The organism is Actinacidiphila guanduensis (assembly GCF_900103985.1).
Lineage (GTDB): Bacteria > Actinomycetota > Actinomycetes > Streptomycetales > Streptomycetaceae > Actinacidiphila > Actinacidiphila guanduensis.
The window spans coordinates 230,687-320,821 of the sequence record NZ_FNIE01000011.1 but is presented as its reverse complement, the minus strand read 5'-3'; the positions used below and the strand labels follow the sequence as shown (position 1 = coordinate 320,821).

Genomic DNA, 90,135 nt, shown 5'->3' with positions numbered 1-90,135 from the left:
CCCGGAGCCCGGAGCCCGGAGCCCGGAGCCCGGAGCCCGGAGCCCGGAGCCCGGAGCCCGGTCTGCCCGCTCCTGCTCACGAAACCGCCGGCCGCGCCCCGTTCGGCGAAGGACAGGACGGCACCCCGGCGCCGGTGCGGCCGGTTCGGTGCGACCATGGCCGCTGCCGGTGAGCGGAAGTGGGTGCGGGCATGGGCGGCGAGGACGGGCCGTACAAGGGCGGCGGGAGTGCCGGGCGGGTCCTGGTGGTCGACGACGACGCGGCGATCCTGCGCTCGCTGGGCCGCGCACTGCGGCTGCGCGGCTTCGCGGTGGCCGAGGCCGTGGACGGCGCCGGCGCCCTCGACCTGCTCGGCCGCGTGCCGCCCGACGTGCTCGTGCTCGACGTCGCCATGCCCGGCACCAGCGGCATCGAGGTCTGCCGGACCCTTCGGGCGGGCGGCAGCGACCTGCCCGTCCTCGTCCTGTCCGCGCGGGACGAGGTCGCCGATCGCGTCGCGGGGCTCCAGGCCGGTGCCGACGATTACCTCGTCAAGCCGTTCGCCCTCGAGGAGCTGGTGCTGCGGCTGCACGCGCTGCTGCGCCGCCGGCCGCCGCGCCCCGACGACACCGTCCGCGCCTGCGGCCTCGTCCTCGACCCCGCCGCCCGAACCGCCACCCGCGACGGCGCCCCGCTCGACCTCACCCGGCGCGAGTTCGACCTGCTGGAGGTCCTGGCCCGCAACAACGGCCTGGTCCTCACCCGCGACCAGCTGCTCGACCGGGTCTGGGGCTACGACTTCGCCGTGCGCACCGACGCCGTCGACACCTTCGTCAGCTACCTGCGCCGCAAGCTCGAAGCCGACGGCCGGCCCCGCATCCTCCACACGGTCCGCGGCATAGGCTTCGTCCTCCGCCCCGCCACCCCGGACGATCCCGCGTAGCGCGGCGGCCCGCGGTGCGACGGCGCCACGGCACCGCCGTACGGCAGGAGGAGCGCGGACATGAGGCTGTCGACGAGGATCGCGCTGGCGGTGGGCGTGGTGGTGCCGCTGCTGGTGCTCGGTTCCGGGTGGGTGCTGGTGCGGCTGGTCACCCGCGACGCCCACGCGCAGGCCGACGCGCACCTGCGGCAGCGGGCCGCGGCCGTGCGCACCGACGCCCGCGCGCTGCTGCGGGCCATGGCCGGCGACCGGCCCGCCTCCGTCGAGGAGGCCCGGCAGCGGCGGCTGCTCAGCGCCGGCCTGGACATCGGCATCCGCGTGACCGGGCCGGGCGGCACCTACTCCGGCGGTCCCCAGCCCGCCTCCTCCGTCCCGCTGCCCGCGCCGGCCGCCGCCGCGCAACCCGTCACCGTGCGGGCCGGCAGCGGCAGTTGGCGGGTGCTGGCCGAGCCCATCGCGGTGGTGCGCCCGCCGGCCGCGGGCACCTTGTGGCTGTTCGCGCCCGAGGAGCCCGGCAGCGGCCAGATCGCCCGCACCCGCCGCAGGGTGCTGGCCGTCGCCGCCGTCACCGCGCCCGTCGCCGGGCTCGCGGCCTGGGCCGCCGCCACCCGCCTGGCCCGCCCGCTCCTGCTCCTGCAGCGGGCGACCGCCGGCATCGACCCCAGGACCAGCACCGCCCGGCTGGACCATGTGCCGACCGGTGTCCCCGAGGTCGACGACCTGGCCGGCACCCTGCGGACCGTCCTGGCCCGCTACGACGAGCAGGCCGCCCGCACCGCCGAAGCCCTCGCCGCCGCCCGCACGTTCGCCGCCAGCGCCTCCCACGAACTGCGCACCCCGCTGATGAGCATGCGGATCAACCTCGACGTCCTGGACGGCACCCCCGCGCCCGGCCCCGCCGAGCAGGCCGAGATCGTCGCCGACCTGCGCGGCGAGCACGAACGCCTGCTCGGGCTGCTCGTCATGCTGCGGGCCCTGGCCGACGGCGACCTCGCGGGGCCCGAGTCCTTCGCCACCGTCGACCTCGCCGAACTCCTCGACGCGGCCGCCGCCGACCTGCGCCGCACCCACCCCACCGCCCGCCTCACCCTCGACCTGGGCCCCGGCGGCACCGTCCACGGCTGGCCGCAGGGCCTGCGCTCGGCCGTGGACAACCTCCTGGCCAACGCGGCCGTCCACGGCACCGGTCCGGACGGCACCGCCGACATCCGGGTGGCCCTGCGCGCCGGCGCCTCGGCCGTCGAGATACGCGTCGCCGACCGCGGGCCGGGCATCCCGCCCGGTGCGCCTGTCTTCGCGCGCTTCAACCGCCGTACGGACAGCCCCGGTTCGGGGCTCGGCCTGGCGCTGGTCGCCCAGCAGGCGGCACTCCACCGCGGCGAGGTCCGGCACGCCCCGGCGCCGGGCGGCGGGACCGAGTTCGTGCTGCGGCTGCCGCGCGTCCCGGCCGTGTGAACGGGCCACAAGGTTTCCACAAAGACGGTTCCTAGCCTGCTCGTCGGGCCCGGACGGCGGGCCCGACGCACGGAAGGAGCACCAGCATGCACAGGATGCGCAGCGCGGTCGCGGCGACCGCGACCCTGGCCGCGGTCCTCGGAGCGGCGGGCACGGCGGCCGCCGACACCGCGACCGCCACCCCGGCGCCGGCGACGGCCACCGCGAGCCCCAAGGGCGACCCGGCCCTGCGGCTCTGCAAGCGCGTGCCCGGCATCGACCGCCGCATCGACCGCGCCCTGAACCGGCTGCACGGCCCCGCGAGCGAGCGCGGCTCGATCGCCCGTCTGCAGAAGCGGGTCGACGCGGCCAAGAAGCGGGGTGACTCGGCGGTGGCCACGTACCTCGGCGACAAGCTCGCCTTCCGCACCTCGCTGGTGACGACCCTCCAGCAGCGCAGCACCGACCTCGACGCGGTGCGCGACTGGTGCGGCACGCAAGGGGCGGCGGCCAAGACGGCGGCCGCGTCGTGACCCGCCGGTCCGGCGCCGCCCTGCCGGCCGCCGCCCTCGTCCTGTCCGCGGCCCTGCTGCTGGCCGGCTGCGGCAGCCACGCCCGCGCGGCCGGCTCCTCGGGAACGGGCGGCGCGCCGAACCCGTCGGCGCCCTCCGCTTCCGAACTCGCCCACATGCAGCAGCTCGTGGACGGCGCGGAGTCCGCCGTGGCGACCGCGGACTCCGACGCGGCCGGCGACAAGTAGGGCCGTGCCGTTCCAGGACCGGGCGCGCTGGATGGTCGCCGGCGTCGCCCGGCTGCTGCACGACTCCGCCCCGGCAGGGGCCGCCGTCACCGGCGAACGACTGGACGAACGGGTCGCCGCCGCCAGTCGCCGGCTACCCCCGGCCTCGCCGGTGCCGGCCGCGTTCGAGCAGTGCCCGCAGCAGCGCGTACTCCTGATCCCGCGGCTCCGCCCCGTCAAGCCCTCTGGCATGAGCGGGGCGGAGTCGTCCGCGGGCCCGCGCCGCGGCCCGCCCGGCGCCGGCCGTCTACAGTGAGGCGTTCGCGCCGGAGGGGGTGCGACGAGGGGTGGGGAGGAACGTGATGAGGCCGTCAACGGCTGCCCGTTGCGCGGGAGTTTTGACAGCAGTGCTCGTCGCCGCGGGGTGTGGCACACACCACCCGCGGACCGAGTCCCGCGTCACACCGGGTACCAGGGCGGCGACTGCGGACACGGCGGCGTCGAGGACGGTCGCCGCGGTGGTGGCCCGGATGGACACCAAGAGTTCCAGCCGGCTGGTGGAGACCCAGCGCCGGGACGGTCGGACGGTCACGATGGCGGGCTGGCAGGTCTGGGGGAGGACGGGACGGGGCTTCGACGTCATGGTCCCCCCGGCGGACCTGGGTTTTCAGAGCCTGAACCACTCGGACCGCATGGAGATGCGCTCGACGGGCGGAAACCTGTACGCGTCGATCGACCCCGTGACGCGTGGAGCTCTCAAGGGAAGGCACTGGCTGCGGTACTCGGAGGCGGCCGCCGATGGGAGCGATCTCACCGACGCCATGGACAAGGCGGGTGAGCGAAGCCCGATCGACGCGCTGGGGGTGCCCGCGGCGGCGGGCCGGGTCGCGCTGATCGGGCGGGAGACGGTCGACGGCAAGCCGACGGTCCACTATCGCGCGACCGTCGCGGCTGACCCGCGCGTCGTAGCGCTGAAGCAGGTGCCCGCCACCGCGCAGGCGGACCTGTGGGTGGGCCGCGACGGTTATCCGGTGCGGTACGTCTGGGACGACGGCCAGCAGCGGAACACCCTCGACTTCCAGAGCTTCGGCGGCACCCGCGTCATTCGCATCCCGCACGCATCGGACGTCGTCGAGATGCGCGACAAGGCGACGACGAGCACACCGACGACCTAGGGTCTGTTGTGAAGGTGCCGGTCACAGCCGCTCGTTGAGGGCTGCGGCCAGCACTGCTGCTTGATGGCGGACGGCGAGAACGAACAAGATCCACTTTCGCAACGGACCCTAGCCGCGTGGGGGCAGCGCGTGTGCGAGGGCGTCGATGGTCACGTCCACCACGGTCCTGAGCTGGGCCGGGCTCGCCCCGGCTCTGCTCAGGACGGCGAGCGACTGGTTGACGGCCGCCGCGTGGACGGCGAAGGCCTCGGCGTCCTCGTCGGGCAAGCGGCCCGCCTTGAGCGCGGCACGCAGGCGCAGCCGCTGGAAGCCGAACGCCTGCATGGCGTGTGCCGCGACGGCCGGGCTGAGGACGGGAATCGCCATGACGGACTGGGCGATCAGGCACCCGTCGGGCAGTTCGGGGTCGGCGATGCGCTGGAGGGTGACGTCGAAGAACGCGCGCACCGCCGCGAGGGGGTCGGCGCCCGCGCGTGACAGGGCCGCGTCGTATTTGGCGCCGTAGCGGGCGGCGTAGCGGTCCAGGCAGCGCAGGAACAGCGTGTCCTTGTCGCCGAGCGAGGAGTAGATCGAGCTGCGGTTCAGGCCGGTTGCCCGGGAAAGGTCGTCCAGCGAGGTGTCGGCGTAACCCGCGCGCCAGAACTGGACCATCGCGGCGTCGAGCGCGGTCTCCATGTCGAACTGCTTCCTGCCTGCCACGGGGGCGCTCCTTGCCGGGGGGTGTGGGTGCGCTGGGGTGTCGGGGTGTCCGGGGCGTCGGTGTCGGCGCATCGGGGTGTGGGGGTGCCGGGCTTCTGGTGCTGTGTGTGCTGATCGGTGCCGCTCGTCATCCTATCTTGAACTGATCGGTCCAAGATGTGCTAGCCTCCGGACCTGATCGTGACCGGGGCCCCGCGTGGCCGAGGCTGCGCATGGCCGGACGGTGCGAGGGGCCCATCACGGCCTCGGGGGAGCCCGTTCCGCGGCCCCTGCGGCAGGGGCACCGGACGCGATCCCGGCAGCCCGATGGAGGACCCCCATGAGCGTCACCGCACACAACCCCGTCCCCGACCTGCCCCTGCGCGACCTGGCCGGGTTCGCCCACCGCTGGGTCGACGCGGAGGGCGTCCGCCTGCACGCCGTCGAAGGAGGCCGGGCGGACGGACCCGCGGTCGTCCTGCTCGCGGGGTTCCCGCAGACCTGGTGGGCCTGGCGGGAGGTCATGCCCCGCCTCGCAGGCAACTTCCGTGTCATCGCGGTCGACCTGCCGGGCCAGGGCCACTCCGAGCGTCCGGAGGGCAGCTACGACACCCACACGGTGGCCGACCACGTCCACGCCGCCGTGCAGGCGCTCGGCGTGCCGGCGTACTGGCTGGCCGCCCACGACATCGGCGCCTGGGTCGCCTTCTCCCTCGCCCTCGGCCACGGGAGCGACCTGCGCGGGGTCGCCCTGCTCGACGCCGGGATCCCCGGCATCACCCTCCCGGAGTCGATCCCCACCGACCCGGCCCGGGCCTGGAAGACCTGGCACTTCGCGTTCCACCTCGTGCCCGATCTGCCCGAGACCCTCCTCGCCGGCCGCGAACGCGCGTACGCGGGCTGGTTCCTGAAGACGAAGGCGCTGGCGCCCGACGCTTTCGACGACGCCGACATCGACCACTACGCGGCGGCCCTCGCCGCGGACGGCGGCCTGCGCGCATCCCTCGCCTACTACCGGGACGCGGCCGAGTCGGCCCGCAGGAACCACCAGGCCCTCGACGGGCGCCGCCTGGCCGTGCCCGTCCTCGGAATCTCCAGCAGCCACGGCTCCATCCCGGACATGGCGGCCTCCCTGAGCCCATGGTCCGAGCACACCACGGGCATCACGGTCCCCGACGCCGGCCACTTCATCCCCGACGAGCAGCCCGAAGCCGTCGCCACCGCGCTGACCGCCTTCGCCACGGCCGACTGAAACCACCCAAGCCGCCCGGCCACCCGCCCGGGGCCCGGGGCCTTGCGCGGCCGCGGGGTTGAGTACGCGTGCTCATGCGAGCGTGTGGCGGGTGGGGGATGCTGCTGGTGCGTCGGAGTGCCCGGCAGGCAGGGGGGCGGGGGCCCATGGGCGTCGTGGGAGCAGTGGCCGCGCTGGTGTGCGCCGGGGCGGTGTGGCGGAGGTCCCGTCGGTCGGGGCAGGGGGTCGGAGCGGGGCTGGGGTGTCTCCTGGCCGGCGGGATGGCCCTTGTACTGGTGGTTGCCGTTTGGGCGGCTGTCGTCGTGCTCGGGCACTCGGATCTCGGCCTGGTCGCTCCGTAGCGCCAGCCCGGCGGGTGCCGGAATCGTCGCGCGCTTCGCTCTTCTCCGCTGCGCGCACCGGCCTGCTTTCCCGCACATCGGGCATAGGCGTCTCCTATAGGGACCGCTCTTTTTTCGTCTTTGCTTTCCGCTCTTTCCCCGTCCTACCGTGAAACGGCTCGATGCGGTGCCCTTTGCGGTAATCGGGGGCGTCAATTGTGTCGGGTGGACGGACACGTGAAGGAAAGGGTCGAAATGGCCGCGAGCGGAAACGAATTCGGCAAGGGCGAGTTCGAAGGGAAGCGCGCCCTTGTGACGGGCGGGACGCGGGGGATCGGGGCGGCTGTTGTGCGCCGGCTTCTGGAGGCGGGGGCCCAGGTGCTGACCACGGCGAGGTCGCAGACGGGCACCGTGCCGGAGGGAGCCGCGTTCGTCGCGGCCGACGTGCGTACGCAGGAAGGGGCGCGGGCGATTGCCGACGCCGCGCGGGAAGCGCTCGGCGGGGTGGACGTGCTGGTCCACAACGCGGGTGGGGCGCGGCCGCACAAGGGCGCGCTGGCCATCCCCGAGGACGAGTGGCAGGACGCGCTCGAACTCAACTTCCTTGCCGCCGTACGCCTGGACGCGCTGCTGGCGCCCGGCATGCGGGAGCGGCGTTCGGGGGCGATCGTGCACGTCTCCTCGGCCGCCGTGCCCGCGGCCATTCCCCAGTTCCTGCACTATGAGGCGGCGAAAGCGGCGCTGGAGAACTACAGCCGGGGACTGGCCGCGGAGCTGGCCCCCGCGGGCGTCCGCGTCAACACGGTGAGCCCAGGCCGGGTCGAAACCCCCGGCGGCGAGGCGACCCGCGAGCAGTGGGCGCGGCTGGACCCGTCGCCCGGCCCCGGCACCACCACCCCGCTGGGCCGCGACGGCCGGCCCGACGACATCGCCGACGCGGTGCTCTTTCTCGCCTCCGAACGGGCGAGCTGGCTGACGGGGAGCAACCTCTTTGTGGACGGCGGCGAATTCCCCCGGGGCTGACCGGGGAATTCCCGGGCGCCGGAATTCCTCGCGGCGATCAGTACGCGGGCGCGCGTTCGGACCATTCCGCCTGCGCGAGGAGTTCCAGCAGGGCCGTTTCCGCCGGGCCCGGGGCCGGCCGGACCACGGCGATGACCGGCTGGGAGACGGCCGGCGCCACCGGCCGTACGAGGTGCTCGTACCCCTCGGGCACGGCGGAACGCGGGACGAGGGTCACCCCCAGGCCGTGGGCCGCCCAGCGGACGGCCGTCGCGGTCTGGGAGACGCGGGCGACCGTGGCGGGGGCCAGCGCGTTGTCCCGCAGCACGGCGGCCAGGACGGCGTCGAGCGCGCTGTCGCGGTCGAACCGCACCCACAACTCCCGTTCCAGGCCGCGCAGATCGACACGGTCGGCGGCGAGCATCGGGTGCCCGGCGCCCAGCACCACGACGAACTCCTCGCCGCCGAGGCGGTGGGCGTTGCCGGGTGTCCGCTCGCACGCGGCCATGAGCGCGAGGTCCAACACGCCCCGGCGGCACAGCCGTTCGAGTTCGGCGGAGCTGGGTTCCTCGAAGACGGTGACCTCCAGCCGGGGGAAGCGGCGCCTCAATGTACCCAGGGCGCCCGGCAACTGCCGTGTACCGAAGCCCATTTGGGCGGCGACCACCAACTCGCCCGCCAACTCGCCGGCTCCGGCCCGCGCCGTCGCCCGCGCCCGCCGGGACGCGTTCACCGCGACCTCGGCCTCCCGCAGGAACGCGCGGCCCACCACGGTGGGCACCAGACCGGTCGGCGTGCGGGCGAACAACTCCACGCCGAGTTCCCGCTCCAGGGCGCGGATCTGCTGCGACACCGAGGGCTGGGCGACGTGCAGCGCCTCCGCCGCCGCGGTCACCGAGCCCCGCTCGGCAACGGCAAGGGCGTACTCGAACTGCCGAAGGCTCATGGGTTCCTCCACTCCTTCTCCCGGGCGGTCGGCGGGTGCGGTGCCCGGCCCCCGCCCCGGCCGAGTCTGCCACCCGGCGTGACGTTGATCGGCTGCCCGTCGCAGGAGCGGAGGTGCCGGAGCCCGGCCATGAGGTCTACGTCGATGAGCGACTGTCCGCGGTGCGGCTCTGCGAGGTGCGGCCGTCCGCGACGAGGCTGCCGGTGATCAGCCCGAGGGTGAAGTCGAACCGGTCGTGTCCCGTGCCCGAGGTCAACTCGGCGGCATGGCGCCGCGTCTGCGGGAACGTGGCGGCCGGCAGCGCGGTGAACCGGCCGATCAACTCCTCGCGCCCGAGGACCCACTCCTGGTCCGGGTGCTTGCGCCGCTGCCGGACCAGCGACTGCTCCAGGGCGTAGGCGCTGACGTAGAGGGACAGGGCGTCGAGCGCCCAGGCGGCCCGCTGCGGCGCGATCCCACCCGCGAGCAGGATCGCCAGCAGCCCCTCCCTGACCCGCAGCGTGGCGAGGTTGGTGGGGACCGCGGCCAGCGCGGCACGGGAGACCCCGGGGTACTTCAGGTACTGGTCGCGGATCTGCCCGTACACGTCGCGGATCTGCTCGCGCCACGCGGCCGGGTCCGGTTCGGGCAGCACGACCTCGGAGCAGATCCGGCCGACCAGCAGATCGTCGAGGTCCTCCTTGTTGACGATGTGCGCGTACAGCGACGACGGCCCGGTGCCGAGCACCGCGGCGACCCGCCGGATGGTCAGCGCGTCGTACCCCTCGGTGGCCACGACCTGCAGGGCGGCGTCGGTGATCCGGTCGACCGTGATCGGCTCCTTGCGCGGTGGCGGCGCCGCGGGCCCACCGGCGGGCTGGGCGTGGCGGGCTGCTCGGCGTTGTCGGGGATCGGACGGCATGCCGCTCACTATAGCTTGACACGAACTAAGTTCGCCTCCTAGAACTTAGATCGTGAAGGACGAACTAAGTTCGTTCACGCTGCGGTCCGCGCATGCCCCGCCCGACTGCCCGGGTGGGGCCGCGGATCTCTGTCCAGGAGGTGTGTGATGCGGGTTTCCGTGGTCGGAGCCGGTCTCGGAGGTCTGGCGCTCGCGCAGGGTCTGCGCGGCGCCGGGATCGAGGCCGACGTGTACGAGCGCGACCCGGGCATCACCGCCCGGTTCCAGGGCTACCGGCTCGTGCTGGACCCGATCGGCTTCCAGGCGGTGCGCGCCTGCCTGCCGGCGCGCTGGCATGCGCTGCTGGACGAGATCGTCATGCACGCCTCGGCCGAGCAAATGGTCCTCGACCCGCAGTTGAACGAGGTCGGCAGGCTCGGCGCGGGCCGGACCGGCGTCGTGGTCGACCGGCAGGTGCTGCGGCACCTGCTGCTGACCGGCCTGAACGTCCACACCGATGCCGCGCTGACCGGCTACGACGTGCTGGACGACGGCCGGGCCCGGGCCCGCTTCGCCCGCCGCGGCCCGGCCACCGCCGATCTGCTCGTCGGCGCGGACGGTGTCGCCTCCGCGGTCCGCGGGGTGCTCTCGCCGCTGACCGTCCCGACCGACACCGGTGTCCGGTTCGTCATCGGCCGCACCCCGCTGACCGAGGAGTTCGCCGCCCTGTCCAGGGCCTACGGCTCGAAGATCGCGGGCGACGGGGTCAGCCTGATGCTCGGCGCGATGCGCTTTCCCACCCCGCCGAAGCAGGCCGCCGAACAGCTGGCACCCGAGGTCGCGCTGCCCGACATCGGCGACTACGTGCGCTGGGCCATGATCCTCCCGCCGGACGGCTCGGCGGGGGACCCGACCGCGCAGGACGCCGTGCTCTCCAGGATGGAGGGCTGGCACCCGCAGCTGCGGGCCCTGATCGAGCAGGCCGACCCGGACAACAGCGCCCTGCTGTCCATCCGGGTGGTCGAGCCGAGTGAGCGGTGGGCCCCCGGCCCCGTCACGCTGCTCGGGGACGCCGCCCATGCCACCTCCCCGACCGGCGGGAACGGCGCGAACACCGCCCTGCGCGACGCCGACCTGCTGCGCCGCGGCCTGATCGAGGCCGCGGGCGGCCGTCGGGACCTCGTCGACGCGGTCGGCGGCTACGAGCGGCAGATGTTCGCGTACGGCGCCGAGGCGGTGCGCCGCAGCCTCGCCGCGCTCCCCGCCTTCGTCCCGGACCCGCAGCGCCCCGGGCCGGCGTAGGTCCGCGGAACCCTGTTCACGTCCTCACTTGCTATCCGGAGCACTGCACCGTATATTCGGGTCAGTGCTCCGTTTAATCCGGTGCACCCGTCCGGGCTGTGGACGTCGGTCGTCAATGACGTGCCGTGTCCGGCCTGCGGTCACGGCCCGAGGGACCCGGGGCCTTCTCTTTTCAGCACAGTGAGGACACATCCATGAGCAGCGTCAGCTTCATCGGTGTGGGCGGCATGGCCCGCGCCATCGCCACGCGCGCGGTCGCGGGCGGCAACACCGTCGAGGTCATCGGCCGTGACGAGGCCAAGGCGAAGAGCCTGGCCGCCGCGCTCGGCGGCGGGGCCACCGCGGGAACGTTCGGCGCGGCCCCGGCGGGCGACATCGTCGTGCTCGCGGTGCCGTACGCGAGCGCCGTGGAGGTCGTCACGGAATACGGGGACGCCCTGGCCGGCAAGGTCGTCATCGACATCTCCAACACCTTCACCAGCGACGCCACCGGGCTGGTCACTCCTGATGGCACCTTCGGCGCCCAGGAGATCGCCAAGGCGCTCCCGGCCGGCGCGCGTGTCGTGAAGGCGTTCAACACCGTCTTCGGGCACGTCCTGGCCAAGGGGCGTCCACTGGACGTGTTCTTCGCCGGGGACGACGCGCAGGCCAAGGCCGAGGTGTCGGCGTTCATCGAGAGCCTCGGGCTGCGGCCGCTCGACGCCGGCGGCCTGGCGGCGGCCCGCTGGCTCGAAGGGGCCGGGCCGCTGCTGATGGGCCTGGCCCGGAACGGCGCGGGGAGCTTCGACATCGCGCTCGGGCTCACCGTCCTCGACTGACTCCTCGACTGAGTCCTCGACCGAGCACCGGCGGGCTTCGCCGCCCGCCGTGTCGAGCAGCCCGGCCTCCCTGCCCGCTCCTTCCGCCCGATCACCCAAGGAACGACAAACATGCGCGTTTTCGTCACTGGTGGGACCGGCCACACCGGTTCGTACATCATCCCGGAACTCGTCGCCGCCGGGCACGAGGTCACCGGCCTGGCCCGCTCCGAGTCCGCCGCGGCGGCGCTGTCCGCGCTCGGCGCCAAGGTGCGGCGCGGCGACCTGCGGGACCTCGACGGCCTCAAGGAGGCGGCCGCCGACTCCGACGGCGTCGTCCACGTCGCGCACCGGCAGGACCTGCTGCCGGCCGGCGGGATGGACGCCGTGGCGGCCGCCGAGACACCGATCATGCTCGCCTACGGCGAGGCGCTCGCCGGCACCGGGAAGCCGCTGGTCGCGGCCGGCAGCATCGGCTCACCCGGGCAGCTGGGCCGGCCGGCCACCGAGGAGGACCCGGCCCTGCCCGTCGGCGAGGAGCACAAAGGCACCCTCCGGGTCCGCAACACCGTGGAAGCCGCCGTCATCGGCCTCGCCGAGCGGGGGGTGCGCTCGTCGGTCGTGCGGATCGCGAACATCGCCCACAGCACGACCGACCGCGCCGGCTTCCTTCCCACACTGATCGCGCTCGCCAAGGAGAAAGGGTTCGCCGGCTATCCCGGGGACGGCGCGAACCTGTGGAACGCCGTGCACGCCCGCGACGCCGCCGCCCTGTTCCGCCTGGCGCTGGAGAAGGGCCCGGCCGGCAGGTACTGGCACGCGGTCGCGGACGGGGCGATCCCGCTCCGCGACATCGCCGAGGCGATCGCTGGCCGCCTCGGGCTGCCCGCGGTGAGCATCCCCCTGGACGAGCTGATGGTGCCGGGATACTACGGGTTCCTCGCGAACATCGTCACGCAGAGCTATCCGGCGTCCAACCTCATCACCCGCCGGAGCCTCGGCTGGGAGCCCGGCCGGCCCGGCCTGCTCGCCGACCTCGACAACGGCCACTACTTCCCCGCCGGCTGACGGAAGGACGCAGCACACATGACGACCGTGGGATTCGTCGGAAGCGGGCAGATCGGCACCGCCCTCGCGCGGCTCGCCGTCGGGGCCGGGCACCACGTGGTCCTCAGCAACTCCCGCGGGCCGCACACGCTCGCGGACACCGTCGCGGAACTCGGGCCGCGGGCCTCCGCGGCGCCGAGCGGCCAGGCCGCGGCAGCCGGCGGCATCGCCTTGGTCGCGGTGCCGGTGAGCGCCTTCCCCGACCTGCCCGCCGCGGCGCTGGCCGGCCGGACCGTCATCGACACGTGCAACTACGGCCCCGAGCGCGACGGGCACATCCGCGAACTCGACGAGGGGCGGCTCACGTCGAGCGAACTGCTGCAGCGGTACCTGCCGGACGCCGTGGTGGTGAAGGCGTTCAACACCATCTACTACCAGCACCTGCTGGCTCTTGCCCGCCCGGCCGGAGCAGCTGACCGCTCCTGCCTGCCGATCGCGGGCGACTCCGGGCCGGCAAAGGCCGCTGTATCCGGCTTCATCGGATCCGTCGGATACGGCGTGGTGGACGCGGGGTCGCTGGCCGGCAGCTGGCGGCAGGCGACGGGCACGCCGGTGTGGGGGACGCCGTACGGGCCGTACTCCGAGGAGGACGGCCGGCCGGCGGGCGAGGACGCCATCCGTGCGGCGCTGGCTGCGGCGACACGCTGATCCGCGCCCGCACCGCGGTCCCTAAGCTAGGTGGATCGGCGCGCGGCATCCGCACAGCGCTGCCCAACCTGCCAAGCCGGGAGACCCATGCGAGCCGACGCGCAGAAGAACTACGACCGCCTGCTCACCGTCGCGCGCGACGTCGTGAGCGAGCAGGGTGCCGACGCCTCCCTGCGCGATGTCGCCCGCAGGGCGGACGTCGGGCTCGGCACCCTCTACCGGCACTTCCCCACGCGGGAGGCGCTGATCGAGGCGCTGCTCCGCGCGGACGTCGACGAGCTGACGGCCAAGGCGGCGGACCTCGAGGTGTCGAGCACGCCCGAGGACGCCCTCCTGACGTGGCTGCGCGGCTGTGTCGCGCTCAACCACGAGTACCGGGGCGTTTCGGCGCTGTTCACGGCCGCGCTGGAGGACACCGGGTCGGCACTGCACGACTCCTGCGTGGCGCTGCACGACATCGGCGCACGCCTCCTCGACCGCGCCCACGCCACGGGCGTGGCCCGCCCCACCGTCGACGGCACCGACCTGTTCGCCCTGGTCGCGGCCCTCGCCTGGCTCTACGACCAGCCGTCCCTGGCCCCACGCGCCGACCACCTCTTCGACGTGATCGCCACGGCCATCCTCCCCACCCACCAGCACACCGGCTTCCCCGAGTAGCCCCACGCGGCGGCTGCGCTGTCACGCGTTCGGCCGACGCCGCACAGGCTCGCCCGCACAGGGGGAGGGGACGCTGGGGAACAGTCATCCTGAACTCCCGCCCCCGCTCCAGGACGCGACCATGCAGACATTCCTGCCCGAGGCCGACTTCCGGCGCTCCGCCCTGCTCCTGGACCGGCGCCGCTTGGGCAAGCAGCGGGTCGAGGCCCTTCAGGTCCTTCGCGGCCTGACCGTTCCCGGATACGGCTGGCGCAGGCACCCGGCCGTGCGCATGTGGAGCGGATACGAGGAGGCCCTGGTCCGCTACGGGCTCGAGATCTGTCGGGCCTGGCGCGAGCAGGGGCACCAGGACAGCTGTGCCGCGTCATTGATCGCCGGATTCGCCGCAGGACGTCCGGATGCTCACGTGCGCGAGCAGCCCGCCCTCGCCGCCGCGGGGGAGCTCCCGCCGTGGCTCGGGGACGGGGCCTTCCATCGCAGCCACCAGTCCGCCCTCGTCCGCAAGGACCCGGGCACGTACGCGGCCCTGTTCCCCGGCGTCCCGGACGATCTGCCCTATGTGTGGCCGTCCTCCGACAGGGGAGGCGCGGGGGCCTGAGTGACGGCCGGGTGCTCAGCAGATGTGGACGACGTGACCGGTGGCGGTAGGGGCCGTCCGTTCGTCGTGGCCGGTGAGCCCGAGGTGCCGCCCGCGCCTCATGCCGGGGCGACGCGGTGGATGGCCAGTGCGTCGAAGCGGCGCGTTCCGGCGTCGGAGGGCGCGCACACCAGACGCCCGGTTGTGGCGCGAGGACCGGGCAGCGGGCGCTCGCCGCGCAGCGCGGCCTCGACGAACAGGCGCAGCCGGTCGGCACATCTGCGGTAGAACCGCAGCTGGACGCGGCGGCCGAACAGGCGCCACCCCAGGAAGGTGATCCGATCCAGTGTCGGGGCGCCCTGCGAATGGCATGTGACCACGAACAGCACCTCGCCGGTGTCCTGCCGCTTGACGACGGTGTAGGCGACCTGGCCACGTTCCAGGTGGCCCTCCAGGGTCTCGTAGGCCCATCCCCACACGCGGTCGGTTCCGTCGCGGGTCTCGTCCACCACTTCGGTGACGCGTACGCCGCAGTAGAAGTGCATGCCGTGGAACCGGGCCTCCAGCAGCATGTCGCGGCCGAGCAGCGGTGCGGCCGGGTCGTAGAGGGCCCGCACGAGTTCCGGCGGTGAGAACTCGTAATCGCGGACCAGGCGGCAGGCCTGCTCCCAGGGCCCTCCCGGCACCGGCGGGCCGGGGCGCTCCGCAGGCAGCGGGGCGCGGTGGACATCGATGTTCCACGAGGGTCGGGACACTTCGTCGACCGAGTAGTTCACGCGCGCGTCGGCGAGGTCCCGCCAGACCCGCGTGGCGTCGACCCGTCCGAAGACCCAGTCACCCAACGAGGTCACTCGCGCTCTCGAGCGAGTCGCCGATCAGCCACATGGTCGGCGGCCACAGACCCACGAAGAGCGCGCGCCGCTCGGCATTTCCCCGCTGCTCCTGGTCGACGGTCTTCGCGCGCACCCACAGCGTCACGCACAGGCCGATGGTGGCGAGGGAGGCGAGGTGCAGATGAGCACTTCGCAGCCCCGCACGATGCAGGAGCCGTACCACCATGGGGAGCCTCCAGGGCTTTTTGTCTGTATCAGGTTCATTGCATCTGTTTGTCAGGGTATACACAGGTCGATGGTGTTTCTTATGACCTCTCCGGTGGAGACCCGTGAGTGACGCGCCGCAGTGCCCTCGGACGCTCGCCGTGCTGGGCCGGTGGCTCCTCGGCACGGGGCTGGTCACGTGGCGCTATCTGTGGGAGACGACGCCTCTGCACCGTGGCGGCGAGTGCCAGGGGGACGAGGCGGACCTTCCGCCGCAGTTGCCGCCCGAAGCGGTCGACAGCCGGGTGCAACTGGCGCAGGACGGCTTCGGCCCCCTGTTCCACCGCGTTTTTCGCGTGCGCATTGCCGACGCCGACATCGGCCCGGGCGACCTCGTCGAATGGGTCTGTCGCGATTTCAAGCATTTCGTGCCTTCCGAGGTCGTGGACGTCCACACGGGGGAACTCGGGGACCACGGTCTCGATGTCTCCGACGAACTGCTGGTGGAGATGCCCGGACCCTGGAACGGACCCGTCAGGGTCGTTCGCCGGGACGTCGATCGTCTGCACCTGGTGACCCTGAGCGGCCACATGGAGGCCGGCCAAGTGCACTTCCGTGCACGCACGGACGACGGCCTCCTGGTCTTCGAGATCGAGCTCTGGGCGTGTGCGAGCAACCGGCTGGTGCACCTTCTGTACTCGCATCTACGCTTGGCGAAGGAGATCCAGCTCAACATGTGGGTCAGGTTCTGCCTGTCCGCCGCGGCGATGTCGGGGGGCCGACCGGTCGCCGGCGTCGACATCTCCACCCGCCGGCTGGACCGGCCTGAAAGAGCGCCACGCCCGCACGCGGCGGGGGTTCAGGCCTGGAGGTAGGCGAGGACGGCCAGGACGCGGCGGTTGTCCTCTTCCGAGGGGTGGAGGCCGAGTTTGGTGAAGATGCTGTTGCTGTGCTTGCTGACGGCCTTCTCCGACACGAAGAGGCGGGAGGCGATGGCCGCGTTCGAGCGGCCCTCGGCCATCAGGGCCAGGACTTCGCGCTCGCGCGGGGTCAGGGCCCGCAGCGGCTCGTCCTCCTCGTGGCGGGCGAGCATGACCGCGACGACCTCGGGGTCCATCATCGTCGCCCCCGCCGCGACCCCGCGGACCGTGTCGATGAAGCGGCCGACGTCCGAGACCCGGTCCTTGAGGAGATAGCCGACCGCGCCCGCCCGGTCCGACATCAACTCCCGGGCGTAGAGCTGCTCCACGTACTGGGAGAGCATCAGCACCGGCAGACCCGGGTGCCGGGCGCGGGCGTCGATCGCCGCGCGCAGCCCCTCGTCGGTGAGGGTCGGGGGGAGCCGCACGTCGATGACGGAGACGTCCGGGCGGTGGGTCTCCAGCGCCCGCAGCAGGGAGGGGCCGTTGTCCACCGCTTCGACGACCTCGAAGCCGTACGCCTGCAGGATCCGGATCAGTCCTTCGCGCAGCAGGGCCAGGTCCTCGGCTACGACCACGCGCACGGCAGGGACATCCTCACGTTCGTAGGTCCGCCCATCGGGCTGTCGATGCCGATGGTCCCATCGAAGGCGGCCAGCCGCCGCGCGATGCCCCGCAGGCCGGTGCCGGCCTCGAAGGAGGCGCCGCCGCGGCCGTCGTCGGCGACCAGGATGCTCAGCGTGCCCTGCGCGGTGTACTCCAGACGGATGTCGACGCGGTGGGCGCCCGCGTGCTTGATCGCGTTGGCCAGGGCCTCGGCGACCGCGAAGTAGGCCGCGGACTCCACCGCGGCCGGCAGGCGGCCCGGGATGTCGACACCGACCGTCGTCGGCACCGGGCAGGCCAGCGCCAGCGCCTGGATCGCGCCGTCCAGACCCCGGTCGGCCAGCACCGGCGGATGGATGCCCCGGACCAGGTCGCGCAGCTCGGCCAGCGCGGTCGAGGTCGACTCGCGGGCCTCGGCCAGCAGCCGGGCCACGGCCTGCGGGTCGTCGGCCAGCAGCTGCTCCGCGAGGCCCAGGCTCATCCCGAGGGACGCCAGCCGGGCCTGCGCGCCGTCGTGCAGGTCCCGTTCGATCCGGCGCAGCTCACCGGCCTGGCTGTCGACGGTCTCCGCCCGCGAAGCCGCCAGCTGCGCGACCCGTGCCCGCAGCCGGGCCTGCTCGGTCGGGGCCAGCAGCAGGCGCACCAGCCGTGCGTTCAGCCGGGCGAACGGCACCGCGCCGACGTACCAGAGGACGAGGAGGAGCAGGCCGAGCGGGACCATGGCGAAGGACTCGGCGACGCCGTGCAGGTGGAACCGCGGGCCCAGCGGGGTGCGGAACACCTGCGGCGGCGTCAGCGCGAACACCAGCGGGTACAGCAGGTAGAACAGCCCGGCCGCGAAGAGCAGGAACGGTCCGCCGGCGGTGCACCAGCCGACCGCCGAGTCGACCGCCAGCCAGGCCCAGTCCCGCCAGGTCGCCGGGTCCTTCAGGATCACCCACAGCCGCCTGAACCAGTTCCCCGGCGGGAGCGGCAGGTACGGGCGGGCGACCGGCGCCGGCAGCCACCGGCCCGCCCAGCCGCGGTGCCGGTCGGCGAACCAGCGCACCACCACGGTGGCCACCAGCGCCAGGGGCAGCCCGGCCCCGAGCAGGACCAGGCCCAGCGCGGTGCTCCACAGCACCAGCAGGGCGAAGGCCGCCAGCGAGGCGAGGAGCAGCAGCAGCGACCAGCCGAGCAGTTCCATCCGCTGCGCCAGCCCCGCTCGCAGGCCGCCGCGGCGCGAGGTCGTGTGGATCACGGGCATGCCCTCATCCTGGCGGGCCCGCCCCACTGCGCGCAGTGGGGCCAGGCCCACCCCGACCGGGGGTCCAGCACCCGTGCCCGGCACCGGCGCCCCCGGCAGGGTGGATCACGGGAACGCCGGGGCGGACGCCGCCCGGGCCCGCGTCCCGCGATTCCCACCCGACAGGCCGACAAGCCGACAAGCCGGCCGCCGGCCGACGACGTAACGGAGACCACCATGACCGCAAACACCCCGCGCCCGCCCCGAGGCCGGCGCACCGCGATCGCCGTCGGGATCGCCGCGGCCCTCACCGGGGTCCTCGCCGGGTGCGGGCACTCCGGCGGTTCCCCGGCGTCGAAGCCCACGACCCGCATCCCGGCCAAGGCCGCCGCCAGCACGGCCGCGGCCACCGACTCCACCCTGCACATGATCACCAACGAGGGGCACCGGCTCGCCTTCCACGTCACCCCCGGCCACCAGCCGGCGATCGTCCTGGACGCCGGCGGCGGCCTCGACTCCTCCTACTGGAAGAAGATCGTCCCGGAGCTGTCGGCGAGGACCGGCTCGGAGATCATCACCTACGACCGGGCCGGCATGGGCGCCAGCGACCCCGTGCCCGGCCCCTGGAAGGCGCAGGACGCAGTCTCGGACCTGGAAGCCGGGCTCACCGCCCTCGGCGCCACCCGCCACGTCGTCCTCGTCTCGCACTCCGAGGCCGGGGAGATCGCCACGTACATCACCGGGCAGCACCCCGGCCAGTTCGCCGGGGCGGTCCTCGTGGACGCCGCGCTGCCGCAGTTCAGCACCGACACCGAGATCGCCCGCGTGGCGGCCGCGACCCGGCCCGAGGTCGAGCAGATCCAGGCGAAGGACCCGAAGGCCCGCACCCAGGCCGAGCGCCAGCTGCTCGCCGTCGCCGCCGGCTACGTGCCCGACCAGCGCGCCTACCACCAGGCCGTCTGGCCGGCCGCCGTCCCCGCCGACGTCATCGTCTCCGAGCAGACGCCGTTCCCCACCTCGCCGCCCGACGCCGAGGCATGGCGGGCGGCCCAGAGCGCGTTCGCGAGCGAAGCACCCAACAGGCACCTGGTCACCGCCGCCGGCAGCTCGCACGACATCCCGCTCGACCGGCCCGACATCGTGGAGGCGCAGATCGAGGCGATGGCCGCCACCGTCCACTGACCCGCCGGGCCCGGGTCCCGGTCGGCAGGACGGCCGGGACCCGCCCTCTCGGCCCGGCGGTACGGGCGACCCCCTCAGCGGCGGTAGTCGGCCGCCTCGGTGCCCAGGACGTGGAGCAGGGCCAGGGACTCGGCGGACGGCGATCCGGCCGGGGCGCTGTAGAGGACGAGGTGCTGGTCGCGGTCGGTGAGCGCGAGGGAGTCGCAGTCCACCGTGATCTCGCCGACGGCCGGGTGGCGGAAGGTCTTCGTCAGCACGGGCATGTGGTGCACGTCGTGGCGCTCCCACAGGCGGGCGAACTCCGCGCTGCCGTCCCGGAGTTCGGCCACCAGACCGGAGACCGCCGGGTCGGCCGGGTAGCGGGCCAGTGTGGCGCGCAGCTCCATGACGACGTGCTGCCGGAACTCGTCCCCGTCGGAGACCCCGTACAGCGGCGTGCCGTCCGGGCCGGAGTCGAGGAACGCGCGGCGGGCGAGGTTGCGCTCGCGCGGGGCGAGCCCGCCGAAGTCCTCCATGAGCGCGGCCGCCAGGTCGTTCCACGCCAGCACCTCGAAGGCGGCGGACGTCACGAAGGCGGCCGTCTGCGGCAGCCGCTCCAGGAGCGCGAGGATGCTCGGGCGCACATCGCGCCGGTGCCGCCCGGTGCGGCTCGGCGCGGTGCCGGCCAGGACGTGGAGGTGGTCGGACTCGGCGTCCGTGAGCCGCAGCGCGGCCGCGATCGCGGCCAGCACCTCGGCCGAGGGGCGCGGCGCGCGGCCCTGCTCCAGCCGGACGTAGTACTCGGTGGAGATGTGCGCGAGGACGGCGACCTCCTCGCGGCGCAGCCCCGGCGTGCGGCGCCGCGGGCCGGTGGGGAGGCCGGCGTCCTGCGGCCGCAGCCGCTCGCGGCGGCTGCGGAGGAAGGCTCCCAGCTCCTGCTTGTCCATACCCCCAGTGTGCGCGCCGTGCGGCACCTGATCCTGGTACCGCCTGTGCCTGCCTGCGGTGCGCGGACCGCCCGACGCTGGAGCCATGACGAACGACAGCAACGCACCACGCACCGCACCGCTCGGCCTGCTCACCGGCAAGGTCGTGCTCATCACCGGCGCCAGCCGCGGCATCGGCGCGGCCGCCGCCCGGCTCTTCGCCGCCGAGGGCGCCGCGGTGGTGCTCGCCGCACGCAGCACCGAGGCGCTGGCGAAGGTCGTCGCCGAGGTCCGCGCCGAGGGCGGCACCGCCGACGCCGTGCCGATGGACCTCGCCGACAGCGCGAGCATCCGCGCGGCCGTCGACCGGGTGGAGGAACTGCACGGGCGACTGGACGGCGCCTTCAACAACGGCGCCGCGATCCAGCAGCCCGGCCCGCTCGACACCACCGGCGAGGACGCCATCGACCAGCAGTTCGCGGTCAACTTCCGCGGCCACTGGACCGCGATGACCGCCGAGGCCGCGCTCATGCGCCGGGGCGGCGGCGGGGCCATCGTCAACACCTCCAGCATCGGCAGCCGCCGCGCCAACCCCGAACTGCCCGCGTACGGCGCCATGAAGCGCGCGCTCAACAGCATCACCGAGTCCGCCGCGGTGAGTTGGGGCCCGCAGGGCATCCGTGTGAACGGCATCACCCCGGGCGGCACCGCCACCGAGATGATCGACGCGTGGGAGGCGGCGTCCCCGGGCGTGGTGGACCGCATCAAAGAGAGGGTCCCGCTGGGCCGCATGGCCGAGCCGCGCGAGGTCGCCGAGGCGGCGGCGTGGCTGCTCAGCGACCGCGCCTCGATGGTGACGGGAGCGATCGTCCCGGTGGACGGAGGCGCGGGCGCCTGAGGTGGGGCCCGGTGCCGGGAGCCGTCAGCCGCGGATCGCCGATCGCCGGCCGCCCGTCGCGGGCTTCGGCGGGGCGGCCACCGGTCGGGCGCGGCGGGGAACGCCGCACGGGCGTACGCCGGCCGGTACGGTGCCCCGGCGAGACGGCCGGCGCTCGGCGGTGCAGCCGGGCGGCGGCACGGCAGTCGGGGGCGGCACCAGGCGCCTGCCTGAGGGCAGTCGGCACCGAGCTCAGCCCGACACCTTGGCGCCGTCGAGCAGTTGGGCCGTAGCCTCCCACAACCGCCGCTCCCGCTGCGGGGCCTGGGCGACCGGGCGGACCTGGCGGACCTTGTCGACCACCACGAACGCCCCGTCGCGCAGGCCCGCCCACTTCTCGTCCAGTGCGAGCGAGGCCAGCGCGGGGCCCGAGCGCCTCGGGGTGGAGACGCCGGGCACGCGGCCCAGGCCGCGGCCCATCGCCTGGAAGACGGCGGGCGCGTCGCGGCTCAGCGCCGTGCCGGGCATCCAACCCGGCTCGAACACCGTGACGTTGACACCGGGCGCGGTGTGCCGCTGCAGTTCGTGCGCGTAGTACAGGACCGCCAGCTTCGCGTTGGCGTAGGCGATCCCGGACTCCTGGAAGCCCGGGCTTCGGGTGCCGGTGGCGGGCCGGGCGAGTTCGACGGGGTCGCGCCAGCGCGCCTCGGGCACGCCCAGCAGCCGCCGCCAGATGTTGGCGCTGTAGACGTTCGAACCGAGCAGCACGATCCGGCCCGGCGTGGCCATCGAGCCGAGGAGGTCGCCGATGAGCTGCGCGTGCGCGAGGTGGTTGACGGCGAAGGTCAGCTCGTAGCCGTCGGCGGACGCCTCGCGGGTGTCGGCCGACATGCGGCCGGCGTTGGCGACCAGCGCCCGCAGCGGCCGTACCGCCCCGGCGGCCAGCAGCTCCCGCGCGGTGGCGGCGGCGGCCCGCACGTCGGCCAGCCGGGACAGGTCGCAGGCGACGGTGTGGACGACCGCGCCGAGCGCGCGGGCCCGGCCGGCGGTGTCGGCCAGGGCGTCGCCGCCGCGGCCGACCAGCAGCAGGTCGGGCCGCTCGCCCGCCGGCCGGCCCGCCATCGCGAGGGCGGCGGACCGGCCGAGGCCGCGGGTCGGTCCGGTGATCAGAACGGTTCCGGTGTCGGTGCTCATGCCCCCAGCCTCGGCCCGCCGCGGGCGGCCGGCCAGCCGTCTCCTTGTCCCGGGAGCCGCCGGTCCTGGGAACGGCGGGGCCAGGACAGCGGCGCGCGGGCGCTGCAGACTGGGTCCATGGAGACCTGGGAGTTCGGCCGGATGGTGCGCCGCAGGCGCGACCGCGTCGCACCCGGGACGGTGGGTGTACCGGTCGGGCCGCGCCGGCGGGCGAGCGGGCTGCGCCGCGAGGAGCTGGCCGCCCTCGCCGGGATCTCGGCCGACTATCTGACCCGGCTCGAACAGGGCCGGGCGACCGCGCCCTCCGCCCAGGTGGTGGAGGCCCTGGCGCAGGCGCTGCGGCTGTCCGACACCGACCGCGACCTCCTCCACCGGCTGGCCGGCCACACCCCGCCCGGCACCGGCGTGGTCCCCTCGCGCGTCCCGCCGAGCGTGCAGCGCCTGCTCGACCGCCTTGCGAACACCCCCGTCGTCGTCTACGACGCCACCTGGACGCTCGTCCTCGCCAACGCCCCCTACGACGCCCTCATGGGCGCGACCACCTCCTGGCGCGGGATCGAGCGCAACGCGGTGTGGCGCCACCTCGCCGGGCCCCCGTCGCGGGTCGTGCACACCGAGCGGGAGCAGGCCGAACTCGACGCGCGGCTCGTCGCCGACCTGCGCCTGACCGCCTCCCGCTACCCCGCCGACCGCGCGCTGCGCCGACTGATCGGCGAACTCGACCACGCCAGCCCGAAGTTCACCGAGCTGTGGGACGCCGACGCGCTGCCGCCGCTGCCGGACACCTCCCGGCGGAAGGTGATCGAGCACCCCGCGGTCGGCCGGATCGCGCTCGACTGCGACACGCTCGTCGTCGCCATGGACGACCTGCGGATCATGGTCTACACCGCCGAGCCCGGCACCGAGGACGCCGAGCGGCTGGCGCTGGCGACCGTCCTGGGCACCCAGTCGATGGCCGAGCAGCCGGCGCCGCCGCGGACCGGTTCCCCCCGCCACCGATGACTTCCGCGCCCGCCGGCGGTCTGCACGGGCCGGAAGGAAGAGCGAGGAGGCCGCAGGATGAGCAGGTACGTCTTGATCCCGGGGGCCGGTGGCGCGGCCTGGTACTGGCACCGGGTGGTGCCCGAGCTGCGGGCCAGGGGGCACGAGGCGGTCGCCGTCGACCTGCCCGGCGCCGACGCCTCGGCCGGGCTGCCCGAGTACGCCGACAAGGTGGCCGCGGCGGTCGGCGACCGCGAGGAGGCCGTGGTGGTGGCCCAGTCGATGGGCGGCTTCACCGCCCCCATGGTCTGCGCGCGGGCGCCGGTGGCCCGGCTGGTACTGGTCAACGCGATGATCCCGCTGCCGGGCGAGACGGCGGGGGAGTGGTGGGAGGCCACCGGCTCGCAGGAGGCGCGGATCGCGGCGGCCGAGGCCGGCGGCTACGGCACCGAGTTCGACCTGGACACCTACTTCCTGCACGACGTGCCCGCCGAGGTCGCCGCCGAGGGGGCCGCGCACGAAGGGCCCGAGGCCGAGATCGCGTTCGGCCAGCCGTGCGCGATCGAGCGGTGGCCGGACGTCGAGACGCGGGTGGTGGCCGCGGCGGGGGACCGGTTCTTCCCGGCGGCGTTCCAGCGGCGGGTGGCCCGCGAGCGCCTGGGGATCGACACGGACGAGGTCCCCGGCGGCCACCTGGCCGCCCTGTCGCACCCGGCCGAGCTGGCGGAACGCCTGGTCGGGTACGAGGGCTGAGCGCCGATGGGGCGCCCGGAGCTGCCCGGGCACCCGGGCGTGGCGGGCGCCCAAGTCGGGTGGGGCGTAGGGGACTTGGGCGCCCGGATGGGGCGGGAGCGGGCGGGCGAGAGCCTGCCGGACGGGAGTGGGCGCTAGGGGAGGGTCCAGCGCTGGGCGTTCGTGCCGTTGCAGTCCCAGATCTGGACCTGCGTGCCGGCGGTGGTGGAGCTGTTGGGGTCGTCCAGGCACTTGCCCGAATTCGGGTTCAGCAGGGAGCCGTTGGACTGGGGAACCCAGACCTGGGCGCCGGTGCCGTTGCAGGTGTAGAGGTCCACCGCGGTGGCGTCGGCGGTGCCGGCCGCGTACACGTCCAGGCATTTGCCCAGTACCTGGAGGGTGTTGCCCGCGCCGACCGTCCACTGCTGGGCGGCGGTGCCGTTGCAGCCCCAGATCTGGATCGGGTTGTAGTCGGTGGTGTCGGAGGAGCGGTCGTCCAGGCAGAGCGAGGCGGAGACGCCGGAGGTGATCGGGCCGCTGGCGCCGTTGGAGCCGCCGCCGGCGGTGCCGTTGAAGGCGCCCAGGCCGTTGGGCGTGCCGAGGCCGGTGGGGCCGTCGTAGCCGCCGCCCGCCGTGCACAGGTAGGCCGGGGAGCAGGAGCCGTCGGAGCCGGAGACCACGTCGTTCAGGCCGCCGGTGTGCGCGTAGAGCACCGAGGCGGCCGAGGCGGCCGGTGCCCCGGCCAGCGCGTACACCGAGGCGATGATCGGCGACGAGACGCTGGTGCCGCCGACGACGAACCAGCCGCCCTGGCCGTAGGTGTCGTAGACCGCGACGCCGGTGCCCGGGTCGGCGACCGCCGAGACGTCCGCGACGGTGCGGTGGCTGCCGCAGCCGGTGTCCTTCTGCCAGGACGGCTTCGCCTCCCAGGACGAGCAGCCCGCGCCCGCCCCCGACCAGGCCGTCTCCGACCAGCCGCGGCCGGAGGAGTCGCGCCGCAGGCTGGTGCCGCCGGCGGCGACGACGTACTGCGAGGTGGCGGGGAAGCTGACGCCGTAGCCGCTGTCGCCGGAGCTGGCGACGTCGACCACGCCCGCGTGGTTGAAGTCCGCGTCGCCGCCCGCGTTGCCCGAACCGTCCCCGGTGCCCCAGCTGTTGGAGATGAAGTGGGCGCCGAGCGAGACCGCGGTGTTCTGGGCCGCGTCCAGGTCGCCCGCCTCGACCACCAGGATGTGGCAGTTGGGGCAGATCGCCGAGACCATGTCGATGTCGAGCGACGCCTCGGTACCCCAACCGCTGTCGCCGGGCGGGTAGTTGCCCTGCTGGCCGCTCTGGTTGACCTTGCGGAAGCAGCCGTTGGCGGTGGTACAGGCCGGCAGGCCGTACTGGGCGCGGTACGTGGCCAGGTCCGACTCCAGGTTGGGGTCGTCGGCCAGCTCGGCGACCGCCACGGTCGCCCCGCCGCCGTTCGAGGCCGCCGCCGAGGCGATGTTGTACGCGCTGCGCAGGTCGGAGGGGCCGTAGCCGGACGGAGTGGCGTCCGGGGAGAGCGCGTTGGCGCGGACGGCGGGGACGTCGGTGCGCACCAGGGCGTAGCAGACGGGCGCGCCGGGGTGGAGCGGCTTGTCGCAGGCGTGCGTGGTGGCGACGTGGCTGCCCGCCGAAACGGTCGCGGTGCTGCTCGGCGAGCTGCCCGTCCGACTGCTCGCGTGGCCGGCTGCGGGGCTGCTCGCGCTGTCCGGCGCCAGGGGCGCCGCCTGTGCCGCCATCGGGGCGCCGACGGCGATCCCGGTCGCGGCGGTGAGCGCGAGCGCCCACCGGAGGAGTGTTCTCATCGTGTCCACCTTGTGTGGGGGGTGCCGGGGGCAAAACCGTCCCCGGCGGAGAGGGTGTGCGGTGCCGAGCGGTCGAACAGGCGCCGATCCTCGGGGCGTGGGACGGCCGGGGGCCCGCGCCGCCGGACGCGGGGGCCGCCCGCTGCGAGCCGGTGGGGCACTCGCCCGTGTCGCCATGTGCATGACAGAAAACGGCTCGGGAAACCTGCCGACGGTGGCCTCCCGGGTGCTCGCTGCACATTGAGCACTCTTGTGGGTTCCCTTGTCAATGCCCCCAGAAGTAGCGGGAGTTCCCACAAAACCCCACACCCGTGCATTGGTGCAGACCAGGGCGCCGTGCGGCCGTTGCCTGCGCGGAAAAAGACCGACATCGTTGTCTGGGCACGCAAGGGGCCCCCGCCCGGCGGGGTGCCGGGCGGGGGCCCTGTGGTGCGGGTGGTACGGGTCGTGCGGGGTTCAGACGGACGTCGTCGGGAGCGTCAGCCGTCGTTCTCCGACGACGGGATGTACGCGCCGGGGACGTCGTCGGGGGCGTAGATCTTGTGCTCGCCCGGGTATGGCGTCTTCCAGTCGTGCGTCTGGTACCAGGTGAAGTGGTTCATCTGGGTCGGGTCGGCGTAGTCCGGCACCGCGTTGGGGCCGGTCAGGCGCTGGTGCGACTTCCAGGTGTTCCACTGTGCGGCGACCTGCTTCTCCGCCGCCGGCACCGTCGTCGACGGCACGGCCGCGGCCTTCGGGTCCTGCGGGGCCGGGGTGTCCACGCCGCAGGAGGGCGGCGTGCTCAGACCGGCGGTCAGCGAGGTGCGGTTGGGCACCGCGGTGTACGGCGTGTAGTTCGGCTTGCTGGTGAACGCCGTGGTCATCGGGGTGGCCGCGCTGTCCTTCTGGTTCATCGGGTGGATGCCCAGGATCTGCTCGATCGTGCGGATCATCGTGATCTGCGAGTAGTAGTGGTCGTCCACCACCCCGTGCTGCGCATAGGGGCTGATGATCTGGATCGGGGCGCGGTGGCCGTCCACGTGGTCCAGGCCGGCCTGCGAGTCGTCCTCGACGACGAAGATCGCCGAGTCCTTCCAGTACTTGCTGTGCGAGATCTCGTCGACCATCTTGCCGACCGCGAGGTCGTTGTCGGCCACCTGCGCGGCCGGGCTCGCCGGGCCGCCGGTGTGGTCGCTGGAGAGCCAGAACATGTTCAGGTTCGCCGGGCCGTTCTTCTCGAAGTCCTGCTTCCAGATCTCGTACCGGTACTGGTCCGGGACGCTGGTGTCGAACTTCGGGAAGGTCGGCAGCGAGACGTTGTTCAGCGACGGGATCGGCGAGGAGGAGTCCAGGGTGTAGGCGCTCTTCGAGCCGGTCGCGTCCATCGTCTTGGCGTCGCAGTACAGGTTCTGCCAGCTGGCGGCGGCCGGCTTGGTCAGGAACTGCTGGAACTCGCCGAAGTCCCGCACCGACTTGCCGGCCGCCTGGGCGCCGGTCCACAGGAAGCCGGACTTCTGGTGGCCGAGGGCGTCGTCCTCGGTGTCGTAGCTGCGCAGGTACTCACCGGCGGAGGACTCGGTGTACTCCGGGTCGTCGGCCTGCATCAGCCAGTTGTGGCCCTCGGCGGAGTTCGTGCCGATGTCGTAGGTGTTGTCGTACAGGCCGAACTGGGTGGCCAGCGCGTGCTGGTTCGGCGTCACGTTCTCGCCGAACTCCGCCAGCGACGGGTCGCCGTCGCCCTGCGGCATGTCGCCGAAGAGCTGGTCGTAGGTGCGGTTCTCCTTGACTATCAGGAAGACGTGCTTGATCGTCGACGGGTCGCCGATGCGGGCCGGGACCGGGACGGCCTTGGCCTTCTTGCCCTGGGCCAGCTTGACGTCGTTGTTCGTCCAGCCGTTCTGCTGGAAGACCTTGTCGGTCTGCGACCTGATCACCTTGTCGCTGGGCAGCGTGAAGTGCACCAGGCTGGAGGTGGTGTCGTGGGTGCCGTGGCCGGCGCTCGCGGTGGGGCGGAGCGCGTCGATGCCGCGGGTGTTGGACACGACGATCTGCTTGCCGACGGTCGCGATCTCCGCCGGGAAGTAGTCGGTGGGCAGCAGGCCGATGTAGGAGACGGGCTCCTGCGCGCTGCTGAACCGGTAGACGGCGATCGCGTTGGCGCGCCCCAGGGTCACCAGCAGGTGGCCGTCGGAGGTGAGCGTCACCGCGTCGGGCTCGTAGCCGACCGACGCCTCGGGCCAGGGCTGCGTGGAGATGGTCTGGACGACCTTGTCGCGCTTGGGGTCGATGACCGAGACGGTGTTGGTCGCGGTGTTCGTGACGAACACCGCGCCCTTGCCGGCGTAGATCGCCGTCGGGTGCAGGCCGACCCCGATGCTCGCCGGAGCCGCGGTGGGCTTCGCCAGGTCGATGACGCTGACCGTGCCGGTGGTGGTGGCACCGGTCACCGCGCTCGCCGGGACCTGCGTGTTGTAGGAGTTGAGCGTGGTGTCACCGGGCTGCGCCGGGCGGCCGCCCTCGTTGGTGACGTAGAGCTTGCTGCCGACCTGCACCAGACCGCGCGGGGCGTTGCCGACGTTCCAGCTCTGCTCGATCGCGCCGGTCGCCGCGTCGATGGCCACCACCCGGTTCTGGCCGTTGACCGCCGCGTACACGGTGGAGCCGTCGGCCGAGAAGACGGCCGCGGCCACCAGCGCGTGCTTCGCGCCGTCCGCCGGGATGCTGATGGTGACCGGGTTGGAGAGCGAACCGTCGGCGTTCACCGTGAACTTGGTGTAGCCGTCGGTGCGCCCCAGCCACAGCTGCTTGCCGTCGGGCGAGTACGTGGGGCCCTCCTGGCCCACGTCGGCGCCGCTGATGCGCAGGTTGTCGGCCGCGTTGCTGCCGACGAGCTGCTGCACCTTGTACGTCTTGAGGTCCACGATGACCAGGTCCGCGTCCCCGTCGGTGACCGAGGCGGCCAGGTGGCTGCCGTCCGGGCTCACCGAGGACGACATGATCTTGCCGTCGTTGATGACCGACCGGGCACCGTAGGGGTCGAGGTACTGGTCGCTGGAGATGACCTGGCCCTGCGCCGTCTGCTGACCCACCTGCTGGGTGCCGAACTGGTGCGTCTGGGCGAAGGCCGTGCCGGTGGCCGCGAGGCCGACGGCGGTGATACCCGCCGTGACCAGCGTCACCCGGCGGCCGAACTGCCTACCGAGGAAGACGAAGCTCGCCTTCTCGACACGCCGGCGGCGGCGTGTTACCTGCATGGGTTATCCCTTCTGGGAGGTTGACAGCAGCTCGACGTTGCCGTCGAACTGCCACAGCGGGTTCGGCGCGTCCCCCTGCGGGGTGCGCACCAGGAAGTAGCCGTTCACTTCCTTCGGTCCGTCGCCGTCGGCGACGTACCGCCCGTCCGAGGTGACGTCGAGTTGGTAGATGGCCGTGCCTGCGGCCTCGACGCCGGGGAGGTGCCACGTCACGACGCAGCGCCAGTCGTTGCCCGCACCCTGGGTGGCCGAATCGTCGTCACCCTTCGTGCAGGCGGCCGAGACCCGCAGCTGCGCCTCCGTGACGGCGGGGCGGTTCAGCTGGCGGGTCTGCATGCGGTACAGGTGGGCGAACGCCGTGGCGACCGACCGCTGGAGCTTGGGCTTGGTGATGCCCGAGCCCATCGACGGGGTGGCCGCGGCGACGATCGCGAAGGTGGCGGCGACCAGCACCGCCAGCGGGATCAGCCCGGTGGTGACGGCGCGGCGCGCGGTGCTGTCGTGCTGGGCGTTGGTGAAGTCCCGCCGCACGAAGAGCAGGTAGGCCAGCGCGGTGGCCACCACCGCCCACACCAGGCTCACTGCGACGCCGATCAGCAGCGGGCGCAGCTGGCCGGGATCGGTGAACAGGCCGTTCCAGGAGATGAAGGCGTAGCCGGGCAGCGCCATCCGCAGCGCCACCGGCAGCGGCAGCATCTGGGCCAGTTGCATCGCGAGGGCCACCAGCGCGGGCAGCAGCAGGCCCATCGGCGAGCGGCCGAGCGAGACCGAGCCGAGCAGGCCGATCGCGGCCAGTGCCAGGGTGGGGGCGAGCGCGGCGGTCCAGGCGAGCAGCACGTCCCCGGCCGCGTCCGAGGGCGCGAGCAGGTGGCCGTCCAGGCCCACCAGCGCGTGGTCGCCCACCGACAGCAGGCCGCCGACGATGCCGGAGGCGGCCAGGCCCACCACGAGCAGCAGGATCACCGTGAGGCTGGCCAGCGCCTTCGCGGCGAAGATCCGCCGCGGCGAGCGGACCGCCACCAGCAGGTGCCGCCAGGTGCCGAGCCGGTCCTCGGCGGCGAACACGTCGCCGGCGACCACCGAGGTCAGCAGCGGCAGCGCCCAGCTGCCGGAGAAGCCGAGGACGACCAGCGGCCCGGCCCAGCCGGTGGCGTGCATCCAGCGGCCGAAGAGGGTGTCGGAGGGCAGCGTGCTCTGCCGGCTCACCGCGGCCACGAAGAGCCCGGGCACGATCCAGCAGGCGAGCACCAGCAGCCGGATGCGCCACTGGGAGACGAGCTTGACCACCTCGAAGCGGTAGCCGCGGGCCACCGAGACGGGACGGGTGGCAGCAGCCGGCGTGACAACGTTGCCTTCGCCGGCTGCCGGGGTGGCGGTCGCGGTCATCGGCCGGCCTCCTGCTGTTCGGTGAGGGCGAGGAACGCCGCTTCCAGCGGCGAGACCACGGGGGCGAGTTCGCGCACCGCGATCCCGGCGCGCACCAGCGCCGCCACGAGGTCGTCCATGGCGGGCACCAGGGCGCGTACCACGAAGGCGTCGGCGCCGTGCCGGGAGCGGGCGGCGCTCTCCACGAGGGCGACCCCGTCCGCTCCCGCGGCCACCTCGCGGGCGGCCGCCGGGTCGGAGGTGAGCACCCGGTACTCCAGCTCGCGGTTCTCCGCGGCGAGCTTGGTGAGCGGGCCGGAGAAGACGACCCGGCCGGTGGCCAGGATGGTGACCTCCGAGCAGAGCGCCTCCACGTCGTCCATCCGGTGGCTGGAGAGCACCACGGCGGTGCCCTCGGCCGCGAGCCGGTCGAGCACGCGGTGCACGTGCCGCTTGCCTGCCGGGTCCAGGCCGTTGGAGGGCTCGTCCAGGACGAGCAGCCGCGGCCGGGTGAGCAGGGCGGCGGCGAGTCCGAGGCGCTGCCGCATGCCGAGCGAGAACCCGCGGGCCCGGTCGTCGGCGACGTCGGTGAGGCCGACCTGGGCCAGCACGTCGTCGATTCCCGCGGTCCGCGCGTCCGAGCCGCGCAGGGCGGCCAGCGCCGCCAGGTTCTGGCGGGCGGTCAGGGACGGGTAGAGGCCGGGGCCGTCCACGAAGCCGGCCACGCCGTCGGGGGCGGCCGGCGCTCGCCCGAGCGGGGTGCCCAGGATGTCCAGGGTGCCGGTGTCGGCGACGGCCAGGCCGAGCAGGAGGCCGAGCAGGGTGGTCTTGCCGGCGCCGTTCGGCCCGACCAGGCCGTGGATCTGCCCCTGCGGCACATCGAGGTCGACGCCGTCGAGCGCGACGACGTCGCCGAAACATTTGCTGATCCCACGAGCGCGGACTGCGAGAGTGTCCATAGTCCCTTCTTTCGAAACCCCCAGGGAACTTAGGGACGCCAGACAGCCCGGGCAGGGACACTCAATTGAACGCTTGGGGAACGGGAGACGACTGATGCCTACTGCAACGATGCCCCTGCGGCGGGCACGGCAGGGCTGACCTGCGGGTGTTCACCCGCTTTTGACCGGGACTTGACGGAGTGCCGGTGGCTGCCCGGCAAAGCGGGTCAACTCGTGCCGTGTGCGGGTATGTCCACCGCGGGGCCGGGTCGCGAATGTGTGCGGGATCTGTGTCCGGCGCCCCATACGGCGTGCCGCGGGCGGGAGTTGGACGAGCCCGGGCGACCGCGGGCCGGGCGGTTGTGGCCGGCCCGCCGTGGTCGGCCGGGCGGGTCAGGAGTCGAGCGTGGGGAGGGCCTGCCGGGGACGGCGGCGGCGCAGCGTCGCCACGACGATCAGGCCGCCGATGCTGAAGGCGGCCGAGGAGATGGCGAGGATCAGCGCGAGCGGCTGCTGGTGCCCGGCCTGCGAGCCTATGGCGTGCAGCAGTTGGCCCACTCCGACCGAGCAGGCCGCCCACCCCGCCCGCGCGCTGGCGTGCCTGCGGCGGCGGCGCTGTATGAACATCCCGCCGAGCACGACGAACACCAGACCGCTGGCGACCAGGAAGAGCGTACCGACCATCCCCCACCTCCGGGCCAAGCGTACGCGGGTCCAACTCCCCTGGCGCCAGGGGCCGCAGCGATGAGGCCCGGTCTTTTCCCGTCCTTTCCCGTGCGGTCGGTGACAGGGGGCCTTCCCGCAGCCCAGGGCGGTGCCGGGACGGATGACCGTGTTCCGCTGTGCTTCGTGTCAAAGCCGGACGGAGTGGCAAGGCTCCGGTAGGAAGAAGGCGGACCGGGCCGTCGCGCGCGGGCCGGGACGCGTCGGGCGAGTCCGGGAGGGTGATGGTCATGCGGGTCTTCGTGGCGGGCGGAGCCGGGGCGGTGGGCCGTCACCTGGTGCCCCAACTGGTGGCCCGCGGGCACCAGGTGACGGCCACCTCGACCAGCGCGGCCAGGTCGGGCCTGCTGGCGGAGCTCGGCGCCGAGCCCGCGGTGATGGACGGCCTGGACGCCGGCTCGGTGCGAGAAGCCGTCGCCCGCGCCCGACCGGACGTGATCGTGCACCAGATGACGGCGATCTCGCCCGCGCACACCGGTCGGCCGGACTTCCGCCACTTCGACCGCTGGTTCGCCCCGACCACCCGGCTGCGCACCGAGGGCACCGACCATCTGCTCGCCGCCGCACGCGAGTCGGGCGTGCCGCATGTGGTCGCCCAGGGCTACGCGAGCTGGAACGGCATCCGCCAGGGCGGCTGGGTGAAGACCGAGGAGGACCCGCTGGACCCGCTGGAGGGCACCGCGGCGCAGGCGGCCATGGCCGCGCTCCGGCACCTGGAGGCGGCCGTACTGGAGGCCGGTGGCGCGGTGGTGCGCTACGGCGGGCTGTACGGGCCCGGGGTCATCGAGGACCAGGCGGAGCTGGTGCGGGCCCGCAAGTTCCCGCTCGTCGGCGGCGGCACCGGCTACACCTCCTGGCTGCACCTGGAGGACGCGGCCGGCGCCACCGTGCTCGCGGTCGAGCAGAAGGCGCGGGGCGTCTTCAACATCGCGGACGACGAACCCGCCCCCGCCGCAGCCTGGTTGCCCCACCTGGCCGAGGCCGCGGGCGCCAAGAAGCCGCTGAAGGTGCCCGCGTGGGCGGCACGGCTGCTGGCCGGCGAGGTGGCGGTGATCATGATGACGCAGGGGCGCGGCTTCTCCAACGCCAAGGCCAAGCGGGAACTGGGCTGGCAGCCGCGCCACCCGTCGTGGCGGGAGGGATTCCGCGAGGAGCTGGGCTGAGCGGCGGGCGGGGTGCCGCCAACACCCCTTCTCAGTAGTCCGGTTGGGGCTGGTGGGCGAGCCGGTGGCCCTCCAGGCCGATGTCCAGGCGCAGGTCCTCCGCGTCCAGGGCCTCCTGCACCCGGCGCAGCACGGAGTCGTCGATACGCCGGCGGTCGCGCAGGTCCACCAGGGCCGTGCGCTTGGCGGCGATGATCTGCTTGCGCAGGTCGTACTCGGTGCGGTGGCCCGGCGAGGGCCCTTCGGTCATCCCCGCGTGGCTCTCCAGCTCGCGGCTGATCCGGTCGACCACCGCGGCCGGGGTGTGCAGGCGTGCGGCATGGTCCGGCAGGGACTCCAGCGCGGCCTGGGCGATGTGGCGGTAGGCCAGCTGCTCCTCGGTGTCGGCCTCGCGGTCCGGCGGCAGGCGGGCCCAGCGGATCACCGCGGGCAGCGTCTGGCCCTGGATCAGCAGGGTGGCGACGATGACCACGGCCGTGACGAAGACGACGACGTCCCGGGCGGCCAGGTGCCGGCCGCTCTCGGTGAGCGTCGGCATCGACAGGGCCGCGGCCAGCGAGACCCCGCCGCGGACCCCGCCCCAGGCGGTGGGGATGCGGTAGCGGGGCGGGATGCGCCGCAGGCGCTGCACCTGGCGGCGGTCCACCGCGCGCACGGCGTAGGGGCTGCAGAAGACGTAGACCAGCCGGGTGGCCATCACCACGCCGCTGACCGCGACCGCGAGCAGCAGCGCCCGCCAGGGGCTCATGGCCGTCAGGTTGCCCACGACGTGCGGGAGTTGGGTGCCGACCAGGACGAAGAGCGAGCCGTTGAGCAGGAAGGCGGCCACGCTCCAGAAGTCCAGGGTCTGCACCCGGCTGCGGGCGGGGATGAGCAGCGGGCTGGCCCGGCTGATGACGAGCCCGCACACCACCACGGCCAGCACTCCGGAGACACCGGCGGACGAGGCCGGGAGATAGGCCGCGAACGGCGTGAGCACGCTCAGCCCGCTCTCCAGCGAGGTGCTGTGCAGGTGCCGCCGGATCGCGACCACCAGCAGTCCCACGCCCGCGCCGATCGCCAGGCCGCCGGCGTAGCTCAGCGCGAAACGGCCCAGCGCCTCGCCCCAGGAGAAGGAGTTCCGGCCGGTCGCCACGTCCACCGCCACGGCGTAGGCGGCCAGCGCCGTACCGTCGTTGACCAGGCTCTCGGCCTGCATCGTGGTGAGGAACCGGCGGGGCAGCCCGCGGGCGACGGCCGCGACGGCGGTCGCGTCGGTGGGCGAGAGCACCGCGCCGAGCACGTAGGCGACCGCCCAGGTCAGCCCGAAGGCGTGCCCGGTGGCGGCGACCGTGACGGTGGTGGCGAGCACCAGCCCTACCGACAGCAGCACGATCGTGCGGAAGTTGGCCCGGATCTGGTGCTGCGAGATGGTCAGCGCCTCCGCGTACAGCAGGGGCGGCAGGAAGCCGAGCAGCACCACGCTGCCGGACAGGTGCACCCCGCCGACGTCCGGCACCTCGGCGAGCACCAGCTCGCCGAGCAGCAGGAGCAGCGGCTCGCTCACCCCGAGCCGCTGGGCGAGCCAGGTCAGGCCGAGCACGGCCGTCAGCACCACGACGATGATCTCCAGCCCGCGCACGGGATCACTATCCCACCGTGTGCGGTGTTTTCCCGTTATGTGCCGCCTCTTGCGCCGTCCCTTGCGCGGGCTGTCGGTGCGGGCGCCGGACACCGTGTTCTACGGTGGGTGGCGGGACGGATGCGGATCGTATGACGCGACGGGGACGTCGGAGCGTCGGGCAGGGGGCGGCGTGGAAGGCGAACTGGCACAGCTGGCGGCCTCGGGGGCCGGAGTGCTGGTCAACCTGATGGTGTCGGACGCCTGGGCCCAGGTACGGGGCCGGCTGGCGGGCTTCTTCGGGCGCGGCGGCCACGCGGAGGACGCGGGGCGCGAGTTGGCGCTGGCACGGACCGCCCTCGAACGGGCCCGGGCCGCCGGCGACGAGGAGGCCGCCGCCGGCATCGAGGCCGACTGGCGCGAGCGGCTGCGCCGGGCCCTGCGCGACGATCCCGCCGCCGCGGCCGAACTGCGGGCGCTGCTGGAGGAGTTGGCCCCGGAAGGCACCGACGGGGGCGGCTTCCGCAACACGATCAGCGGAGGCGTGCAGTACGGGCCGGTGGTGCAGGGCCGCGACCTGTCGAACCTGACGTTCGGGACCTGGACGCAGGGACCGGCGGCGGGGGAGTAGAGCGGCCGCCGGCGTACGGCCTGGCTTTGGGCGGGGCGGTTGGGGGTGTCCGTGTACGGCCCGGGCCTTGGGCGGGACGGTTGCGCTGTTCCGCGTACAGCCCGGGCTTTGGGCGGGGCCGGCTGCGGGCTCCCCCGCACGGCCCGGGTGTTGGGCCTGGCCGGCCGTGTTCCCCTACGGCCGGGGTTTGTTCAGTACCGTTCGGTGCTCTGCAGCAGGGGCGGGTAGACGGTGCTCGGCTCGCCGTCCACCGTCGCGCCCGCGTACTTGAGCATCGGGCCGACCGCGCGGTTCAGGGCGTGGGGGAAGTTGAGCGTGGGGGCGGACACCTCGTCGAGCAGGGCGGTCTGCTCGGGCGTGAGCCGGACCTCCAGCCCGGCGAGGTTGGCCGCCAGGTGGTCGAGGGTGCGCGGGCCGATCAGGGTCGAGGTGACACCCGGGCGGCTTTGCACCCACGCCAGCGCGACCGCCGCCGAACTCGCCTCCACCTCCCGCGCGACCCGGGCCAGCGCCTCGATCACCGTGAACTGGTCCTCGGTCGGCGCCCCCAGCACCGCCGACCGCCGCGAGCCCGCCGGCGCGGCCTCGCCCCGCCGCCAGCCCCCGGCCAGGAAGCCGCTCTTGAGCGGGCTCCAGGGCAGCAGGCCCATCCCGGCGTCCTGCGCGAGCGGGATCAGCTCGCCCTCGATGGTGCGCTCCAGCAGCGAGTACTCCATCTGCAGCGCCGTCACCGGGGTCCAGCCGCGCAGCAGCGCCGTGGTGTGCGCCTTGGCGGTGAACCACGCGGGGGTGTCCGAGAACCCGACGTAGCGGACCTTGCCCGCGGTCACCAGGTCGTCCAGGGTCCGCAGCGTCTCCTCGACGGGCGTGGACCAGTCGTAGTTGTGCAGCCAGTACAGGTCGATGTAGTCGGTGCGCAGCCGGCGCAGTGAGTCCTCCACCTGGCTCAGCAGCGCCTTGCGGCCGGCGCCGCCGCCGTTCGGGTCGCCCAAGTGGAGGTTGCCGAAGAACTTCGTGGCGAGCACGATCCGGTCGCGCCGCCCCGGGCGGGCCGCGAAGTAGTCGCCGAGGATCGCCTCGGAGTGCCCATTGGTGTAGAAGTTCGCGGTGTCCACGAAGTTGCCGCCGCGGTCGAGGTAGGCGTCGAGGATCTTCTCCGCCTCCGCGACGCCGCAGCCCATCCCGCCGTCCTCCCCGAAGTTCATCGCCCCCAGGCAGAAGGGGCTGACCTTGAGCCCGGAACGTCCGAGCCCGACGTAGGAATCGAGTGCCATGGGTCCACTCCCGTACTGATGGATGTCCCGAGGGACCCCGCGTCCGCCGGGCCCTCGCGATCGGATCGACCCTTGAAGCGAACCATCCGGGACGGGTGGGGCGTGAGACGAATACTCTTGGGCGATTGCACGATCCTGCCGAATTCCGCCGGGGTTCCGGGTGCGCCCCCGGGCGGGCCGAGCCCGGGCGTACGGCACCCGGCGGTGCGGCGTACGGCGCCGCGACCGACCCGGCGGGGGCCGTCGGCCGGTCGCACCGAGAAGGGCGCGGGCGGTGCCGGCTCCGTCGGGAAAGGCCATGCGCCGGCGGCGCCGGGTGGCCCGGCCGGGCGGTGCCGGACGGTGGGTTGTGGTGCGTGCGCAGGGTGCTGTCGGCCGTGCCGGGTGGAGGTGGGCGCTGTCGGCGGGGGGCCGGAGGAGGCGCCCGGTCCCCTCGGCCGTGAGCGGGTATGCCGCGCGGGCGGGGCTCGTCAGCTCCTCGCACGGCCGCTAGAGTGCCGTGCATGGAGAGCTTCGGGCCGCACTGACGGACGCCTTGCCGCCGACCCGCGCCGACGCGGGCCCTGGCGGTCGCTGATCCGTCCTGCTCGTGCCGTCGTACCGGAGAAGCCCCCATGCCTTGCCCTGTCCGGGGCAGCGCCTCCTACCGCGCTGTCCTCGCACTGCCCCGTGCCCGCCTGCTCTTTTGTGCCGCCCTGCTCGCGCGGCTGTGTTACGCCCTGCTCGGACTGCCCCTGCTGCTCGCGTTGCGCGGCGCCACCGGCTCGTACGGGGTGGCCGGGACCGCCGCCGGGCTGTTCGGGCTCGGTGGGGCGCTGCTCGGGCCCGCGCGTGCGCGGCTCGTCGAGCGGCGGCCCGCCGCCCTGCCCGGACTCGCCCTCTCCTACGCCGCCCTGCTCCTCGCTCTCGCCATCGCCTGCGCCCTGCCCGCCGCCCCCGCGCTCACCTGCGGCCTCGCCGTGACGGCCGGGCTGCTGCCCCCGCCCGTGGGGCCGCTGATGCGTACGGTGTGGGCGCGGCTCGCCGAAGGAGGGCGGCAGCGGCAAGCCGCGTTGAGCCTGGACACCGCCGCAGAGTCCACCGTCTTCGCCGCGGGCCCGGCGCTGGGCGGGCTCCTCGTCGCGATGTGCGGCGCCCCGGCCGCGCTCGCCTGCTGTGCGATCGTCGTCCTGATCGGCTTCGGCCTGCTCACCGCCGCCCTGCGCGACCGGTCCCCCGGGCCCGGGACCGGTCCGGCCGCCCCAGGGGCCCGCGGCCCGCTGTGCGGCACCGGGTTCGCGCCCCTGCTCGTCCCCGTGCTCGGCGCCGCGGCCGCGCTCGCCCTCGCCGAGATCGCCGCTGTTGCCGCCTGGGGGGCGCCGGCCGCGGGCGTGCTCACCACGCTCGCCTCCGTCGGCGGCGTCCTCGGTGGGCTCCTCTACGGGCGCAGCCGCCCGCCCGGCAGCCCCGAACGGCGCCCGCTCGCCCTCGGGTTCGGCTGCGCGCTCTGCTACGCCCTGCCCGCCGCCGCGTACGGCCTGCCGGGAGCGGGCGCCGGGCTCCTCGCCGCGGGCGCCTGCGAGAGTGTCCTGCTGATCACGATGTACGAGCTGGTGGCCCAACTCTTCGCCGAGGGGCCGTCCATGGCGGCCGGGGCGTGGGTGAACACCGCGTACAACCTCGGCGCCGCGCTCGGCACGCCGCTCGGCGGCCTACTGCTGGACCGCTCGGGTCCGCGGTCGGCGCTCGCGGCCGCGGCGGCGGTGGCCGGGGCGTGCACGGCGGTCGGGGCGGGGGTGGCGCGGGCGCTGCGGGCCGGAGCCGTCCCCGCGCGGGGAGCGGCCGCGAAGAGGTGAGGCCGCGGCTGCCTCCGCGCCTCTCCGGAGGCGGCGCGCTTGCCCGTGCGAGCTCTTTTGCGGCTCTTGCGTGCACCGCAACTGCCCTTTGTGGAAGCCGCACTTGAGCCCGGCGGCGGGGAGCCCAAGACTGGGGCGCACACCTCCGGGTACGGTGCCCCCGCCCCCGGACGTGCCCCCGCCGGCCGCCTTCGGGAGACGCCCATGCCCACCCTTGCCCACCGCCTCCTCGACCGCGTGCTGACCCACGGGACCGTGACCGGGGTACGGAACGTCACCCCGCGCGTGATCGGCGTCCGGATCGCCGCGCAGGGGCTGCGGTGGACGCCCGGGCAGCAGGTGCGGGTGCTGGTCGGGGGCGGGGGGCTCGGGACGCGCCGGACGTACTCCGTACGGGACTACGACGGGGCTGCCTTCGAGCTGTTCGTGCTCCAGCACGGGGACGGGCCGGGGGCCGCGTGGGCGCGAGGTGTGCGCGAGGGCGAGGAGGTGCTGTTCTCCGGGCCCGAGGGGCGGTTCGTGCCGCAGGTGGGCGCGGCGTACCACTTGTTCGCGGGGGAGGAGACCGCGGCAGCCGCCTTCGGGCCGATGATCGCGGCTCTCGCCGGGGCCGGGCACCACGCGGTGATCGAGGTGGACACGGCGGAGGACCGGATACCGGTCGAGGGGGACGTCACGTGGACGTACCGGCACGGGACGCCTGCGGCGGACTCGCCCGGTCTGCTGGAGGCCCTGCGCGGGCTCGACCTTCCCGAGGAGCCCGGCGTCGCCTACCTCGCCGGCGAGGCCAGGACGGTCCAGTCGCTGCGGCGGCATCTCGTCACCGAGCGGGGGTGGCCGCGGCGGGCAGTGCTCACGAAGCCCTTTTGGGCGCCGGGGAAGCGGGGGCTTGAGTAAGGGGGTGCCCACTGCCGCTCTCGCGGTTCCTCGCGCTTGTGCGGCTGCCGCGGTGTGCCGCTTGTGGGTGCCCGTCCTGGCAGCACGGCGGCTGCGGTGTGCCGCTTGCGGGGCTCCGTGTGCCCCACGCGGTCCGGTTCCCGGCCGCCGGGCCGGTAGGTGGTTGCTCGCGCAGTTCCTCCCCCGAGCTTCGCCTGGGGGTACCCCCAGCGCCCTCAGGAACGGCTCCCCGCCGTTGGGGCTCTGCGTGTTCCCGGCCGCGGGTGCGTCCTGGGCTGGTCGCGCAGTTCCCCGCGCCCCTGAAAGGTCCGCACCGTCTACCGCGCTTGGGTGGTTCCCGGGCCTTCGGTCGGGTGGGTGGTTGCTCGCGCAGTCCCCCCAGGGCTTCGCCTGGGGGTACCCCAGCGCCCCTGAAAGGGCCGTGTCGGCTGGCCGGGTGGGGCGGGTTCCGGGGCTCGGGTGGTGGTGTCGGGCGGGCGTCGGGAAGGCGGAGGGGGTGGGTGGGGTTGGGTGGGTGGGGGGCTTGGGCTCCCGGAAGAGAACGTGGAGGAAGAGGGAACGTGGATCTGGGACTGGATGGGCGGCGGGCCGTGGTGACGGGCGGGAGCCGCGGGATCGGGCTGGCGGTGGCGAAGGCGCTGGCCGCGGAGGGTGCGCGGGTGGCGCTGGTCGCTCGTGGCGAGGAAGCGCTGGCCGCGGCTGTCGGGCAGGTGCCCGGCGCGGTCGCGGTGAGCGCCGACACCGGGGACGACGCCTCGGTCGCCGCGATGGCCCGCGAGGTCAAGGAGCGGCTCGGCGGCGTGGACATCCTCGTCAACGCGGCGGCCACGCCGAGTTCGGGGCGGTTCGACGAGAGCGAGCTCGAAGCGGAGATCAACGTCAAGGTGCGCGGTTACCTGCGTACCGCGCGCGCGTTCGCGCCGGGGATGACCGCCGCCGGCTGGGGCCGCATCATCAACATCAGCGGTCTGGCGGCCCGTCAGAGCGGCACACTGGTCGGCTCGGTGCGCAACGTCGCCGTTGCCGCGCTGACGAAGAACCTCGCCGACGAGCTGGGTCCGCAGGGCGTCAACGTGGTCGTCGTCCACCCGGGCCTGACCCGTACGGAGAAGACCCCGCAGACCCTCGCCGCCATGGCGGCCGCCCGCGGGGTGGAGCCCGCCGACGTGGAGCGCGAAGCCGCCGCGGGTATCTCGATCGGCCGCGTCGTCACCGCCGAGGAGGTCGCCGCGGTGGTGACCTTCCTCGCCAGCCCCCTCAGCGTCGCGATCAACGGCGACGCCATCGCCGCAGGCGGCGGCGCGAAGGGTGCGATCCACTACTGAGCGGGATCCACCACTGAGTAGAAGGGGCACGGCCCCGCCGCCATGGGTGCCCTTCCAGCACATGGGCGGCGGAGCCGCTTCCTGGACGCCGACCCCGCCGCCATGGATGCCGAACCCCGTCGCTATAGGCGCGAGCCCGCGTCCGTAGCGGTCAGGGTCGCCCCCCTGGCTGCGGACCGCCCTCCCTGGACGCGAGCCCGCGCCCCCATGGGTGCGGGGGCGCGGGCAATGTGGTCAGCCCCGCCCCGGCGGGGGGAGCGGAGGTCGCGGTCTAACCGGCGGGCTTCACCGGGACCATCTGCTGCTCCACCTCGGGGTGCTGCTTCATCCAGGCGCGGACGCCCTCCGTGGTCCTTCCCTGACCCGCGGACTGGATCGACGCCTCCAGGGAGCCCAGTTGGGCGTCGGTGAGGTGGAAGTGGCGCATCCACGTGCTGACCTGGGAGAGCTTGGCGCCGCCGGCCTTGTTGGCGAGGTCGTGGATGGAGTCGCCGGGGCCCCACAGGCCCTTGGGGTCGGCCAGCTTGGTGAGGTGGTAGGTGCTGTAGGCCCAGTGCGGGGACCACAGGACCACGGCGACCGGCTTGCGTGCCGCGGGCAAACAAAGCGCTCGCCCGGACGTGGGGCAGCTCACACCCTCCGGCTGTTTCGTCCTCCTGGACGGCGTCCATGCACGGGCCGGGTGCGGACCGGGTGCGGACCGGGTGCGGACCGGGTGCGGGGGTGCTCCACGGATCTGCGGTGATCCGTGCGCGAACCGTTGCGCTCCGCGATGTGAAGTGCAACACTCCCGGACGCTAACCCACGCTTTCGAACATATACCAACAGGCCGTCAATGGGGCCAATCGGGCCCATGGGGACAGGGTGGTGGCAATGGCCGTTCCACGTGTGCACAGGTTCCGCCGCAGCGACAGGGAGCCGGGTCCGGCCGGCCGCTCCAGACCCGGCCGCAGGCTCGTCCGCGGCCTGCAGGCCCTCGGTGTCGCCCTGGCCCTGGTGGCCGGCGCGGGCGCCACCGCGGCCGCCGCCCCCGAGCAGGCCCCGCAGACCGCACAGCAGACCGCCCCGCAGAGCGCGCCGCACGCCGGCGCCCACACCGTCAGCTACGACGGCTACTCCTGGATGATCGACGGCAAGCGCACCTACCTGTGGGCCGGCGAGTTCCACTACTTCCGCGAGCCCAGCCAGGCCCTGTGGCTGGACACCCTGCAGAAGATGAAGGCCGCCGGCTTCAACGCCGTCTCGCTCTACTTCGACTGGGGCTACCACTCCCCGGCGCCGGGCGTCTACGACTTCACCGGCGTGCGCGACGTCGACAAACTCCTCGACATGGCGGACCAGTTGGGCATCTACGTGATCGCCCGCCCGGGCCCGTACATCAACGCCGAGGTGGACGGCGGCGGCTTCCCCGACTGGCTGTCGACCAAGGCCGGCAACACCCGCACCTCCGACCCGGCCTACCTGAAGTACAGCGACCAGTGGCAGACGCAGATCGACCGCATCCTCGCCCGCCACCAACTCACCAACGGCACCGGCTCGGTGATCGAGTACCAGGTGGAGAACGAGTACTACAACGGCAGCGCCTCGGGCCGCACCTACATGCAGCACCTGGAGGACAAGGCCCGCGCCGACGGCATCACCGTGCCGCTGGTCGGCAACAACAACGGCACCTTCAACTCCGGGGACGCCGCCCTCGACGTGGACGGCGCCGACTCCTACCCGCAGGGCTTCAACTGCTCCAACCCGGCCTCCTGGTCCGGCGTCCCGGACATCTCCTACGACCACCCGGCCGGGAAGCCGCTGGAGACCGCCGAGTTCCAGGGCGGCGCCTTCGACCCGTGGGGCGGCCCCGGCTACGACAAGTGCGCCCAGCTGATCAACGACCAGTTCGCCGACGTGTTCTACAAGCAGAACATCGCCGTGGGCGCCACCTCGCAGAGCTTCTACATGACCTACGGCGGCACCAACTGGGGCTGGCTCGGCGAGCCGGAGAACTACACCTCCTACGACTACGGCGCCGCCATCCGCGAGACCCGCCAGCTCGACCCGAAGTACGACCAGGACAAGCTGATCGGCTACTTCACCCAGGCGGTCGCCCCGCTCACCAAGACCGACGCGCTGCCGGCCACCCCGACCGACAACGCCAAGATCGTGGACACCGCCCGCCGCAACCCCGACACCGGCACCCAGTTCCATGTGCTGCGGCACGCCGACTCCACCGCCACCAGCACCGACAGCGCCCACGTGACCATCGACCTGGGCGCCCACCCCGGCTACACCTACGACGACCGCGACAGCGCGATCACGTACACCGGGAACTGGTCGCACGTCGGCAGCGAGCAGAGCTACACCGGCGGCGACTACCAGCACACGGAGTCCTTCTCCAACACCGCGGGCGACAGCGCGAGCGTCGACTTCACCGGCACCGGCGTGAAGTGGATCAGCAACCTGGACGGCAACCACGGCCACGCCGACGTCTACCTCGACGGCACCAAGGCCGGCACCGTGGACCTGTACGGGGCCACCAAGCAGAACCAGTACGTCGCCTACCAGGCCAAGGGGCTCGCCAACGGGCCGCACACCCTGAAGATCGTCACCACCGGCCAGAAGGACGCGGCCGCCACCGACACCTTCGTCACCATCGACGCGATCGACGTCACCGACGGCAGCGCATCCACCGCCCCCGTCTACACCGTCCCCCAGCAGCCCGGCACCGCGCTGACCCTGAACGGCCGCGAGTCGGCGATCATCACCGCCGACTACGACCTGGGCGGCAACCAGCTGCAGTACAGCACCTCGCAGATCATGACGAACGCCACCATCGCCGGCCGCGACATCGCGGTGCTCTACGGCGACCACGGCAGCGACGGCGAGACGGTGCTGCACTACGCGAGCAAGCCCACCGTGACCGCCACCGGCGGCGACGTCACCACCACCTGGGACCCCGCCACCGGCGACCTGCGGCTCGACTACCAGCACACCGGGCTGACCCGGGTGCAGATCGACGGCGGCAGCCACCCGCTCCTGCTGCTGCTCGCCGACACCGACACCGCCAAGACGTTCTGGCGGCAGGACACCTCGGCCGGCCCGGTCCTGGTCCGCGGCACCCACCTGCTGCGCGGCGCCGTCCAGAACGGCCGCACCCTCGCCCTGACCGGCGACAACGGCACCGACCGCGGCATCGAGGTGTTCAGCGCCGCCACGTCGGTGACCTGGAACGGCAAGGCCGTGGCCACCCACGCCACCGCCACCGGCAGCCGCACCGGCACCATCCCCACCGCGGCCCCGATCACCCTGCCGCAACTCACCGGCTGGAAGCACACTGAGGAATCGCCCGAGGCCCAGCCCGGCTTCGACGACTCCGGCTGGCAGACCGCCGACAAGATGACGTCGAACAGCATCACCACCCCCGTCACCCTGCCGGTGCTCTTCGCCGACGACTACGGCTTCCACACCGGCAGCACCTGGTACCGGGGCCGCTTCACCGGCACCGGCAAGGAGACCGGCATCACCCTGACCGCCCAGAGCGGCGGCGGCGCCCCCGCCTCCTCGGTCTGGCTCAACGGCACCTTCCTCGGCAGCTCCACCTCCGACGGCCAGAAGACGTACACCTTCCCGGCCGGCCTGGTGAAGAACGGCGCGGACAACGTCGTCTCCGTCCTGACCGTCGACATGGGCCACGAGGAGGACTACAACGCCTCCAACGGCAGCAAGGCCGCCCGCGGCCTGACCGGCGCCTCCCTGACCGGCAACCCGCTGAACACCGTCACCTGGCGGCTGCAGGGCGTGCGCGGCGGCGAGGACACCGTGGACACCGTGCGCGGCCCGCTCAACACCGGCGGCCTGTACGGCGAGCGGGCCGGCTACTACCTGCCCGGCTACCCCACCGCCGGCTGGCAGCCCGTCACCCTCCCGGCCACCGACACCACCCCGGGCGTCTCCTGGTACACCACCCACGCCGCCCTGCACCTGCCCAAGGGCCAGGACACCTCGCTCGGCCTGACCATCACCGACGACCCCTCCCGCAAGTACCGGGCCGAGATCTACGTCAACGGCTGGGACATGGGCAACTACGTCAACTACCGCGGCCCGCAGCACAGCTTCCCCGTCCCCGACGGCATCCTGAACCCCGACGGCGACAACACCATCGCCATCGCCGTGTGGAACCTCGACGGCTCCACCGGGGGCCTGGGCAAGGTGGAGCTGACGAACTACGGCTCCTGGGCGTCATCGCTGACGGTGCCGCAGAACACCAGCCCCCGCTACGACCGGGCCACCTACGCCATGCCCGAGGCGCCCGGCGCGACCACCGCGCTCAGCGTCCCCGGCTCGGCGCAGGGCGGCGCCACCTTCACCGCCACCGCGACCGTCTCGGTGCCCGCGGGCAAACCCACCGCGAGCGACGTGACCGCAAAGCTCGCCGCCCCCGACGGATGGACCGTCGGCCCGGTCACCCCGGCGTCCGTGCGGCGGATCACCCCGGGCACCTCGGCCACCTTCCACTGGACGGTGACCGCGCCCGCGAAGCCCGCCAAGGCCACCGCGCTCACCGCGACCGCCTCCCTCGTCCAGACCGGCCGCAGGACCACCGCGGCCGACGAACGGGTGGTCGGTGAAGTGCCCGCGCCGCCGCCCGCCGGCACCGACCAGGTCAGCGACCTGGAGTGGCTGTCGGCGAGCAACGGGTGGGGCCCGGTCGAGCGCGACCAGTCGGTCGGCAACACCGCGGCGAACGACGGCACCCCGCTCAAGCTCGACGGCACCACCTACGCCAAGGGCCTGGGCACCAACTCGCCCAGCGACGTGCAGATCTACCTCGGCGGTGCCTGCAGCCGCTTCACCGCGACCGTCGGCATCGACAACGGCGACCCGGGCTCCGCCACCTTCAGCGTCGTGCTGGACGGCACGGCCCTGGTCACCACACCGGTGCTGCGCGGCAGTTCGCACTCGGTGAGCATCGACGTGCCCGTCACCGGCGGCCAGGTGATCGACCTGAACGTCGGCGACGGCGGCGACGGCAACGGCAACGACCACGCCGACTGGGTCAACCCGACGCTGACCTGCGGCTGACACCCCGTCAGTACACCTTCTCCACGCGGCGGAAAGCGCCCGCCTCCCGGCCCGCCCAGGGACCGGAAGGCGGGCGCTTCCCGTGTGCGGGAGCAGCGGGCGGATGGGGCCGGTGCGACCTGAGGGACGCCAGTCGGGTGACGGCCACGCGCTGCTCGCCGCGATGTCGTCCGCCGGCCACGCGGAACGCACATTAATGAAGGGCGGCCGGCGGACACGGAGGATGCCGGCAGACTCCAGGGAGCGCCCGCATGAGCGATGCCGAAATCCCCCGCGCGGCCGTCCGGTTGGCCCGTCGGCGGTTCCTCACCGTCACCGGCGCGGCCACCGCGCTGGCCTTCGCCACCAACCTGCCCGACCGGGCCCGCGCCGCCGGCTCCGGCGGCACCCTGGCCGGCGACCCCTTCACCCTCGGCGTCGCCTCGGGCGACCCGCTGCCCGACGCCGTCGTGATCTGGACCCGGCTGGCCCCGCTGCCCTACGAGCCGCTGGGCGGCATGCCGTACACCGCCGCCACCGTCGAGTGGCAGGTCGCCACCGACGAGCGGTTCCGGCACGTGGTGCGCTCGGGGAAGGCCGCCGCCCGGCCGGAGTTCTCCTACAGCGTCCACGTCGACGTGCGCGGCCTGCAGCCCGGCCGCACCTACTGGTACCGGTTCCGCGCCGCCGGTCACCTCAGCCCGGCCGGCCGCACCCGGACCGCCCCCGCGCCCGGCGCCAAGGTGGACCGCCTCACCTTCGCCGTCGCCTCCTGCCAGTCCTGGCCGGACGGCTACTACACCGCCCACCGCCACCTGGCCGCCGAGAACGCCGACGCCGTCCTCTTCGTCGGCGACTACATCTACGAGTACGGCATCTCCGCCTCCGGCGGCCTGCGCAACACCGCGCAGCCGGTGCCCGACCAGTTCCGCACCGAGGCCGACACCCTCGACCGCTACCGGCTGCAGTACGCGCTCTACAAGTCCGACCCCGACCTGCGCGCCGCCCACCAGAACACCCCGTGGATCTGCACCTGGGACGACCACGAGGTGCAGGACAACTACGCGGGCCTCGTCTCGCGCACCAATGCGCCGATCGAGGACTTCACCGTCCGCCGGGCGAGCGCCTACCGCGCCTACTGGGAGCACATGCCGCTGCGCACCCCGGCACCCCAGGGCCCCGACTACCTGCTCTACCGCCGGCTCACCTTCGGCCGCCTCGCCGAGGTCAACGTCCTGGACACCCGCCAGTACCGCGCGGACCAGGCCGACGGCGACCTGTGGAAACCCGACAACCCCGAACGCAACAACCCCGCCCGCCCGTTCGCCGGGGCGCAGCAGCGGCGCTGGCTGCTCGACGGCATGCGCCGCTCCCGCGCCACCTGGAACCTGCTCGCCAACCAGGTCGTGATGAGCCGGATGGACCTGGACGCGAGCGGCACCGCCACCTACAACATGGACGCCTGGGACGGCTACACCGCCGAGCAGCGCAGCGTCCTGGACGGCCTGGCCGCGCTGCGCGCGCGCAACCCCGTCGTCGTCACCGGCGACGTGCACGCCTCCTACGCCATGGACATCAAACGGGACTTCGCCGACCCGGACTCGCAGACGATCGGCGTCGAACTGGTCGGCACCTCGATCAGCAGCGGCGGCAACGGCGTCGAGGTCTCCGCCAACGGCCGGAACTTCCTCGACCACAACCCGCACCTGAAGCTCGTGGACGAGCGGCGCGGCTATGTGCTGGTGGAGCTGACCCCGCGCGAACTGCGCGCCCACTACCGGGCCGTGCCCTACATCGACCGGCCCGGCGCACCCGTGGCGACCGTGCGGTCCTTCACCGTCGAGGCCGGCGACCCCGGCCTGCACCGGGCCTGACCGGCCCCCGAAGGAGGAAGAGACCATGCCGACCATGCTCAGCGGGCCGACTGTGCCGATCAGGCCCCTCACGCTCGTGCGCCGGACGGCGGCCGCGCTGCGCCGGCGCGCCCTCGGCGTCGCCGCCGTCGTCCTGCTCGCCGCCTTCGGCGCCGTCGCGCCCGCCCAGGCAGCCACGTCCGCGCCGCCGGACCTCACCTTGGCCACCGACGTCGACCACGTGGACGTCACCCCGGTGCCCTGCGCCCAGCAGGGCTTCCAGCTGCGGTTCGGCAACGCCGGCAGCAGCGCGGTCTACGCCGACGCGTTCGTGGACGCGCCCGCGCCGCTGACCGTCTCGCGCCCGCTGGTCTCCAGCTACCTTCCGGCCGGCTACACCCTCAAGGTGCAGATCCAGGTCTCCGCGCCGAGCGACACCCCGCCCGGCGCTTATACGATCACCCTCCACGCCGGCAGCCGCACCCTGCTGCTGCCGGTCCGGGTCGGCCGGGTGCCGGTGGACACCACCGGCAACCTCGCCCGCTACCAGCAGGTCTCGGCCAGCTCGGAGAACCTGCCCACCTACCCGGCCTGCGGCGCCTTCGACGGCGACCGCGACTCCACCCACTGGGCCGCCACCACCGGCTGGAACGACGCGACCAAGGGCGCCTTCCCCGACTGGCTCCAGGTGACCTTCGACCACCCCCGGCAGGTCGGCCGGGTCGACCTCTACACGCTGGACTCGGCGAAGTACCCCGCGGCGGCCTACGGGCTGCGCGACTGGAACGTCGAACTCCAGGCGGGCGGGGCGTGGCAGACCCTCGCCCAGGTCCGGGGCAACACCGCGGGGAAGGTCGAGTCGACCTTCCCCGCGACCACGGCGACGGCCCTGCGCGTGGTCACCCTCGCGAGCAACGAGGGCCCGACCTACTCGCGGATCGTGGAACTGGAGGCGTACGCGGCCTGACCGCGGTCAGCGCCCGGCGCGCGCCGGCAGCTTCCAGTTCGGCCGCGGGAAGTGGCAGGTGTAGCCGTCGGGGTAGCGCTCCAGGTAGTCCTGGTGCTCCGGCTCGGCCTCCCAGAAGGGGCCGGCCGGGGCCACCTCGGTGACGACCTTGCCGGGCCACAGGCCCGAGGCGTCCACGTCCGCGATGGTGTCCTCGGCGACGCGCTTCTGCTCGTCGTCCACGTAGTAGATCGCCGAGCGGTAGCTGGTGCCGATGTCGTTGCCCTGGCGGTTCCTGGTGCTCGGGTCGTGGATCTGGAAGAAGAACTCCAGGATCGCCCGGTAGTCGGTGACCTCGGGGTCGAAGTGGATCTCGATGGCCTCGGCGTGCGTCCCGTGGTTGCGGTACGTCGCGTTCGGCACATCGCCACCGGTGTAGCCGACCCGGGTCGAGACCACACCCGGCAGCTTCCGGATCAGGTCCTGCATGCCCCAGAAGCATCCGCCCGCCAGGACGGCCTTCTGCGTCTGCGCGGCCATGTCGGTCCTCCAGTCCTCGTCGATGCGGGCGGCTCGAAAACGCCGCTTCCCCGCGACGTTTCCAACGCTACGAGGGCCCGCGGGATTCCTCACGGCCGGGCCGGCAGCACCCGCCCGGCCACTTCGCCCAGCCCGATCCGGACGCCGCCGGGGCCGGGCGCGGTGGCCGAGACCACCACCTCGTCGCCGTCGGCCAGATACCCGCGCACGCTGCCGTCGGGCAGCTCCAGCGGCTCCCGCCCGTCGTGGGTCAGTTCGATCAGGGCGCCGCGGCTGCCGTGGCCGGGTCCGCTGACGGTGCCGGAGCCGAGCAGGTCCCCGGTGCGCAGGCCCGCCCCGTTGACGGTCAGGTGGGCCACCATCTGCGCGTACGTCCAGTACATGGCGGCGAACGGCGGGCGCGAGACCAGGTGGCCGTTGATCCGCATCTCCAGCGCCAGGTCCAGGCCCGCGGGTGGCGTCGCGGTGTCGTCGAGGTACGGCAGCAGCGCGGTGGTGCGCGGCGGCGGTGCGGTGCGGGCGTGCGCGAGCGCGTCCAGCGGCACCACCCAGGGCGACAGCGAGGTGGCGAAGGACTTGCCGAGGAACGGGCCGAGCGGCACGTACTCCCACGCCTGCAGGTCCCGGGCCGACCAGTCGTTGAGCAGGCACACCCCGAAGACGTGCTCGTCGGCCTCGCCCAGCGCGACCCGGCCGCCCTGCGCGGAGGGCGCGCCCACCACGAAGGCGACCTCGGCCTCCAGGTCCAGCCGCAGCGACGGCCCGTACGAGGGCGGCCGGCCCGGCTGCTCGCGGCGCTGCCCGCACGGGCGCACCACGGGGGTGCCGGAGACCACCACCGTGCCGGCCCGGCCGTGGTAGCCGATCGGCAGGTGCTTCCAGTTCTCCGTCAGCGGCTCGCCCTGCGGCCGGAAGATCCGCCCGACATTGGCGGCGTGGTGCTCGGAGGCGTAGAAGTCGACGTAGTCGGCGACTGTGAACGGCAGGTGCAGTTCGGCGTCCGCCCGCGGCAGCAGGCAGGGCCGCACCGCCTCGGCGTACCGCGGCTCGGTGACCCATTCGGTGAGCGCGGCCCGCACCCGGGTCCAGACCGGGCGGCCCGCGGCCAGCAGCGGGTCGAGCGAGGCCGCCGAGAGCAGGGCTGCGGTTTCGGCCGGGGCGCGGACGGCCGCGGCGGCGGCCCCGGCGTCCAGGACGTGCTCGCCCAGGGCGACGCCGATCCGGCGGCGCGGGTCGGCGGCGGTGCTGAAGACGCCGTAGGGCAGGTTGTCCGGTCCGAAGGGGGAGCCCTCGGGGACGGCGAGCGGGCGCGCGGTGCTCATCGGACCTCCACGGGGGACCGCCGGCGATCACGGGACGGGCCGAGCGTACCCGGGGGCAGGGCGGGGGAGGGCGCCCGGCCGCGCGGGTGCCGCCGGTGGTGCCGCGGGCGCTTCGGGACGGACGGCGCCGGCGGGTTCCGCCTGCCCTCGTGTGTTCTCGCGTGTCCTTGCGGGTTCTCCCGCGCTTCCACGGGTTTGGAGCTGCCCGTCGGACGAACGTAAAGTCGGCCCGGAACCGGGAGGGGGCGGGGCCCGGCGGACACCACGGGGATCACACGGAGAGCAGCGGCTTCATGACGGCGACCATTCAGGACCTGCACGGCGCCGGGCCCGACCCGGCCGAGGACGGGCGGCCCGGAACGGGTGCCGGCATCCCGGGCGCGCGCGGCCCGGCGGACGGACCCGCCGCGGGCGCGGGTACGCCCGAGGCCGCGACCGCCGCAGCAGCCGGAGCGGGTGCCGGGTCGGCCGGGGTCGTGGGTGCTGCCGCAGCGGACACCGGGGCTGGGAAGGCGGCCGGGACCGTGTCCGGTACCGCTGCCGCCTTCGCCGGGACCGAGGCCGAAACCGAGGCCGTGACCGTCTCCGACGCCGGGGCTCTCCAGGACTTCGGGCCCGGGATCGACCCCGAGCGGCTCGCGCTGTGCCTTGCCGTGCTCGCCGAACTCGACACGCTGCCCGTGGACCACCCCGACGCCATCGCCGTGCGCAGGGCGACCGCCGGCATCTACCGGACGGTCAAGCAGCGCCGCCGCCAGGAGCGCCGGGCCGCCAAGACCGCCAACGACAAGGCCGTCACCGAGGCCACCGCCACCGGCGCCGCCGACCGCATCGACGACGAGACGCTCGGCATCCAGCTCGCCACCAGCGTCACCACGGAGCTGGCCGGCATACTCCAGCGCCCGCGCTCCTGCTACGTCTGCAAGACCCGCTACGTCGAGGTCGACGCCTTCTACCACCAGCTGTGCCCGACGTGCGCCGCCGAGAACCGGGCCCGCCGCGACGCCCGCACCGACCTGACCGGCCGCCGCGCGCTGCTCACCGGCGGCCGCGCCAAGATCGGCATGTACATCGCGCTGCGGCTGCTGCGCGACGGCGCCCACACCACGATCACCACCCGCTTCCCCAACGACGCGATCCGCCGCTTCACCGCGATGCCGGACAGCGCCGACTGGCTGCACCGGCTGAAGATCGTCGGCATCGACCTGCGCGACCCCGCCCAGGTGGTTGCCCTCGCCGACTCCGTCGCCGCCGCGGGGCCGCTCGACATCCTGATCAACAACGCGGCCCAGACCGTCCGCCGCTCCCCGCGCGCCTACAGCGAACTCGTCGCCGCCGAGGCCGCGCCGCTGCCGGCCGGCGAGCTGCCCGCGGCCGAGGTGATCGGCGCCTTCGGCTCCGGCGCGCAGGTCCCGGCCGCCCTGCCCTCGCCCACCGGCGCCGCGCTCACCCCCGACGACGTGACCGGGCTCGCCCTGGTCAGCGGCTCGGCCACGCCGGCGAGGATCGAGGCCGGCACCGCGATCGACGCCGGCGGCCTCGTGCCGGACCTGGACCCCACCAACACCTGGGTGCAGACCGTGGACGAGGTGGACCCGGTCGAGCTGCTCGAAGTGCAGCTGTGCAACGTCACCGCGCCCTTCATCCTCGTCAGCCGGCTGCGCCCGGCGATGGCCGCGGCCGCCGCCCGGCGCAAGTACGTCGTCAACGTCTCGGCGATGGAAGGGCAGTTCGGCCGCGGCTACAAGGGCGCCGGGCACCCGCACACCAACATGGCCAAGGCGTCGCTCAACATGCTCACCCGCACCAGCGCGCAGGAGATGCTGGAGCGCGACGGCATCCTGATGACCGCAGTGGACACCGGCTGGATCACCGACGAGCGCCCGCACCCGGACAAGGTCCGCCTGGCCGCGGCCGGCTTCCACGCCCCGCTCGACCTGGTCGACGGCGCCGCCCGCGTCTACGACCCGATCGTCCGCGGCGAGCAGGGCGAGGACCTCTTCGGCTGCTTCCTGAAGGACTACCGCCCCTCGCCGTGGTGACGCCGATCCGGTGACACGGGCGCGGCCGGCGATGCCCCTGTGAGTTCGTGCGCGCGGACCGGTCCACCGGACGCGAGCGCGGACCCGCGCCGCACCCCGAGCGAAAGGCGACCCCGATCCGCACCCGCAGCTTCCGCGACCTGGACGGCCACCACCGGCGGGTCGCCCGCACGGCCCCCGGCGGCCCGCCTGAGCCGGGCGGCGGAAGGGCGCTCTCCGGGGCGCGGACATATCGCTGCAAGGTTGTGGAAACCGCTGGTTGGTACCCTCGCGGGATGGCCGACGTCCTGGACATCACCGCGTTGCGCACGTTCACGTCGATAGCCGACTGCGGCGGTTTCCACCGCGCGGCGGCCGCCATCGGGCTGTCGCAGTCGGCGGTGAGCCAGCACGTGCGGCGGCTGGAAAAGGCGGTCGGCTGCCCGCTGGTCGCACGCGACGGCCGGGTCACCCGGTTCACCGCCTCCGGGGAGACCCTGCTCGCCGAGGCCCGCAAGATCCTCGCCGCCCACGACGAGGCGCTGGTCCGGCTCGGCCGCGGCGGCACCGGCCAGCACACCCTGGTCGTCGGCTCCACCGAGCACGCCGCCGACCGCATCCTGCCCGCCATCACCGGCGTGCTCAAGGAGCGCTACCCGGCCCGCGAGGTGCGCTTCCGGCTCGACCGCAGCGCCCGCCTCAACGACGGCCTGGACCGCGGCGGCATCGACGTCGCGGTCTTCATCGGTGACGCCCGCAGCCACGCGAGCGTCGCCGCCGGCGCCCTGCCGCTGTCGTGGTTCTCCGCCCCGGGCTGGCGGATGCCCGCGGCCGGCGCGCCGATCCCGGTCGTGGCGATCGACCACCCCTGCACGATCCGCCGCCGCGCCCTGGAGACGCTCGCCGACCACGGGCTGGCCGCCGCCGTCGTGGTCGAGGCCGCCTATCTCGCCGGGGTGGTGAACGCGATCCGCGGCGGCCTCGGTGTCGGCCTCCTCGCCGACGTCGGACCGCCGCCCGAGGGGCTGCGCCGCCGCGACGACCTGCCGCCGGTGCCGCCCGAACTGCTGCACCTGCGCACCCGCGCCGACGCCCCGCCCTGGCTCGCCGAGGCGACCGCGGGCGCGGTCCGCGACCTGCTCGCCGGGCAGGCGTGACAGCAGCCGCGGACGGTCCCGGGACGGCGGCCCCCGGACGGTCCCGGACCGGCTTCGGGACGGCGCCGCCACCGGCCCGCGGCAGGGCCGTACCCCTCCGAGCGCGCTGGGCTCAGCCCTCCCGCGGCGCCGAGGCGGCCAGGACCGCCGAGCCGATCGCGTGCAGGGCGGTGTCCTCCTGGGGGGCGTGGACGCCCGCTGACTGGATGTCGCGGAAGTGCCGCTCCAGCGGGTTGTCCTGCGACAGGCCCGGGTTGCCCAGCAGCCGCAGGCCGCTCTCCACCGCGGCGGTCACATGGCGCACCACGACCACCTTGGCGGCCAGCGCCTCCGGTCCCGGCACCGCCTCGCCGCGGTCCAGCCGCCCCGTCACGCCGAAGACCAGTTGCTCGGCGGTGGACAGCAGCGCCTCGATCTCGCCCGCGGCCTGCCGGAAGCGCTCGGTGCTCGCCACCGGCCGGCCGAGGTTCGCCGGCACCCGGGTGTGGGCGAAGCGGTGCACGCTGTCCTGCGCGGCCCGGGCGACACCGAGATAGACCGCCGAGAGCAGCACGTGCACGCTGCCGGCCGCGAGGTTGTCCTGCTGCGCCTTCGGCCCGTGCTCGGTCAGGTCGAGCACGTGGTCCTCCGGTATTTCCACGCCGGTGAACACCACGTCGTGGCTGCCACTGGCCCGCAGCCCCAACTGCCGCCAGGTGCGCACCACTTCGATACCGGGGGCGTCGGCGGGCAGGACGAACGTGCCGACTCGGGGGACCGGTTCGTCGGTGGTCGCCCACACCAGGAACCAGCTCAGCCCCTCGGCGCCGGTCACGAACCGCTTGCGGCCGCTGACCGCCCAGCCATGCGCGGTGCGGCGGGCGGTGGTCGCGGGCAGCCCGCCGCGCGCGGGGGAGCCCAACTCCGGCTCCACCCGGGCGTTGTTGAGCAGCGTGGGCCGCCGCGCGGACTCCGCGAGCACCCGCCCGTACAGCTCCGGCGGCCAGGGTCGGCGGGACTGGAAGGCGTGCGGCAGCAGCGTCATCGCGGCGATCAGCGCCACCGACGGGTCGCCGCGGCCCAGCGCGAGCAGGATGCGCGCCAGGTCGGTGGGCCCGGCGCCCGCCCCGCCGAACTCCCGCGGCACGCCCGCCGTCAGCAGCCCCGCCTCGTACACGACCCGGATCGCCTCGTGCGGGAAGGAGCCGTCGCGGTCGTGGACGGGCGCGGTGGCGGCGAGCGCGGCGGTCACCTCCGGCAGCCGGTCCAGGGCCGGTTCGGGCAGTTCGAGGGCGGCCGCGGTCATGACGCCGCCAGCGCCTTCGTCAACTGCCCGGCCAGGGCGTCGGTCCAGTACGAGGAGACGTCCACCCGGCTCGGCAGCACGCCCAGTTGGGTGAAGGTGTCGGCCACGTCCTGCTCCTTGGCGATCTGCTCCCGCGCCGGCGGCACCACCTGGCTCGGGATCTGCTTCTCCCCGGCCCGGAACTGCTGCAGCGCCTGTGCGGGCGGCTGATGGGTGGCGGCCGCGACGGCCTTGGCGTACGCGGCCTCGCGGCCGTCGCGCACCACCGCGTACGCCTTGTCGATGCGGGCGAGCAGGTCCACCAGCGCGGCCGAGCGGGCCGGGTCGGCGATCACCTTCCGCGACGCCTCGAAGGGGAAGTTGCCCGACAGGATGTCCGCGCCCGAGCCGATCACCTTGGCGCCCCGGGCCGTTGTGGTGATCACGGAGTTGCCGTAGGTGGCCAGCGCGTCGATCGAGCCGCTGTCGAGCGCGGCCACGCCCTCCTCGGGGGTGAGGGGCACCGCGTGGATGTCGCCCCACTTCAGCCCCGCCTGCTGGAGCAGCTTGTCCAGGAAGAACTGCGCGGTGGTGGCCTGCACGTACCCCACCTTCCGGCCCTTCAGCCCGGCGATGGACGTCACACGGGAGCCCTTGCCCGCCACGACGTCCTGCAGCAGCGTGTTCGTCCGCGCCACCGCGACCACCCGCCACTTGGGGGCCGTCGCGGCCGCGGCGAAGGCGGGCGGGATGTCGCTGGACTCCGCCACGTCCAGCGCGCCCGCCTGCAGGGCCTGCAACTGCTTGTCGCCGCCGGGGAAGACGGCCCACTTCACCGTGTACGGGGTGCGGTCCAGGCCCGCCGTCCTCAGCAGCGCCTGGACGGACCCCCATCCCGTCTCGCCCACCCGCAAGGTGACGTCCGCCTCCTTCCCCGCGTTCCCGGCGTCCGCGGTGCCCTTGCCGCCGCCGCTGCTCCCGCAGCCGACCGCGAGTGCGAGCAGAGCCGAGGCGAGAGCCGCTGCCGCCACCGGCCGCCCCTTGAACCTGCTGGAAAACCTCACGAATCCTCCTTGGCCGAGGCCGTCACGCGGCAACCGGACGACGGGCGAGTTCCTGGCGGACCAGCGGCAGGACGTACCGCGCGTACTCAACGGCGTCCGCGAGCGGGTCGTAGCCGCGGATGGAGAGCAGTTCGCAGCCGATGTCGACGTAGTCCAGCAGCGCCTTGGCGACGGTCTCGTAACTGCCCACCAGGGCCGTGGAGCTGCCGGCCGCGTTCGTCGCGGTGACCAGCGGCGTCCACAGCGCGCGGTCGTGGAGTTCGCCGCGGGCGGCGACGTCCAGGAGCCGCTGGGAACCGACGTTGGCGGGGCGGCCGTCGCCCGGCTTGGGGTAGCGCGAGCCCGCCGGCCGGGCGGCGACGGTCTGCCGCACCTGGGCGAGGATGCGGTGCGCCTTCTCCCAGGCCAGCTCGTCGGTGGACGCCACGATCGGCCGGAAGGACACCCAGATCCGCGGGCGCGGCCGCCCGGCGGCGTCCGCGACGGCGTTGACGGCGGCGATCTGCTCGGCGGTCTCCTTCAGCGGCTCGCCCCACAGCCCGAAGATGTCGCCCTGCCGCCCGCCGACCCGGTACGCCTCCGGCGAGGAGCCGCCCACCGAGATCGGGATCGCGTCCTGGTAGGGGCGGATCTCGGTGGCGAAGTCCTCGAAGCGGTAGAACTCGCCCTCGTGGCTGATCGGCCCGGTCGCCGTCCACACCTTGCGCAGGACAGTGATGAACTCCTCGGACCGGGCGTAGCGCTGCGCCTTCGTCAAGTAGTCGCCCTCGCGGGCCTGTTCGGTGTCGTTGCCGCCGGAGATGATGTGCACGCCGAGCCGGCCGCGGCCGATCCGGTCCAGGGTGGCCAGCGCCTTGGCGACGCGGGTGGGGAAGACGAAGCCGGGCCGGTGGGCCAGCATCGGCTTGATCCGCTCGGAGTTGTTCACCACGAACTGCGCGATCTGCTCGGCGTCCGCACTCGCGGAGCTGTAGGCGACCAGGGTCCAGTCGAAGCCGCCGTCGTCCAGCGCCCGCACGAAGCGGCGGGTGTAGTCGACGTCGAAGCCGAAGTGGCGGCCGGGCCCGGTGGCCTCGGTGGCATCGGTGGTGTGGGTGGCGCTGATGAACTCGACGGGCATGGCAGGGCTCCGATCACTGGGCCGAGGAGGAGGGCGACGCGGATGCTCCGGAGGTCGCGGCGGCCGAGGACGTCGTGCCCGGCGCCGCGCCGCCGGGGGCGTGCGGGAAGGCGGAGGTGTCGACGGTGCCGGCCACCTGCACGTCGGTGGGCAGCGACCCGATGGAGTGCATCAGGTCGGAGACGGCCTGCACCTTGGTGACGAGGGCGGGGGTGACCGGTTGCAGCGCGCGGGCGCCCTGGGAGACGACGGTGGCGGCCACGTCGGCTGGCACCCCGTTCTTCTTGGCGAACACCGAGGCGAACTGCGCGGGGTGGGCGGCGGCCCATTGATACGCCCGCGCCAGCCGGTCGAGGAAGTCGGCGACGGCGGCCTTGCGGGCGGGGTCGGCGAGCGAGGACTGCGCGGCCGACAGGAAACCGACGCCGCTGGTGCGCCCGTCGCGGCCGTTGACGACGATCCGGGCGCCCTTCTGCATGGCGATGTCCTGGTAGATACCGAAGGTCGCCCAGGTCTGGATCTTCCCGGCGTTGAACGCGGCCTGCGCGGCGGTCGGCAGCAGGTACTGCACGTGGACGTCGGAGTACGTCAGCCCCGCGTCGGTGAGGGCCTTGGCCAGCAGGTACTCGGCGATGGAGCCCTTGGCCGAGGAGACCACGACGGTCCTGCCCTTCAAGTCGGCCACCGAGTGCACGGGCGAGCCGGGGCGGGTGATCACCGCGGTGCCGGAGCCGTCGGAGGTGGCGGCGGCCACCAGCTTGATCTTCAGGCCGCCGCTGATCGCCTGGAGCGTCGGCAGGTCGGCGGCGGTGCCGGTGTCGACCTGGCCGCTCTGCATCGCCTGGAAGAGCGGGGCCGCGCCCTGGAACTCGGCCCACTTCACCTTGTACGGCGCCCCCTTGAGGGTGCCCGCGGCGTCCAGCAGGGTCTGCAGCCCGTTCGCCTGGTCGCCCAGCGTCAGGGTCACCCCGGACAGGTCGGGCCCGCCGGAGGCGGCGGGCGCCGCGGCCGGGTCCGCGCGGTCCGCCGTGCCTGCGGACTTCGTGGAGCTGCCGCAGCCGGCCAGCACGAGGCCGAGCGCGAGGGCGGCGGAGAGTGCGGCGGCGAGCCGCGGGAGGGTGCGGGGCATGGCTGTCCTCGGAGTCGGCGGTGCGGGGGCTGGTGGGCAGGCGAGTGGGGGTGTGTCCGGCGGCCGTTGCGGGTGGCCACCGTGAAGTGCCGGGGGAGTGGGGGTGTTGGGTGCGGGAGATGGGGTGGATCGGGCGGTGGTTCGCACCGGTTCGGCAGAGGTGGGGGCGGGAGTCGGGGGCGCGGCGGGTGTGGTGGGGGAGGTGGTCAGGCGTCGGCGGGTTCGGGGACGCGGGGGTCTTCTTCCGCCGCCCCGCCCCGGGGAGCCGGCGCGGGGGCCGCGCCCTCGGCGTCGTCGCCGACGCCGAGGCGGGCGAGCAGCGAGGTACGCAGGGCGACGAACTCCGGGGAGCCGATGTCGCGCGGGCGGGGCAGGCCGACCACCGCCTCGTGGGCGATGCCGCCGTCGCGCATGACGAGCACGCGGTCGGCGAGCAGCACCGCCTCCTCCACGTCGTGGGTGACCAGCAGGACCCCGCAGTTGTGCCGCGTCCACAACTCGCCCACCAGACGCTGGGCGTTGGCGCGGGTCAGGGCGTCCAGGGCACCGAACGGCTCGTCGAGCAGCAGCAGATCGGGCCGCCGGACGAGCGCGCGGGCCAGCGAGACGCGCTGCGCCTCGCCGCCGGAGAGCGTCTTGGGCCACACCGAGGCGCGCGCGGACAGCCCGACCTCGGCGAGGTAGCGTTCGGCGAGCGCGCGGTCGGCCCGTCCCGGCAGCCCGAGGACGACGTTGCGCCACACCCGCTTCCACGGCAGCAGCCGGGGCGCCTGGAAGGCCACCGCCCGGCGCCGCGGCACCGTGACGGTGCCCTCGATGTCGCGGTCGAGCCCGGCCAGGACCCGCAGCAGGGTGCTCTTGCCGCAACCGCTGTGGCCGAGGAGGGCGACGAACTCGCCGGGGCGGATGTCCAGGTCGAGCCCGTCGATCACCCGGCGCGCCCCGAAGGCGCGCACCAGGCCGCGCACCCGTACGGAGGTGTCGGGGGACTGGTCGTTCCCGGTGGCCTCGGTGAGGCCGGGGCCGGGCGGGCCGACGGGCCCGGGGGTGGTGGCGGGGGTGCCGGGGCTTTCCGGGGCCCGGCTCGCGGCCTTCTGCGACCGCGCGGGCGCCGTGGGTTCGGTCATCGTCATGCTCCGTCGAAGGATGCGCGCCAGGACAGCAGGTACGTGGTGCAGAGCCGGACGATCAGGTCGCTGACCAGGCCGAGCACGGCGTAGACCACCAGGCAGACCACGATCACGTCGGTCTGGAAGAACTGCTCGGCGTTGTTCATCAGGTAGCCGATGCCGTTGCTGGCGTTGATCTGCTCGGCGAAGACCAGGGCGAGCCAGGCGCTGCCGAGGGCGTAGCGCAGGCCGACCAGGGCGCCGGGCAGCGCCCCCGGCAGCACGATGTGCCGGATCTGCCCCCACCGGCCCAGGCCCAGCACCGTTCCGGCCTCGACCAGGTGGGGGTCCACACCGCGGATGCCGGCGTAGATGTTGAAGTAGAGCGGGAAGGTCACCGCGATCACCACCAGGGCGATCTTCGGCTTCTCGTCGATGCCGAACCACACGATGAACAGCGGGATCAGGCCCACCCAGGGCAGCGCCCGCAGCATGCCGACGGTGGAGTCGATCAGGTCCTCGCCGAGCCGGAACAGGCCCGCGAGCAGCGCCAGCGACGTGCCGGCCACCGCGCCGATCAGGAAGCCCTCCACCACGCGCTGGGTCGAGGCCCATATCGCGGAGCCGAGTTGGCCGTCGGCGGCCAGGTCCCAGCCCTTGTGGAACACGCGCACCGGGGAGGCGAGCGTGTCGGGGGAGAGCACGCCGGTCGCGCTGAGCAGCCACCACAGCAGCAGGGCCGTGACGGGGCCCGCGGCCCGCCGCAGCGGGCGCGGCACCTGCCGCCCGCGGCGCTCGTGCGCCGGGCGGATCGTCTCCACCCCGCCGCCCGCCGCGAGCGCCGTGCCCGCGGCAGCGCGGATCGGCGGCTCCTCGCCCGCCGGTGCCGGGCCGGCCGCGGCACCGGGCGGCACCGGTGGCACGGGTCCCGGCGGCCGGGACATCTCACTGGTGCTCATCGCTCTCCCCTCCGGTTACGGGTGCGCCCGGCGCCGGGCCGGTGGCCACCGGGCGGTGCGGGTCCGCCGACCAGGCCGACCACGAGCCGGGGAAGAGGGCCGCGTCGATCCCGGCCGCCGCGAGCGCGGCGACCTGGTGGGCGGCGGTCACGCCGGAGCCGCAGTAGACGCCGACCCGGGTGCCGGCGGTGGCGCCGAGTTCCGCGAAGCGCTTGCGGGCCGCGTCGGGTGCGCGGAAGCGCCCGTCCGCGGTCAGGTTGCCGGCCGTGGGCGCGCTCAGAGCGCCGGGGATGTGGCCGGCCCTGGGGTCCACCGGCTCGCTCTCCCCGCGGTAGCGCTCGGCCGCGCGGGCGTCCAGGAGGACGCCGTGCCGCGGCAGCCGGGCCGCCCGTGCGGCGTCGATCACCGGCAGGTGGCCCGGGCTCAGCACGATGTCGCCCGGCTCCGCCGCCCCCTCCTCGCCCGCGGCCACCGCCCCGCCCGCCGCCTTCCACGCGCCGAACGCGCCGTCCAGGAGGCGTACGTCGGCCACTCCGGCCCAGCGCAGCAGCCACCAGGCGCGGGCCGCGGCCAGGCCGCCCGCGTCGTCGTACACCACGACCGGCCGTGACGCCGTCACCCCCCAGGCGCGGGCGCTGCGTTGCAGGGCCTCGATGTCCGGCAGGGGGTGGCGGCCGCCGGAAGGGTTCGGGGGCGCGGCCAGTTCGGTGTCCAGGTCCACGTAGCGGGCGGTGGGGATGTGCCCCCGCCGGTAGTGGTCGCGGCCGTGCGGGTCGCCCAGCGCCCACCGCACGTCGAGCAGCAACGGCGGCCGCTCGCCCGCGAGTTCGGCGGCCAGCGCGGCCGCGTCCACCAGCACCGGCGGGCGCAGCCCGGGCACGGTCGCGGCAAGGTCCGCGTCGCCGAGCGAGCCGGGCGCGGTGCCCTCGCCGGCGGCCCGCCGGACGCGTTCCAGCAGGGCCTGGTTGAGCGGCGCGGCGGCGCCGGTCAGCCGGGCCTGCAGCACGATCTCCCCGCCGAGGAAGTCCGCCTCCAGCGACCCGGCCCGGGCCAGGCTCTGCCAGGTGGAGTTGCCGGGATACGGGTGGCCGGGGATGTCGCCGATCACGAGCCGGGACAGGTCGAGGGTGCTGTCGGCCTGCTCGTCCACGGGCGCGAGCCCGGCGGCGGTGAGCACGGAGCGGGCCTCGTCGGCGAGGAGTTCGCCGACGTGGTCGCGCAGCGCGCTCGGCCGGTAGAGGGCGCCCAGCACGTTGCGCGCGTTCCCGACCAGCTTCGCCGCCTTCCAGCCGGTGATGCCGGCGGTGACCTGCACCGCGAAGGAGCCCGCCCGCAGGTCGGCGGCGAGCCGGTCCAGCGCCGGGTGGTCGGCGCCGGACGGGTGGCGGCCGATCCACAGCGCCGCGGGGAACGGCACCGCGGGCGAGAGCACCACGCCGTCCTCGACGTACACCGCGGGCACCCGGATCGAGGCGGCCAGCACCGTGGCGAAGCGGCGCAGCGCCGCCCGCTCGGCCTCCAGCCCGTTCTGCAGGGTCACCACCGGCAGGACGCGGGCGGCGGGCGCCGTCCGGCCGTCCCCGCGCCGCACCGGCCGCCACGCCCACTCGGCGAGGGCCTGCTCGGCGTCCTGCGTCTTGACCGCGAGCACCAGCACGTCGCGGCCGGTGAGTTCGACCTCCTGCGGCCCGGCCGCGTACGGGACGGCGACCTCGACCGGGCCGTCCGGGCGCAGCAGCCGCAGCCGGCCGGCCCGCAGCGCGGCCAACTGGCCGCCGCGCGCGACCAGCAGCACCTCCGCGCCGCCGCGGTGCAGGCCCTCGGCGAGCACCACGCCGACCGCGCCCGCGCCGATCACGACGTAGCGGGTGCCGGCCCGGGCGGTCACGGGTGCAGCTCCTCGCGGACCGCGATCGGCGCCAGGTCCGCGCCCGCGCGCAGCCGCTCCAGGAACAGCACGACGGTGGCGGCGGCGGTGCGGTGCGAGATGTCGTTGAAGGAGTCGTGCCGCCCGTCGGCCAGGGTGACCAGCTCGGCGCGCGGCGCCCTGGCGTAGGCGGCGCGGGCCTCGGCCGGCGGGCTGACGGGGTCGGCGGCGCCGTGCAGCCCGAGCACGGGCACGGTGACGGCCGCGAGGTCGGCGCGCTCGAACCACTCCTGGGGCAGCGGGGTGTAGAGGGCGCCGCGGGCCAGCCGCGCGGTGTCGGCCAGGCGCCCCTGGTGAGTGGGGCAGGCGGTCCGCGCACCGAGTTCTTCGGACCAGCCGGGGTCGGGGGCCTCGGAGCCGGTGGACGCGGCGGTGTCGGCGCGGGCCGCGTCGCCGGGCGAGGAGGCGTTGGTGGCGGCACCGGTGCCGGCGGGCTGGGCCGTGCCGCTCGCGGACGCCACGGACGTCCTGCCGTCGGCCGCGGACTGCGCCCCCTGGCCATCAGCCGCCGGGACCGCCCCTGCCGCTGCCTGCGCTGTCTTGTCGGCAGCCGGGGCCGCGGTCCCGTCCGGCTGCCTTGTCGGCAGGCCCGCCAGGAGCAGGGCGTCCACCTCGACCTCGCCCGTGGCGACCAGGGCCACCGCGAACAGGGCGCCCGCGTCGGAGCCCGCGAGGACGACCGGGCGGGCCGGGCCCTTGCCGTCCGGGCCGGCCAGCGCCTCCTTCAACTGCCGCGCGGTCTCCTCGGCATGGCGGCTCGGGTCGGGCAGGACCGTCACCCGGTAGGCGTCCGCGGCGATCCGCGCGCCGAAGCGCTCGTACAGCCGCGGGTCCTCGCCGCGGCCGGGCAGCAGCAGGACGGTGCCGCGCGGGTCGAACTGCGGTGGGGCGTCCCATGTCGCGGCGGCGGGGGCGGTGCTGGCGGAAGTCATGGCGGGTCCTCGGAATCCTCGTGGCCGCCGGGCGGCGGGTGCCCTCGCGGGCGTCGGCGTGCCGGTACGGGTGCGGGCGGCCCGGGGCTGCCGCCGCGGCACACCGCCGGGGGCGGGGCGCGGCCGCGGGGGCCCGGGGCACGGTGGCGCGGCTCGGCGGGGCCCGGCTGGACGGGGCCGTCGAAAGCGTCGGGAGACGGGAGAGAGCGGGCTCGGGGCCCTACGGGTTCACCCGCGCGGGGCGGCCGCCGGACGGGCGGGCGCGCGGGCCGCGGGGATCAGCCGCGGCGACAGCCGGCGGAGGTGCCGAAGCCGAAGTCGATGACGCGGCGCTGGGTGAGCAGCGGCGAAGCGGCGGGAGCGCTCGCCGGCACGCAGGCGCCGTCGCGGGCCGGACCGTGTCCGGACCTCTCCGCGAGCAGGTGCGTCGGCTGCGTCGTCATGCCTGGAAGCATGCAGCACAAGGCGCCCGGCGTCCAACGCTGATTCCTGATCGGGACCGATCACCTTCCCTGATCGATCGCTCCCCGTGGCCGTTGCGCCGCCCCGGCAGGGCCACGACCCGCCCCGTTCGGCGTCCGGACGGCCTCCGACGCGGCCCCGCGGGTGCCCGAACGCGCCCTTGTCCGCGGCGGGTTGGGGGGCGCAGGGTGGGAGGTGGCGACCGCGTCGGCGAAGGGGAGCGGACATGGCGGACGATCTTCGGAAGTGGCGGTTCACCGACGACAGGGGGCGCGAGGCGTCCGGCTCCGGCGCCCCGCGCGTCGTCGCGTACGTGCGTGCGGCGGCGGCGCTGGCCGAGTACGGGCTGCACCCGGTCGCGGTCTACGGCTCCGGCCACGACGACCCCGCGGCGCCCGACCCCGCCAAGTCCGGCGGGCTGGACCTGACGGCGGTGCCCTACCTCGGCCGGGGCGCCGACCTGGAAGAGGCGCGGCTGCGCGAGTCGGGCGCCGACCTCGTCGTGGACGTCACCTACGACGGCAAGGCCGCCTACGCGGTGGCCGAGCCGGCGGCCGACGCGGCCGGTGTGCCGGTGGCCGCGCTGGGCGTGGGCGGCGAGGCCGATCTGGGCGCCATCGTGGGCCGATTCGCCGCGCTGGCCGCCGCACTCGGCGCCGGGACCCATCCGGGCCGCGGCGAACTGGCCGCCGCCGAGGAGGAGTTGCGCTCGACGGTGGCCCGCGGCCGCGCTCCCCGCGCGCTCGCCCTCTCCCCTGCGGGACCCGACCAGGTCCACATCGCCCGCCCCGCCACCTGGCCCGAGCTGCGCCGCCTCACCGAACTCGGCCTGCCGCTGGCTGATCCGGGCCCGGGCGCGGGTGTCAACTGGCGCACGGTCGGCTGGGACGCCCTGCGCGACATCGCCGCCGGCAACGCCCTGCTCCTCACCGACACCCGCGCCAACGCCACTCCCCGCGCCGAGCTGGCCGCGCTGCCCACCTGGCGGCACCTCACCGCCACGGCCACCGCGCTGCCCTGGAACCCCGAACTCCCCCCGGCCCCGGGGGCGGTGGCGGCCTTCCTGCGTACGGTGGCCGCGGCCGCCGCGTGACGGCGGGGCCCGTACAGCACGGCGCGGGGGCGGGGCCCGTACCGTCACCGGTGCGGAGCCCTGCCCCAAGCAGCCCGTAGGAGGGGCGAGTTCAGCCCTCCCAGCGCCAGTCCGCCACCTCCGGCAGGTCCGTGCCGTACTCGCGGATCCAGGCGTGGTGGCGCAGGCGGGTGTCCTCCATGCGCTGGCGCAGCGGAGCGGCCGTCACCGCGAGGCCGGGCGTGCGGTCGATGACGTCCATCACCAGCCGGTAGCGGTCCAGGTCGTTGCGCACCACCATGTCGAACGGCGTGGTGGTCGTGCCGATCTCCTTGTACCCGCGCACGTGCAACTGGGCGTGCCCGGTGCGCCGGTAGGCCAGCCGGTGGATCAGCCACGGGTAGCCGTGGTAGGCGAAGATCACCGGCTTGTCGGGCGTGAACAGCGCGTCGTACTCCGCGTCCGTCATGCCGTGCGGGTGCTCCTCGTGGGGCAGCAGCCGGGCCAGGTCCACGACGTTGACCACCCGCACCGCCAGCCGCGGCAGGTGGCGGCGGAGCAACTGGGCCGCCGCCAGGGTCTCCTGGGTGGGGACGTCGCCTGCGCAGGCGAGCACCACGTCCGGCTCGCGGGTGCCGTCGTCGGTGCCGGCGAACTCCCACATGCCGGCGCCCCGCGCGCAGTGCGCCCGCGCCTGGTCCATCGTCAGCCAGTCCAGGCACGGTTGCTTGCCGGCCACCACGACGTTGACGTAGTCGCGCGAGTTCAGCACGTGCTCGGCCACCGACAGCAGGGTGTTGGTGTCCGGCGGCAGGTAGACCCGCACCGCCTCGGGCGACTTGTTGAGGATGTGGTCGATGAAGCCGGGGTCCTGGTGCGAGAAGCCGTTGTGGTCCTGGCGCCACACGTGCGACGTCAGCAGGTAGTTGAGGGAGGCGATCGGCCGCCGCCAGGGCAGCCGCCGGGTGGTGCGCAGCCACTTGATGTGCTGGTTCGCCATGGAGTCCACGATGTGCACGAAGGCCTCGTAGCAGGAGAACAACCCGTGCCGGCCGGTGAGCAGATAGCCCTCCAGCCAGCCCTGGCAGGTGTGTTCGGAGAGGATCTCCATCACCCGGCCGTGCCGGTCCAGATGCTCGTCGACCGGCAGCTCCTCGGCCTGCCACGCCTTCCCGGTCGCCTGGTACACCGCGTCCAGCCGGTTGGAGGCCGTCTCGTCGGGGCCGACGATGCGGAAGTCGCGGCGCTCCGCGGTGTCGGCCATCACCTGCTCCAGGTAGCGGCCGAGCACCCGGGTCGGCTCGTGCAGCACCGCGCCCGGCTTGTCCACCGGCACCGCGAAGCCGTCCAGGTCCCGCAGCGGCAGCGCCCGCAGCAGCAGGCCGCCGTTGGCATGCGGGTTCGCCCCCAGCCGGCGCTCCCCCTCGGGCAGGCACGCCAGCACCTGCTCGCGCGGCCGCCCGTCCGCGTCGAACAGCTCCTCGGGCCGGTACGAGCGCAGCCACTCCTCCAACTGCCGCAGGTGCACCGGGTTCGTCCGCACCTCCGCCAGCGGCACCTGATGCGCCCGCCACGTGCCCTCCACCGGCAGGCCGTCCACCTCGGCCGGGCCCGTCCAGCCCTTGGGTGTGCGCAGCACGATCACCGGCCAGCGCGGCCGCTCGGCCGACCCCTCCTCGCGGGCCGCCCGCTGCAGCGCGGCGATCCGGTCCAGCGCGGTGTCCAGCGCGGCCGCCATCGCCCGGTGCACCCGCGCCGGGTCGTCACCGGTGACGTGGATCGGGTCGTGACCGTAGCCGCGCAGCAGCTCGTCCAGCTCGGCCTCGGGCATGCGGGCCAGCACGGTGGGGTTGGCGATCTTGTAGCCGTTGAGGTGCAGCACGGGCAGCACGGCGCCGTCGTGCACGGGGTCCAGGAACTTGTTGCCGTGCCAGGAGGTGGCCAGTGGCCCCGTCTCGGCCTCGCCGTCACCGATCACGCAGGCCACCACAAGGCCGGGGTTGTCGAAGGCGGCGCCGTAGGCGTGCGCGAGGGAGTAGCCGAGCTCGCCGCCCTCGTGGATCGAGCCGGGCGTCTCGGGCGCCACGTGCGAGGGCACCCCGCCGGGGAAGGAGAACTGCCGGAAGAGCCGGCCCATGCCGGTGCCGTCGCGGGTGATGTCGGGGTACGTCTGCGTGTACGTGCCGTCCAGCCACGAGTTCGCCAGCACCGCGGGGCCGCCGTGCCCGGGGCCCCACACGCAGATCAGGTCCAGATCCCGGTTGCGCACGACGCGGTTGAGGTGGGTGTGCACGAGGTTCAGCCCCGGCGAGGTGCCCCAGTGGCCCAGCAGCCGCGGCTTGACGTGCTCCGCGCGCAGCGGCTCGGTGAGCAGCGGGTTGCCGTCCAGCAGGTAGATCTGGCCCACGGCCAGGTAGTTCGCCGCCCGCCAGTGCGCGTCCAGGGCGTCCAGCTCTTCCTGCGACACAGCGGTGGCAGGTGCGGCGTCGGTCAGACCGGTGGCCATCGCGAAATCCTCCGTGGGAATGGGGAGTGGGGCCGGGTTACGTGCTTAGGGTCCCCGGTACGGAAGGAATGCGAGCAGGGCCATTCGGGGCACAGCTGGGGGGCGTTGGACTCGGGCTCACGGGGACCCCGGGGGAGCCGCTGCTCCTACGGGGCCCCCGGGTGTGGCCGTCTTCGGTGTTCGGCGGCCATTCCCCCCTCTTTTTGGACGCCCTTCCGCCTCCGGGCGCTGGAGTCGTTGTCGACAGTCGATCATGCTCGGTTTCCTCGTTCCTCGGAAACCTCCGCGTGTTCTCCCTTTCGACAGCGACGCGCCCTTCGGCTCCAGGGCTTTTCACCTCCCGCTGGTTCACGCCCACGGGCACCCCCACCCGGAACCCTCACGCTCACGGGGCCCCCACCCCGCGCCCTTCGTGCCCGCGGCGCCTTGGCGCGGACTACCTCAGCGGCTTGGTGGTTCAGTGGTTACCCACTAGGGTAAGGAACCAGAGAAGCGAAGGAGGAAGCGTGCAGCTTTATGAGGACGGGGGGCCCATCTTCGTGCGGATCGCAGGGGAGTTGGCCGATCGGATCGCCGACGGGGCGGTCGGCGAGGGGGAGCGGGTGGCGTCGAGCAATGAGCTGGCGGCGTTCTACCGGGTGAACCCCGCCACTGCCGCGCGGAGCCTGACCCTGCTGGCGGACGAGGGGCTGGTGGAGAAGCGGCGGGGGGTCGGGATGTTCGTGGTCGAGGGAGCGCGGGAGCGGCTCGTGGCGGCGCGGCGGCGGCGGTTCGCCGAGCGGTTCGTGCGGCCGCTGGTGGTCGAGGCGGCGCGGCTCGGGATGGGCGCCGACGAAGTGGTCGGGCTGGTGCGGGACGAGGCGGCCTCGGCCCGGGTCACGGCAGGAGGCGGGGCATGAGCGCGGTGGTCTCCGTGGCCGGGCTGGAGCGGCGGTACCGGGACCACCGGGCGCTGGCCGGGGTCGGCTTCGAGCTGGAAAGCCCTTGTATCGCGGGTCTGGTGGGGCGCAACGGCGCGGGCAAGACCACGCTGCTGCGCATCCTGGCCGGGCAGGAACTGCCCGGCGCCGGGCGGGTGCACGTGTTCGGGGCCGCGCCGTTGGAGAACGACGCGGTGCTGCGCCGGATGATCCTGATCCGCGAGGACCAGACGTACCCGGACCTGCGGGTGCGGCAGGTGATCGCGTCGGCCGCGCTGCTCTACCCGCGCTGGGACGCGGAACTGGCCCGCACCCTGCTGGACGCCTACGAACTGCCGCCCGCCCGGCAGGTCAAGAAGCTCTCGCGCGGCATGCGCACCGCGCTCGGCATCGTCCTGGGGCTGGCGGCCCGCGCCGAACTCACCCTGTTCGACGAGCCGTACGCCGGGCTGGACGCGGTGGCCCGCACGTTCTTCTACGACCAGCTGCTCGCCGACTACACCGCTCATCCGCGCTGCATCCTGCTCTCCACCCACCTCGTCGACGAGGCCGCCGACCTGCTGGAGCGGGTGCTGGTGCTGGACCGCGGCCGGCTCGTCCTCGACACCGGCACCGACGACCTGCGGGGAGCCGCGACGGCCGTCACCGGCCCGGCCGGCGGCGTGGAGCGGTTCGTCGCCGGCCGCGAGACGCTGGGGTGGCGCACGATGGGCGGGCAGACCAGGACGGTGATGCTCGGCCGGCTCGACCCGCGCGACCGCGAACTCGCCGAGCACCTTCGGCTGCGTCTGGAGGAGGTCACCCTCCAGCAGCTCGCCGTCCTCGCGGCCGAGCGGCCCGAGTCCGGCCTGACGACGGCGAGGGCCTCGTGATGCGCACCGGCCCCACCCCCGTCGGCACCGTCGTGCGCTACCTGCTCCAGGATCGCGTCACCTACCTCGCGATGCCCTGGGGCTGGGCGGCCTTCGCCTTCGCCCTGGACGTGGTCGTCCTCGAACTCACCCCGGCCGGCCACGCGAACCACCGCTGGGTGGGCGGCCTGGCCGCGGTCTTCCTCGTCGTCTTCGCCGCCGGCGTGCAGTCCGTCGCCCGCGCCCTGCCGCTCGCACTCGCCCTCGGCGTCAGCCGCCGCACGTACTTCCTCGGCGTCACCGCGCTGGCGCTCGCGCTGGCCGTGTGCTTCGGGCTCGTCGTGGCAGCCGGCCAGGCCGTCGAGCGCGCCACCGGCGGCTGGGGCATCCGCATGGCCTACTTCCGCATCCCGTACCTGCTCGACGGCCCCTGGTACCTGTCGTGGCTCACCGCCGCCACGGCCTTCGTCCTGATGTTCGTCTACGGGATGTGGTACGGACTGGTGTTCCGCCGGGCGGGTTTCCTCGGCACCGCGGTCTTCGGCGCCGCCCAGCTCGGCGTGCTCGCGGTGGCCGCGGTCGCGGCGACCTGGGCGCACGGCTGGCGGGACATCGGCCGCTTCCTCACCGCCCTGACCGCCGCCGGGGTCACCGGCGTCCTCGCGGCCGCCGTCGCGGTGCTGCTCGCCGGTGCCTTCGCCACGATCCGCCGCCTGACCGTATGACCCGGCCGCGACCTGACCGTCCGAAAGGCGCGTCCGCGCTCCTCACGGCTCGAAGCGGTAGCCCATGCCCGGTTCCGTGATCAGGTGGCGGGGGCGGGAGGGGTCGCGTTCCAGCTTGCGGCGCAGCTGGGCGAGGTAGACGCGCAGGTAGTTGGTCTCCGAGCGGTAGGAGGGGCCCCACACCTCCTGGAGCAGCTGCGTCTGGGTGACCAGGCGGCCGGGGTTGCGGACCAGCACCTCCAGCAGGTGCCACTCGGTCGGGGTGAGCCGCACGTCCGCGCCGTCCGAGCGCACCTTCTTGGCCGCGAGGTCGACGGTGAACGCTTCGGTGGCGATCACGGCCTGGTCCCCGCCGGAGCCGCCCGGCTCGGCCCGCCGCACCGCGGCCCGTAGCCGGGCCAGCAGCTCGTCCATGCCGAACGGCTTGGTCACGTAGTCGTCGGCGCCGGCGTCCAGCGCCTGCACCTTCTCCTTGGAGGCGTGCCGCGCGGACAGCACGATGATCGGCACCCGCGTCCAGCCGCGCAGCCCGCGGATCACCTGGGCGCCGTCCATGTCGGGCAGGCTCAGGTCGAGCAGCACCACATCGGGGTTGTGCGCGGCCGCCAGCCGCAGCGCGCCCGCGCCGTCGGGCGCGGCATCCACCTCGTAGTGGCGCGCCCTGAGGTTGATCACCAGGGCACGTACGAGTTGGGGTTCGTCGTCCACCACCAGGACCCGCGTCATCGTTCGGGCACTGCCTTTCGCCGGTCGGGATCGTTGGCCGCCGCCGGGTCGGGCCCGGCCTCGGGGACGGCGGCGCCGTCCGGCCCGGCGCCGCCGGCGGGAAGGGTGAAGACCATGCTCAGGCCGCCGCCCGGGGTGTCCTCGGCGGTCAGGGTGCCGCCCATGGCCTCGGTGAAGCCGCGGGCGACGGCCAGGCCGAGACCCACGCCGGTGCCCGCGGTGGGCGCGTCGCCGTAGCGCTGGAAGGGCTCGAAGACACGGTCCCTGGCCTCGGCCGGCACCCCCGGGCCGCGGTCGATGACCCGCACCTCCACGCGGGGCCCGGCCGGCAGCGGCAGCGGATCGGCCCTGACCACCACGGGCGCGCCGGGCGGGCTGTACTTGACCGCGTTCTCCACCACGTTGGCCACCGCCCGCTCCAGCAGCCCGGTGTCGGCCCGCACCAGCGGCAGCCCCTCCGGCAGGTCGAGCCGCACGGACGCGGCCGGCACCTCGGCCAGCGCGGCGGGCACCACCTCGTCCAGCGCGATGTCGCGCAGCAGCGGGCTCACCGAGCCGGTGCGCAGCCGGCTCATGTCGAGCAGGTTGCCGATCAGGTGGTTGAGCCGGTCGGCGCCGGTCTCGATCCCGGCCAGCAACTCCGCCTCGTCCTCCGCGCTCCACTCCACCTCGTCCGAGCGCAGCGAGGTGACCGCGGCCTTGATGCCGGCCAGCGGCGTGCGCAGGTCGTGCGAGACAGCGGCCAGAAGCGCGGTGCGGATCCGGTTGGCCTCGGCGAGCCGGCGGGCCTCCTCGGCCTGCTCGGCGAGCCGGCGGCGCTCCAGCAGGGCCGCGGTCTGGGCGGCGAAGGCGACCAGCACCCGGCGGTCCGCGGCGGGCAGCACCCGGCCGCCGAGCGCCAGCACCAGCCGGTCCCCGGCCGGCACCTCCACGTCCGCGTCCTCGGGCGACGCGGCCGGGTGGGCGCCGACCGCAGCCGCGGTCCGCCAGCGGCGCCCCTCGCCGGGCTCGGCCAGCTCCAGCAGCGCCACCGACTCCATCGCGAAGGTCTCGCGGACCCGCTCCAATAGCGCGGGAATGCTGCGGCCCGCGTCCTCCCCGCGCAGCACGCTGCCCGCCAGGTGGCTGAGGATCTCCGACTCGGCCCGGCTGCGGGCCGCCTGCTGGGCGCGGCGGGCCGCGAGGTCCACCACGGAGGCCACCGCGATGCCCACCGCGACGAAGATCGCCAGCGCCAGCAGGTTCTGCGGGTCGGAGATGGTGAAGGTGTGGGTGGGCGGCGCGAAGTAGTAATTGAGCAGCAGCGAGCCCGCCAGCGCCGCGGCGATCGCCGGGAAGACCCCGCCGACCAGGGCCGCGCCCACGGTCAGGGCGAGGAAGAGCAGCAGCGGGGTGATCAGGCCCGGGTCGCCCGAACCCGCCCGCAGCACCAAGGTGAGCAGCGGCGGCCCGGCCAGGCCCAGCAGCCAGCCGCCGACCGCGCGGCTGGTGCCCAGGGAGATCGGCAGCCGCCCCGGCAGCCGGGGCCGCCCCGCCGCGGCGTGCTCGTGGGTGACGATGTGGACGTCGATGTCGCCGGACTCGCGGGCCACCGTGGCGCCGACGCCGGGCCCGAGCGCGTACTGCCACGCCTTGCGGCGGCTGGAGCCGAGGACGATCTGGGTGGCGTCCACCCCACGGGCGAAGTCGAGCATGGCGGCGGGCACGTCGTTGCCGAGCACCGAGTGGTAGCTGCCGCCCAGGTCCTCCACCAGGCGCCGCTGGGCGCCCAGGTCCTTGCCCGAGGCGGCGGCCAGGCCGTCGGAGCGCACGACGTGCACCGCCAGGAGTTCGCTGCCCGAGCCCTTGGCGGCGATGCGGGCCGCCCGCCGTATCAGTGTGGCGCCCTCGGGACCGCCGCTCAGGCCCACCACGATCCGCTCGCGGGCCTGCCAGGCGGCGGCGATGCCGTGCTCGGCCCGGTAGCGCAGCAGGTACTCGTCGACCCGGTCGGCCGTCCACAGCAGCGCCAGCTCGCGCAGCGCCGTGAGGTTGCCGGGACGGAAGTAGTGCGAGAGGGCGGCGTCCACCTTGTCGGGGGCGTAGACGTTGCCGTGCGCCAGGCGGCGGCGCAGCGCCTGCGGGTCCATGTCGACCAGCTCGATCTGGTCGGCGCGGCGCACCACCTCGTCCGGCACCGTCTCGCGCTGCCGCACCCCGGTGATCGCCTCCACCACGTCGCCCAGCGACTCCAGGTGCTGGATGTTGACGGTGGAGACGACATCGATGCCCGCCGCCAGCAACTCCTCGACGTCCTGCCAGCGCTTGGGGTGGCGGCTGCCCGGCACGTTGGTGTGGGCGAGTTCGTCCACCAGGGCGATCCGGGGGCGGCGGGCGAGCACCGCGGCCAGGTCCAGCTCGGTGAAGCGGGCCCCGCGGTGCTCGACCGTACGGCGCGGCACCTGCTCCAGGCCGTCCAGCAGCGCGCGGGTGTGCGGGCGGCCGTGGTCCTCGGCCAGCGCCACGACCACATCGGCGCCGCGCTCGGCCCGGCGGTGGGCCTCGCACAGCATGGCGTAGGTCTTGCCCACGCCGGGGGCGGCGCCCAGGTAGACCCGCAGGCTGCCGCGGGACCCCTGCGGCACCCCGGGCTGCTCGGCACCTTCGGGTACGGCCACCGGACCTGCTTCCTCCGCCCTTCCTCCGCCTCTTGCCGGCTGGACGGCCGGGCCGGACCGGGCCGCCCGGCGAACCGGCCGCCGTGTCGCGGCACCACCGAGCATAGGCCGCGCCGCCCGGCCGGACCCCTTGCGACCAGGGGCGTCAGGGCAATCTTGGCGGCATCTTGATGACACGGGCCGCATGGCAGTACGTCCCCGGCAGGCGATCGGCACACCTCCACGGCCCGCCGCGGCGGCAGGCCGTCAAGAGGCGTTAAGAGGGCGCTAAGACTTCCCGCGGCATCGACCGGATGTCCGATTCGACCCGACTCTGTGCAGTAGTGATGTGGTGGTTCACCACCCTTTCCCGATCGGACTGTCCATGTCGTCGACCACCAACGGCCCGGCAACCGCCGAGCTGCCGGAGAGCTACGGCTACCGGGTGAAGAAGCACCTGCTCGGCAAGCCGCTGGTGACCGAGCAGCTCGGCGCGGAGCGGCTGTCCAACCCGATCGCGCTCGGCGTCCTCGCCTCGGACTGCATCTCCTCCATGGCGTACGGCTCCGAGCAGATGCTGGTGGTGCTCATCCCGGCGATCGGCGTCGCCGCCTTCACCGCGCTGATCCCGCTCACCGCGGCGATCTTGTGCGTGCTGCTCCTGCTGACGCTGTCCTACCGGGACGTGGTCATGGCCTACACCAGGGCCGGCGGGTCGTACGTGGTGGCGCGCGAGAACTTCGGGCCGCGAATAGCCCAGGTCGCCGCCGTGGCCCTGCTCATCGACTACATCGTGACCGTGGCCGTACAGGCGGCGGCCGGCACCGACGCGCTGGTCTCGCTGATCCACCTGCTGTGGGGGGACTCCCGGCTCACCGCCCTGGACCACGACAAGCTGTTCATCACCATCGGCGTGGTGCTCCTGCTGTGCTGGGGCAACCTGCGCGGCATCCGCGAGGCGGGTCGCTCCTTCGCCCTGCCCGCATACCTTTTCATCGCCGCCATGGGCCTGCTGCTGGTCACCGGCTTCACCCGCTTCCTGCTCGGCGACCACTCCCGGATCGACGTGCACACCCCCGGCATGCTCCCGCTCGGCTCCGACACCCACGGCTTCTTCTACGGCGCCTCCCTGCTGATCCTGCTGCGCGCCTTCGCCAACGGGGGCTCCTCGCTCACCGGCCTGGAGGCGATCTCCAACGGGGTGAGCGCGTTCCGGCCCCCGCAAGGGCCCAACGCCCGCCGCACCATGGTCGCGATGTCCTGCATCCTGGGCACCGGCGTGCTCGGCGTCTCGCTGCTGGCGCACATCACCCACGCCACGCCGTTCACCGCGCAGACCCCCACCGTGGTCTCCCAGGAGGCGAGCTGGGCGTTCGGCGGCAGCGCGTTCGGCACCGCGGGCCTGGTCTTCGTCCAGCTCGCCACGGCGCTGATCCTCTACACGGGCGCCAACACCTCCTTCAACGGCTTCCCGTTCCTGGCGAGCTTCGTCGCCGAGGACTCCTTCCTGCCGCGGCAGCTGACCCGGCGCGGGCACCGGCTGGCCTTCTCCAACGGCATCGTGGTGCTCACCGTCGTCTCGCTGGCCCTGCTGATCGCCACCCGCGGCAGCCTGAACGCCCTGGTCGGCCTCTACGCGATCGGCGTCTTCTCCGGCTTCACCATGGCCGGGGCCGGCCTGGTCCGGCACCACCTCACCCGCCGGGACGGCTCCTGGCGGGCGAAGGCGGCGCTCAACGGCCTGGCCTGCGGCGTCTCGCTGCTGGTCGCCCTCATCTTCGCCGTCACCAAGTTCACCGAGGGGGCGTGGATCGTGGTCGTCGTCTTCCCCATCGGCGTGTGGGCGCTGATCAAGGTCAACAAGCGGTACCGGGAGGAGGCCGCGACGCTGGCCGCAGCCGACGCGGACGCGACCCGGCCGACCCCCGCCCGCCAGGTGATGTACGTCCTGGTGGACCGGGTGGACCTGGCCGTGCTCAAGGCGATCCGCTACGCGCGTTCGCTGCGGCCGGCCGAGATCCGGGCGGTGCACATGGTGGTGGACGCGCACGAGGCCAAGCGGCTGGCCGACCAGTGGGCCCGCACCGATGTCGGCGACCTGCCGCTGGAGATGGTCGAGTGCCCGGACCGCCGGATCAGCCGCGCCATCCTGGAGCTGGTCAGCCGCCGCACGGCCGAGCAGCGCGCGCAGGTCACCCTGCTGATCCCGGAGCGCAACTACTCACCCGTCCTGGGCCGCCTCCTCCACCGCCGCACCGCGGACCACATCGCCCGCACGGTCGGCCGCCTCCCGGACGTGGTGGCGACGATCGTCCCGTTCGACGTGACGGAGCCCCACGGGGCGCTGCCGCCGAGGCATGCGGGTGAGGGGGCGCGCTGAAGCTTTTGGGTGCGCTGGGGCTTTTGGGCTCGGCGAGCTGTCGGGTGCGCGTGCGGACGGCGCGCTGAGCCGGCGGCTACGGGGCGGCTCTTCCGTTACGGGGGAGGCTGCGCAGGGGGCTGGCCGCTTACGCGCGAGGGTGCCGTCTTGCGTGTGCGTGTGGGCGCGCTGAGCTGTCGCGTGGGGTCGGTGAGGTGGTGGTTCGGATGCGGGGCAGCTCGGCGAGCTGTTGGGGCGGCGTTGGCGCGGCAAGCCGTCGGGTGCGCGTGGGGGCGGTGCGGTGAGCCGGCGGGTACGCACGAAGGCCGTCCGGGGGATCGACTCCCGCCGGACGGCCTTGCGCTGCCTCCCACCTGCCTCCCACCTCGGCCGCGTCAGCGGCTCACCATCGGTACCAGCGGCCGCGGCCGGCGCCGGACCGCGGGCGAACCAGGAATCCCAGCAGCCACACCACCAGCACCACCAGTGCGATCCACCAGAGGACCTTCACCGCGAAGCCGATGCCGAAGAGCAGCAGCGCGAGAAGAAGTACAACGAGTAGCGGTCCCATGTCGGTCAACCTCCTTCACGGCACCGTCTGCCCCGCCCCGCCCCCACCACACCTGCGTAGAAGCCCACCGCGAAGCGGTAACTGTCCGTGCTCCAGGCAGCACTACGGCCCCCGATTCCGCCGGGGTCGGGCGCCTTGCCCGGTGCCGATTCGCCGTGCTTGCTGCACCTCGGGGAACGTGCCGCTTGCGGCAGGACGTACGAAGGCGCGGGACCCGTCCGGCGTGAAGACCGGAGCTGAGCCGCCGGCGGCCTTGCGGTCGCGCACGGCGGCGATGGCGTCGGACCATGCCGGATCGAGGGCCGGATGCGCGGCGGCGACCTCCTCGGCGAGCGCGCGACGCAGCACGGCGGGTTCAACGGTCACGGGGGTCTCCTGCGTACTGGAGCCGGCCGGTGACGGCACCGAGGATCCTGGGGGGCATGAGCCGGCTCGGGTCACGCGACCCAGTGGGGGCGGGGGGTGGGTGGGGTGGTGGGGGTCGCGGGGAGGGCCGAGGCCAGGCGGCGGGCGGCCTCCTGGAGGGCGGGGGACGGGGCGCTGTACGGAATGCGCAGGCGCTGCTCGAACAGGCCCGGCTCCGTGGCGAAGTAGCCGCCCCCCTCGATGCGGACGCCGAAGGCGAGGGCTCGTTCGGCGAGCGCCGAGGAGACCGGCTCGCCGAGGTCCACCCACAGGGAGAGCCCGCCGGCTGGCTGCCGCCAGGTCCACTGCGGGAAGTGCTCGGCCAGGGCCGAGGAGAGGGCCGCCCGCTGCGCCCGCAGCCGGTCCAGGCGCTGCCCGAGCAGGGAATCGCCGCGGGTGAGCAGGGACAGCGCGAGGAGCTGGTCGAGCACCGAGCCGCCCATGTCGGTGGCGACCCGCTGCCCCGCGAGTTCGGTGACCAGCCGTGCGGGCGCTCGCAGCCAGCCGATCCGCAGCCCCGCCCAGTGCGTCTTGCTCATCGAGCCGATCGTGATCACCTGGGCCGCTCCGCCGGGCGGTGCCAGGGAGGCCATCGGGGGCGCGGGGGCCGTGTCCAGGGCGAGTTCGGCCATCGTCTCGTCCACCACGAGCCAGGTGCCCGCGCGTCGGGCGGCCCGCAGCAGCCGTAGCCGGTCGGCCGGCGGCATGAGGTGCCCGGTCGGGTTCTGGAAGTCCGGGATCAGATAGGCCAGGCGCGGCACCGCCTGCCGCAGGGTGGACTCGGCGATCGCGGTGTCCCAGCCGGCGTCCGTCACGGGGATCGGCACCATCCGCAGCCCCGCGCGCCGCATCGCGTCCAGCGCGTTGGGGTACGACGGGTTCTCCACGGCGACCCGGTCGCCCTGCCGGCACAGCAGCCCGAGGACGAGGCTGAGCGCGTGCTGAGCGCCCGCGGTGACCAGCACCTGCTCGGGCACGGTGGCCAGTCCGCGCCGGGTGAAGCGCTCGGCGACGGCGGCCCGCAACTCCGGCAGGCCGTACGGGTGGTAGCCGGGCGTGGGCGCGTGCTCGGCCACCAGTGGCGCGACTTCGGCGAGGGCGCCGGCCAGCACCTCGCGGTCCAGGCCGGGCGCGGCCCTGGCCAGGTCGATCGCGGTGTCCTCATGCGGGAGCAGCCGGGTGACGCTCTTGGTGCCGCGGCCCTCGGGCAGCTGCGTCCAGGTGCCCGAGCCCTGCCGGCTGCGGGCGAAACCCTCCTCGCGCAGCAGGTCGTAGACCGCCGTCACGGTGGCCCGGCTGATGCCGAGCGCCGCGGCCAGCTCCCGCTCGGCCGGCAGCCGCATGTGCAGCGCTATCCGCCCGTCCAGCACCAACGCGCCAACCGCGCGGGCCAGATGGCGGTAGGCGGGGCGGGCGGCGGCGGGGTCGGGCAGCATCGCGGCGAGCTGCCGGGCGCCCAGCGTCCGGTCGTCGCGCTCCAGCCCGCGCAACGGCGGCGGCACCCGACCGGCCATTTCCCCGGGATTGGCCCTGTGTTCCATGCCAATCACTCTACAGAATCACCCGCATTGGCCTTGACTCGTCCCCTGGAGGCACGTGGTATGGAGCGTCAGCTCACCGACGACTACGAACGGGTACTGCTGCGCCGCCACGAGCAGCGCATCGCCCGGCCCCTGCGCACACCGCGGCCCCGCCCGCACCGCTCCGTCCCGCTCGGCTACGTCAGCCTGCGCGAGCACCCGGGCCGCCGCCTGCCCCAACTCCTCGCCGGACTCGTCCTGTACGGCTTCGGCCTGTCCCTGACCGTGCGGGCCGGCCTCGGCGTGATCCCCTGGAGCGTCCTCAACGAGGGCCTGGAGCGCCACACTCCGCTGAGCTTCGGCATGGCCACCGCGGCGGTCGGCGCCCTGGTCCTGCTGCTGTGGATACCGCTGCGCCAGCGCCCGGCCGTCGGCACGGTGGCCAACATCACCGTCCTCGCCGTGGCCTCCGACCTCGGCCTCCACTTCCTGCCCACCGGCCTGAACACCGCCGCGAGGACCGGCCTGCTGGTCGCCGGCATCCTCATGCTCGGGCTCGCCACCGCGGTCTACGTCGGCGCGCGGCTCGGCCCGGGACCGCGCGACGGCTTGATGACCGGCGCCTCGGCCACCACCGGCCGCTCCCTGCGCCGGGTGCGCACCGGCATCGAACTCGCGGTGCTCGCGGCGGGTTGGGCGCTGGGCGGCGACGTCGGCGTCGGCACGGTGCTCGCCGCGGTCTCCTTCGGCCCCCTCGCCCAGGCGCTGCTGCCGTACGTGGTCTACCGCAGCGAGGCGGAACGGGCCGCGGCCGCGGGTGACGGGGCACCGCCGACAGCCGCACGGCTCCCGGCAGTCGAGCCCTCCTCGGCACCCGCGCCCTCCTCGGCGGCCGAGTTCTCCTCAGCAACCGCACCCTCCTCGGCATCCGCGCCCTCCCCGGCGGCCGACGCGCCTCTCGCCAGCAGCGCCTGAGCCCGCGCCCTTCCGCCAAGCACCAGGCGGGACTTGAGAAGACAGATCGCCATGTCGACTCATCCGGGCATGCCGCACAAGCTGTTGCCTCCGGGCCGACGAGCCGACCCGCTACGGCTTCCGGGCCGGCGAGCCGACCGCTACGGCCTACGGACTCCCGTGGATCGCACGCAGGGCACCCCACCACCCGCGACGGCACCCGCGTCGGCCACCCCCCCCGGCTCACATCCCCGTCGTCACGCCCCCGCCTTCGCCGGGACCCCGCGCCGCAGCACCCGGTCGGCCAGCGTGCCGCGCGAGGTGAGCTGCGCGGCGACCTCGCGGGCCGGGCCCACCATCTGCTCCTGCAACCGCCGTGCCACATCCAGGTGGTCGGCCGTCCAGATCACCCGGACCGCCGTGGCGGTGCCCTCGCCGCCGCTCCCGGCCAGGTCACGCCGTACGGCCTCCAGCAGGCGGCCGTCGGCACCCGCGCCCCCGGCCGGCCGCGGCGGCACCGGCCCCTGCCCGGCGAGCGCGCGGGACGCCTGCCGGAACCAGTCGCACACGTCGGCGGCCATCCGCAGCACCTCCAGCCGTACCCGCGTACGGTCGCCGCCCGCCGTGCCGTCCTCGTGCCGCCACAGGTCGAGCACCGCGTCCGCGGTCAGCCGCAGCACGGCCACCGCCGTCAGCAGCACCGTGACGTCGGCCAGCGGCAGGTGCTTGGTGCCGCGCTCGGCAAGGAAGCCGCGGAAGGCGTCGTCCAGCCGCCGTGCCGCCGCGGCCGCCGCACGCCGCTCGGCCTCCGGCAGCGAGCCGCCGGGCACGCCCGGGTCGCAGCGGGCGATCCCGTACTCCACGCTGCGCCGCAGGTAGCGCGCGCTGTCGCCGACCGCGTCGGACATCGCCCGGCCGAGCGCGGCGCCCGCCCCGCGCGGCCAGAACAGCGCCCCCACGCCGACGCTCACCGCGCAGCCGATCGCCATGTCCTCGAAGCGCACCAGGCCGATCGACCAGCCGGAGGGCGCGATGATGTCGAAGAGGATCAGCAGCACCGCGGTGAAGCCCGCCTGCCCGGCGGCGAACGAGATCGCCGCGGGCGCGAGCCCGGCGAAGAACAGCGCGAGCGGCAGCAGCAGCCACAGCGCGGTGGTGTCCGAGCCGACCGCCGACAGGATGCCGCCGCCGATGAGGATGCCCACCACCGTGCCCAGCAGCGCCCGCAGCGCGTTCTGGCCGGTGAGCAGCGCGCTGGAGCGCAGCACCGCCAGCGTGCCGAAGGCCACCCAGAACGAGTGCTGCACCCCGGTCAGCGCCGCCACCAGCACCGCGAGGCCCAGCGCGACGGCGCCGCGCAGGCTGTTGTGCAGCCACACCGAGTGCGCCTCCACGTGCGCGCCCGCCCGCTCCTGCGCGCTCGACAGCTGCCCGGCCAGGCCCGAACTGCCGCGCCCCAGCGCCCGCCGCCACCAGGGGCGGTTGCGCGCGGCGACACCCAGCGCGATGTTGCCCGCGATCGCCGTCACGGCGGCCGCCGCCTCCTGCGCGCGGAAGCCGGGCTCCAGCGAGCTGACGAAACCGGCGACGTCCGGCGAGGGACCGGGGCCCGCGCCAGAAGGGGCGGCGACCGCCATCGCGGCCTGCTCCATCGCCGTACGGGCCTGCCGCAGCTCCGCCAGGTCCCGCCGGAAGCCCTCCGGGTCGGTGTCCGACGCCTCCAGCCGCCGCGTCGCCCGCTCCAGCAGGTCCGCGGCGGACGCCTTGGCGCCGCGCACCGCGGCGTGCGAGGGCGAGGCCGGGCCGTCGACGGGAGTACGGTCCAGGATCGCCTCCAGCCACGCCACCTCGTCCACCAGCCGCACCATGGCACGTGCCTCGGTGCTCAGGCCCGTCGGGCGGTACGGGGTGGCGAAGAACGTCCTGCGCAGGGCGGTCGCGGCCTCGGCGGCCTCCTCGGACGGTGCGGCCCGGCCGGCGGGGACGTGGCCGCGGTCCACGCGGTCCGCCTCGGCCCGCAGCCGCCGGGCCAGCAGCGCGCAGGCCCTGATGACGGCCGCGCGCAGCGGGTCGCGGGCGGGCGCGGGCCACAGCAGGGTGACCGCGACGACCGAGGCGGCGCCCGCCATCGCGTAGCCGGCCAGCCGGTCCGGGATGCCGGAGACGGGCCCCTTCAGCGACACCGAGAGCACGAAGGTGGCCAGCATCGCGGTCGAGGCGGTGGCGAGCACCGAACTGACCACGCCGGAGAAGAGGATGAGGAAGGCGACCGCGAGCGTGGCCGGGCCCGCCGACCACGCCGAGCGCGAGGCGAGCGTGCCGAGGGTGACCAGGACGAGCCCGGCCGCCACGAGCGCGCTCTGCGCGGCCAGCCGGTCCTTGCGGGGGCCGCCGAAGTCGACGAAGAGCAGCAGCGCGATCGAGCCGAAGGAGGAGAACAGGGCCGTCATCGGGTTGCCGATCACCTCGGTGCCCAAGGCGAACAGCCCCGGCGCCACGATCGCCGCCCGGCCCGCCCGGCGCAGGGCCGCCAGTCCGGCGTCGCGCGTACGCAGGGTGCGCAGCGCCTTGCGCACGACCTCCACGGGCACCCCCTCGGCTCCCTCGGCAACCCGCCGGCCCGCCCCGGCCGACCGCCGCAGGGCCCGCGCCGGCAGAAGCCCAGCATGTCATTGCCCCGGGCCCGGTGCAGTACCGCCGCGGGGGTTGCGGCATTGCGGTGCCCGTCCGCTTCCGGCGGGACACCGCTCAACGCCCGCCGCCGCCCGCCGCCGCCCGCTCCTCGTACACCTCCGGCAGGCCGAACCTCGCGATGAGGGACGGGGTGGCGAAGACGGTGATGCGGGTGATGCGGTGGGACGTCGGGGACGGGGTGAGGACGGCGACGCCGAAGGCGCGGTGGGTGCCGTCCGGGGCCCGCAGGTAGGCCGCCGCGGCGGGCAGGCCGTTGGCCGCGGTGGGGACCATGCGCCAGTCGCCGGGCGCGCCCAGACCCGCGGCCGCCTGCGAGGCGGCGTCGCTGCCGGCGTACCAGCGGGGCGAGGGCGGCAGCTCCAGCGCCACGTCCTCGGCGAGCAGCTGCCGCAGGGCCACCGGGTCGGAGCGGACGAACGCCTCGACGTAGCGATCGAGCAGGTCCCGCACCCGCGGGTCGTCCGGCTCGGCCACCGACTCGGGCGCCGGCGCGGCCTCCTCCAGGCGGGCCCGGGCCCGTTGCAGCGCGCTCTTCACGGCGGTCGTCGTGGTGCCCAGGATCTCGGCGGCCTCCGCCGCCGGGAAGGCGAGCACGTCCCGCAGCAGCAGCACCGCGCGCTGCCGGGCGGGCAGGTACTGCAGCCCCGCCACCAGCGCCAGCCGCAGGCTCTCGCGGGCGACCGCGGTCGCCTCCGGGTCGGCCGAACCGGCGCCGACCAGCGCGTCGGGCACCGGCTGCAGCCATACCGCCGCGTCGGCCGCAAGACCGCCGTCCTCGCCGGGCGCGCCGAGCCCGGAGGGCAACTGGCGCCGGGCGCCGTGCCGCAGGGCGGTCAGGCACGCGTTCGTGGCGATGCGGTAGAGCCACGTCCGCAGCGACGCGCGGCCCTCGAACCCCCCGTACGACCGCCACGCCCGCAGGTACGTCTCCTGCACCAGGTCCTCCGCGTCGTCCACGGAACCGACCATCCGGTAGCAGTGCGCCAGCAGCTCCCGCCGGAACGGCTCGGCCACGGCCCCGAACTCGGCGGACTCCGGCATCCCGGTCACTCCTTCCTGAGGCGGGCCGCCCGTCACAGGCCCAGGTGGGGGCGGAGCCAGTGGGCGAGGCGGGCGATCGCCTCGTCGGCCTCCGGGGCGCGGCCCGCCATCATCTGGAAACTGTGCTGCATGCCGGCGAACACGTCGAGCCGGGCCGGCACGCCGGCCTTCTCGGCGACGGCCACCAGGCGGCGGCTGTCGTCCAGCAGCATCTCCTGGTCGCCGACCTGGGCGTAGAGGGGGCCGAAGCCCGACAGGTCGGCGAAGAGCGCGTTGGCCAGGGGGGCGCGCGGGTCCGTCCCGGCCAGGTAGCCCGCGGCCATCCCAGCGACCCAGGGGCGGTTGAACAGGGCGTCGGACTCCTCGTTGGCCGCCATGGAGGCACCCTCTCCCGCCATGTCGACCCACGCCGACATCAGCACGGTCGCGGCGGGCAGGGGCAGGCCGCGCTCGCGGGCGTGCAGTTGGGCGGTCAGCGCCAGGGCGCCGCCCGCCGAGTCCCCGGCGAAGGCGATGTGCCGCGCAGGGACGCCCCGCCCGAGCAGCCACTCGTACGCGGCGAGGGTCTGCTCGACCGGGAGCGGGTAGGCGCCGCCGGCCGGGAGCAGCGTGTAGTCCACCGACAGGGCCCGCACCCCGGCGGCCTTGGCCAGGTGGGCGAACATCTTGCGGTGGCTGAAGACGGAGCCGGAGACGAAGCCGCCGCCGTGCAGGCAGAGCAGGACCCGGTGCGGTCCGGCCTCCGCGTCCTGCGCGCCCTCCGCGGCGAGCGCGGCTTCGGTGGGCCGTACCGCGTCTGCGGCCGGTGCGGGTTCCGCCGCCCGCGCGGTTTCCGCCGGTTCCCCGATTCCCTTCGGCACCGCCCACAGCGCGGGCACCCCGCCCGCGTCCTCCTCCAGGTAGTCCACTCCGCGCGGCTCCGCGGTCAGGACGTCCCACTGGTCCTGGTCGCGCACCGGCTCGTCCTCGCCCGGCCCGGCCAGCCATGTGCGGTAGATCCGGCCCACGGCTGCTGACTGCGTGCTCGGCATCGTTCTCGGCCACCTTCGTCTCGTACGGTCCTTGCCCCCGTACTGACCGGTGGCGGCCCGCGAAGGAATCGGCGGCGACGGGAGTAGCGGCAGAAAGCGCGGGGGGGCCGCACCCTGGCAACGGGTGCGGCCCCCTTTCACGGGCTCCTCGCGAGCGAGCCGAAGGCCTACGAGACGGTCACGCTCACCTGCGCCTTCTCGGCGGCCGTGCCCGTCGGGTCGGTCGCGCTCGCGGTCAGGGTGTGCGCGCCCGCGGACAGCGCGGCGCCGGCCGTGCAGCTCCACGTCCCGTCGTCACCGGCGGTCGCCGTGCACACGGTGCTGCCGCCGTCCGCCACGGTCACCGACGCGTCGGGCTCGGCGGTGCCGGCCACCGTCGGCGTGGCGGTCACCTGGCCGCCCGCGGCGGGCGAAACGATGGTGACCGGCGGGGCGAAGGCCGCGGTGTCGGGCACCCCGTCGCCGGTGATCTTCACCGACACGCTGTGCACGGTCACCTGGCCGCCGCCGTTGCGCAGCCGGAAGTCGGCGCCGGAGTGCTCCTGCCCGCCGAAGTAGGCGTCGGCGGCGGTCACCGTGGCCGTCTTCCAGGTGTTGGAGCCGGTCAGCGGGATGCTCGCGGTGGACTTGTACGGGTCCGAGGTGCCGTCGTCGTAGTGCACGGCGAAGGAACCGGTGCCCTGGTCGTAGTACGAGATGGTGAACGTCGCCGCGTAGTCGCCGGCGTGGGCGACGGTGTCGTCGATGTCGAAGTAGATGTTGCTCTGGGTGCTGGTGCGGGCCGACAGGCCGTCGATCACCGAGGCGGTGGTCGGGCCGTCGAAGCCGCCGGAGGGCTTCTCGTCCTCGCTGAGGCCGTAGGCGTGGTTGGTGGCGCCGACCACCGCGCCCACGACGGCGGTGCCCGGCGGCAGGTCGGAGGCGTCGAAGCTGACGGCCGCCGACGCGTCACCGGTGACGCCGCTGGGGTCGGTCGCGGTGGCGGTGATGGTCTGCCGGCCCGCGGGCAGGCCGCCGGCCGGGGCGCAGGACCAGGCGCCGCTGTCGTCGGCGGTCGCCGTGCACAGCGCGTTCTGGCCCTCGTGGACGGTGACGGCGGCGTCCGGCACCGAGGTGCCCGTGACGGGGGAGGCGAGCTTGACGGTCGCCCCGCCGCGCGGGCTGGTGATCGCCGGGGCCGGCGGGAAGAGCCTGGCGGTGTGCACCCAGGGCCCGGTGGCGGTCACCGCGACGCTGTGGACGCTGAGTTGCGTGCCCGCGTGCAGCCGCAGGTCGGCGCCGCCGGCCTCCAGGCCGCCGAAGTAGGCGCCGGACAGGGCGAGATGGGCGGTCTTCCAGGTGCGGGAGTCCCGCAGGGTGATGGTGCCCGCCTGGTGGTAGGCGTCCTTGGTCCCCGCGTCGTACTGCACGGCGACCGTGCCGGTGCCCGCGTCGAAGTACGAGACGTCCACGGCGGCGTCGTAACTGCTGGTCGCCGCGACGTCGTCGGCGATGTCGAAGGACAGATCGCCGCCGGTGGCCGCGGTGGTGCGCGCGGTCAGGCCGGAGACGTCGGCCGCGGTGCCGGCGGCGCCGACCTGGGAGAGGCCGTGGTCGTCGTTCGCCGTGCCGAGGACGGTGCCCACCGTCGCGGTGCCCGACTGCGCCGCCTTGTCCAGGCCGAGCTGGACACCGCCCAGGTGCTTGGCGGCAGTTGCGGCCCGGCCGGTCACCGGCGCGTACGGCAGGGCCTTGGCGCCGGCCTGCCGCAGCAGGTACGAACTGCCCTTGCGGGCCTGCACGGTGAGCAGCGCGGCGCTGCTCGGCCCGGTCACCTTGTGGCCGGTGCGGCCGTCGACGACCTCGACCTGCTTGCCCGGCCACGGGTTCTGCACCGTCAGCCGGCCCGAGGTGCCCGCCTCGATGGCGGCGGTCGTCAACTGCCCGCCCTGCACCTGGACATCCGCCTTGTCGCCGGCCTGGAGGTAGACGCTGCCGCTGCCGTTCCAGTCGCTCGGCCAGGCCGGGGCGAAGCGGACGATGCCGTCGTAGTCCTGCGCCAGCGCCTCGTCCACCGCGGTGGCCGCGCCGGACTCCTGCTCGATGTAGGGCTGGAAGCCGACGCTGTTGCCCAGGTCGGCGAAGCCGTTGGGGTAGACCTGGTGGCCTTCGGTCAGCGAGATCAGGTTGCTGCGGACCTCGGCGGGGTTCTGCAGCCGGGCCGCGTCGATGGCGTCCATCGACCAGTCGTTGCCGCCCTTGTTGGGTCGGTGGGCGTAGGAGCGCTGCTCCAGCGAGAAGAGGTTGGCGTCCTGGTCGCTGACGGTGTTCCACGGCCACAGCGGCTCGAGTTCGATGTTCTCGCCGTTGCGGCGCTGGGCCGCCGGCTCGTACGAGATCGCGATCATGTCGGTGCCGGTCGCGTCGGCGGCCTGCGTCTCGGCCGCGGTGTAGTCGGGGTTGAGCAGTTGGGTGCGGGTGGCCTGGTCGGTCCGCGGGTACGGCGGGATCTGCTTCCGCGCCTGGGCGACGCGCGCGACGAGGCCCGCGTCGGCGCCGCGGGCGGTGCCGAGCACCTCGGCGGCCTGCCCGATGATCGGGAACACCGCCTGGTCCAGGGCGATGTCGGTGGTCGGGTCCTGCACGGCCCACTGCGTCTCGTGCGCGTTGGCGTTGGCGTGCAGCAGGCCGTCCTTGCCGACGGTCTGGTACGCGAGCTGGAACTCCACGACCGACTTCATGAACGGCCAGTAGCGCTTCAGTGCCGCCTTGTCGCCGGTGGCCTGGTACTGCTCCCACATGTAGAGCGCGACCTCGGGGCCGCTGGAGATGTCCAGGGCGTTCCAGTTGGGGCTGCCGGGTTCGCTGCACGAGCCGTTCTCGCCGACGCCCGGGGATATGCCGTTGCCGTTGAAGCGCATCGTCTCCGGCAGGCAGGCGCCGGGCAGGCCGCCCATCTGCTGCTTCGTCCACGCCTCGATCGCGGGCAGGTCGGCGGCGTACATGTCGAAGATCGGGGTGTTCAGGGCGTAGTTGCCGCTGCTCATGTTCGCGGAGATCTGGGTGCGCAGGTTCCACAGCCAGTACGCCGAGGGGGTCCAGGTCTGCTGGTCCTTCGCCCAGGCGAACATGTCGGCCTCGCCGGCCTGGCTGCCGGGGTAGATGCCCTTCTTCATCGACGCCGCCTCCTCGTAGAGGTAGAGCGTGCGCAGGTTCTCGATGTAGGCGGCGCTGCCGTCGGCGGAGTCCATGGTGACCAGCCCTGAGTGCGTCCAGAAGTCGCTCCACCAGTGGTTCTGGGCGGTCAGCAGGGCCTGCTCGCTCGCGGTGGCGTCGCGGCCGATCAGGGCGGCGGCGGTGGTGGCCGGGGTGTGGCGGGCGTCGCCGCCGGTCCAGGCGGGGGAGCCGACGACGACGCGGAAGGTGCCGTCGCGCTTGGGCTTGAAGGCGACCTCGACCTGGGTCGGGCTCGCGACGCTCGCGGTGACGTCGCGTCCGCCGGCGGTGAGGGCGGCCAGCGAGCCGAAGGTCTTGCCGGTGCCGATGGGCGGGGCCTGGTCGGACCAGGTCTCGGCGAGGGTGCCGGTGGTGCCGCTGACGGCGGCGGTGGGCTTGCGGGGGGACCACAGGCTGACGGTGGCGGTCTGGGTGCGGTCGGGGTCGGCGCCGGAGACGTCCACCACGAGTTCGTCCTTGCCGGTGGCGACCCAGGCGGTGAGCGACATGCCGCCGCCGGACTCGTGCAGCACACCGTCGGTCAGGTCGAGGCGGCCGGAGAAGTCGGCGGCGTGCGAGATCACCGACAGGCCGGGGATGGTGAGTTGGCCGGGGGACTTGCGGTCGGGCATCGTGTCGGAGCGGTTGAGCTGGGCGGTGAAGCCGTTCTGGGCCCAGGCGGCGACGCCGAGCGAGCCGTTGCCCAGCGGCATGGAGGCGGTGGGGTCGGTGTTGGGGGCGCCGAGGACGAGGTCGGAGCGGCTGACGACGCTGTGCGGGTCTAGGTGGAACTGGCCGTTCTGCCAGGCGGTGGTCTGCTGGGGTGGGCTGTCGGCTCCGGCGGGGCCGGAGCCGACCATGACGAAGCCGGCGAGCGCGGCCAGCAGCGCGGACCAGAGCGCGAGTGCCCGGCGCAGCGGGCTGCGCCGGGATGCCGGCCCGGATGCCCGCCGGTGTGCCCGCCGGGAGCGGGGGTTGATGTGCACGATGCCCTCCAGGGCGGATGCGTCGCCCGGCCGCGTTCTCCTCCACGCGACCCGTAGCGCAGTGCTCCGATGTATACGCACCCCTGCGGGCACATGTCGGCGACGTCGTGGACCAATCGTGGGGAGGCGTCACGTAACATCGGACGACTGTCGTTGTAATGCATGTGTGGTCCTGGCGTAAAGAGCCGTGCAGAAGCCAACCGGAAAGGTCCGCAGCAGAGTTGTCAGGGCCCCCTGTTCGTACGGGCCCCGCCCCTTCGGTGACCGGGTTCGCTACGGAGCCGGCCGCGGGGCCCGCACTCAGGGCGCGGGGCGGTGCGGCCGGCGGGGGAACGGTGCGTTGGGATCAGGCGCGGGGTGCGGACTCTGTCAGCCCGGTCGGCGGATACCGGACTGGGCCACCAGCGCGGTGAGGGCGGCGCGAACGAGCTGGTGCACATCCCCGGCAGAGGGCGGTGCGGCGTGTTGCCCAGCCGCGTGGTGCCGCTCCCACGCCGAGCGGCCGCACGGTAACCCCTGCCCGTACGGGTACCGTTCTGGTGTCAAAGCAGAACGGAGTTCGACCTGGTCGACCATGGTGAGCGGTACGCGGTCGAGTGCGGTACCTACTGCCTCAAAAGGTACCGGGCCGTAGCCTCGAGGTACGACATGCTCGCAGTTCGCGACGAGACCACCGTCCTTGTCGCGGCTATCAATGAGTGGCTGTAACCAGGCGGCTCAGCACGGGAAGCACACCCCGCAGGTCGTCGTCGTCCACCGCGACGGTCGCCGCCACGCGCGCTCCTGCCGATGCGTTGAACGCCACACTCAACCCGACGGATGCGAACAGTGGCAGGTCGGAGCGGCTGTCTCCGACTGCCGCGCACGAGCGGGGAGTCAGCCCCAGCTCTCGCGCCTGAGCGAGGGCGAAATCTCGTTTCCTGTACTCGTCGAAGTGACGGGCGACCCGGCCTGTGAATCGGCCGTCGGCGATCTCCAGTCGAGGTCCGCTGAACGCGTGGAAGCCAAAGCGGTCAGTCAGGTAGCTGCCCACTGGCGACCAGGCGAGGGTTGCCAGTATCGGCACCAACCCGTTTTGCCAACACCAGGCCACAGTCTCCGGGATGCCCGAGATCACGGGAAGCCCGTCGAGCCAGCCAGAGAGCTGATCTTCGGAAACCCCCGCCCAGCCCGCGGCATCCAGCTCGGAGACCTGGCGATTGTCCAGGACACCCGAGGCGTAGGCGCCCTCGGCCTTGGTCAACTCCTCCCGATGGCCAAGGAAGCCAGCCAGAAAGACCGACGAACTCGTACCTGGGACGAGGGTGCCATCGACATCGAAGAACACGGCGCCCGCATGATCGGATGAGAACACCGGCCAAGAATGCCACTGGTACACACGAGGTCGAGGGTGTCCCCTTGCACTTCCGATACACCCTTAGCAGACCACCACCCAAGCCGCGGGTTGCACCATCACATGCAACTCCCCGCTGTCGCACGCCGACAAGCTGAGCGTCACCAGGCCCCGCGCCCACACAAGCGGCCGCGGCGTGACACAAGGGGCGAACAACTCGGCCGGACGCCAAGAGAAGTGGCTTCCGGTCGTCAGACGGGGACCACGTGCACGTCTCTCGGGGCGAGGACTGTCAGGTAGGCGTGGATGGCCCCCGGGTCGGTGGTGAAGATGACCGCGCTGCCGTGCCGGGCCGCCGCCAGGGCCACCCAGGCGTCCACCGCGTCCGGCCGCTTCTTCGCCGGCAGGGCCGCCCGCCCCAGCGCCGTACCGATGCGCCGCCAGTCCGCGAGGTCCGGGCCCGTCGCGCAGGCCAGACACTCCGGACGGCCCGTCTTCGTCTCGCGCATGGGCGGCTCGGACGTACGGGCCTGAGGGACCGTGCAGTCCTTCAGGACACCGGACAGGGCGTGCACCACTGGAGGTTGGGGGCGCCACACCTGGGCGAGGACCGGGCCGAGCACCAGCGTCCGGTGCGGGACTGTCCGCAGTCCCTCGTGGAGGGCCACCGCCTTGGCCTTGCGGTCGGCGAGTGCGATGAGCATGCCGCTGTCGTAGATCGGCACCCGTGCGCTCACGCGACGTGTCCCGGGCGGTGGTTGGTATGACGACAGTGCGAGCGTCGGTCACTGTGGGCAACTGAGTGCGTCTTCGACCGATGACTCGTGAACGTTCGCGACGA

General features: G+C 74.1%; 75 protein-coding genes and 1 pseudogene. 35 read left to right on the top strand and 41 right to left on the bottom strand.

All coding sequences use genetic code 11. The features are described from left to right. Window positions 1-191: 191 nt before the first annotated feature. From BLR33_RS24730 to BLR33_RS24705, 6 genes are all read left to right on the top strand, one after another. Window positions 192-923, top strand: a complete 732-nt coding sequence (locus BLR33_RS24730) for a response regulator transcription factor (RefSeq protein ID WP_093786776.1) — start codon at window positions 192-194, stop codon at window positions 921-923. Window positions 924-983: 60 nt separating this feature from the next. Continuing rightward, the gene (locus BLR33_RS24725) at window positions 984-2,378 is read left to right on the top strand and encodes a sensor histidine kinase (protein ID WP_093786775.1); all 1,395 of its coding nucleotides are present in this window, start codon (window positions 984-986) and stop codon (window positions 2,376-2,378) included. A gap of 86 nt (window positions 2,379-2,464) precedes the next feature. Next, on the top strand, window positions 2,465-2,890 hold the full coding sequence (locus tag BLR33_RS24720; protein WP_093786774.1) for a hypothetical protein: 426 nt from the start codon (window positions 2,465-2,467) through the stop codon (window positions 2,888-2,890). Then, on the top strand, window positions 2,887-3,117 hold the full coding sequence (locus BLR33_RS24715; protein ID WP_245771634.1) for a hypothetical protein: 231 nt from the start codon (window positions 2,887-2,889) through the stop codon (window positions 3,115-3,117). Before BLR33_RS24720 ends, BLR33_RS24715 begins: the two co-directional genes overlap by 4 nt. Before the next feature lie 4 nt (window positions 3,118-3,121). Beyond that, window positions 3,122-3,412 (top strand): hypothetical protein, encoded by a 291-nt coding sequence (locus BLR33_RS24710; RefSeq protein ID WP_143031745.1) that lies wholly within the window; start codon window positions 3,122-3,124, stop codon window positions 3,410-3,412. A 214-nt stretch (window positions 3,413-3,626) separates the two neighbouring features. Further along, on the top strand, window positions 3,627-4,271 hold the full coding sequence (locus tag BLR33_RS24705) for a LolA-like protein (RefSeq protein ID WP_143031744.1): 645 nt from the start codon (window positions 3,627-3,629) through the stop codon (window positions 4,269-4,271). Between the two features lie 108 nt (window positions 4,272-4,379). Here BLR33_RS24705 and BLR33_RS24700 read toward each other — a convergent pair whose 3' ends face one another. Beyond that, the gene (locus BLR33_RS24700) at window positions 4,380-4,970 is read right to left on the bottom strand and encodes a TetR/AcrR family transcriptional regulator (protein ID WP_093786771.1); all 591 of its coding nucleotides are present in this window, start codon (window positions 4,968-4,970) and stop codon (window positions 4,380-4,382) included. A gap of 319 nt (window positions 4,971-5,289) precedes the next feature. Between BLR33_RS24700 and BLR33_RS24695 the strand changes: the two genes are divergently transcribed. Together BLR33_RS24695 and BLR33_RS24685 are read left to right on the top strand one after the other, a co-directional pair. Further along, complete coding sequence (locus tag BLR33_RS24695; RefSeq protein WP_093786770.1) at window positions 5,290-6,201, top strand: alpha/beta fold hydrolase; 912 nt, start codon at window positions 5,290-5,292, stop codon at window positions 6,199-6,201. A gap of 575 nt (window positions 6,202-6,776) precedes the next feature. Continuing rightward, entirely contained in the window at window positions 6,777-7,544 is a 768-nt protein-coding gene (locus BLR33_RS24685; protein ID WP_093786768.1) for an SDR family oxidoreductase, read from the top strand. Window positions 7,545-7,581: 37 nt separating this feature from the next. Here BLR33_RS24685 and BLR33_RS24680 read toward each other — a convergent pair whose 3' ends face one another. Then, on the bottom strand, window positions 7,582-8,469 hold the full coding sequence (locus BLR33_RS24680) for a LysR family transcriptional regulator (RefSeq protein WP_093786767.1): 888 nt from the start codon (window positions 8,467-8,469) through the stop codon (window positions 7,582-7,584). Window positions 8,470-8,605: 136 nt separating this feature from the next. Then, window positions 8,606-9,370 (bottom strand): TetR/AcrR family transcriptional regulator, encoded by a 765-nt coding sequence (locus BLR33_RS24675; RefSeq protein WP_093786823.1) that lies wholly within the window; start codon window positions 9,368-9,370, stop codon window positions 8,606-8,608. 147 nt (window positions 9,371-9,517) lie between these two features. Between BLR33_RS24675 and BLR33_RS24670 the strand changes: the two genes are divergently transcribed. The 6 genes from BLR33_RS24670 (at window position 9,518) to BLR33_RS24645 (ending at window position 14,458) form a co-directional block, all read left to right on the top strand. Next, a complete protein-coding gene (locus BLR33_RS24670) occupies window positions 9,518-10,651 on the top strand; it encodes an FAD-dependent oxidoreductase (RefSeq protein WP_093786766.1) in 1,134 nt (377 codons plus the stop codon). 194 nt (window positions 10,652-10,845) lie between these two features. Next, window positions 10,846-11,469, top strand: a complete 624-nt coding sequence (locus tag BLR33_RS24665) for an NADPH-dependent F420 reductase (protein WP_093786765.1) — start codon at window positions 10,846-10,848, stop codon at window positions 11,467-11,469. Window positions 11,470-11,580: 111 nt separating this feature from the next. Beyond that, window positions 11,581-12,516, top strand: coding sequence for an SDR family oxidoreductase (locus BLR33_RS24660; protein ID WP_093786764.1), 936 nt, complete (start codon window positions 11,581-11,583; stop codon window positions 12,514-12,516). Window positions 12,517-12,543: 27 nt separating this feature from the next. After that, entirely contained in the window at window positions 12,544-13,203 is a 660-nt protein-coding gene (locus BLR33_RS24655; protein ID WP_093786822.1) for an NADPH-dependent F420 reductase, read from the top strand. An 87-nt stretch (window positions 13,204-13,290) separates the two neighbouring features. Continuing rightward, the gene (locus BLR33_RS24650; protein ID WP_093786763.1) at window positions 13,291-13,860 is read left to right on the top strand and encodes a TetR/AcrR family transcriptional regulator; all 570 of its coding nucleotides are present in this window, start codon (window positions 13,291-13,293) and stop codon (window positions 13,858-13,860) included. Between the two features lie 121 nt (window positions 13,861-13,981). Then, the gene (locus BLR33_RS24645) at window positions 13,982-14,458 is read left to right on the top strand and encodes an MSMEG_6728 family protein (protein WP_093786762.1); all 477 of its coding nucleotides are present in this window, start codon (window positions 13,982-13,984) and stop codon (window positions 14,456-14,458) included. A gap of 98 nt (window positions 14,459-14,556) precedes the next feature. Here the strand turns inward: BLR33_RS24645 and BLR33_RS24640 are convergent, their stop codons facing one another. Both BLR33_RS24640 and BLR33_RS24635 read right to left on the bottom strand, forming a co-directional pair. After that, on the bottom strand, window positions 14,557-15,288 hold the full coding sequence (locus BLR33_RS24640) for a DUF1990 family protein (protein ID WP_093786761.1): 732 nt from the start codon (window positions 15,286-15,288) through the stop codon (window positions 14,557-14,559). After that, window positions 15,272-15,496 (bottom strand): hypothetical protein, encoded by a 225-nt coding sequence (locus tag BLR33_RS24635; protein ID WP_093786760.1) that lies wholly within the window; start codon window positions 15,494-15,496, stop codon window positions 15,272-15,274. The genes BLR33_RS24640 and BLR33_RS24635 overlap by 17 nt, the downstream gene beginning before the upstream one ends. Before the next feature lie 103 nt (window positions 15,497-15,599). On the opposite strand from BLR33_RS24635, the gene BLR33_RS24630 reads away from it, so the two are divergent. Beyond that, complete coding sequence (locus BLR33_RS24630; protein ID WP_245771632.1) at window positions 15,600-16,349, top strand: DUF1990 domain-containing protein; 750 nt, start codon at window positions 15,600-15,602, stop codon at window positions 16,347-16,349. On the opposite strand, the gene BLR33_RS24625 is transcribed toward BLR33_RS24630, so the two are convergent. Both BLR33_RS24625 and BLR33_RS24620 read right to left on the bottom strand, forming a co-directional pair. Beyond that, a complete protein-coding gene (locus tag BLR33_RS24625; protein WP_093786759.1) occupies window positions 16,334-16,978 on the bottom strand; it encodes a response regulator in 645 nt (214 codons plus the stop codon). The genes BLR33_RS24630 and BLR33_RS24625 overlap by 16 nt on opposite strands. Beyond that, window positions 16,963-18,246, bottom strand: a complete 1,284-nt coding sequence (locus tag BLR33_RS24620) for a sensor histidine kinase (RefSeq protein WP_218136695.1) — start codon at window positions 18,244-18,246, stop codon at window positions 16,963-16,965. The genes BLR33_RS24625 and BLR33_RS24620 overlap by 16 nt, the downstream gene beginning before the upstream one ends. A 216-nt stretch (window positions 18,247-18,462) precedes the next feature. Between BLR33_RS24620 and BLR33_RS24615 the strand changes: the two genes are divergently transcribed. Continuing rightward, window positions 18,463-19,407: an alpha/beta fold hydrolase gene (locus tag BLR33_RS24615; protein WP_093786758.1), complete on the top strand. Its 945-nt coding sequence runs from the start codon at window positions 18,463-18,465 to the stop codon at window positions 19,405-19,407. Between the two features lie 74 nt (window positions 19,408-19,481). Here the strand turns inward: BLR33_RS24615 and BLR33_RS24610 are convergent, their stop codons facing one another. After that, window positions 19,482-20,333 carry a helix-turn-helix transcriptional regulator gene (locus tag BLR33_RS24610; RefSeq protein ID WP_093786757.1) on the bottom strand — a complete coding sequence of 284 codons (852 nt, stop codon included), beginning with the start codon at window positions 20,331-20,333 and terminating at the stop codon, window positions 19,482-19,484. A gap of 85 nt (window positions 20,334-20,418) precedes the next feature. Between BLR33_RS24610 and BLR33_RS24605 the strand changes: the two genes are divergently transcribed. Further along, window positions 20,419-21,210, top strand: a complete 792-nt coding sequence (locus BLR33_RS24605) for an SDR family NAD(P)-dependent oxidoreductase (RefSeq protein WP_093786756.1) — start codon at window positions 20,419-20,421, stop codon at window positions 21,208-21,210. Between the two features lie 231 nt (window positions 21,211-21,441). On the opposite strand, the gene BLR33_RS24600 is transcribed toward BLR33_RS24605, so the two are convergent. Next, window positions 21,442-22,383, bottom strand: a complete 942-nt coding sequence (locus BLR33_RS24600; RefSeq protein ID WP_093786755.1) for an SDR family NAD(P)-dependent oxidoreductase — start codon at window positions 22,381-22,383, stop codon at window positions 21,442-21,444. Between the two features lie 117 nt (window positions 22,384-22,500). Between BLR33_RS24600 and BLR33_RS24595 the strand changes: the two genes are divergently transcribed. Next, on the top strand, window positions 22,501-23,385 hold the full coding sequence (locus BLR33_RS24595) for a helix-turn-helix transcriptional regulator (RefSeq protein WP_093786754.1): 885 nt from the start codon (window positions 22,501-22,503) through the stop codon (window positions 23,383-23,385). 57 nt (window positions 23,386-23,442) lie between these two features. Further along, window positions 23,443-24,117 carry an alpha/beta fold hydrolase gene (locus tag BLR33_RS24590; protein WP_093786753.1) on the top strand — a complete coding sequence of 225 codons (675 nt, stop codon included), beginning with the start codon at window positions 23,443-23,445 and terminating at the stop codon, window positions 24,115-24,117. A 134-nt stretch (window positions 24,118-24,251) separates the two neighbouring features. Here BLR33_RS24590 and BLR33_RS24585 read toward each other — a convergent pair whose 3' ends face one another. The 5 genes from BLR33_RS24585 to BLR33_RS24565 form a co-directional block, all read right to left on the bottom strand. After that, entirely contained in the window at window positions 24,252-25,931 is a 1,680-nt protein-coding gene (locus BLR33_RS24585) for a S53 family peptidase (protein ID WP_176930438.1), read from the bottom strand. Window positions 25,932-26,410: 479 nt separating this feature from the next. Next, window positions 26,411-29,164, bottom strand: a complete 2,754-nt coding sequence (locus BLR33_RS24580) for a bifunctional YncE family protein/alkaline phosphatase family protein (RefSeq protein ID WP_093786752.1) — start codon at window positions 29,162-29,164, stop codon at window positions 26,411-26,413. 3 nt (window positions 29,165-29,167) lie between these two features. Continuing rightward, window positions 29,168-30,550, bottom strand: a complete 1,383-nt coding sequence (locus BLR33_RS24575) for an ABC transporter permease (RefSeq protein ID WP_107408913.1) — start codon at window positions 30,548-30,550, stop codon at window positions 29,168-29,170. Continuing rightward, the gene (locus BLR33_RS24570; RefSeq protein ID WP_093786751.1) at window positions 30,547-31,488 is read right to left on the bottom strand and encodes an ABC transporter ATP-binding protein; all 942 of its coding nucleotides are present in this window, start codon (window positions 31,486-31,488) and stop codon (window positions 30,547-30,549) included. The genes BLR33_RS24575 and BLR33_RS24570 overlap by 4 nt, the downstream gene beginning before the upstream one ends. A gap of 372 nt (window positions 31,489-31,860) precedes the next feature. Further along, window positions 31,861-32,151, bottom strand: coding sequence for a hypothetical protein (locus tag BLR33_RS24565; protein ID WP_093786750.1), 291 nt, complete (start codon window positions 32,149-32,151; stop codon window positions 31,861-31,863). 269 nt (window positions 32,152-32,420) lie between these two features. Here BLR33_RS24565 and BLR33_RS24560 point away from each other — a divergent pair, with 269 nt between their 5' ends. Further along, on the top strand, window positions 32,421-33,353 hold the full coding sequence (locus BLR33_RS24560; RefSeq protein WP_093786819.1) for an NAD-dependent epimerase/dehydratase family protein: 933 nt from the start codon (window positions 32,421-32,423) through the stop codon (window positions 33,351-33,353). 31 nt (window positions 33,354-33,384) lie between these two features. On the opposite strand, the gene BLR33_RS24555 is transcribed toward BLR33_RS24560, so the two are convergent. Next, the gene (locus BLR33_RS24555; protein WP_093786749.1) at window positions 33,385-34,974 is read right to left on the bottom strand and encodes a Na+/H+ antiporter; all 1,590 of its coding nucleotides are present in this window, start codon (window positions 34,972-34,974) and stop codon (window positions 33,385-33,387) included. A 172-nt stretch (window positions 34,975-35,146) separates the two neighbouring features. Here BLR33_RS24555 and BLR33_RS24550 point away from each other — a divergent pair, with 172 nt between their 5' ends. After that, window positions 35,147-35,584 (top strand): hypothetical protein, encoded by a 438-nt coding sequence (locus BLR33_RS24550; protein ID WP_093786748.1) that lies wholly within the window; start codon window positions 35,147-35,149, stop codon window positions 35,582-35,584. Between the two features lie 191 nt (window positions 35,585-35,775). Here the strand turns inward: BLR33_RS24550 and BLR33_RS24545 are convergent, their stop codons facing one another. Continuing rightward, a complete protein-coding gene (locus BLR33_RS24545) occupies window positions 35,776-36,858 on the bottom strand; it encodes an aldo/keto reductase (RefSeq protein WP_093786747.1) in 1,083 nt (360 codons plus the stop codon). Between the two features lie 614 nt (window positions 36,859-37,472). Between BLR33_RS24545 and BLR33_RS24540 the strand changes: the two genes are divergently transcribed. From BLR33_RS24540 to BLR33_RS24530, 3 genes are all read left to right on the top strand, one after another. After that, on the top strand, window positions 37,473-38,693 hold the full coding sequence (locus tag BLR33_RS24540; protein ID WP_093786746.1) for a hypothetical protein: 1,221 nt from the start codon (window positions 37,473-37,475) through the stop codon (window positions 38,691-38,693). A gap of 204 nt (window positions 38,694-38,897) precedes the next feature. Further along, window positions 38,898-39,590, top strand: a complete 693-nt coding sequence (locus BLR33_RS24535; protein ID WP_093786745.1) for a siderophore-interacting protein — start codon at window positions 38,898-38,900, stop codon at window positions 39,588-39,590. Between the two features lie 560 nt (window positions 39,591-40,150). Further along, complete coding sequence (locus BLR33_RS24530) at window positions 40,151-40,915, top strand: SDR family NAD(P)-dependent oxidoreductase (protein ID WP_093786744.1); 765 nt, start codon at window positions 40,151-40,153, stop codon at window positions 40,913-40,915. Between the two features lie 271 nt (window positions 40,916-41,186). Here BLR33_RS24530 and BLR33_RS35310 read toward each other — a convergent pair whose 3' ends face one another. Beyond that, window positions 41,187-41,516: a glycine betaine ABC transporter substrate-binding protein gene (locus BLR33_RS35310; protein WP_176930436.1), complete on the bottom strand. Its 330-nt coding sequence runs from the start codon at window positions 41,514-41,516 to the stop codon at window positions 41,187-41,189. 272 nt (window positions 41,517-41,788) lie between these two features. On the opposite strand from BLR33_RS35310, the gene BLR33_RS24520 reads away from it, so the two are divergent. The 3 genes from BLR33_RS24520 to BLR33_RS24510 all read left to right on the top strand — a co-directional run bounded on the left by BLR33_RS24520 (window position 41,789) and on the right by BLR33_RS24510 (window position 48,784). After that, window positions 41,789-45,985 (top strand): beta-galactosidase, encoded by a 4,197-nt coding sequence (locus tag BLR33_RS24520; RefSeq protein ID WP_093786742.1) that lies wholly within the window; start codon window positions 41,789-41,791, stop codon window positions 45,983-45,985. 251 nt (window positions 45,986-46,236) lie between these two features. After that, the gene (locus BLR33_RS24515) at window positions 46,237-47,838 is read left to right on the top strand and encodes an alkaline phosphatase D family protein (protein WP_093786741.1); all 1,602 of its coding nucleotides are present in this window, start codon (window positions 46,237-46,239) and stop codon (window positions 47,836-47,838) included. Window positions 47,839-47,863: 25 nt separating this feature from the next. Continuing rightward, complete coding sequence (locus BLR33_RS24510; protein WP_093786740.1) at window positions 47,864-48,784, top strand: discoidin domain-containing protein; 921 nt, start codon at window positions 47,864-47,866, stop codon at window positions 48,782-48,784. A gap of 6 nt (window positions 48,785-48,790) precedes the next feature. Here BLR33_RS24510 and msrA read toward each other — a convergent pair whose 3' ends face one another. Both msrA and fahA read right to left on the bottom strand, forming a co-directional pair. Beyond that, on the bottom strand, window positions 48,791-49,303 hold the full coding sequence (gene msrA / locus BLR33_RS24505) for a peptide-methionine (S)-S-oxide reductase MsrA (RefSeq protein ID WP_093786739.1): 513 nt from the start codon (window positions 49,301-49,303) through the stop codon (window positions 48,791-48,793). Window positions 49,304-49,392: 89 nt separating this feature from the next. Beyond that, complete coding sequence (gene fahA / locus BLR33_RS24500; RefSeq protein ID WP_093786738.1) at window positions 49,393-50,625, bottom strand: fumarylacetoacetase; 1,233 nt, start codon at window positions 50,623-50,625, stop codon at window positions 49,393-49,395. Between the two features lie 293 nt (window positions 50,626-50,918). Between fahA and BLR33_RS24495 the strand changes: the two genes are divergently transcribed. Then, on the top strand, window positions 50,919-52,667 hold the full coding sequence (locus BLR33_RS24495) for an SDR family NAD(P)-dependent oxidoreductase (RefSeq protein ID WP_407639719.1): 1,749 nt from the start codon (window positions 50,919-50,921) through the stop codon (window positions 52,665-52,667). A gap of 275 nt (window positions 52,668-52,942) precedes the next feature. Then, complete coding sequence (locus BLR33_RS24490) at window positions 52,943-53,803, top strand: LysR family transcriptional regulator (protein WP_093786737.1); 861 nt, start codon at window positions 52,943-52,945, stop codon at window positions 53,801-53,803. 112 nt (window positions 53,804-53,915) lie between these two features. On the opposite strand, the gene BLR33_RS24485 is transcribed toward BLR33_RS24490, so the two are convergent. From BLR33_RS24485 to BLR33_RS35305, 10 genes and pseudogenes are all read right to left on the bottom strand, one after another. Continuing rightward, window positions 53,916-55,088 carry an acyl-CoA dehydrogenase family protein gene (locus BLR33_RS24485; protein WP_176930434.1) on the bottom strand — a complete coding sequence of 391 codons (1,173 nt, stop codon included), beginning with the start codon at window positions 55,086-55,088 and terminating at the stop codon, window positions 53,916-53,918. Then, window positions 55,085-56,131, bottom strand: coding sequence for an ABC transporter substrate-binding protein (locus tag BLR33_RS24480; protein WP_245771631.1), 1,047 nt, complete (start codon window positions 56,129-56,131; stop codon window positions 55,085-55,087). The genes BLR33_RS24485 and BLR33_RS24480 overlap by 4 nt, the downstream gene beginning before the upstream one ends. Window positions 56,132-56,153: 22 nt before the next feature. Continuing rightward, window positions 56,154-57,251, bottom strand: coding sequence for an LLM class flavin-dependent oxidoreductase (locus BLR33_RS24475; RefSeq protein ID WP_093786735.1), 1,098 nt, complete (start codon window positions 57,249-57,251; stop codon window positions 56,154-56,156). A 13-nt stretch (window positions 57,252-57,264) separates the two neighbouring features. Beyond that, window positions 57,265-58,380 (bottom strand): ABC transporter substrate-binding protein, encoded by a 1,116-nt coding sequence (locus tag BLR33_RS24470; RefSeq protein WP_093786734.1) that lies wholly within the window; start codon window positions 58,378-58,380, stop codon window positions 57,265-57,267. A gap of 206 nt (window positions 58,381-58,586) precedes the next feature. Next, window positions 58,587-59,507 (bottom strand): ABC transporter ATP-binding protein, encoded by a 921-nt coding sequence (locus tag BLR33_RS24465; protein WP_093786733.1) that lies wholly within the window; start codon window positions 59,505-59,507, stop codon window positions 58,587-58,589. 2 nt (window positions 59,508-59,509) lie between these two features. After that, window positions 59,510-60,448: an ABC transporter permease gene (locus tag BLR33_RS24460; protein WP_093786732.1), complete on the bottom strand. Its 939-nt coding sequence runs from the start codon at window positions 60,446-60,448 to the stop codon at window positions 59,510-59,512. After that, window positions 60,435-61,307, bottom strand: a complete 873-nt coding sequence (locus tag BLR33_RS37290; RefSeq protein ID WP_456049201.1) for a sulfurtransferase — start codon at window positions 61,305-61,307, stop codon at window positions 60,435-60,437. The genes BLR33_RS24460 and BLR33_RS37290 overlap by 14 nt, the downstream gene beginning before the upstream one ends. 141 nt (window positions 61,308-61,448) lie before the next feature. Next, window positions 61,449-62,306: pseudogene (locus tag BLR33_RS37285) on the bottom strand (ketopantoate reductase family protein); the annotation flags it as partial. Window positions 62,307-62,332: 26 nt separating this feature from the next. Next, on the bottom strand, window positions 62,333-63,307 hold the full coding sequence (locus BLR33_RS24450; RefSeq protein WP_093786730.1) for an alpha/beta fold hydrolase: 975 nt from the start codon (window positions 63,305-63,307) through the stop codon (window positions 62,333-62,335). Between the two features lie 278 nt (window positions 63,308-63,585). After that, window positions 63,586-63,750: a hypothetical protein gene (locus BLR33_RS35305; RefSeq protein WP_176930432.1), complete on the bottom strand. Its 165-nt coding sequence runs from the start codon at window positions 63,748-63,750 to the stop codon at window positions 63,586-63,588. 245 nt (window positions 63,751-63,995) lie between these two features. Here BLR33_RS35305 and BLR33_RS24445 point away from each other — a divergent pair, with 245 nt between their 5' ends. Next, complete coding sequence (locus BLR33_RS24445) at window positions 63,996-64,862, top strand: hypothetical protein (RefSeq protein WP_093786729.1); 867 nt, start codon at window positions 63,996-63,998, stop codon at window positions 64,860-64,862. A 91-nt stretch (window positions 64,863-64,953) separates the two neighbouring features. Here the strand turns inward: BLR33_RS24445 and BLR33_RS24440 are convergent, their stop codons facing one another. After that, window positions 64,954-67,347 (bottom strand): phosphoketolase family protein, encoded by a 2,394-nt coding sequence (locus BLR33_RS24440; protein WP_093786728.1) that lies wholly within the window; start codon window positions 67,345-67,347, stop codon window positions 64,954-64,956. A 506-nt stretch (window positions 67,348-67,853) separates the two neighbouring features. Between BLR33_RS24440 and BLR33_RS35660 the strand changes: the two genes are divergently transcribed. From BLR33_RS35660 to BLR33_RS24425, 3 genes are read left to right on the top strand one after another with little or no spacing between them, the layout of a single operon-like run. After that, a complete protein-coding gene (locus BLR33_RS35660; protein WP_218136694.1) occupies window positions 67,854-68,246 on the top strand; it encodes a GntR family transcriptional regulator in 393 nt (130 codons plus the stop codon). Then, entirely contained in the window at window positions 68,243-69,139 is an 897-nt protein-coding gene (locus BLR33_RS24430; protein ID WP_093786726.1) for an ATP-binding cassette domain-containing protein, read from the top strand. The genes BLR33_RS35660 and BLR33_RS24430 overlap by 4 nt, the downstream gene beginning before the upstream one ends. Further along, complete coding sequence (locus BLR33_RS24425) at window positions 69,139-69,843, top strand: ABC transporter permease (RefSeq protein ID WP_093786725.1); 705 nt, start codon at window positions 69,139-69,141, stop codon at window positions 69,841-69,843. The genes BLR33_RS24430 and BLR33_RS24425 overlap by 1 nt, the downstream gene beginning before the upstream one ends. A gap of 42 nt (window positions 69,844-69,885) precedes the next feature. Here BLR33_RS24425 and BLR33_RS24420 read toward each other — a convergent pair whose 3' ends face one another. After that, on the bottom strand, window positions 69,886-70,569 hold the full coding sequence (locus BLR33_RS24420) for a response regulator (protein WP_093786724.1): 684 nt from the start codon (window positions 70,567-70,569) through the stop codon (window positions 69,886-69,888). Further along, on the bottom strand, window positions 70,566-73,226 hold the full coding sequence (locus BLR33_RS24415) for a sensor histidine kinase (RefSeq protein ID WP_245771630.1): 2,661 nt from the start codon (window positions 73,224-73,226) through the stop codon (window positions 70,566-70,568). Before BLR33_RS24415 ends, BLR33_RS24420 begins: the two co-directional genes overlap by 4 nt. Before the next feature lie 364 nt (window positions 73,227-73,590). On the opposite strand from BLR33_RS24415, the gene BLR33_RS24410 reads away from it, so the two are divergent. Further along, window positions 73,591-75,585, top strand: coding sequence for an APC family permease (locus BLR33_RS24410; protein WP_093786722.1), 1,995 nt, complete (start codon window positions 73,591-73,593; stop codon window positions 75,583-75,585). Window positions 75,586-75,967: 382 nt separating this feature from the next. Here BLR33_RS24410 and BLR33_RS24405 read toward each other — a convergent pair whose 3' ends face one another. From BLR33_RS24405 to yczR, 3 genes are all read right to left on the bottom strand, one after another. Next, window positions 75,968-76,135, bottom strand: a complete 168-nt coding sequence (locus tag BLR33_RS24405) for a hydrophobic protein (RefSeq protein ID WP_093786721.1) — start codon at window positions 76,133-76,135, stop codon at window positions 75,968-75,970. 102 nt (window positions 76,136-76,237) lie between these two features. Then, the gene (locus BLR33_RS24400) at window positions 76,238-76,501 is read right to left on the bottom strand and encodes a hypothetical protein (RefSeq protein ID WP_093786720.1); all 264 of its coding nucleotides are present in this window, start codon (window positions 76,499-76,501) and stop codon (window positions 76,238-76,240) included. A 71-nt stretch (window positions 76,502-76,572) separates the two neighbouring features. Further along, complete coding sequence (gene yczR, locus BLR33_RS24395; RefSeq protein WP_322987190.1) at window positions 76,573-78,081, bottom strand: MocR-like transcription factor YczR; 1,509 nt, start codon at window positions 78,079-78,081, stop codon at window positions 76,573-76,575. 60 nt (window positions 78,082-78,141) lie between these two features. Here yczR and yczE point away from each other — a divergent pair, with 60 nt between their 5' ends. Continuing rightward, window positions 78,142-79,035 carry a membrane protein YczE gene (yczE, locus tag BLR33_RS35655; RefSeq protein WP_218136693.1) on the top strand — a complete coding sequence of 298 codons (894 nt, stop codon included), beginning with the start codon at window positions 78,142-78,144 and terminating at the stop codon, window positions 79,033-79,035. Between the two features lie 236 nt (window positions 79,036-79,271). Here the strand turns inward: yczE and BLR33_RS36770 are convergent, their stop codons facing one another. From BLR33_RS36770 to BLR33_RS24355, 6 genes are all read right to left on the bottom strand, one after another. Then, on the bottom strand, window positions 79,272-81,605 hold the full coding sequence (locus BLR33_RS36770) for an FUSC family protein (RefSeq protein WP_218136692.1): 2,334 nt from the start codon (window positions 81,603-81,605) through the stop codon (window positions 79,272-79,274). Between the two features lie 157 nt (window positions 81,606-81,762). After that, window positions 81,763-82,749, bottom strand: a complete 987-nt coding sequence (locus tag BLR33_RS24380) for an RNA polymerase subunit sigma-70 (protein WP_093786718.1) — start codon at window positions 82,747-82,749, stop codon at window positions 81,763-81,765. Window positions 82,750-82,781: 32 nt separating this feature from the next. Continuing rightward, window positions 82,782-83,780, bottom strand: a complete 999-nt coding sequence (locus tag BLR33_RS24375; protein WP_176930430.1) for an alpha/beta hydrolase — start codon at window positions 83,778-83,780, stop codon at window positions 82,782-82,784. A 167-nt stretch (window positions 83,781-83,947) separates the two neighbouring features. After that, window positions 83,948-87,961 carry an Ig-like domain-containing protein gene (locus BLR33_RS24370; protein WP_093786716.1) on the bottom strand — a complete coding sequence of 1,338 codons (4,014 nt, stop codon included), beginning with the start codon at window positions 87,959-87,961 and terminating at the stop codon, window positions 83,948-83,950. Window positions 87,962-88,652: 691 nt separating this feature from the next. Then, window positions 88,653-89,315 carry an HAD family hydrolase gene (locus tag BLR33_RS24360; protein ID WP_093786815.1) on the bottom strand — a complete coding sequence of 221 codons (663 nt, stop codon included), beginning with the start codon at window positions 89,313-89,315 and terminating at the stop codon, window positions 88,653-88,655. A gap of 230 nt (window positions 89,316-89,545) precedes the next feature. Continuing rightward, window positions 89,546-90,031 carry a hypothetical protein gene (locus tag BLR33_RS24355; RefSeq protein ID WP_176930428.1) on the bottom strand — a complete coding sequence of 162 codons (486 nt, stop codon included), beginning with the start codon at window positions 90,029-90,031 and terminating at the stop codon, window positions 89,546-89,548. Window positions 90,032-90,135 lie beyond the last annotated feature (104 nt).

Coding starts and splice junctions, on each gene's coding strand:
- BLR33_RS24730 (WP_093786776.1), top strand. CDS start 192: ATGGGCGGCGAGGACGGGCCGTACAAGGGCGGCGGGAGTGCCGGGCGG.
- BLR33_RS24725 (WP_093786775.1), top strand. CDS start 984: ATGAGGCTGTCGACGAGGATCGCGCTGGCGGTGGGCGTGGTGGTGCCG.
- BLR33_RS24720 (WP_093786774.1), top strand. CDS start 2,465: ATGCACAGGATGCGCAGCGCGGTCGCGGCGACCGCGACCCTGGCCGCG.
- BLR33_RS24705 (WP_143031744.1), top strand. CDS start 3,627: ATGGACACCAAGAGTTCCAGCCGGCTGGTGGAGACCCAGCGCCGGGAC.
- BLR33_RS24695 (WP_093786770.1), top strand. CDS start 5,290: ATGAGCGTCACCGCACACAACCCCGTCCCCGACCTGCCCCTGCGCGAC.
- BLR33_RS24685 (WP_093786768.1), top strand. CDS start 6,777: ATGGCCGCGAGCGGAAACGAATTCGGCAAGGGCGAGTTCGAAGGGAAG.
- BLR33_RS24680 (WP_093786767.1), bottom strand. CDS start 8,469: ATGAGCCTTCGGCAGTTCGAGTACGCCCTTGCCGTTGCCGAGCGGGGC.
- BLR33_RS24675 (WP_093786823.1), bottom strand. CDS start 9,370: ATGCCGTCCGATCCCCGACAACGCCGAGCAGCCCGCCACGCCCAGCCC.
- BLR33_RS24670 (WP_093786766.1), top strand. CDS start 9,518: ATGCGGGTTTCCGTGGTCGGAGCCGGTCTCGGAGGTCTGGCGCTCGCG.
- BLR33_RS24665 (WP_093786765.1), top strand. CDS start 10,846: ATGAGCAGCGTCAGCTTCATCGGTGTGGGCGGCATGGCCCGCGCCATC.
- BLR33_RS24660 (WP_093786764.1), top strand. CDS start 11,581: ATGCGCGTTTTCGTCACTGGTGGGACCGGCCACACCGGTTCGTACATC.
- BLR33_RS24650 (WP_093786763.1), top strand. CDS start 13,291: ATGCGAGCCGACGCGCAGAAGAACTACGACCGCCTGCTCACCGTCGCG.
- BLR33_RS24645 (WP_093786762.1), top strand. CDS start 13,982: ATGCAGACATTCCTGCCCGAGGCCGACTTCCGGCGCTCCGCCCTGCTC.
- BLR33_RS24635 (WP_093786760.1), bottom strand. CDS start 15,496: ATGGTGGTACGGCTCCTGCATCGTGCGGGGCTGCGAAGTGCTCATCTG.
- BLR33_RS24620 (WP_218136695.1), bottom strand. CDS start 18,246: ATGCCCGTGATCCACACGACCTCGCGCCGCGGCGGCCTGCGAGCGGGG.
- BLR33_RS24615 (WP_093786758.1), top strand. CDS start 18,463: ATGACCGCAAACACCCCGCGCCCGCCCCGAGGCCGGCGCACCGCGATC.
- BLR33_RS24610 (WP_093786757.1), bottom strand. CDS start 20,333: ATGGACAAGCAGGAGCTGGGAGCCTTCCTCCGCAGCCGCCGCGAGCGG.
- BLR33_RS24605 (WP_093786756.1), top strand. CDS start 20,419: ATGACGAACGACAGCAACGCACCACGCACCGCACCGCTCGGCCTGCTC.
- BLR33_RS24600 (WP_093786755.1), bottom strand. CDS start 22,383: ATGAGCACCGACACCGGAACCGTTCTGATCACCGGACCGACCCGCGGC.
- BLR33_RS24595 (WP_093786754.1), top strand. CDS start 22,501: ATGGAGACCTGGGAGTTCGGCCGGATGGTGCGCCGCAGGCGCGACCGC.
- BLR33_RS24590 (WP_093786753.1), top strand. CDS start 23,443: ATGAGCAGGTACGTCTTGATCCCGGGGGCCGGTGGCGCGGCCTGGTAC.
- BLR33_RS24585 (WP_176930438.1), bottom strand. CDS start 25,931: ATGAGAACACTCCTCCGGTGGGCGCTCGCGCTCACCGCCGCGACCGGG.
- BLR33_RS24580 (WP_093786752.1), bottom strand. CDS start 29,164: ATGCAGGTAACACGCCGCCGCCGGCGTGTCGAGAAGGCGAGCTTCGTC.
- BLR33_RS24575 (WP_107408913.1), bottom strand. CDS start 30,550: ATGACCGCGACCGCCACCCCGGCAGCCGGCGAAGGCAACGTTGTCACG.
- BLR33_RS24570 (WP_093786751.1), bottom strand. CDS start 31,488: ATGGACACTCTCGCAGTCCGCGCTCGTGGGATCAGCAAATGTTTCGGC.
- BLR33_RS24565 (WP_093786750.1), bottom strand. CDS start 32,151: ATGGTCGGTACGCTCTTCCTGGTCGCCAGCGGTCTGGTGTTCGTCGTG.
- BLR33_RS24560 (WP_093786819.1), top strand. CDS start 32,421: ATGCGGGTCTTCGTGGCGGGCGGAGCCGGGGCGGTGGGCCGTCACCTG.
- BLR33_RS24545 (WP_093786747.1), bottom strand. CDS start 36,858: ATGGCACTCGATTCCTACGTCGGGCTCGGACGTTCCGGGCTCAAGGTC.
- BLR33_RS24540 (WP_093786746.1), top strand. CDS start 37,473: ATGCCTTGCCCTGTCCGGGGCAGCGCCTCCTACCGCGCTGTCCTCGCA.
- BLR33_RS24535 (WP_093786745.1), top strand. CDS start 38,898: ATGCCCACCCTTGCCCACCGCCTCCTCGACCGCGTGCTGACCCACGGG.
- BLR33_RS24520 (WP_093786742.1), top strand. CDS start 41,789: ATGGCCGTTCCACGTGTGCACAGGTTCCGCCGCAGCGACAGGGAGCCG.
- BLR33_RS24515 (WP_093786741.1), top strand. CDS start 46,237: ATGAGCGATGCCGAAATCCCCCGCGCGGCCGTCCGGTTGGCCCGTCGG.
- BLR33_RS24510 (WP_093786740.1), top strand. CDS start 47,864: ATGCCGACCATGCTCAGCGGGCCGACTGTGCCGATCAGGCCCCTCACG.
- msrA (WP_093786739.1), bottom strand. CDS start 49,303: ATGGCCGCGCAGACGCAGAAGGCCGTCCTGGCGGGCGGATGCTTCTGG.
- fahA (WP_093786738.1), bottom strand. CDS start 50,625: ATGAGCACCGCGCGCCCGCTCGCCGTCCCCGAGGGCTCCCCCTTCGGA.
- BLR33_RS24495 (WP_407639719.1), top strand. CDS start 50,919: ATGACGGCGACCATTCAGGACCTGCACGGCGCCGGGCCCGACCCGGCC.
- BLR33_RS24490 (WP_093786737.1), top strand. CDS start 52,943: ATGGCCGACGTCCTGGACATCACCGCGTTGCGCACGTTCACGTCGATA.
- BLR33_RS24485 (WP_176930434.1), bottom strand. CDS start 55,088: ATGACCGCGGCCGCCCTCGAACTGCCCGAACCGGCCCTGGACCGGCTG.
- BLR33_RS24475 (WP_093786735.1), bottom strand. CDS start 57,251: ATGCCCGTCGAGTTCATCAGCGCCACCCACACCACCGATGCCACCGAG.
- BLR33_RS24470 (WP_093786734.1), bottom strand. CDS start 58,380: ATGCCCCGCACCCTCCCGCGGCTCGCCGCCGCACTCTCCGCCGCCCTC.
- BLR33_RS24465 (WP_093786733.1), bottom strand. CDS start 59,507: ATGACCGAACCCACGGCGCCCGCGCGGTCGCAGAAGGCCGCGAGCCGG.
- BLR33_RS24460 (WP_093786732.1), bottom strand. CDS start 60,448: ATGAGCACCAGTGAGATGTCCCGGCCGCCGGGACCCGTGCCACCGGTG.
- BLR33_RS24450 (WP_093786730.1), bottom strand. CDS start 63,307: ATGACTTCCGCCAGCACCGCCCCCGCCGCCGCGACATGGGACGCCCCA.
- BLR33_RS35305 (WP_176930432.1), bottom strand. CDS start 63,750: ATGACGACGCAGCCGACGCACCTGCTCGCGGAGAGGTCCGGACACGGT.
- BLR33_RS24445 (WP_093786729.1), top strand. CDS start 63,996: ATGGCGGACGATCTTCGGAAGTGGCGGTTCACCGACGACAGGGGGCGC.
- BLR33_RS24440 (WP_093786728.1), bottom strand. CDS start 67,347: ATGGCCACCGGTCTGACCGACGCCGCACCTGCCACCGCTGTGTCGCAG.
- BLR33_RS24430 (WP_093786726.1), top strand. CDS start 68,243: ATGAGCGCGGTGGTCTCCGTGGCCGGGCTGGAGCGGCGGTACCGGGAC.
- BLR33_RS24425 (WP_093786725.1), top strand. CDS start 69,139: ATGCGCACCGGCCCCACCCCCGTCGGCACCGTCGTGCGCTACCTGCTC.
- BLR33_RS24420 (WP_093786724.1), bottom strand. CDS start 70,569: ATGACGCGGGTCCTGGTGGTGGACGACGAACCCCAACTCGTACGTGCC.
- BLR33_RS24410 (WP_093786722.1), top strand. CDS start 73,591: ATGTCGTCGACCACCAACGGCCCGGCAACCGCCGAGCTGCCGGAGAGC.
- BLR33_RS24405 (WP_093786721.1), bottom strand. CDS start 76,135: ATGGGACCGCTACTCGTTGTACTTCTTCTCGCGCTGCTGCTCTTCGGC.
- yczR (WP_322987190.1), bottom strand. CDS start 78,081: ATGGAACACAGGGCCAATCCCGGGGAAATGGCCGGTCGGGTGCCGCCG.
- yczE (WP_218136693.1), top strand. CDS start 78,142: ATGGAGCGTCAGCTCACCGACGACTACGAACGGGTACTGCTGCGCCGC.
- BLR33_RS24380 (WP_093786718.1), bottom strand. CDS start 82,749: ATGCCGGAGTCCGCCGAGTTCGGGGCCGTGGCCGAGCCGTTCCGGCGG.
- BLR33_RS24375 (WP_176930430.1), bottom strand. CDS start 83,780: ATGCCGAGCACGCAGTCAGCAGCCGTGGGCCGGATCTACCGCACATGG.